Raw genomic sequence first — 115,343 nt, 5'->3', positions numbered from 1 at the left:
GGGGTGTTAATCATGACGACGTGATTGATGGCGGAGAAGGTGATGATAAAATCTGGGGTGAAGTTGGTAATGATGTTATTACCGGTGGAGATGGCGCTGACAGAATTTACGGTGACTCTAATTCCTTAGATGGCGCTTACCATGGAGATGACCAAATTTTTGCTGGTAATGGTAACGATATAGTTTACGGCGGCGGTGGAAACGACCTTATTATGGGCGGAGCCGGTGATGACTATATAAATGGAGATGAATCAAATGAAAACTTCTCATTTACAGGCGATGACATTATTTATGGTGGTTTAGGTAATGATTCTATTCAAGCAAGCGGTGGCGACGATACGTTATATGGTGGAGATGGAACCGGTTTGCTTGCTGATGGCGCTGATATATTAGAGGGTGGAGCGGGAAATGATCACTTATTTGGTGAGCAAGGCCAAGATACTCTGCGAGGTGGTGCTGGAGATGATATTTATTACTATGGTGTAAACGGTGGTTTAGACATTATTGATAACAAGGGGGGCGGAAATGACGGAGTATTGTTCATTGATGGCTTCACTAAAGAAGACCTGTACTTACTGAGGATTGAAGATGATTTGGTTATTTTGGTTAATGGCACCAATGATCAAGGCGTAGCTGTAAAGTGGCACTTCACTAATGATGACGCTGCGATTTCCTACATTGAGTTAGCTAGCGGAGAACAAATAGCTGCTTCTGAGTTTGAAAGTATTATAGCTAATGGTGGCAATATACCAGATGGTGGAACCACAGACCCAGATGGTGGAGCCACAGACCCAGATGGTGGAGCCACAGACCCAGATGGTGGAACCACAGACCCCGATGACGGGACAGCTAATCTTGTCCTAGGTGGTACGGGAGATGATCAGTTAACTGGGAGCGTTGGCGACGATATTATCAACGGAAGCACTGGAAACGATTACTTAACTGGTGGGCGAGGTAGCGATACATATTTGTTTTCTCAAGGAGACGGTCAAGACACCATTAACAACTACGATTGGGGAAATGAACGTCGAGATTTACTTAAATTTGGTGATGGAATTACACAAGAACAACTAGCTTTTGAGAAAATAGGAGAGGCGCTAGTTATTACTTTCAGCGGTAGTGAGGACAAAATAACAGTAGAAAGTTGGTTTACCAATCGATACTACGAGCTCCAAGCTTTTGAGTTTTCAGATGGAAGCAGTAAAAGCTTTATAGAGTTAACCCAAAATAGTCCATTAATAAGCCTTGGAACTGTTGGGGATGATGTTTTGTCTGGACATGATGGCCGAGATATATTCAGCGGCGGTCAAGGTGCTGATGATATTACAGCCGGTGAAGGAGATGATATTCTCGAAGGAGGAGAAGGAAATGACAGGCTTACGGGTGGTCGCGGCAGCGATACCTACCTTTTCTCTAAAGGAGATGGCCAAGACATTATTAATGCGTACGATTGGAGCACCATGCGCCATGACGTATTACAATTTGGTGAAGGTATATCTGAAGAACAACTAACATTTGAGAAGACTAATGATAATTTGATTATTTCGGTTGACGGGAGCGACGATAAGGTAACTGTTGAGAGTTGGTATGTAAACAGATATTACCAATTACAAGAGTTTATTTTTGACGGCGGTGTAAGTCGAGTAATTGGTGATTTTGATGTTGCTGAAGTAGAAGTTAATTCGGTTGATAGCCTCATCGACGCAATGGCGAGTTTTGATTCAAACACTATGAGCGATGTCGTTAGTTCATCAGTAGGTAGTGAGCGTTTAACTCCCGTATTAACTGCTACTTCTATAAGTCTGTAATTTGATAACTGGGAGGCTTATGCCTCTCATTTACTCGTTACAGTTTGGCATTTACCTATTCTTAAACAAGAATATCTTTATGATTAACCCTGAGTCATTTTTGTTAGACAAGTGGTATTCTCTATTAATGTTACTTAATTACTCTTACAGTTGGCTCGTTGGTTGATATTAGAGTTTGAGTTATGCAATTTTGCGTTTAAAAGGCGGTAGTTCGGCTACTTCAATAGTCCCTTTAGGTTTGCTGCAGCAGCTAAGGATTTGACCTTTAGGGATGTTAGCTAAAGGTGATTGGGTATATTCCACTTCACCTTTTACTAAGGTGGTACGGCAGGCACCACATACGCCCTCGCGACAATGAAACTCTGGGGTAAAACCCGCTTGTTCATAGGCTTCGAGAATGCTCTTGTGGTGGCCATCTACGACCACCTCAATGCCACCTGCTATAACGCGACCTTCTTGCTGAGACATTACAGTTCGAAATCCTCGAAGTCATCAATGTCGATGCTTGAATCAATCTGACCCACAAGGTAAGAACTGATTTCCGCTTCTTGTGGAGCAACTTGTACGTTGTCTGAGACTAACCATGAGTTAATCCATGGAATTGGGTTACTACGGTCTTCAAAACAAGGCAATAAACCTACAGCCTGCATACGTGTATTAGTAATGTACTCTACGTACTGGCTTAAAATTTCTTCGTTTAAACCGATCATCGAGCCGTCTTTGAATAGGTATTGCGCCCATTCTTTTTCTTGCTCTGCAGCATCGGTAAACATGCGCCATGCATCTACTTCACACTCGGCAGCAATTTCGGCCATTTCAGGGTCGTCTTTGCCTTCGCGCATTAGGTTAATCATGTGCTGCGTGCCGGTAAGGTGTAGTGCTTCATCGCGGGCAATCAGTTTGATGATTTTAGCATTACCTTCCATTAACTCGCGCTCAGCAAAAGCAAACGAACAAGCAAAACTTACGTAGAAGCGGATTGCTTCCAGTACGTTTACCGACATTAAACACAAGTAGAGTTTTTTCTTGAGTTCACGCACGGTAATGTTGTGAACCACGCCTGCCACTTCGTGTTGCCCTTCACCGTGTAAATGGTAAATAGAGGTGGCTTGAATTAAATCATCGTAGTAACCAGCAATGTCATTGGCTCGTTTGATGATCTCTTCGTTTTCCATAATGTCGTCAAACACTTCACCAGGATTGCCCATTATGTTACGAATAATGTGAGTATATGAGCGTGAGTGAATCGTTTCACTAAAGGCCCACGTTTCAATCCAGGTTTCTAGCTCAGGCAAGCTGACTAGCGGCAGTAATGCTACGTTTGGCGAACGGCCTTGAATGCTATCTAACAGCGTTTGGTACTTTAGATTACTAATAAAGATATGCTGCTCGTGAGCGGGCAATTTGTTGTAATCAATCCGGTCACGGCTTACGTCTACTTCTTCTGGGCGCCAGAAAAAGGACAGCTGCTTTTCGATTAGTTTTTCAAATATCTCATGACGTTGTTGGTCATAACGGGCCACGTTTACCGGCTGACCAAAGAACATAGGCTCTTTGGTGGCGTCGTTGGCATTTTGAGTAAAAATTGAGTAGCTCATCTACATTTTTTTCCTAAAAATTCTTGTTGCGCTTGCGCGCGTAAACTTGGCTTAAATCTTACATGCACCGCCAGCGCAATCATCGTCTTCTGGCTCTGGCTTCATATCGTCATGTTGGTCGCTAGCGCCATCACGGGTGTTATGATAATACAACGTCTTAACCCCGTATTTATAGGCGGTTAATAGGTCGGCAATCAGCGCTTTCATTGGTACGCGGTTGCCTTCATAACGGGTTGGGTCGTAGTTGGTATTAGCTGAAATACTTTGGTCGACAAACTTCTGCATCAAGCCAACTAACTGCAAGTAACCTTCGTTATTTGGTATGTCCCATAGCAGTTCGTAATTTTGCTTAAGGTTTTCGAAGTCTGGCACTACTTGCTTAAGAATACCGTCTTTGCTGGCTTTAACGCTAATAAATCCACGTGGTGGTTCAATACCATTGGTCGCGTTAGAGATTTGGCTTGAGGTCTCTGATGGCATTAATGCCGACAGGGTAGAGTTGCGCAAACCATGCGTAGTGATTTCTTCGCGTAGCTCTTCCCAATCATAATGCAGCGGTTCGTCACTGAGTTTATCTAGAGACTTTTTGTAAGTATCGATAGGCAATACGCCTTGCGAGTACGTTGTCTCGTTAAACATTGGACAAGCACCTTGCTCTTTGGCTAAACGCATAGAGGCTTTTAATAGCCAGTATTGAATAGCTTCAAAGGTTCGGTGAGTTAAGTTGTTAGCACTGCCGTCACTGTATTTAGTGCCGTTTTTGGCCAAGTAATAGGCGTAGTTAATCACGCCTATGCCTAAGGTACGGCGACCGTCAGAGCCTTTTTTCGCGGCTTTGATTGGGTAATCTTGGTAGTCGAGTAAGCTATCTAAAGCGCGTACTGCTAAGTCTGATAACTCTTCTAGCTCGTCTAGGTTTTCAATCGCTCCTAAGTTAAAGGCCGATAAAGTACAAAGGGCAATTTCGCCGTTTTCATCATGTACATGCTGCAGCGGCTTTGTGGGTAAGGCAATTTCTAAACACAGGTTAGATTGACGTACCGGGGCTTGAGCTGGGTCAAATGGGCTGTGCGTATTACAGTGATCAACGTTTTGAATGTAGATACGACCTGTTGACGCGCGCTCTTGCATTAACAAAGAGAATAAATCGACCGCCTTAATCTGTTCTTTACGAATACTCGGGTCTTGTTCGTATTGCTCATACAAGCGTTCAAATTTGTCTTGGTCTTCAAAGAAGGCGTCGTATAAACCTGGAGTATCACTTGGCGAGAACAGGGTGATGTTTTCGCCTTTTACCAAACGTTGGTACATTAATTTGTTTAACTGAACACCGTAATCCATATGGCGAACACGGTTGTCGTCTACACCACGGTTGTTCTTAAGTACTAATAGTGACTCTACTTCTAAGTGCCAGAATGGGTAGAAAATGGTTGCTGCTCCACCACGAACGCCGCCTTGTGAACAACATTTAACCGCAGTTTGGAAGTATTTATAGAATGGAATACAACCTGTGTGGAAGGCTTCGCCGCCACGAATTTCACTGCCTAGGGCACGAATGCGACCAGCGTTGATACCAATACCTGCACGTTGCGACACGTAAGTAACAATAGAAGACGCTGTGGCGTTAATAGACTCTAAGCTATCGCCACACTCTATCAGTACACAAGAGCTGAACTGACGAGTAGGGGTACGAACGCCCGACATAATCGGCGTTGGCAAAGAGATTTTGAACTTAGAGGTCGCATCATAAAAGCGACGGATGTAGGTTAAACGAACCGATTTATCGTAGTGAGCAAATAAACACGCCGCCACCAAAATATACAAAAACTGTGCGCTTTCAAAAATCTCGCCGCTGACTCGGTTCTGAACAAGGTACTTGCCTTCTAACTGCTTAACTGCTCCGTATGAAAAGTCCATATCGCGCCAGTGGTCGATAAAGTCGTCCATTTGGGCGAACTCTTCAGGTGTGTAATCTTTTAGCAAATGCATGTCGTAACGACCTGCTTCACATTGTTTTACAACGTGGTCGTAAAGCGCTGGCGGTTCAAACTGGCCATAAGCTTTCTTACGAAGATGGAACACGGCTAAACGCGCAGCCAAAAATTGATAATCTGGGGTTTCTTGAGAGATTAAATCCGCAGCAGATTTAATAATGGTTTCATGAATATCTTTGGTCGCCATACCGTCGTAGAACTGGATGTGAGATTTAAGTTCTACTTGCGATACCGATACGTTTTTTAGGCCTTTAGCGGCCCAAGTAATCACTCGGTGGATCTTATCTAAGTTGATCGCTTCTTGTTTACCGCTTCGTTTGGTTATCAGAAGATCTTTATTCATGAAGGGGAGGCCCTGTATCCTAATTTTTGCTGCTGCTTATCTAGTACTGCTATTTACGGTTAGCCACTAGATATAGTGTTTTTAAAATCTATGGGTACAAGATAATGAGGTTTTGGCTTTTTCGCAAGCTCTAGCAGAAAAGAAGAAATTGTGTATAACTTGCAGATAACTCACATATGTTAGTGCTCACTAACTAGCTATCTATATAAGCTGGCTAGCTGGCATTAATGCAAGTTTTTTTTCGTAAAATTTTACTCAAAAAATTTATTTTTATAAAACTTGAAGCTGCCTACAATTTGCTCAGCCAGTCGCTTATAGTTTGTTCGAGTTGCTCACTTTTTTCACAGTGTAAATCTGCAGCCCAAAGCTCTATATTATCTTGCTCTGAAATGTAACCCCATAAGGCGAGCAAAGTGGTCATGTTTGTGTTGTTGCCTGCGGCGATATCGCGCTCGGCATCTCCCACATATAGGCAATGTAGAGGATCTACCTTGATGGTGTCGCAGGCGAGCAGCATTGGTTCAGGATCGGGTTTACGCTGGGCAATCGTATCGCCACCGACTAATACTGCGCATTGTTCAAACTCAGGGAAGTGAGCAAGTAGTTGTTTGCTTAGTCCTTCAGGCTTATTGGTAATCACACCCCAAGCAATCGAGTGCTGATTCAGCCATTGTAAAGCTTGCCTAATCCCTGAGAAGAAATCAGTGCCTTCACAAATGTGCTGTTGATAGTAATCAAGCAGCTGTTGGCGTAACTCAGTTTGGGCCTGGTTTGCCCAGTCTGTTTCACCAAAACCTGCTTTGAGCAAACCTATAGCGCCGTGAGAGCTTAACTGGCGTGCTTGCGCCATACTAAGCGGAGCTCGTTGGTGTTTGGCTAATACATAGTTAGCTGCTGCGCCTAAGTCGGGAGCGGTATCTAATAAGGTACCGTCTAAATCGAATAATACCGCCGCTTGTTTAGTCATTGTTTAGCTCCGGCTTTGCCAGTTGCACCATATAGTTAACATCAACATTGTTACTTAAGCGGAAGCTTTCAATCACCGGGAAAAACTGCACGCCGCTAATGGCCTCACTGCGTAGTGCATTGTCGTCAGCCCATGCTAACAATTCTGAAGGGCGAATGAACTTATCATGCTGATGGGTGCCGTTAGGAACAATTTTGAGTAGCTTCTCTGCGGCTAAAATCATGTACAAGTAAGCTTTAGGGGTACGATTAATGGTGGACACAAAAATCTTGCCGCCAGGTTTCACTAATTGAGCACAAGCAGCAATCACCGAACCAGGGTCGGGCACGTGTTCAATCATCTCCATGCAAGTGACTACATCATAAGCTGCTGGATGTTCTTCGGCATGGGCTTCGGCTGTGGTTTGTAAATAGCTTAACTGGCTGCCCGTTTCTAAAGCATGCAGTTTGGCCACTTCTATTTGCTCTTTGCCCATATCAATGGCTGTAACCTTAGCACCTCGAACAGCCATGCTTTCGGCCAAAATGCCGCCACCACAACCTACATCCAATACGTTCTTGCCAAATAAGCCGGCTGCACCCCGTTCGATATAGTCAAGACGCAGTGGATTGATTTGGTGCAAGGTTTTGAACTCACCTTGTTTATCCCACCATCGCGAGGCTAAGCCTGCAAAATGAGCAATCTCTTGATGATCAACGTTTTGGTTATTTTTACCGTGTTCCATTTAAGGTTCAATCCACATCAGTATTTGTAGGCATTATAAGAACTTGTTCAATGCAGTCACTAGCTTTTGTTCAATTCTTGAGTTTTTTCATTTTTCTAACTGAAAAGAGCGACATCAAGCCTGTTAAGGCCGCTATTTTATGGTAAAGTTTGCGATTACGCTTAGTAATTGTAAAAAGCAATAAAAACGAAGGATTTTGTCGTCTATGAGCGATCTAGCAAATCAGATTTCGCCGGTCAATATTGAGGATGAGTTAAAGAGCTCTTACCTTGATTATGCCATGAGCGTTATTGTGGGCCGAGCCTTGCCAGATGTACGTGATGGTTTGAAACCAGTGCATCGCCGAGTGCTATTCGCAATGAATGTATTGGGCAACGATTGGAATAAACCTTATAAAAAATCTGCCCGTGTGGTAGGTGATGTAATTGGTAAATATCACCCGCATGGTGACAGTGCTGTTTACGATACGATTGTTCGCATGGCGCAGCCGTTTTCGCTACGTTATATGTTGGTAGACGGTCAAGGTAACTTTGGTTCGGTGGACGGCGATTCTGCGGCGGCCATGCGTTATACCGAAATTCGTATGGATAAATTAGCCCACTCTTTGTTGGCTGATTTAGAAAAAGAAACCGTTGATTTTGTACCTAACTATGATGGTACCGAGCAAATCCCTGCAGTTTTACCTACCCGTGTACCTAACTTATTGGTGAACGGTTCTTCTGGTATTGCGGTAGGTATGGCAACCAATATTCCGCCTCACAACTTAACTGAAGTGGTTAATGGTTGTTTGGCAATGATCGAAAACCCAGACATCACTATTGATGAGCTGATGGAGTTTATTCCAGCACCTGATTTCCCAACCGCCGGTATTATTAATGGCCGTGCCGGAATCATTCAGGCTTACCGCACTGGTCGCGGTAAAGTGTCTATTCGCTCTAAAGCTGAAGTGGTTATCGACAAAAATGGTAAAGAAACCATTATTGTTCACGAGATCCCTTATCAAGTGAACAAAGCTCGCCTTATCGAGAAGATGGCTGAACTAGTAAAAGATAAGAAGCTTGAAGGTATTTCTGCACTGCGTGATGAGTCTGATAAAGACGGTATGCGTATTGTTGTAGAGCTTAAGCGTGACGCAGTGGGTGAAGTTGTTCTTAACAACCTATATTCACAAACGCAAATGCAGGTGTCTTTTGGTATGAATATGGTGGCCCTAGATAACGGCCAGCCTAAGATATTCAACCTGCAAGAAATGATTGAGTGTTTCATTCGTCACCGCCGTGAAGTAGTAACACGTCGTACCGTATTTGAATTACGTAAGGCCCGTGACCGTGCTCATATCCTTGAAGGCCTAGCTATTGCGCTAGCCAACATCGACGAAATTATTGAGCTAATCAAAACATCTCCTACGCCAGCAGAAGCTAAAGCGGCTTTAGTTGCGAAAGGTTGGGACTTAGGCGCGGTAGCGGCTATGTTGGAGCGCTCGGGTGACGACGCAGCTCGCCCAGACTGGTTAGAAGCTGAGTTTGGTATTCGTGATGGTCAATACTTCATCACGCCCATTCAAGCTCAAGCTATTCTAGATTTACGTTTACATAAGTTAACTGGTCTAGAACATGAAAAAATTATTGGCGAATACAAAGACCTATTGGATCTTATCGCTGAATTACTGCACATTTTAAATAGCCCTGATCGTTTGATGGAAGTGATTCGCGACGAACTTATTGAAGTGCGTGAGCAATTTGGTGATGAGCGTCGTACTGAAATTTCAGCCAATAGCTCTGATTTGTCGATTGAAGACTTAATTAACGAAGAAGACGTGGTAGTAACGCTATCTCACGAAGGCTACGTTAAGTACCAACCATTGACTGAGTACGAATCTCAGCGCCGTGGTGGTAAAGGTAAAGCCGCGACTAAGATGAAGAATGAAGACTTCATCGAAAAACTATTAGTAGCAAACACTCACGATACTGTTCTGTGTTTCTCTACGGTGGGTAAAGTGTACTGGATGAAGGTATATCAATTACCTTTAGCCAGTCGTCAAGCACGTGGTAAGCCAATTGTTAACCTACTTCCGTTAACAGAGGATGAGCGTATCACCGCTATTCTACCAGTACGTGAGTATGAAGAAGACAAGTTCATCTTGTTTGCTACAGCAAACGGTACAGTTAAGAAAACGCCGTTAACTGCGTTTAAACGTCCGTTATCTAGCGGTATTCGCGCGATTAACTTGAACGACGATGACAAGCTAATTGGTGTTGATATTACCTGTGGTGATAACGAAATCATGTTGTTCTCGGATGCGGGTAAAGTTGTTCGTTTCAACGAGAAGCAACGTGACAGTGAAACTGGCGCGGTTAAGTTAGACCCAGAAACCGGTGAAGAGCTACTAGCGTTACGTCCAATGGGCCGTACTGCTGCGGGTGTTCGTGGTATTTCCTTAGATGCGGGCCAAAAAGTGGTGTCGTTAATTGTGCCAAACGGCGACGGTGATATTCTTACCGCCACCGAAAATGGTTACGGTAAACGTACTAAACTTGAAGAATATCCAGCTAAGAGCCGCGCAACAAAAGGCGTAGTATCTATTAAAGTGAGTGACCGAAATGGCCTTGTGGTTGGTGCGGTACAAGTCACTGAAGCCCAAGAAATGATGCTAATCACCGACGGCGGTACGCTAGTTCGTACTCGCGTTAATGAAGTATCACTGGTGGGCCGTAATACGCAAGGTGTTACCTTAATCCGTACTACTGAAGATGAGAAAGTAGTCGGTTTACAGCGTATTGACGAGATAGAAGAACCGGAGTTTGATGAAAGCGCTGAAGGTGAAATACCCGAAGGCGAGGTAGCGGCTCCAGCTACTGGTGAAGAGCCCGCCGCGAGCAGTGATGAAACTGCCAGCAGTGACCCCGAACCAGAATAGTCATAAATAATAAAAACAACGGGCGGCTTTTAGCCGCTCGTTTTTGTTTAAAAACAGCATACGAACCACTTGAGTGGTCGCACACAACATATTAGTAAGAGATTTAGCATGGATAAAATTTATAATTTTTGTGCCGGTCCAGCCATGTTACCTGAAGCAGTAATGCAACAAGCACAGGCAGAATTTTGCAATTGGCAGGGGCTAGGTGTGTCTGTCATGGAAGTGAGTCACCGTGGCAAAGAATATATTGCTATGGCTGCACAAGCTGAGCAAGATCTTCGAGACCTATTAAACATTCCTGATAACTATAAAGTATTGTTTTGCCAAGGCGGCGGTCGAGGACAGTTTGCTGCTGCACCGTTAAACTTACTCGGCGACAAAACGTCAATTAGCTTTATTAGTACCGGTCAGTGGTCGAAAGGCGCGGTAGCAGAAGGTGAAAAGCACGCCGAAGCTAAAGTATTTGATGCGATAAGCACAAATGCTCAAGGGCAGGTAGCGGTTAAACCAAGCAAAGAGTGGCAATACGACGAGCAATCGGCTTATGTGCATTATTGCCCAAATGAAACCATTGAAGGCATTGCCATTGATGAGATTCCTGAGGTAGGTGATATGGTGCTAGTGGGTGACTTCTCATCTACTATTTTATCGCAACCTATCGATGTAAGTAAGTTTGGTCTTATTTACGCGGGCGCGCAGAAAAATATCGGCCCATCAGGCTTAGCCATTGCTATCGTTCGTGACGATTTACTCGATAAAGCTCATCAGCTTACCCCCAACATTTTTAACTACAGCTTATTAGCGGGTAGTGATTCAATGTTTAATACGCCGCCAACGTATTCTTGGTATTTAGCGGGTTTAGTCTTTAAGTGGCTAAAATCTCAAGGCGGCTTAAGCGCAATGGCTGAAAAGAATGCGGCGAAAGCGGAGTTACTCTATTCATTTATTGATAGTAGTGACTTTTACCAAAACAATGTAGCGCCAGAAAACCGCTCTAAAATGAATATTCCTTTTCAGTTAGCCAATAGCGATTTGGATGCGGCTTTTTTATCTGAGTCTGCAGCAGAGGGTTTAGTGACGCTAAAAGGTCATCGGATTGTTGGCGGCATGCGCGCTAGCATTTATAACGCTATGCCAATTGAAGGCGTACAAGCGCTAGTGAGCTTTATGCGCGACTTTGCTAAGCGTAACGGTTAAGGAAGTAATATGAGCTGTGATTTTCATGCCTTAGCTAGTCTGGGTATTCAAGGCTTACGACCTTACCAAGCAGGCAAACCTACCGATGAACTTGAACGCGAGTTAGGCATTAGCAATATTGTTAAACTAGCGTCTAATGAAAACCCAACGGGTATGAGCCCCAAAGCTAGCGCAGCAATCGAGCAAGCGATTGCTGAGTTAACCCGTTATCCTGACTCAAATGGTTTTTACCTTAAGCAAGCCTTGGCGAATAAGTACCAACTAGCGTCAGAGCAGTTTACCTTGGGTAATGGCTCTAACGACGTATTAGATCTTATCGCTAGAGTATTTGTTAGCCCGGAGCATGAAGTGGTTTTTTCACAGCATGCCTTTGTAGTTTACCCCATTGTTACGCAGGCTATTGGCGCTAAAGCGGTGGTGGTACCGGCTAAAAATTGGGGTCATGACCTAGATGCCATGGCTGAGGCGGTTACAGATAACACTCGCTTAGTGTTTATCGCCAACCCCAATAACCCTACGGGTACCTACTTGAGTAGTGAAGCCTTATATGACTTTATGCAAAAAGTACCAGAACATGTAGTGGTGGTATTGGATGAAGCTTATTACGAGTACTTAAACGAAGACCAGCAAGCACCTTCAACACAATGGTTAAGCGAGTTTTCCAACTTAGTGATTACTCGCACCTTCTCTAAAGCATACGGCTTAGCAGGTTTGCGCGTAGGTTACGCAATTTCAAATCCGGAAATCGCCGATTTACTCAATCGCTTACGCCAGCCTTTTAACGTAAACAGTTTAAGTTTGGTGGCGGCTGCGGCAGCATTGCAAGATCAACAGTATTTGCAACACAGCGTAGCGCTTAATCAACAAGGCCTAGCAACACTAGAGGCTTTTTTTGAGGAGGCTGAAATAAGTTTTATTCCCTCAAAAGGCAACTTCATTAGCTTTTTAGCGCCGGGCGGCGATGCCGAGGCTCTATACCAGCAGTTGTTACACAAAGGTGTTATTGTGCGCCCAGTAGGTCCTTATCAAATGCCTGGTTATTTACGGGTAAGTATTGGTACAGAGCAAGAAAATCACACTTTTATCCAAGCATTAAGCCAGCTTATTGGCACTAAATAAGTAGAGAATTTGAAACATGGAACAATTAACCCTACAGCCTATCTCTCGCATTAATGGTGAAATTAACTTACCAGGCTCAAAAAGCGTATCTAACCGTGCTTTATTGCTCGCAGCCTTAGCTGAAGGTGAAACTGTATTAAGCAATTTGCTTGATAGTGATGATATTCGCCATATGCTCAACGCGCTCAAAACATTGGGTGTGAGCTACCAATTGTCAGACGACCGAAGCCGATGCCGCGTAACGGGTTTAGGCCGAGCATTTAAAGTAGAGCAAGCCGAAGAGTTGTTTTTGGGTAATGCCGGTACTGCAATGCGCCCTTTATGTGCAGCCTTATGTTTGAGCCAAGGCGAATTTACCTTAACCGGTGAGCCGCGTATGGAAGAGCGCCCAATTGGCGCACTCGTTGATGCTTTACGCCAAGTAGGCGCCGATGTAACTTACTTAAAAACCGAAGGCTACCCGCCGCTAAACATTAAAGGCACAGGCCTTAAAGGTGGCAAGGTAGATGTTGATGGCTCAGTATCTAGCCAATTTTTAACAGCTTTTCTAATGGCTGCACCTTATGCCGAGCAAGACATTGAGATCTCTATAGTTGGAGAGTTGGTATCTAAACCTTATATCGATATCACCTTAAAGATGATGTCGGCATTTGGCATTGAAGTGGAAAACGATAACTACCAGCGCTTTGTGGTTAAAGGCCAACAAACATACACGGGTGCAGGCGAGTTTCTGGTTGAAGGTGACGCCTCTTCGGCTTCTTACTTCTTAGCTGCTGGCGCAATAAAAGGCGGCGAAGTGAAAGTGACAGGCGTGGGTAAAAAATCCATGCAAGGCGACGTATTGTTTGCCGACGTATTAGCTGCAATGGGCGCTGATATAGAGTGGGGCGATGATTACATTATTGCCCGTAGTGGTGAGTTAAGTGCTGTTGATTTGGACATGAACCATATTCCAGATGCGGCTATGACCATTGCCACGGCGGCTTTGTTTGCTAAAGGCACTACTGCTATACGTAACGTATATAACTGGCGAGTAAAAGAGACTGACCGCTTAGCGGCAATGGCTACTGAACTTAAAAAAGTGGGCGCTACCGTAGTGGAAGGGCACGATTTTATTGAAGTGACTCCTCCAGCTAAATTAAACCATGCGGCCATTGATACTTATGATGATCATCGCATGGCGATGTGTTTTTCATTGGTGGCGTTAAGCGATACAGCAGTAACCATTAATGACCCGAAATGCACTTCTAAAACTTTCCCTGATTATTTTGAGCGCTTGCAACAACTTAGCGAATAAAGTAGTCGAAAATTTTTCATAACTTAGTTAGTCTTGAAGAGTCACTTAGGTGACTCTTTTTTTACATCCGCGTTTTATCTCAAGCACTGCTGAGACTAAAAATAAATAGGCGAAAAGCCAATACTAAAACGCGGCTAAAACGGTAACTAAAACTATGAATGTTTACACTGCGCGGCAGGCGATCCTCGATCGCAAGCAGCGAGTCGTCGCTTACGAGCTATTGTTTCGCGATGGTCCCGACAATGTGTACCCTGATATCGATCCACATGAGGCTACGTCTAAGCTAATTATTCGCACTCAGCTTAATGATGGCTTGCATGCGATTACTCAAGGTAAACCTGCTTTAATCAACTTTCCTGAAGAAAGTCTACATTCAGAAATGGTAAAATTACTGCCTAGCAAGCAGGTAGTAATTGAAATTCTTGAAACCGCCAAACCCAGTGAAAAACTGTACAAGCGTTGCCAATCGCTGTTTCATCGAGGTTATCGCTTAGCCTTTGACGACTTTGTTTATAAAGCTGAATGGGAACCTTATCTTAAGTTTGTCCGCTTGATAAAGGTGGATATTCAACGTACGCCTTTGGAACAACTAAGTACATTATTTGAGGCCTTAAAAACGCGCAAAAAAATTAAATTGTTAGCGGAGAAAGTGGAGACTCAAGAGGAATACCAACAAGCGCGAGATTTAGGTTTTAATTTTTTCCAAGGTTATTATTTTTGTCGCCCTGAAATGCATGTGTCAAAAGACATCGATGCCAGCTATTTAATGATTTCTCGCTTGTTTTATGCCGCCACTCGCGAAGATGTAAATATCAATGAAGTGGTGCGTTATTTTGAGCGAGACACAGGGCTTAGCTATAAATTATTACGCTTTGTTAATTCTGGAAGTTTACCCATAGTGGAAGAAATGGCATCGATTAAGCAAGCCGTTGTTTACATTGGTAATACTCAACTCAGAAAGCTAGTCGCCTTGCTTGCCAGCGCGATGGCGGTAAGCCATAAACCGCGTGAATTAGTGCGTATGTCGGTACACCGAGCACGATTTTGTGAGCTGGTGGCTATGCATAAATCGCCAGCTATGCAGGAAGCTGCATTTTTATGCGGTTTGTTTTCCTTGCTTGATGCACTTTTAGACAAACCATTAAGCGAATTGCTTTACAGTTTACCCCTAGAACAAGACATTAGAGATGCGCTATGTAGTGAGCAACCGTCGCTATTGCGTTACATGTTGCTCACTATTAAATCGTATGAAGAAGGGCACTGGTATAAAACTGAGCGCTTAGCCTCACAATTACGAATGGATTATAAGCAAATTGAACACCTTAATTTGCAAGCTATGTTGTGGAGTGAGCAATATCAATCACTTATTCAGCCTAGTTAAATAGCGCTAATGCTGCGTTTTATTAACTTTATGTGAATTTGTGACTTAACTGCCCATTTCTGCGACTTTTAAACGAGTTAGTATCGTTTGAATCAAATATTTTCTGGTTGTTTTTGGTATGCTGTTAGCAATAATGCACTTGGCGCAAAGAATGCCAAGGCAATAGCGCGAGTTTTAGGAGCTAATTAGTTTGCGGTTGTGCCTCGTTAGATACTTAACGTTGCTAGTGGTAGGTTGTTGTTGGTCGTTAGGCGTGAATGCCTATATAGTCAATGCGAGTGAATATCAATGGCTCGAAGATAATCCAGAGATAAAGGTGGCAGTAGTTGCTGATCGCCTGCCTTTGGAATACGTGGACCATACTGGCACTCCTGCTGGTTATGCCATTGATACCCTCAATAGTTTAGCCTTTCAAACCCGTTTAAAACTTGAATACCATATTTTCTCTAGTGTTTCTGAAGCCATCTTGGCCTTACAGCATGGTCAAGTAGACATGTTAAGTAGTGCTAGTACTCACCGTCGCCTCAGCCCTTTTGTTAGTTACACCGTACCAAGCTGGCAACAGCCCTTAGCCCTGTTTAATCCTTTACAGCAAGCGCGCTTGAGGAATATGCAACAGCTCACCGGCAAGTCTATTGCGGTGGTTGCAGGAAGTAGCGCTCAGGAAGTTTTACTGGAGAATTACCCTGAAGTAGAGCCGCTAATTTATGCCTCTCTCGCCGACGCAATTCGCTCAGTAGTAGAGCAGCAAACTATTGCGTTACTGGCAGGTAGCGATGAAGTGGCTGCTCACTTACGCGGTATGCCGCGTTGGCATTTACAACAATCTTTTATATTGGATGAATCACTACAGCATCAATTTGCTATTCGAGACGATTGGAAACCTCTGGTCGCATTACTCAATCGCGGCTTGTTGTCGATGGATGAAGCTCAACTAGCGCAAAGTTATCAACGTTGGCAGGCTTACTCGGCTCAAAGTGGTGATGCAACGAGTATCTCTTACTGGTGGTTTGTCGGTTTGTTGATGGCACTATTTGTAGTCAGCATTAGCGTTATATTACTGAGACAAAAATTTGTTAAAGCTAATCTTAAATCCACTCAATTACGAGAACAGCTAGAGTATTGGAAAAACCATGATGAAGTGACCGGTTTGCCAAACCGTCGCCATGTTACTCGCTTGCTCACCAGTTGGTTAGATGACGCCGTACCTTTGTCAGTATTGATGTTCGACTTCCCAAGGCAAAATGAAGTGTTTGAAAACTTTGGTCAGCGCCTAGGCGAAGTGACGAAAGAAGCTTATGCAAAGCGGGTACAAAAAAGTCTACGTAAACACTACCCAGAAGCCCAGCTTGCTTATTGGTATCATCACTATTTTGTGGTGGTTGTACCAAATGTGAATAAAGACAAAGAAGTGATCGAGATAGCTAAGCAAATCGTGCAAAGCTGTCGAGGTTGGTTGCGACTAGAACAACTACAACTGTTAACTCGTTGTCATGTGGGGTACTGCAGTTATCATCCTCGCCGAGAAGCGCTTCACAGCGATACCTTGTTAGCCAATACTTTTACTGCTTTGAATCATGCAGTGAAAACCGGCGTTAGCATTTGCCGTTATCGGCCCGATTTAAGCCAAGCGGGTTTAGTTAAGCTAACTCTTGAATCTAAGCTGCGTAAAGCAATTGGTAATAACGAACTAGATTTATTCTTTCAGCCACAATTTTGCTTAAAGACTAACAAAATGATTGGCGCAGAAGTATTGCTGCGATGGTTTACTCCAGAAGGTGCTATTTCGCCAGATGAATTTGTCCCCGTTGCCGAGGAAACTGGTTTAGTATTGCAGCTTGATAAATGGGTGTTTCAAAATGCCATGCGTTTTATGGCGCGTTTTTCTAGCCAGCTACCTGAAGGCTTCAAGTTGTCAGTCAACTTTTCTGCCACCACTGTGTCTTTGGGGCATGCGGAGAAAATTGCGATTAATTATGCGAGCCAATGGCAAGTTAATCCGCAGCGTATTTGTATTGAGATTACTGAGTCGGCAATGATGGAACAGCCCACTGAGGCTAAAGCCAGTATTCAACGAATGCGTGATGCAGGGTTTGGTATTGCAATCGATGACTTTGGTACCGGTTATTCGTCTATGGCCTACTTGAAACACTTACCGGTGACTATTCTTAAAATTGACCGCGCCTTTGTTAGCGGCTTAGAAGAAAATTTATCCGATCAACATATTGTAAAAGCAATGGTGATGATTGCCCGTAGCATGAAATACCAAGTGCTTATTGAAGGTATCGAAACCCAAGCACAAGCCAATTTGGCCTCGGTGATGGGTTGTGAACAAGCACAAGGTTACTTCTTTGCGAGACCTCTTCCGCAAAACGATTTTGTTAAAAACTACCTAACCAAACCTCAATCAAAAGAGAACTTAAGATTAGTTGTTAATTAATCTTGGCGCGTCTTTTGCTTTTCCCTGTATAACTAACAACAATGCCATTTATCTGGCGGTAGAGGGAAATCATGAGAGTTGATTCAGCAAACCTATTTAGCGAACTGCAATCAATGGCTGGAGAAATGAAAACCGGCGGCATTGGGCAAGACTTTGCTCAACCTAATGGTCAGCTAGGCGTTTCTAAAGTAAACAGTGATTTTGGTAGCTTGTTGAAAGATGCAATTAATAACGTAAATGGCTTGCAGTCTAATGCCAATGATTTACGCACTCGCTTTGATTTAGGCGACCGTAACGTAGGTATTGGTGATGTAATGATTGCCGCACAAAAATCTAGCATCGCGTTTGATGCCACCGTACAAGTAAGAAATAAATTAGTTGATGCATACAAACAAATTAGTTCTATGCCTGTTTAACATGGCTAGGGAAATATTGTGGCGAGCGAAGGAAGTAACGCAATGAGTCAAGAACCCGCACTACTAGGTTCAGATAGCGACGGTGATAGCTTGGAAGCAACAGAACAACAGAGTTCTGCACTTTCATTCTTGAGCAACAGCGACGTGCTACGCCAAGTCATTATGATTTTGGCTTTAGCTATCTGCTTGGCCATGGCCGTATTTTTATTAATGTGGGCCAAAGAGCCAGAGATGCGTCCGCTGGGTACCATGAATACGCCTGAGCTGGTTGAAACCTTAGACTTTCTTGACCAAGCCAAAATCCCTTACACCATAGAAGGCAATACGGTATTAGTTAATGCCGAGCAATATCAAAGCATCAAACTCAAACTTCGTCGTTCTGGATTAACTGAGTCGGTTCCTGATGGCGAACAAATTTTGCTTAACGACATGGGATTTGGAGTAAGCCAACGCCTTGAAGGTGAGCGATTAAAGCTTAGTCGTGAGCGCCAATTAGCCACCGCCATTGAGCAAATGAACTCAGTGAGCAAAGCCCAAGTATTATTAGCTATTCCTAAAAGCAACGTATTTGCCCGTCGCGAGCAGAAACCATCAGCCACTGTTGTGGTGAATTTGCGTGGTATGAATGGCTTACAACAAGAAGAAATTGACTCAATCGTAGATATTGTAGCTTCCGCCGTTCAAGGTTTAATTCCTAGCCGGGTTACGGTCACCGATCAAAATGGTCGCTTACTTAACTCGGGTAGCCAAGACCCACTGTCTTCTCGCACTCGTAAAGAGTTTGAAATGGAGCGTAAACGCGAGAGCGAATACAAAGACAAAATTGACGCAATTATGATCCCAATTGTTGGGGTGGGTAATTACACCGCTGAAGTAGATGTAACCTTAGATTTTACTGCTGTAGAGCAAACTCAAAAGCGTTTCAATCCAGACTTACCGGCAGTTCGTAGCGAATACACTATTGAAGATAATAATGTTGGCGGTGGCGCTATTGGTATTCCTGGCGCATTGACTAATCAGCCGCCGCTACCTGCTGAAATTCCCGAGCAAGCGGGTGGGGCTAATGCTCAAGCTCAATCCGGTAGTAGTCATAAAGAATCAACCCGTAATTACGAACTAGATACCACCATTAGTCATACTCGCTCGCAAGTGGGTGTAGTAAGGCGTTTAAGCGTATCGGTTGCTTTAGATTACAATAGTCAAGTTTCTGACTCTGGGGAAACCAGCCGCGAACCGCGGTCTGCCGAGCAAATGGGCAGCATTCGACGTTTGTTACAAGGTGGTGTCGGTTTTAATTTAAGCCGAGGGGATACTTTAGAAGTGGTGAGTGTGCCATTTTCTCGCCCAGAAATATTTACCGAAGCTGATTTACCTGTTTGGGAGCAAGCTTGGTTCTGGCGCGCCATGCGCATGGCGGGTAGTGTACTGGTCTTGATTGTGCTGATTGTGGCAGTAGTAAGACCAATGCTAAATCGCATCCTATCTAGCGGTGAAGACAGCGAACATGCTGAGACCGACTTAGATGCTGCATTGGCGGCCTATGAAAATGATGATGACTTACAGCTAATATCGGCAGACAATACTGAGGTCGATTTCGGTATTCGCGATGGACAGCTAAAACTGCCAGACTTACACAAAGATGAAGACATGCTGAAAGCGGTTCGAGCACTCGTCGCCAATGAACCAGACCTTGCAGCCATGGTAATTAAAGATTGGGTAATTAACGATGCCAAATGAAGATGAAATCAACCCAGAAGAAGTTCTGGGAGATATGAACGGCATTGAGCGCGCAGCGATTTTAATGCTGAGCCTCAACGAAGATGACGCCGCGACCATATTCCGTCATCTTGAACCTAAACAGGTACAGCGTTTGGGTATGGCGATGGCCTCGTTAGAAGACTTTTCTCACGAGCGAGTGGTAGCGGTTCATCGTTTGTTTATCGACGATATTCAAAAATACACCAATATTGGTATTGGTAGTCAAGACTTCGTACGTAAAGCGCTAACTGCAGCACTGGGTGAAGATAGAGCATCTAGCTTAGTTGACCAAATTATTATGGGCAGTGGGGCTAAAGGGCTCGATTCCTTGAAATGGATGGATGCCCGCCAGGTGGCTAACATCATTCAAAATGAACACCCGCAAATTCAAACTATTGTGTTGTCTTACCTAGAAGCCGAGCAATCTGCAGAGATTATGTCGCAGTTCCAAGACAAAGTGCGCTTAGACCTCATGATGCGTATCGCCAATTTAGAAGAAGTGCAGCCTGCAGCATTAACCGAATTGAACGAAATTATGGAAAAACAATTTGCTGGTCAAGCCGGTGCTCAAGCAGCCAAAATGGGCGGCCTGAAGGCGGCAGCCAACATCATGAACTTCCTAGATACCAATATGGAAGGCATGTTGATGGACTCTATTCGCGAAAGCGACGAAGAAATGGCACAACAAATTCAAGACCTTATGTTTGTATTCGAAAACTTGGTGGATATCGACGACCGAGGTATTCAAACATTGTTGCGTGATGTACCCGGTGAGTTACTGCAAAAAGCGCTTAAAGGCGCTGACGAAACACTTAAAGAGAAAATCTTCAATAATATGTCTAAACGGGCCGCAGAAATGCTACGTGATGATTTAGAAGCGATGGGGCCAATTAAAGTGAGCGAAGTAGAAACTGCTCAGAAAGAAATCCTATCTATTGCTCGTCGACTTTCCGAAGCCGGTGAAATTATGATTGGCGGTGGTGGCGGCGACGAGTTCTTATAAAAATGACCGAACAAGATAAACCCGTTAAACCACAAGATACAGAAGTTAACGCTGCAGCAGACGAAAACAGCGCTGACTCAGTAATGGGTGATGATGATATCGCGGCTTTACTGGAAGAAACCCAAGGGATGCCTCAGCAACAAGACGAGGATGAAACATTTCAACACGCAGCAGAGCAGACTCCAGCAGCTACGGATGCAAACACTGATTCGGTGATGGGCGATGATGATATAGCGGCTTTATTGGACGAAGCTCAAGCATTGCCGAGTAATGACGCTGTTGAGCAATCTTCAGAGCAACAGGAACAGAATGATGAACAAGCTGCAATTGATGCCTTGCTTGCTGGCGTTGAACAAAGCAGTGAGCCTGAAGAAGCAATCGACAGCCCTGTAGTGGAAGATATTGCCTGGCCACTGCCCGAGTTTGAAGATACGACTCGTGATACCGCTGAGCCTGTTAGCAATGTATTAAACATGAAACCAGCTTGGTTTAATGAAGAGCCGGTAGAAGATGAACCAGAAATTCAGTTTGAGCCAATGACCATTGAAGAGCTGGAAACGCTTCGCCAGTCAGCTTATGAAGAAGGCTTTGCTGAAGGCAAAGATGCGGGTCATAAAGAAGGCTTGGTTAGTGGTCAAGAAGAAGGCTTAGCTTTAGGGAAAACCCAAGGCCAACAAGAAGGCCTTAGCCAAGGCCTAACCGAAGGCCAGCAGCAAATTGATGCCTTGGGTGCGCAATGGGGAAGTTTGATTGACCAGTTGCACCAGCCTAATCGACAAATTGATGCTGAAGTTGAACAGCAGATTGTTGATTTAGCCATGAAGTTGGCGGCTGAAATTGTTCAGGTTGAATTGGTTAGCAATCCCAATGTTATTGCTAAAACAGTAAAGCAGGCTGTAGCGGCCCTACCATTGCAAAAACAACATATTCGTATTCATTTACACCCGGTAGATTTGGCTATTATCGAGCAGATATTTCCTCCCGAAACCCAAGAAAAGAAAAAGTGGCAGTTGCTAGCCGATGGCAGCCTTACCCAAGGTGATTGTTTAATCGAGAATGATTTATCATCTGTTTCAGTTGAGATGAACGAAGTTATTAAACAAAGCCTACAGTCTTTTATTCGCCAAAATGGTCAAGACGATGACGCTGAGCCAACGACTTAGTTCTTATAACACCGAGCATGTGCGGAATAACCCAACGGTTGCGGGTAAGCTAACTCGAGTAGTGGGCTTAACGCTTGAAGCAGTAGGGTGTCGCGCCCCTGTGGGCTCTTTATGTTCAGTAGAAACTCTCGACGGATTTCTAGAAGCTGAAGTTGTGGGCTTTTCTGGTGACAAGCTGTTTTTAATGCCAAGTGAGCAGTTAACCGGTGTATTGCCTGGCGCTCGCGTGATCCCAATGCATGAGAATCACGGCATCCCGGTAGGTATGGAACTGCTAGGACGGGTGATTGACGGAGTGGGTAAGCCGCTAGACGGACTGGGCGATATTCATTGTAAACAGACCACTAATTTGAGCTCTGTTCGCCTTAATCCCATGGCAAGAAAACCAATTAAACAGCCTTTAGATGTTGGGGTTCGCTCGATTAATGCGGTGTTAACTGTAGGCCAGGGTCAGCGCATGGGCTTATTTGCTGGCTCGGGGGTGGGTAAAAGTGTATTAATGGGCATGATGACTCGAGGCACTACAGCAGATGTAGTAGTGGTGGGGTTGATTGGTGAACGTGGCCGCGAAGTAAAAGAATTTATTGACGATATTTTAGGTGAAGAAGGCCGCAAGAGAGCGGTGGTTGTGGCTGCCCCCGCCGATGCTTCTCCATTAATGCGTTTGAAAGGCTGTGATACCACCTTAACCATTGCCGAGTACTTTCGAGACCAAGGCTTAAATGTGCTGCTACTTATGGATTCATTAACGCGTTACGCTCAAGCACAGCGAGAGATTGCCTTAGCAATTGGCGAGCCGCCTGCTACTAAGGGCTATCCGCCCTCAGTGTTTGCAAAATTGCCTCGCTTGGTTGAACGTGCTGGAAACGGTGGTGAAGGGCAGGGTTCGATTACCGCCTTTTTCACGGTTCTTACCGAGGGGGATGATTTGCAAGACCCCATTGCCGATGCGGCCCGTGCAATTCTTGACGGACACATCGTGTTATCTCGCGAGCTGGCAGACTCAGGTCATTATCCAGCGGTAGACATTGAAAAATCCATTAGCCGAGTGATGCCTGCGGTAACTAGCGATGGCCATCAGCAACTTGCTCGCCAGCTTAAATCCTTAAATGCCTCCTACCAGCAAAACCAAGACTTGATTGCTATTGGTGCCTACCAACGCGGTGCTGACAAACGTATTGATTTAGCTATAGGCATGAAGCCACATATGGATCAGTTCTTGCAGCAAGAGATGAAAGAAGTGGTAGCTTATGACGAAAGTCTGACGCGGATGGAGCGCACCATGCAAATGGCCAATATCAATGCTCAAGGTCCGCTCGGTTAAACTACCTTGATGTTCTCTACTTAGGAGATGCTCATGGCACGGCGAGCGTTATATTTAATGGTTGAGCGCTTGCAAGAGCAAGAGCAAGCCGCAGTAAAAGATATGGCCGAAGCGCAGCAGCAGCTTAGCGAATTTGAAGCACAATTGGCTCACCTAGAGCAGTATCGCCGTTCTTACCTTGAGCAAGCGTTAGCAAAGGGCGTAGATGGCTTTTACGCAGACAGTTTTCACCAATACCAATTGTTTATTCAAAAGCTTGAGCAAGCCAGTGTCCAGCAGGGTAAAAGTATTGAGCAAGTAAAGAAAAACGTATTACTTAAACGTAATCAGTGGTTAGAGCTACAAGCTAAACGAAAAGCTATGGAGTTTCTGATTGAAAAACAAGTGAAACAGCAGCAGCAAAAACAGCACCGCGAAGAACAAAAGCTACTTGACGAATATGCGTTATATTCTCACCTTCGAGGCCAAGCCTAGCGCTTAGGCATAAAATATGCTTTGTTTTTTTCGAAATGAAAGATTAATGGCTAGTTAGCCTAGGGCAAATAAGCCTAAAGCTGGAAAAGACTAATTGTAAGGGCAAGTAACAATATGGAATTTCTGTTAAACGATGCAGGCAATGCCAAGCAGTTATCATCACTAGGAAGTGCAACTCTTAGCCCTTCTGAAAAGGGTGACGATTTTGCTAAATTAGTTAAAGAATTAGAACAACTTCCTAAAGCCGATAGCCCTGTAAAAGCCGCTGTAGAAAAAGAGTATGCTAAAGGTGCGGAGTCTGATTCTAAAAAGGCTGTGGATAGCCCCGCAGAGCCCAGTCCTAGGGACTTACTTAAGCAACTCGATACGGCCAAAAAAGCGGCCGACGATATTGAAAAGGGTAATGCAGAGTCCGCTAAAAATGCTATTCCCATTGATCTTGTTAGTGAAGATGAAGCTGATTCTGCCGAAAAAGCAGTTTCAGACAGTTCTTCATTAACGCAGGACTCAGAAACCAAAGAGAGATTAAACAGTAAGGCTGAACCAGAGCCTGCAGTTAAAGCTAACAGTGCTGGAAAAAGCGAAATTGAACCTGATTTAGCCCAAGCAGCAAATAAACAAAGCGGCAGTGAATTGCCGCTTAACTCTGCTGCGTCTGATGCCGACGATACAAAAGCCTCATCTATACTGAGTAGCGAAACTAAAACATCAAATACAAGCTCCAATCAACTTGGCGTTTCTTCATCGAAAAGTGACAGCACAATCAGTGTAGAAGGAGAGGCCAACAAAGCTAACCCACAAAGTGCTAAAGACCTAACAGACTCAAAAGTGCTTAGTGAAGCCGCTAACGCGAAAAGAATTGCAGACACAGACGCTGCAGAAGTTAGTGGGAGTAAAGCGATTAAAGGCACTGAAGGCGAGTTAGATAAATCTGCAAAAACTGGCGTTTCTGCTAACCAAGTCGAACAACAAAAAGCTACCGAAAAAGAATTAAACAAAACCACTGCTTTTGTTAGCGGTGCGGTGGTTAAAGATACTGATAAAACGCTACAGAATAAAGTTGAAAGCGAACAGCTTAAATCTGCCAGTGGTAAAGAGGCTGATACGCTAAAACAGGCTAATGCTGGGGTAGACAGTAAACAAGAAAAAGCAGCGCAGATAAACTCAGATACTAATAGAGGTGAGCCACTAAATACGCAAGCTGATGCGCGAGCTAAACAAGCCGCTAAAGTTTCATCTTCAGAGCAAGTGGTTATTCAGCAAACGGCCAACGATACGAAAGTGGCGCAAAATGCAGACGCTGGAAAAATGGCTGAAACAAACCTTAATGTCGATGCCAAAACTGGCGAGACTAAACCTCCGCTCGCTTCTACTCAGTCAAATTTGTTGACCCCTAAAGCCAGCAGTACCGATGCTTCTCCAACTACTGATAAGTTAGCTGCTGCGACCATCGCAGCGAGCGCAGATAGCACTAGTAAAGATACTAGCGGTGAGCAAAAAGAGCAGCAACATAGTCAAACTCAACAGCATGTAGCGCTAAATCAAACTGAGGCCCCTAAACCGCAAGAACATCACAGTATCTATCGCTCAGCCTCTGGCGCTGATGTAGTCGCTCGCGCGGAGCAGGCAAATAGCGATGTTGCGTTAAAACAAGCGCAGCAAGCAAATCAGATAAACGATAAACAAGTTCAACAAAACGAGCGATTCAATCCGGCTCATTATCAAGCGCCTGCCGAACTAAATCAGCGGGTTCAATACATGTTAAGCCAAGGTATGCAAAAAGCTGAAATCCGTTTAGATCCTGCAGAGTTGGGCAGTATGCATATTCGCTTGCAGATTAACCAAGAACAACAGGTATCGGTACAAATTCAAGTTCAAAACCCTCAAGCTCGTGAAGCCTTAGAACAAACCATGCCGCGTTTACGCGAAATGTTACAGCAGCAGGGTATAGAATTAGGACAAAGCCAGGTGAATCAGCAAAATCAAGGCAATGCTTCGCAGCATGGTCAAGGTCAAAGCGCGGGAAGTGGACTTGCTGGAAATATTGACAATATTGACGACGCCGGTGAGCAAGACTTGAGCGCCTTGGTGGCAAACCAAGCAAACAGCGATGGTATAGACTTTTACGCCTAGTTTATTTGCTAAAGGCGCTGTTGAAGCGCCTCTTAACTGTGTAATAATGAAATCAGTTTAGCAAAAAGTTCATGGAAGCATAAATGGCTGAAGAATCAGAATTAAAAGTAGAAGATGATGAAGGTGGCAGTAAGAAGAAGCTGATCATCATTATTGCCGGTGTCGCGGTATTAGTTATTGGAGGCGTTGTCGGCTTTTTGTTGATGGGCGGTGAAGATGAAGCTCCTGCAGCTGCAACCCCCACTGAAGAAGTGACTGCTAGCGTTACTCATGAAGCATTATACGTGGGGATGCCGCGACCATTTGTCTTCAATATTGTGGGTGACCACAGAGATCGTTTGGTACAAATCAAAGTACAATTATTGGTGCGTGGTACTGCCAATGAAGCTGATGCGAAGCTACATATTCCTTTGATTGAAGGCACTTTACTTAACGTATTTAGCTCCGCTAGCGTTGAAGACATGTCTACTCAAGAAGGCAAAGATAGCCTACGTGAAAACTCGCTAATCGAAACACAAAAAGCATTAAAAGAAATTACCGGTAAAGTTGTGGTAGAAAAAATATTGTTTACCGGCTTTGTGATGCAATAAAGGAACAATGTGAGCGATTTATTAAGCCAAGACGAAATTGATGCGCTGCTACATGGTGTTGATGATATAGAAGAAGACATCATTGAGCCCGAGATGTCGGGCAGTGTGGTGGAGTTTGACTTTTCTTCTCAAGACCGAATTGTTCGTGGTCGCATGCCAACCCTTGAGTTGGTTAATGAACGTTTCGCACGGCACATGCGCATTAGTTTATTCAACATGATGCGCCGTACCGCTGAAGTATCGATTAATGGCGTACAAATGATTAAGTTTGGCGAGTACGTACACACTTTGTTTGTACCTACTAGTTTAAACATGGTTCGTTTTCGTCCACTCAAAGGCACCGCCTTGGTGACCATGGAAGCGCGACTGGTTTTCATTTTGGTTGAGAACTTTTTTGGTGGTGATGGCCGTTACCATGCAAAAATTGAAGGTCGGGAATTTACTCCTACCGAACGTCGTATCATTCAAATGTTGTTAAAAATCATCTTTGAAGATTACGTTGAAGCGTGGGCACCGGTTATGGATGTTGGGTTTGATTACCTCGATTCAGAAGTGAACCCCGCCATGGCTAATATTGTGAGCCCTACTGAAGTGATCGTGGTGAGCTCTTTCCATATTGAATTAGATGGTGGCGGTGGTGATTTTCACATTGCTATGCCTTATTCCATGTTGGAGCCTATTCGTGAACTACTAGATGCGGGTGTTCAGAGCGATAAACAAGATACCGATCAACGTTGGAGCTCAGCACTTAGCGACGAAATAATGGACGTTCCGGTCGGTTTACATACTAAGTTATTGGAAACTGATGTGACATTAAGGCAGCTGATGGAGCTGAAAACCGGCGATGTTATTCCTGTCGAAATGCCAGAAACCGCGATGTTGTTCGTAGAAGATTTGCCTAGTTACCGTGTTAAGTTAGGCCAGCGTAATGAACACATGGCGCTTAAAGTTGATTCAGTGTTAGAGCGTCCCGACACGGTCAAAACTGACCTAGAAATGGTGGTAAGCCGCCGTCAATCTTCTGCAGACGACGAGTAAGATGAATAAGGAAAAAATATGAGTGATCAAGACGATATGGCGGATGAGTGGGCTGCAGCTATGGCTGAAGTAGAGCCTGCACCGTTAGAAGAGTTTGTTGATGAATCGCAACCGATTAGCGAAGAGCAACAACGTAAGCTTGATTCAATAATGGATATTCCGGTTACCATTTCAATGGAAGTTGGCCGTAGTAATATTAGTATTCGTAACTTACTACAGCTTAACCAAGGCTCGGTAGTTGAACTAGACCGCGTAGCAGGCGAACCTTTAGATGTGCTGGTAAACGGTACCTTGATAGCCCATGGCGAAGTAGTAGTAGTGAACGACAAGTTTGGTATTCGTCTGACTGATGTAATCAGTCAAACGGAACGCATTAAAAAGCTCAAATAATGCGCAGTTCACGCGGCTTATTACTTGGTCTATGTGTTGCCTTGCCTGCGGCTGCAGAGCAAGAAATTAACGCGGCGCCCAGCTCTCAAGTTGAATTGCTCTCTTGGATAATGTCTTTAGCTGTAGTGTTGGTGACTATTTTGGTTTGTGCCTGGGTGCTTAAGAAAACCCGACTAAATCAATTTGCTGGCGGCCAGTCTAAAGTTATCACTAATTTGGCACTTGGCACTCGTGAGCGCATCATGGTGGTAGAAATAGGTGAGCAACAATATTTGCTGGGGGTCACCGCCCAGTCAATAAACCTATTAGATAAGTTGGAACAACCACTGGAAGCAAAACCGAATAAAATGAGTGGCCATTTTGCTAAACAGCTGCAAGGGATATTGTCGAAAAATGAAAAGTAAGCTGTTTTACGGTTTATTATTGTGCTTTGCGTTTGTTGCACCTAGCTTTGCTCAAGAAGGTATACTACCTGCCATAACGATGACCACCAACCCCGATGGTGGTCAAGAGTATTCTGTTACTCTACAAGTCTTAGCTTTGATGACCGCGCTGTCTTTTCTGCCAGCGATGGTCATTATGATGACGTCGTTCACTCGAATCGTGGTGGTGATGTCAATTTTGCGTCAGGCCATGGGTTTACAGCAAAGTCCGTCTAACCAAGTCATTATTGGTATCGCTTTGTTTTTAACTTTTTTTATTATGTCGCCAGTGATAGAAGAAGTGAACCAGCAAGCGGTGCAGCCGTATTTGAGTGAAGAGCTTACTTCTATGCAAGCGTTTGAGCGCGCAAAAGAACCGCTTAAAGAATTCATGCTAGCGCAAACACGCCTTACCGATCTAGAAACCTTTGTAAAGATTGCCAAGGTCGAAGTAGGCTCTCCAGAAGAAGTACCGTTTAATGTGCTTATTCCCGCATTTATTACTTCCGAACTAAAAACAGCCTTCCAAATTGGCTTTATGTTATTCATACCGTTTTTGGTGATTGACCTAGTGGTGGCCAGTATTTTAATGGCCATGGGTATGATGATGTTGTCCCCTATGATTGTATCGCTGCCCTTCAAACTAATGTTGTTTGTATTGGTTGATGGCTGGAGCCTAGTGATGGGCACCCTTGCAAACAGTTTTGGCGTTTAGACAAAAGGAGCCATAGATGGAACCGGAAGTCTTTGTAGATGTATTTCGCCTGGCATTAGGGCAAGTGGTTATCTTGGTGTCTGCCGCGATTATCCCAAGCTTGCTGGTGGGACTTATTGTAGCTATTTTTCAAGCCGCCACTTCGATTAATGAACAAACCTTAAGTTTTTTGCCGCGTTTGTTAGTCACACTTGCTTCGCTAATGATTGCTGGCCATTGGTTTACTGAAAAACTGATGGAACTGTTTTTCACTATGATTGACATGATCCCTCAGGTTGTAGGTTAGTGGAGTTTCCCTCCGACCTAATTATGGCTTGGATTGGCCAATACCTTTGGGCCTTAACCCGTGTAGCTGCAATGTTAATGGTATTGGCTAGCTTTGGCGGGAAATCGGTTCCTACTCGTGTTCGCTTAATGTTAGCTTTAGCTATTACTTTTGCACTGGTGCCGGTGTTGCCAGACGTACAAGGCATCGAAGTATTCTCTTTTCAAGCCATTATCGTGATTCTTCAACAAGTATTAATTGGTGTAGCAATTGGATTTATTTCTCAACTATTAATGCAAACGTTTGTGGTCGGTGGGCAAATTATTGCGATGCAAACTAGCTTAGGCTTTGCATCTATGGTTGATCCGAATAACGGTCAAAGTACTCCTGTTGTTGGTCAATTTTATTTATTACTGGCAACATTACTGTTTTTGGCCATTGATGGGCATTTGCAGCTTATAACTTTAATCGCAATGAGTTTCGAAACGATTCCAATTGGTATGAGTGGCTTAGGTAGTATCGATTATCAACACCTTGCAGGTTGGTACTCTCAGCTTTTTCTGGCAGCCCTTGCCTTATCTATTTCGTCTGTTGTCGCCATGTTATTAGTAAATTTTTCATTTGGTATCATGACTCGAGCTGCACCCCAATTGAATATTTTTAGTATCGGCTTTGCGGTAAGTATGTTGTTTGGCATATTTATTTTATGGCTGACCGTTGGCGGGTTTTTAGCGCATTTTGAACGTCAATGGGAGGTTGGCCGCAGTACGGCATGTGCTTTGCTGCGTATAGGTTGTTAAACCTATGGCTGAATGACTATGGCAGACGACGATCAAGAAAAAACGGAAGACCCCACGGGGAAAAAGCTTGAAGATGCTCGAAAAAAGGGGCAGGTAGCTCGCTCTAAAGAGTTGGGCACCGCAGCTGTTCTCATTTGTGCTGCATTGGCCATTATGGCATTTGGCGGAATGCTTGCAGAGGCTATGGTAAAGGTATTTCACTTAGCATTTGTTATGAGTCGGGAGCAGGTATTTGACGTTAACCTTATGCTTCGAAACTTGGCGTCTATAGGCTGGTTGCTGTTCAAGCCACTTATTTGGATCATGGGATTTATTACTCTTGCAGCCTTAATTGGTAATACTTTGTTGGGCGGCATGTCGTTTAGTTGGGAGGCTGCTAGGCCTAAAGCCAGCAAGATGTCTCCGAAGCAAGGCTTTAAGCGCATGATGGGTTTACAAGCGTTTGTTGAGTTTATAAAAAGTATTGCCAAAGTGCTGGTTATTGCGGGAGTTGTTTGGGCTGTACTGCGTTGGAAGTTTGCCGAAATCCTCACCCTTAGTATGCAGTCGATACCTGGCTCGATTGTTAACGCGTTAGACATGCTGCAGTGGATGTTACTAGCTTTAGTTTGTAGCTTAATTATTATTGTGATTATTGATGTGCCTTATCAAATTTGGAATCACAACAAACAGCTGAAAATGTCTAAGCAAGAAGTGAAAGACGAACATAAAAACATGGAAGGTAGCCCTGAAGTGAAAGGGCGAATCCGTCGCCTGCAAATGGAAATGGCTGCTCGCCGTATGATGGCTGATGTGCCGCAAGCTGATGTAGTAGTGACCAACCCAACACACTTTTCTGTCGCACTTCAGTATGAAAAAGAGGGTACTGGCGCTCCCAAAGTGGTGGCAAAAGGGGTTGATGAGGTAGCGATGAAAATCCGCGAAATTGCTCGCCATTATGAAGTACCGATTATGGAAGCTCCTGCGCTCACTCGCTCGTTGTATCACACCACTAAAATTGGTCACGATATCCCCGAAGGTCTATACGTCGCAGTTGCCCAAATATTGGCTTTTGTTTTTCAATTGGAGCAATACCGTAAGGGTAAAGGTAAGCGACCTAAACCGGTGGTTAATGACTTACCTATTCCCAATGAACTTCGATATTAGTCTCAGTTCTCATCGCCGATCTTATTAAGTAATCGTATTGGCTCGCTTATTGCTTTTCTTGTTTCATCAGTTGTTAGGAAGTCAGTATTTCGTCATTTATGGAATTCATTAATCGTCTCACCAGCTTTAAGCTTCAAGATTTAAAAAAAGTTGATATTAATGTCATAAAAGGTATTGGCACGCCAGTTGTGGTGCTAGCCACCTTAGGCATGGTTGTTTTACCAATGGCTGCATGGCTGTTGGACATACTGTTTGCCTTTAATATTTCCCTCGCTTTAGTGGTATTGCTGGTAGCTATTTATACGAAACGCCCGCTAGATTTTGCTGTTTTCCCAACGGTGTTGTTGATTGCTACGCTACTGCGCCTTGCATTAAACGTTGCTTCAACTCGTGTTGTACTGCTTGAAGGCCACAATGGCGGTAACGCTGCCGGTAATGTTATTGAAGCCTTTGGTTCGGTGGTGATTGGTGGCAACTATGCGGTAGGTTTGGTGGTGTTCCTTATTTTGATGATCATCAACTTTGTGGTAGTAACTAAAGGTGCTGGCCGTATCGCAGAAGTAAGTGCCCGCTTTACTTTAGACGCTATGCCCGGTAAACAAATGGCGATTGATGCCGATTTAAATGCTGGCATCATTGATCAAGAACAAGCCCGTACGCGCCGAGCAGACGTAACCAATGAAGCAGACTTTTACGGTTCTATGGATGGTGCCAGTAAGTTTGTTAAAGGGGATGCCATTGCGGGTATTCTCATTCTGTTTATTAACATTCTTGGCGGCTTTATTATTGGTGTGGCTCAGCATGATTTAACCTTTGCTGAAGCGGCAGAAGTGTACACCTTGCTTACCATTGGTGATGGCTTGGTTGCACAAATACCCTCATTACTCTTATCTATAGCCGCCGCGTTGGTAGTTACTCGTCAAAATACCGAAGCAGACATGGGTGAGCAGGTGAGCTTGCAGATGTTTAGAGATCCGCGGGTAATGATAATCTGTGGTTCAATTTTGTTCATTATGGGTATTGTCCCAGGTATGCCTCATTTGGCATTTCTTACTTGTGCAGCTGTGTGTTTAGGTGCGGCTTGGATGCGTCATAAAGGCGATGCTAAAAAAGCGGCTGATACTTCATTGCAGCCAGCGAGCTCGAGCCCAAGTGCAAGTAGCGAACCAAAAGAATTGGGTTGGGATGATGTCCAGCCAGTTGATGTTATAGGCTTGGAAGTAGGGTACCGCCTAATTCCTTTGGTGGATAAAAGCCAAGGTGGTGAATTGCTGGCCCGCATTAAAGGCGTGCGTAAGAAGCTTTCTCAAGATCTAGGGTTTTTGGTACCAGCGGTGCATATTCGTGACAACTTAGATTTAGGTCCGAATCAATATCGTATTACCTTAATGGGTGTAACTTATGGTGAATCGGAAGTTTTTCATGATAGAGAAATGGCGATTAATCCAGGTCAGGTATTTGGTAAAATTGAAGGTCAGCCTACTACCGATCCCGCATTCGGCTTAGAGGCAGCTTGGGTAGCAACAGAACAACGCGAGCACGCTCAAACTCTTGGCTACACTGTCGTTGACTCTGCTACGGTGGTTGCCACCCACTTGAGCCAACTCCTTACCAATAATGCATCTAACTTGCTCGGCCATGAGGAAGTACAGAATCTACTAGATATGTTAGGTAACAACTTGCCTAAGTTAGTAGAAGGTTTGGTACCAGATACGATGACGCTATCTACAGTGGTTAAAGTGCTGCAGAACTTACTCAACGAAGGTGTGCCTATTCGCGATGTACGCAGTATTGTACAAACCTTGGTGGAATACGGGCCGAAAAGCCAAGACCCAGATATTCTCACTGCAGCTTGTCGTATTTCTTTGAAACGTTTAATTGTGCAAGAGCTAATTGGCAGTGAAGCTGAATTGCCGGTTATCACCTTGTCTCCAGACTTGGAGCAGATATTGCATCAATCTATGCAAGCAGCAGGTAATGATGGTGCTGGAATGGAACCTGGTTTGGCAGAGAAGTTACAAGTTTCACTTAATGAAGCCTGCCAAAATCAAGAGTTGGCTGGTCAACCCGCTATTTTGTTAACCTCGGGAATTTTACGCTCAAGTATGTCCCGATTTGTTAAAACAGCGATGCCAGCACTGAGGGTTCTTTCTTATCAAGAAGTACCAGAAGATAAACAAATACGTATTGTGAGCTCAGTAGGGCAGTAGCCTGAAGAGTCTGACAAAAGGAAGGTGAACAGTGAAAATGAAACGCTTTTTTGCGAAAGACATGCGAACTGCATTAGCCGAGGTAAAAGAAACCTTAGGCAGTGATGCGGTAATTATGTCGAATAAAAAGGTCACTGGCGGCATTGAAATTGTTGCTGCAGTTGAACCTTCCAATTTAAAGAACAGTGCTGCAGAGAGCAGCAGAGAGCTGGCGGAAGACAGCGTCAAATTATCGTCCCGGAATCCCGCTGCGGCAAAGAAAGCGCCAACAAACCAGCACCCTGGTCATGATTTTGACGAAAATGCCAGTTTGAAAGATAACTTAACCAACTTCATGCAGCGTCATCAAAAGCGCCAGCAAGAAAACTTGCAGCAATCTACCTTAAAACAGCAGCAACAATCGCAGCGCCCTCGTACCGTTCAAGCACCGCGTTCTTTAGCGCAGCAACAGGGCTGGGTGCAACAAGGTTCTTTATCAAGTCAACCTACTCAATCCCGTTCTGCTCAGCAGCCTAAGCAAGATGCTGCTGGAAATGAAGTGGGCGAGTTGAAGAAAGAAATGGCAGCCATGCGCAAGTTACTCGAGCACCAAGTCTCTGGCTTGATGTGGCAAGAAGTTGAGCGTCAAGAACCGGTTCGAGCAATGCTCATTAAGCAATTGCAGCTAGTTGGTTTTGATGAGGACATGGCTGACCAAATCGCCGGTTATATTCCTGAAGAACTTGGTGTGCAAGAAGGCTGGCAGCATTTACGTGAGTTGCTCGCAAACCAACTTCCGGTCGGCCAAGATGAAATTCTGCTTAAAGGCGGTGCAATCGCTTTATTAGGGCCAACGGGCGTGGGCAAAACCACTACTATTGCCAAATTAGCCGCTCAGTTTTCTATGCGTCATGGCGCAGACAGTGTAGCGATGATTACCACCGATACTTACCGAATTGGCGCGCATGAGCAACTTGCTACCTATGGGAAAATTATGGGTTGTGCGGTGCGGGTTGCTAACGATGAAGAAGAACTATCTCAATTATTGTATCAATTTAAAGACAAAAAACTGGTGCTGATTGATACTGCCGGTATGAGCCAACGAGATTTACGTTTACACGAACAACTCGACAAGTTAGTTAAGAATAGCCGTGTGAATATACGTAACTATTTGGTGATGTCAGCTAACGCTCAACGTCGTGTTATTGAAGAAACCGTGAATCAATTCCAGCGAATTCCTCTCGCGGGTACCATACTTACCAAATTAGATGAAAGCTTGGCCTTAGGCGAGGTTTTAAATGTCACCTTGCGCCACGCTCTGCCAATCAGTTACGTTACGCATGGCCAGCAAGTGCCAGAAGATATTGCAGTTGCCGAGCCAGCCAAGTTAATTGAGCAAGCACTGTCAGTAATTGATACTAAGTCTCAGCAACATTTTTGGTTTAGTGAAACCGAACAGCAGAAGGTTTCAGATGTATTCTAAAGACAACGAATTTGATCAAGCTAGCGGCTTAAGAATGATGCAACAAAAAAATAATGTGAAAGTTATCGCTGTAACCGGTGGTAAAGGTGGTGTTGGTAAAACCAACGTTACCTTAAATATGGGCATTGCTATGGCAGCCCAAGGTAAGCGTGTGATGGTGCTGGATGCCGACTTAGGCTTGGCAAATGTAGATGTACTATTAGGCCTACGCGTTACCAAAAACTTATCGCATGTACTATCTGGCGAGTGCACATTAGATGAAGTGCTCGTAAAGGGGCCTAACGGTATTTTAATCGCCCCGGCAACTTCTGGCACCCAATCAATGGTTGAATTGAGCCCAGCAGAGCATGCAGGATTGATTCGCGCATTTAGTAGCTTGAAAACTCCCATTGATATACTGCTGGTAGATACTGCCGCTGGTATTTCCGATATGGTGCTGAGCTTTGCTAAAGCCTCACAAGATATCTTGGTCGTGGTTTGTGATGAGCCCACATCGATTACTGATGCGTATGCTTTGATTAAACTATTGTCTAACAAGCACGGTGTATACAAATTTAAAGTAGTGGCAAACATGGTTCGTAGTCTGAGAGAAGGCCAAGAACTGTTTGCTAAACTCACTCGTGTTACCGATCGCTTTTTAGACGCCACCTTAGAACTCGTATCGTGTATTCCATATGATAACAATGTTCGACTCGCTGTACGTAAACAGCGTGTCGTGGTTGAAGCGTATCCTAAATCTCCCGCTTCTTTAGCCTTTCGCTCTTTAGCGAGTAAAGGAGCTACTTGGCCGATTCCGGAACAAGCTGGTGGCCATTTAGAATTCTTCATCGAGAATCTTCTCGAATTCGGACAACGTAAAAATAGAGAACAGCTTAGTGAATAAAGTTGCCGCTTATGCCAGCGCTAGTGACACTAATGTGTTGGTGGAACGCCATGCAAATTTGGTAAAACGGATAGCGCACCATTTAATGGCGCGCCTACCGGCTAGCGTAATTGTTGATGATCTCATTCAGTCTGGAATGATTGGTCTTATCGAAGCTGCGCGTAATTTTGATGGTACCAAAGGTGCGAGTTTCGAAACCTATGCCGGGATCCGTATTCGTGGCTCAATGCTTGACGAAATTCGTCGTGGTGACTGGGTACCACGTTCTGTGCATAAAAACAGCCGCGCTATCAGTGAAGCTATTAACGCAGTTGAAAAAGAAAAAAATGGTGATGCCAAAGATGCTGAGGTTGCTGCTAAGCTGGGTGTAGGCCTAAGCGAATATCATTCAATGTTGTCTGACGTAAACTGCGGCCGAATTCTTGGTATTGAAGATCTTGGCGTGAGCGAAGATGTTATTTCTAGTGATGAAAGTCGCGAGCAAAATCGACCGTTTGAAGGCTTTGCTAATCAACGCTTTCAACAATCGCTAGCCGACTGCATTAAAGGCTTACCAGAGCGCGAAGCGCTAGTATTATCGCTATATTATGACGAAGAACTTAATCTTAAAGAAATTGGCGAAGTATTAACCGTAAGCGAGTCAAGAGTCAGTCAAATACATAGCCAAGCGCTTGCTCGAGTGAAAACTCGAATGCGAGATTGGACACAATAGAGAAATTCATCCTTACAAATATGATAAAAGATGGACTAAAATTGTGTTTATTAAGGCATAATATCTTTATTACATAAATTTTTAGCCCGTTTTGAGGCTTGCAAAACATCCTGTTGGGGGACGTACCTTGGATAAAAATATGAAAATTCTGGTTGTTGATGATTTTTCAACAATGAGAAGGATTATTAAAAACCTACTTAGAGATTTAGGTTTCAACAATACTCACGAAGCTGATGACGGTAATACTGCGTTGCCAATGCTTAAAGGTGGGGACTTCGAATTTGTAGTGACCGATTGGAACATGCCGGGTATGGAAGGCATTGATTTATTAAAGAATATTCGTGCCGACGAAAGCTTGTCTCATTTACCTGTGTTAATGGTTACGGCAGAAGCGAAACGCGAACAGATTATTGAAGCCGCGCAAGCCGGCGTAAATGGTTATATTGTAAAACCTTTCACAGCTGCCACACTAAAAGAGAAGCTAGATAAGATTTTCGAAAGATTACAATAATAAAGGAAGATGTGTGAGCACTGATACTCCGATCATCTCATTAGCCGATGCCAAAGCTTTGGTGTTGCTACTTGAAGAAGGAAACGTCTCCGAGGCGAATCAATTTGTCAGTGAGCTGTGCGCTCCTAAGGCCAACCTGTTGTTTGACAAAGTTGGTCAGCTCACACGTCAACTTCACGATTCATTAAATGATTTCAAGCTAGATATTCGTATTAATGAATTGGCTAATCAGGAAATACCTGATGCAAAAGAGCGGTTAAACTATGTAATAGAGATGACCGACCAAGCCGCTAATAAGACCATGGATGCGGTTGAATCTGGCCTCCCTATTGCCGATCAATTAACCAGTGAAATCAACGATATTATGCCTGTTTGGCAAAGTTTGATGGAACGAAGAATTGAAATTGGCCAATTTAAAGCGCTATGTCACCAAATCGATATTTTCCTTAATAGTTCTTCAGCAAATGCCGATAAACTACGAAGTATGTTAACTGAAATATTGATGGCTCAAGATTTTCAAGACTTAACTGGGCAAATGATTCGTAAAGTAATCACCTTAGTTCAAGAAGTTGAAGAAAGTTTAGTGGAAATGCTGACTTTGTTTGGCAATGATAAAGCTGAAGTTATAGAGAAAAAAGCTCCTGCAAAATCGGCCATTGAAGCCGAAGGGCCAATATTAAATAAAGAGCAAAGGGATGACGTTGTTAACGATCAAGATGATGTTGATGACCTGTTATCTAGTTTAGGATTTTAAGGGAGTAGCGCATGTCGTTTGATGTAGATGAAGACATCTTACAAGACTTTCTCGTAGAAGCGGCGGAGATCCTTGAGCAGCTGTCTGAACAGTTGGTTGATTTAGAGAAACGTCCAGATGATAGTGACTTATTAAATGCTATCTTTCGCGGCTTCCATACCGTAAAAGGTGGCGCAGGCTTTTTGTCTCTTACCGAGCTTGTTGATGTTTGTCATGGTGCAGAGAACGTTTTTGACACCTTGCGTAACGGTGGGCGGGGTGTCTCGCCAGAGCTAATGGATGTTATTCTTGAAGCTCTTGATGCTGTTAATGATATGTTTGCTCAAGTGCAGGCTCGCGAACCGTTAACACCAGCTTCTCCTGATATTATCGACCGCCTGCATCATCTTTCTCAACCTGAATCCGCAGATGAAGCTCCAATTGCCGCCGCTGAGCCCGAGCCAGTAGCTGTTCCTGAACCTGTCGCTCCAGCAGCTGATAGTGGGAACATTGATGAAATCAGTGATGATGAGTTTGAACGTTTACTTGACGAGCTTCATGGTAGCGATGCGCCTAAGCCTGCTGCTCCTGCGCCGAGCGCGGCCGCTCCGGCTAGTGACGGTGATATTTCCGATGACGAGTTTGAAAAACTTTTAGATGAGTTACACGGTTCTAAAGCACCTAGTGCAGCAGCGCCAGCTCCAAAAGCTGCCGACCCCGCGCCCGCAACTAGCGGGGAAGAGATTGGCGATGACGAATTTGAAAAGTTATTGGACCAGCTACATGGTGCTGGAAAAGCGCCTGACGTTAAGCCAGCCGCTCCAGCCGCTCCAGCCAAGCCTGCAGCACCTGCCGCGAAACCTGCTGCTGCGGTTAAGCCCGCTGCCCCTGCGAAGCCAGCTGCTAAAGCTGCGCCAGCCAAAGCAGAGCCCGCTAAAGCTCCTACTAAGCAAGCTGTGCCTCAAGGTGAAACGACTGTTCGTGTTGATACACGTACACTTGACGACATCATGAATATGGTCGGTGAATTGGTATTAGTTCGAAATCGCTTAGTAAGCCTTGGCCTAAATAGTAACGATGAAGACATGTCTAAAGCCACTGCCAATCTAGATGTAGTGACGGCTGACTTGCAAGGCGCGGTAATGAAAACCCGCATGCAACCTATTAAAAAGGTGTTCGGACGTTTTCCTCGAGTAGTACGAGATCTAGCTCGTAGCCTTAAAAAAGATATTAATCTTGAGTTGGTCGGCGAAGAAACCGATTTAGATAAGAACTTAGTTGAAGCTTTGGCCGATCCATTGGTCCACTTAGTCAGAAACTCAGTAGACCATGGTATAGAAATGCCAGATGAGCGAGTGGCTTCAGGCAAACCTCGTACTGGTGTTATTCGTTTATCAGCCTCGCAAGAAGGCGACCACATCCTATTGATGATTGAGGATGATGGCGCAGGCATGAATGCCGATAAGCTTAAATCAATTGCTGTTGAGCGCGGCGTATTAGATGCCGATGCAGCAGCCAGAATGCCAGACAAAGATGCTTATAGCCTGATTTTTGCGCCAGGTTTCTCAACCAAAACCGAAATTTCTGATATTTCTGGTCGTGGCGTAGGAATGGACGTGGTGAAAACCAGTATTACTCAGCTAAACGGCTCAGTAGATATTGACTCTCACCTTGGTCAGGGCACCACTTTACAAATTAAAGTGCCGTTAACTTTGGCTATTTTACCTACCTTGATGGTTGATGTAGGTAAACAAACCTTTGCATTGCCATTAACCAGTGTGAACGAAATATTCCACCTAGATTTGACCAAAACCAATGTGGTTGATGGTCAAGAAACGGTTATTGTTCGCGATAAAGCTATCCCGCTTTTCTATTTGCAAGATTGGCTGATTAGAAATGGCTTACCTGGTGAACGAAGCTCGCAAGGGCATGTAGTGATTGTTCAGATCGGCCCTCAGCAAGTTGGCTTTGTGGTTGATAACCTTATTGGCCAAGAAGAAGTGGTCATTAAGGCCTTAGATCAATTATTGCAGGGCACGCCTGGCATGGCTGGTGCAACAATCACCAGTGATGGCCGCATTGCATTGATACTTGATATTCCTAGCTTACTAAAACGCTACGCTCGTAAAATGTAAGCGTTGCCTCTAAGAAGAACCGAGAATGGCAATAAAAGTATTAGTAGTTGATGATTCAAGTTTTTTCAGACGTAGAGTTAGCGAAATAATCAACGCAGACTCTACGCTTGAAGTTATTGATACCGCTAAAAATGGCCGAGAAGCTATTGATATGGTTGCTCGGCTAAAGCCCGACGTGATTACCATGGACATAGAAATGCCGGTAATGGACGGCATTACCGCTGTTCGCGAAATCATGGCTAAAAACCCAACGCCCGTTTTAATGTTTTCATCTTTAACGCATGATGGCGCTAAAGCTACCTTAGATGCGCTTGAAGCTGGTGCGCTAGACTTTATCCCTAAAAAGTTTGAAGACATCGCGCGTGATAGAGAAGAAGCCGTTAGTTTATTGCAACAGCGAGTGAAAGCTATTGCACGGCGCCGAGTGGTCGCAAGAAGAACCGCTAGCCCGGCAGCGCCGGCAACAACTCGTCCTGCAGTGGCTCAGCGAAGAACTCCTGTTTCATCAGGAGCTAGCAATGCTAACCCTCCGCAGGCCACAGAACGTGCAAGCGTTAGCCCAAGGTTTAAACCTTCAGGTAAACGTTATAAGTTAGTTGCTATTGGCACCTCTACGGGGGGGCCAGTTGCACTGCAAACCATCTTAACCTCGATTCCTGCTGGTTTCTCAAAACCGATTTTGTTGGTGCAGCACATGCCTGCCACCTTTACCGCTGCTTTTGCTCAACGCTTAAATAGTTTGTCACGGATTAATGTAAAACAGGCTGAAGACGGCGATGAACTTAGACCTGGTTGGGCTTATTTAGCACCGGGTGGCAAACAAATGTTGGTAGAAGGGCGCGGTCAATATGGTCGCTTACGCATCATCGAAGGTAACGATAAGGTAAATTATAAACCTTGTGTGGATATTACTTTTGCCTCTTTAGCTAAAAGTCATCAAAGCAATGTATTGGCGATGATCCTTACTGGAATGGGGGCCGACGGCCGAGATGGTTGTCGTTTGTTAAAAGAAAACGGCTCAACTATTTGGGCGCAAGATGAAGCCAGTTGTGTGGTATACGGTATGCCTCAAGCGGTGGCTAGCGCTGGTCTTGCTTCTGAGCAAATGCCTCTAGAGCAATTTTCTGATGCGATCGTTGCGGAAATAGGGAATGGATAAACTTAGCATCTTAGGCGTATTTACTGCGTTCTCTGCTGTTGGGTTTGGTCATACTTTTGCGGGCGGAAACCTTTCAGATTTAGTTAACCTGCATGCATTTATTATTGTTATTGGCGGCACTGTTGGAGCCGTTATGCTACAAACCCCGGCATCTCAATTTACTCAAGCAATTAAGTCTATTCCTAAAGTCTGGCAATCAAGCGATTTGACATTGAATCACCAATTCAAGCAAATTTTAGATTGGTCTCATATTGTTAGGAAAGATGGTTATCTTGTTTTAGAAAAACACCAACAAGCTGATGCTTTTAGTTTATGTGGTTTAGAAATGTTGGTTGATGGTGCAGAGCCAAGGCAGCTAAAACAATCGTTAGAAGATATTATCGACTTAGAACAAAACCGTTTAGAAAAACAAGCCGGAGTATTTGAAGCCATGGGCGGATATTGCCCAACTGTTGGTATTTTAGGGGCGGTGTTAGGCTTAATTCAGGCCATGGACTTTTTAACCAGCCCTGAACAGCTAGGTCAAGGCATCGCAGTCGCCTTTGTGGCCACCATTTATGGCGTTGGTTTTGCTAACTTTGTTTTTTTACCTATCGCTAATAAATTGCGAGCAGTCGCAAGCGAGCGCGCTATTTATCAAGAAATGACCTTGGCCGGTTTAGTGTCGATAGCCGAAGGGGCAAGTAGTATTGAAATCCAGCGCCGCTTGAGCGCATTTTCTCAAGAGTTGACTTAAGATGCGACGCCGCTATGCGGTTCACGCTAAACCCAAGGCTAGTAGTGAGCGTTGGTTAGTATCTTACGCCGATTACATGACGTTGATGTTTGCATTGTTTGTAGTCTTGTATGCGATGGCTATTGCCAATGAAAACGAATATCCCGAATTGCAACAGCGCTTACAGCAAGCCATTGCCTTATTCGAGGAGTCAGATTCAGCGATTTTACCTATTGAATCAAACAGTGCTGCTAATAATGAAGAAGGTATATTGTTCTCTGGTCAATCCATACTGGATGGTATTTCTCCGGCTAAAAAAACGCCTGTTCATTTCAGTGAGAATGATCGTAATCCCGCATTAGACGAATTTTCAGAATTAGCCGAGCAATTAGTCTACGAATTTAAAGATTTTCTAAAAAGCGACGATATAGTAATAAGTTATGATGAACAGTGGCTGACTATCGAATTAGACAGTCGTTTGTTTTTTGCCAGCGGTAGTGCTTATTTATTAAAACCAGCAACGCAAGTTATCGATCAACTAGCTGATCGGCTAAAACATATCGATAATTTTATTCGAGTGCGTGGTTATACTGATGAGACGAGTATAGATAGTGAACTTTATCCAAGCAATTGGGAGCTTTCGGCAGCAAGGGCTACACGAGTATTACGTGAGTTACAAAGCCGCGGAGTTACTCCCGCTAGAATGGCGATAGAGGCATTTGCTGAGTACGCACCTGAAGGTTTGGCTCAAGGCAATCGACAAAACAGACGCGTTGTTATCGCGTTGTCGAGTAAGGTATGGGAACCGCCTGTGGTTGCTAAACAAATAGACGTTCCAGCGGGTGAAGAGCTAGAAAAGCCCTTAAGAAAACCCGATAGTGATACCATGTTAGCCGTGCCCATTGAGGGCGGTGGCGTTCGATTTACGACAAGGCAGGAAGAATAGGTGAAAGTTTGGACGGTTGCTAATCAAAAAGGCGGTGTAGGTAAAACTACCACGGTGATTTCGCTTGCCGGTTTATTAGCTCAGCAAGGTAAGCGGGTGTTATTGCTTGATACCGATCCCCACGCATCGTTAACTAGCTATTTGGGTTTTGATGTAGATAGCGTGCAAGGAACCCTATACGAGCTTTACCAAAATACCCAGCTTGACGATGCAATGGTAACCCACAGTATTCAGGCCACTTCTTTTGATAATCTTGATTTAATTCCCGCCAGTATGGCCTTAGCAACCTTGGATAAAGTGCTAGGGCAGCGAGAAGGTATGGGCCTAATTCTTAAGCGTATTTTGGCTAGAATTGAGCATCAATACGACTACGTTTTAATTGACTGTCCGCCAGTGTTAGGTGTAATGATGGTGAATGCGCTAGCCGCCAGTAGCCGAGTGTTAGTGCCAGTGCAAACAGAGTTTCTAGCCATTAAAGGTTTAGAACGTATGGTGAAAACCCTCGCCATTATGCAGCGTTCTTGCCCAGAGCCTTTGCGTTACACGGTAGTGCCTACCATGTACGATAAACGAACCCGCGCTTCGCTAAGTGCATTAAAAGAGCTACAAGAAACTTACCCTAAGAATATCTGGAACTCAGTGATTCCAATTGATACCAAGTTTAGAGATGCCAGCTTGCGTCACGCGCCGCCTTCATACCATATAAAAAACTGTCGTGGAGTATTTGCCTATCAAACCTTGCTGGCTCACTTGCAGCAAATGACCGATGAGCAGGGGCTGCTATGAATAGCGACAAAATGATGGAAGAAGCATTAGGCAGTTATTTCGACTCTTTGTTAACAGAGCCTAATCAAGCTCCTGAAAAAGCAGATGCTGAACCTATTGTTGAAGTAGCCAATCCACCAGAGCCGCAAATAAAACCTTTAGCTAAATTATTCGAAGAAGCTGAGCTGCGAGTTGCTGCTGTTGCCGAAGCCAAACCGGTTTTATTGCCGATTGCAGAGATTCCCGAACAAGCTCCAGAAGTTGAAGAACAACAAGAAGCTAAAGAGCAAATAGTTGTTGAAGAAGAACAGCATGTTGAAACTCTGGTAGATACTGAGTTTCAACCAGCGTCTGAGTCAGTTCCGCCTGAATGGCAAAATATAGAAACTGAAAATGATTTTCAGGTGCTATTCTTTGAAGTAGCTGGAGTGACTTTTGGTGTTCCGCTAACCGAGCTAGGTGGTATTCACCGTATATCCGAGGTGAGCCCCTTGTTTGGTAAGCCAAATTGGTTCTCGGGCATAATGATTGAGCGAGAACAAAAGTTATCGGTGGTTGATACCGCAAAATGGGTGATGCCAAATCAGCTTTTTGAACCCGATTACAAATATTTAGTGATGCTTGGGGAAACTGCTTGGGGCTTAAGTTGTGAAAAGCTGTTTGGTACCGAGCGCCTTACCAGAGACGATGTTAAGTGGCGTTCGGAACCCGGTTCCAGACGTTGGTTAGCGGGAATGGTTAAGCAAAAAATGTGTGCTTTGGTTCACGTAGAAGAGTTACAGAAAATGCTGAGCGAAGGCGTGAATATCGAAGGGCAATAAAATAGTGAGACACGGCTAGGTTTCTTAAGTGGAAAGAGTAGGAAAATCTGCCGTTTAGTTTTATAACATATGATATATACTGAATATATGAGTTGCGAGATCCGATTGGACTCACGAACAACAAAAAGGACACGCAGATGAGCGAGCAGCGTAATATCGCAGAAAATATTGCCGAAGATGAAGTACTACAATGGGTGACTTTTCAACTAGAAAGTGAGACCTATGGAATTAACGTAATGCAAGTGCAAGAAGTGCTGCGTTACACCGAGATTGCTCCTGTTCCTGGCGCACCAAACTACGTACTCGGTATTATCAATCTTCGTGGTAACGTGGTTACTGTTATTGATACTCGCTCGCGCTTTGGTTTGCCGTCATCAGACATTACTGAGAATTCCCGTATTGTTATTATTGAAGCTGAATCTCAAGTGATTGGTATTTTGGTGGATAGCGTAGCAGAAGTGGTTTATTTACGTTCTTCGGAAATTGATATTGCGCCAAATGTAGGCACTGAAGAAAGTGCTAAATTTATTCAAGGCGTAAGTAATCGTGATGGTCAATTGTTAATCCTAGTGGATTTAAACAAGTTGCTTTCAGATGAAGAGTGGGACGAAGTAAGCTCACTATAAATGGATTGGATTAATCTTATTGCCCTAGTGGTAACAGTGCTTTGCCTTAGTGGGGCCTTCTGGCTCCTTAGTAAGGCAAGGCAGCAAGCTGAAGCAAGTGAAAACAAAATGCTCAGCTTAGAAACGGTGACTAAAAACCTTCTTAAGACTCATCGAGTTATTGAAAAGCAATTGCAAGAGCTGCATGTTGCCAACGCTTCTTTAGTAAAAGAGCTTGAGCGCCAGAGTGATCAAGTCGAACAAGCATTTTTGCGAACATCTCAAATTCAATCGCAAGACCCAGACAGTAAGTTATATACACGCGCTGTTAAATTGGTGGAATTAGGGGCGGATCTAGAAGAAGTAATGCGCGAATGTGAGTTACCAAAAGCTGAGGCTGAATTATTGCTTAGCTTGCGTAACAAGATGAAAGGCCAAGTAAGCTAAGCTTTATTTTTAGTGGCTCAGGTCTGCTCTGATAATTGCGACTTTAGAGGCACTTGTCGGCTTAGATTCTAGCCAACTTTTTTAGCCTAAATCAATTTACCACCAACTAATATTTCAAACGGAGCTAATGTGTTTACTTCCGTTTGATTAGTCTTCAACACTCCACCTTGTGGCTATCTAATCAGCTCCTATTACTAATAGTGCTGTTTTAAACGAATTTATCCATAGCTGATTATTATATTTTCGGTGCGAGCTTTAACTTACTCGTTGGTCTTAAAATAAACTTTGAATATTTGTTACTTAGCTTGCAAAGCGCTGTAAGCATGAGGTTAATTTAGCTGGCTAAGTTAGATTTAATGGTTAGCTGTGGTAACATCCAAGGCAATTATTTTGTCAAAATGATGATCGATGCTTAAAGCTAGTGAACTGTGTTGTGTAAGGGAAGAACGGGTATTGTTTGACGGGCTGTCTTTTACCTTACTCCCAGGAGAAATACTGCAAATAGCTGGCCCAAATGGGGCAGGTAAAACTAGTTTACTGCGGCTTATCGCTGGGCTTTCTCGTCCTGAAGGAGGTGAAATTTTCTGGCAAGATCATTCTATTTCTCAAGATGCTGACAGCTATCATCGAGATTGCCTTTATTTAGGCCATCATGCAGGGGTGAAAGCAGAATTGAGCGCCCTAGAAAACCTCAGGTTTTATTTGGGCTTAGCCGGGCAAAGTTTGGCGCAAGAGCAACTCTATGCTTTGTTAACTCGAGTTGGGTTAGCGGGCTTAGAAGAAGAGCCAGTTGCCCACCTTTCTGCTGGTCAGCAAAGGCGCGTAGCGTTAGCACGTTTATGGTTGGTAAAACGTAAGCTGTGGATCTTAGATGAACCCTTTACTGCAATTGATAAACAGGGTGTAGCGTATCTTGAGCAAGTGATACTCGAACATGCTAAATCGGGTGGAATGGTGTTGCTTACCACGCACCAGGAACTAAATATTGCTGCTGAGCGTTATCGAGTTTTAGAGATAAAACCCGCCTTTGAAGAGGTGGTGTAATGCAGGTTTTCATCACCGTCATTAAGCGCGAACTGTTGGCCGCTTTTCGCCAAAAATCAGATGTGCTAAACCCATTGTGGTTTATTCTAATTGTTATTACTTTGTTTCCTATCGCTGTAGGCCCTGAGCCCTTGTTATTGGCAAGAATAGCGCCCGGAATTTTATGGGTTGCTGCGTTGTTATCTTCGCTATTATCCTTAGAACGCTTGTTTCGCGATGATTATGCCGATGGCTCTTTAGAGCAGATGATTATTGGTGGCTCGCCGTTGGCCTTGATTGCTTTAGCGAAAATTGTCGCGCATTGGTTGATTACTGGCTTACCTATTTTGCTGTTATCGCCTTTGTTAGCAATATTGCTGTCTCTAGAGTGGCAAAGTTTTCAAGCGACGTTCTATACCCTGGTGTTAGGTACGCCGGTCTTAAGTTTAATTGGTTCGGTTGGGGTGGCGTTAACGGTAGGTTTACGCAAAGGCGGAGTATTGCTCAGCTTACTTATCTTGCCGCTTTACATACCGGTGCTTATTTTTGCGACATCTGCGATTGAGGCTGCGTCTTTAAGCTTGCCCTATGCAGGGCATTTAGCGATTATGGGGGCAATTAGTTTACTGGCCTTAACACTGGCTCCTTTTGCTACCGCTGCCGCGCTAAAAGTTAGTATTAACTAAATATAATTAATTAAGTGAGAGAGTAAATACCATTATGTGGAAATGGTTACATCCTTACGCAAAACCTGAAGCCAGTTACCAATTAGCCGGTAAATTTGTGCCTTGGTTTAGTGTGTTTGCCGTTGTTTGTTTCGCTGTTGGATTGGTGTGGGGATTAGCCTTTGCTCCAGCAGATTATCAACAAGGCGATAGCTTTCGTATCATCTATATTCATGTACCTTCAGCCATTTTGTCGATGGGTGCATATTCCTCTATGGCCGTGGCTGCTTTTATTGGATTAGTCTGGCAGATTAAGCAAGCGGATATGTACGTAGCCGCTGTTGCGCCAGTAGGGGCGGTATTCACATTTATTGCTTTGTTCACCGGTGCCGCTTGGGGTAAGCCCATGTGGGGTGCTTGGTGGGTATGGGATGCGCGGTTAACCTCTGAATTAATTTTGCTGTTTTTGTATTTGGGTGTCATTGCCTTATATAACGCGTTCTCAGATAAAACCATGGCCGGCAGAGCGGCAGGCATTTTAAGCTTGGTGGGTGTTATTAACCTGCCGATTATTCACTACTCAGTAGAGTGGTGGAATACCCTGCATCAGGGAGCAACCATTACCAAATTTGATAAACCCTCAATAGATACGGACATGTTATGGCCTTTGTTGCTGAACATTGCTGCTTTTACGTTTTTTTTGGGCGCTGTGAGTTTAGTGAGGTTTAGAACAGAACTATTACGCCGTGAGCAACGTAGACCGTGGGTACAACAACTTATTAATCGCCACTCTCAGGCTAGAGGTTGAACGCCATGCAATTTGAATCAGTCAGTGATTTTTTAGCCATGGGCGGCTATGCATTTTATGTATGGCTAGCGTTTGGTGTTAGTGCTGCAGCCATGATCGCCATTGTGGTAGACAGCATAGTTAAACGTAATGCAATTTTTAAATCGGTGGCACGCCAATCGGCTCGCCAACAACGCGTAAAAGCAGCAAAAGAGGTAACTGAACGCTTATGAACCCAAGACGTAAAAAACGCTTAACCATTGTGTTGGCCATTGTACTTGGATTGGGGGCGTCAATCGGCTTACTGCTATTTGCTTTGCAGCAGAACATCGATTTGTTTTACACACCTACTGAGCTTGTGAAAGGCAAAGGCAAACAAGAAGTGAAACCTGAGGTCGGCCAACGGCTACGTATCGGTGGCTTGGTGCTACCAGGCACGGTGGAACGCTCACAAACTAGTTTACAAGTTAGCTTTAAGCTTAGTGACGCTGGCGGAGGGATTGTTACGGTACTTTATGAAGGCATACTTCCAGATTTATTTCGCGAAGGGCAAGGCATTGTGGCCCAAGGTGAGTTAGTAGACGCGAACACCGTGTCGGCATTTGAAGTACTAGCAAAACATGACGAAGAATATATGCCACAGGAAGTGGCAGAAGCGTTAGAAGGAATGGAACACTTTAAACCCGAATATACAGAGGCCCAACTTCAGGGCTCTGGACACTAGAGACGGAACTATGATCCCGGAACTTGGACATTACGCCTTAATTTTGGCGGTTACTCTGGCTATTTTACAAAGCGTTTATCCCTTATGGGGCGCCAGTAAAAATAGCGTGGCCTTAATGAAGTTGGCGCGACCACTGGCCTTGGGGCAATTCGCCTTTGTTGGCTTGTCATTTGTGGTATTAAGTTACTCATTTGCCATTAATGATTTCTCCGTCGCTTATGTGGCTAATAACTCAAACAGTCAACTGCCCGTGTATTACCGACTATCTGCAGTTTGGGGGGCACACGAAGGCTCACTATTGTTGTGGGCATTGATTTTAGCTGGTTGGGGCGCTGCTGTGGCTATGTTTAGCCGTGGTTTGCCTTTAGATGCAGTGGCGCGCGTTGTTGCAGTTATGGGCATGATTTGTGTTGGTTTCTATTTGTTTATTCTGCTTACTTCAAATCCATTTGATAGAACATTGCCGTTCTTTCCGGTTGATGGACAAGACTTAAACCCCTTATTGCAAGACGTTGGTTTAATATTCCATCCGCCGCTGCTGTACATGGGTTATGTAGGTTTCTCCGTAGCTTTTGCTTTTGCTATTGCGGCACTGCTCGCCGGGCGTTTAGATTCTACTTGGGCACGCTGGTCTCGCCCTTGGACAATGGCCGCATGGATATTCTTAACTGTAGGCATCGCGCTAGGTAGTTGGTGGGCGTACTACGAACTCGGTTGGGGTGGTTGGTGGTTCTGGGATCCAGTAGAGAATGCATCGTTTATGCCTTGGTTAGTGGGCACAGCTTTGTTGCATTCTTTAGCGGTAACCGAAAAGCGAGGGGTGTTTAAATCGTGGACGGTATTGCTGGCGATTTCAGCCTTCTCGCTCAGTTTATTAGGAACATTTTTGGTTCGCTCAGGAGTATTGGTATCGGTACATGCATTTGCTAGTGACCCAGCTCGTGGCTTGTTTATTCTAGGCTTTTTGTTGGTAGTAATTGGTGGCTCATTATTGCTGTTCGCTATTCGCGGCTCTCAAGTTAAAAGCCGTGGTAGTTATAGCTTGTTTTCTCGAGAAACCTTTTTGTTGATTAACAATATCCTGTTGATCGCGGCGTTAGTGGTGGTGTTGTTAGGCACCTTGTTGCCGCTAGTGCATAAAGAGATAGGCTTAGGCAGTATTTCTATTGGTGAAGCGTTCTTTAACAGAATGTTTAGCTGGATGATTGTGCCATTTGCTTTGGCTTTAGGCATTGGCCCGTTGCTGCGATGGAAACGTCAAGATATACGACCACTTAAAAAGTCTTTAAGCCTTATTGCTGTGTTTAGTTTAGCGGTTCCGGCACTGTTGCTGGTAATGCTTGCGCCAAAATTTTATGCCTTAGCCTATATGGCCTTAGTGTTATCTTTTTGGGTGATTGCTTGTACCGCCCTAGAAGTGTATTTACGGGCAACGCATCGCCACAGCTTTATGAAAGGCGTTAAGGTACTTAGTCGCTCTCATTGGGCAATGGTATTAGGCCATTTGGGTTTGGCTGTAACGGTCATTGGAGTTTCCATGACTAGCCATTACAGTATTGAACGCGATTTGCGCATGGAGGCGGGTGAATCAGTTACCTTCGCTGCCTATCGTTTCCACTTCAAAGAAGTTAACCCTTTAGTTGGCCCTAACTATGAAGGTCACGTTGGGGTGATTGACGTATACAAAGGCGAACAGCTTGCTACCACTTTGCGCGCAGAAAAACGATTCTACCGTGTGCAGCGTAATATGATGACAGAAGCAGCCATTGACGCCGGCTTGTGGCGAGACCTATATGCCGCAATGGGTGAGCAACTGCCCGGAGGTGCGTGGGCTGTACGCTTGTACTACAAGCCATTTATTCGTTGGATTTGGTTAGGCTCTATCATTATGGCTATTGGCGGCATTTTTGCTATGGCGGATAAACGTTACCGCTTTAAAGTGAAACAAGAGCAGTTGAGTGACAAAACTCCTGCTCAAGCTAAAGCATTAGCGGAGGAGTCGTAGGTGAACAAACGCGCGATGTATTTTCTTTTGCCGCTGATCGCATTTTTGTTTATGGCGGTGTTTTTATATCGCGGTTTATATAGCGATGCCACAGAGCTTGAGTCGGTACTTATTGGTAAGCCAGTGCCTCAATTCACTTTGCAGGATATTTATCAACAAGACAAACAACATGACGCTGCTATTTTTAAAGGGCAGCCTCTGTTGTTGAATGTGTGGGCAACGTGGTGCCCAACCTGTCGAGCTGAGCATACCTTCTTGAATTCGTTAGCGGCACAAGGCGTAAAAATTGTCGGCCTTAATTACAAAGACGACCGAAGCAAAGCAATTAAGTGGTTAGAGCAATTAGGCAATCCTTATCAAGTGAACTTGTACGATGGTAAGGGCTTACTCGCTCTCGACTTAGGGGTATACGGTGCACCTGAGACTTACTTTATTGATAGCCAAGGTGTTATTCGTTATCGCCATGTGGGCGACGTAAACGCTCGTAATTGGCAAGAAACCCTCGGTCCTATTTTTAGTGGCTTGGAGTAACGATGAATAAACATCTACGAAGTATTCTGGTCGCCTTATGTTTTTGTGTGCCACTAGTGGCCAATGCTGCGATTGAAGCACATGAGTTTGATTCTCCAGAGCAAGAAGAGCTTTTTAGGGAATTAACCCGTGAGCTACGTTGTCCTAAGTGCCAGAACAATAATATCTCTGATTCAAATGCTGGTTTAGCCCAAGACTTAAGAGAAAAGACCTATCAAATGGTGAAGTCGGGTAGTGATAAACAGCAAGTATTAGATTATATGGTGGCGCGTTATGGCAATTTTGTTCGTTACGACCCACCACTAACACCTGCAGTACTAACGCTTTGGTTAGCTCCTATTGGCATTATTTTTATTGGTGGCTTTACGGTTTGGCGCTTAGCCAGGCGTAAAAAAAGCGCTCAGCCAGAGTTAGATTCACAAGAACAACAACGCCTAGCAGAGTTGCTTAAACAAACGGAGCAAAAGAAATAATGACAGTATTCTGGTTAGCTGCCACCGTTCTTACTATTGTAGCCTTAGCAATAATAGTGTTGCCGCTTTGGAAGCAAAGACAATCGAAGTCGGTCACCCAAACTGAGTTAAATAAAACTCTCTATAAAGACCGCTTAGTTGAAATTGAGCAAGAAAACCAACAAGGTTTAGCCGAAGACAGTGACGTGCTAGTGAGTGAACTACAGCACAATTTGTTAGACGATATTCCTGAGGAAACAGCCAAAGAGCAATCTCATGTATCAGCTTGGGTAGCAATTCCTGGTGTGGTGTTTATTATCGCTTTATCTATTGGCATGTATGCAAGCCTGGGCGGTTCAAAACAAGTTCAAGATTGGCAAGACATTGTTCAACAAATGCCCGAACTAAGTAATAAAGTGTTACTTGGTGAGGGAGGGGAAGTAACCGAGCAAGACTTGTCGAATTTCGCACTGGGCTTGCGAACTAAATTGCATAACGATCCTTCAGATACTCGTGGTTGGTTTTTGTTAGCAAAAGTTGGCCAAGCACTTAATCGTTTAGATATTATGATGGACGCTGCAGAACAAGCTTATATGCGTGACTCTAACAGCGCCAATATCGTAGCGGTGTATGTTCAGTCTTTGTTCTACAGCGGCGAGCCAAATCAAGCGGCAAGAGCAGAGCGAATTTTGGTGCTAGCCTTACAAAAAGACTCGAGCCAGTTAGAGTTATGGTCGTTATATGCATTTATGGCTTTAGAGCAGCAACAGTTTCAGTTAGCGATAGATCGCTGGCAAACAATGCAAGGTTTGGTTGATGTAGACTCTGAACGCTACCAAATGCTTGCACAAAGCATCGAGTTTGCTAAGGGACAAATTGCCGCCCAGCAGCAAGCTGAGCCAGCTGAAGTTGTAAGTGTTGACCCAGTAGTTCCAAATGGACCTAGTTACAGTATAACCGTTGATGTTAAAGATGGTTTAGCAGTTCCAGACTCTAGCTTTTTGTTTGTGTTTGCTAAATCGGTAAATGGCCCGCCGATGCCTTTAGCGGCTAAGAAGGTTGCTCACCCTCGCTTCCCTGTTACGGTGAACTTATCCGACAGTGATAGCATGATGGAAGGGTTGAAGTTGTCGCAGCAAGGGGACTTCTACATTACCGCGCGTTTGTCGTATGACAATAATGTACAAACTACAGATGGTGATTGGGAAGGAAAATCTTCTGCTATATCTCAAGGTGGTGATAGCCCAATACAGTTAGTCATTGATACCCAGCTATAACTTTGTATTAATACTGTAAGCAATAATAGTTTTTACTATTCACATTAGACTATCAGTGCCATAATAAACTTAGGTTGCTTAGCAACCTTTTTTTATTTGTGTCGCGACTAGCTATCACTGTTTAGTTTTGCGAGTAGTACAAGACCAAGGAAGGGGCACTGGGTGCGTAGTGTTGTTATAGCTTTTGCGATGTTTAGCGCTATTTTTTCAACTGCATTCTCAACATCAGCAAATGAAGTTGAAGAGCTTCCGGAACCTTATCAAGATTTTTCCGACCCCTTTGAAAGCTTCAATCGAAGCATGTGGAACTTCAATTATAACTATTTAGACAAACCGCTTTACCGACCCGTAACTCACGTTTACGCAGAGTATATTCCTTTTGGGTTACGCGAAGCGATGAATAACGTTATTCGAAACCTGGAAGAACCCGCTAGTTTTGCCAACCATTTATTGCAAGGCAAAGTTGAACGCGCCTCTAATAATCTAGTTCGCTTTTTGTTTAATTCTAGCTTTGGTATTTTTGGTGTTTTTGACTTGATGGGCCGCTCAGGAGTAAAGCGTGACATCGAAGAATTTGGCGATGTGATGGGCTTTTATGGAGTGCCTGAAGGCCCCTACGTGATGTTGCCAGTGCTCGGGCCTACCACTGTGCGGAAAGAAGTGGGTGATTGGGTTGATGCATTTGCGTCGCCGCTGACTAACCTAACTTTTGCAGAACAAGTGATTAAATGGGGCTTAGATGGTCTCTATAAACGTGCATCGGTCATTGAACAAGAACCTTTGCTAGACAACTCCCTCGACAGCTATACTTTCGTAAAAGATGCCTACCTGCAATATCGTTTATATCGTTTTTATAACGGTAAACCGCCTACCAGTTCTAAAGAAGACATAGATTCAGCTTTAGAAGATTATTTGGATGAGATCGAAGAATATTAACTAAGCTATGGTATCAACCAGTTGCTTAGTTACAGAGAAAGCGATCTATGCTGGGTGTTAGTGTTTACCTTTATTTGATGGCTCATGGTTTCTCTCGATAAGTTATAAATTTTGAACTCGCTAACTAGCGTTATTTACAATTTACTTATATAGTCAACTGATTAGACCATTGGTCTCTTACTAACTTATTAATTAATAAAGGGAAGTTTACGGGGAATGCAACAGCGGGACGATAATCCACTGTATGGGATTTCTATTTTGGTTGTTGAGGATGAAGTTGTTTTTCGTCAGCAGCTGCTTGCCTTTTTAACCCAGCAGGGTGCAATGGTTGGGGTTGTTGAAGATGGTCTACAAGCTTTAGACGCAATTGCTCAGCAGCACTACGATATTATCTTGATGGATCTCATGATGCCCCGTATGAATGGGGTTGAGCTACTGCAGCGCTTAGATAATTACAACGGTAGCGTTGTGGTTATTTCTGGAAAAAGCTCCATGGCCGATTTGCGAAAGGTACTGCAATTGGGAGCCTGTGATTTTCTAGTTAAACCCTTAACTGACTTTAACGAACTTACTCATACCATTCTCTCTAATCTCTCAATGGCTGATGACCATAGTTTGCAAATGGAGTTTGCTGAGTTCGATGAACATAAAGTTCATTTCAAAACCAATGATGCTCAAGCGAGTTTAGTGTTACGAGAGATTTTGCCAGAAGCGACTCAGGAAGTGATTGGTTTTTTCTGCCATTACCGCTTAAAAGGCCAAACCTTATTCCCGATTATTAAGCAAATTGATGAAAACCACGTAGGCTTTTTGGTGGTAGATATTTGTTTATTGGGCGATGAAGGCGTAGTCGCTGCCGTGATCATTAATGGCTTTTTCCAAGACATGTGGAATCGCTTTTTAGTCAACGACCCCACAGCGTTACAACCCAGTGAAGCCTTAAGTAACTTAAATCGAATCATTAAAGCGGCAGATTTACGCGCTCCTGTCGCCTGTTTGTACGGCATTATTGGACATGACCAAGTATTGTTTGCCAATGCTGGTTTGTTAGACGCACCAGCGCCGTTTAATACCGCCCACCCCGGTTTAGCTTTAGGCTTGAATGCCGAGGCTCACTATCTGGAGTCGATTAGTAAACTTTCTGATATCGGCTTTAGCTTACGTTTCAAAAACCTCGCTGATGATCGAATAAACCTAAAATTGTTTCCGGTAAGCTAGAGTCAACAAGTTCTAGATTTATCGGTTTCCTACACGGCCAAGTTACTCATCAATTCTACCTCATTTGCATATTTCCTAAGCGTGATTAGCCAGTTTAAGGAGTTCGCTTAGAATACAAGGTTATTAAAAGTAGCATAATGTTATAGAGCGGTTACTAGTAGTGGCTAGCTTTATCAGTTAGTCTGAGCTTGTTTTATATTCGATTACGATATAACGAACTAAGAGCTGAAGACTAAATGGAAAATTATAATTTAACTCATCTAAAAGCATTAGAAGCCGAGAGTATCCATATCATTCGCGAAGTAGCGGCTGAATTTGACAACCCGGTAATGCTCTATTCTGTGGGTAAAGACTCCGCGGTAATGCTTCATTTAGCGCGCAAGGCTTTTTACCCAGGAAAAATACCTTTCCCATTGCTGCACGTGGATACCGACTGGAAATTTAAAGAAATGATCCAGTTTCGCGACCACATGGCAAAAAAATACGATTTTGAATTGTTAGTGCATAAAAACCCTGAGGGTATGGAAATGGGCATTGGTCCATTTACGCATGGTAGTGCTGTGCATACCGATGTGATGAAAACTCAAGGCTTGAAGCAAGCCCTCAATAAATACCAGTTTGATGCAGCCTTTGGTGGCGCACGCCGCGATGAAGAGAAATCTCGCGCTAAAGAACGTGTTTATTCATTCCGCGATAAAAACCATCGCTGGGATCCAAAGTCACAACGACCAGAGCTATGGAACACCTATAACTCAAAAGTGAATAAGGGCGAGAGTATTCGTGTATTCCCACTATCTAACTGGACTGAGCTGGATATTTGGCAATATATTTTCTTAGAAAATATCGACATTGTGCCTCTTTACCTTTCTCAAAAGCGTCCCGTTGTAGAGCGTGATGGCACCTTGATTATGGTTGATGATGACCGTATGCCAGTAGAAGAGGGTGAAATACAGCACAAAATGGTGCGTTTCCGTACTTTAGGCTGTTACCCATTAACCGGCGCGGTTGAGTCTGAAGCCACCACTTTGCAAGAAGTTATTCAAGAAATGCTGCTGACCAAAACCTCTGAGCGACAAGGCCGTGTGATTGATCACGATAGTGCTGGCTCAATGGAGAAGAAAAAGATGGAAGGTTACTTTTAACGTAATTGTCTAGTTAATCGTACCAAGCAGCATTTTTGCCAAGCAAACGTTTGGCGTGTTTAGAACAGAATTTATGAGCCTAGTAAATAACTAGGAAAGTGAGGGAAACATGTCTCATCAATCAGCACTGATTGCTTCAGATATTGAAGAGTATTTACAACAGCACGAACAAAAGCAACTACTGCGTTTATTAACTTGCGGTAGCGTAGACGACGGTAAAAGCACCTTAATTGGTCGCTTGTTGCATGATTCAAAGATGATCTTTGAAGACCAACTAGCCACCATTAAAAATGACTCTAAGCGGTTTAATACCACTGATGGTGAGTTTGATTTAGCGCTATTGGTTGATGGCTTGCAGTCTGAGCGAGAGCAGGGCATTACTATCGACGTTGCTTATCGCTATTTTTCTACTGATAAACGCAAGTTTATTATTGCCGACACTCCAGGGCACGAGCAATACACGCGCAACATGGCTACGGGTGCGTCTAACTGTGATTTAGCTATTGTGATGATTGACGCTCGCTACGGTGTGCAGGTTCAAACTCGTCGTCATAGCTTTATTGTTTCAACTCTTGGCATTAAGCAAGTCATTGTAGCTATTAACAAAATGGACTTGGTTGAGTTTTCAGAAGCGCGTTTTGAAGAAATTAAAGCCGAATATCAAAAGTTTGCAGAAAACCTAAACATAGAGCACATTAAGTTCGTGCCTATTTCGGCGCTTAATGGCGATAACGTAGTTGAGCGTAGTGAGCAAAGTGCTTGGTATCATGGCGAAACCTTGATGGGCATGTTGGAGTCGGCACCTATTAGCGCGGGCCAAAACTTCGATGATTTCCGTTTCCCTGTGCAATATGTCAATCGCCCTAATTTAGATTTCCGTGGTTTTTGCGGAACAATCAGTTCGGGTGTTGTTCGCAAAGGTGACGAAGTAACATCGCTGCCATCGGGTAAGACCTCAAAAGTTAAAAGCATTGTTACTTTTGACGGCGAGTTAGAAGAAGCATATGCGCCAATGGCGGTAACGCTTACCCTAGAAGATGAAATTGATGCTAGCCGCGGTAACATGCTGGTGCATAGCAATAATAAACCTTGGGTAGCGAGCAGTGCAGAAGCTACCATAGTGTGGATGGCTGAAGAGCCGCTTATCGCTAACAAACAGTATGATTTTAAACTAGCATCTAAAACAACGTCTGGCTCTGTGGCTAAAATTGAACACCAAATTGACGTAAATACCTTAGATGAACAGGAAGCTGTGCGTTTAGGTTTGAATGAGATTGGTGTATGTCAAATCCAATTCAGCCAACAGGTCGCTTTTGACGCTTACAATGTGGCTAAAGGGACGGGTTCCTTCATTATTATCGACCGTATTTCTAATGTAACTGTGGGTGCTGGTGTAATAAAAGCCAAAGGTAACTTAGAAGAAGCAAGCCAACAGCATGAGTTCTCTGCTTTTGAACTAGAGCTTAACGCCTTGGTTCGCAAACACTTCCCACATTGGGATGCTAAAGACTTAAGCGATTTACTTAAGTAATGAGCATTCAGGCAATAATGGTGGCGGTGATTTTCGTTGGCACCATTGCGTCTTTAATACGCTATCAGCAGTACCCCGCTAAAATATTTGGTGGGGTAATGCTGTTGCTGTTTGTACTGGACTTAGTCAGTACCGAGCAACTTCTTGATAGCGTATCTAATCAAGGCTTAATGACCTTGGTACTATTGATGCTGTGTTCTATTGCCTTGGAAAAAACCCGTTTACTGAGGGTGTTGGCCGCATCCATTATTAAACCTTCACTACGTGTTACTTGGATAAGGCTGTTCTCAACCACGGTGTTGTCATCAGCCGCGCTTAATAATACTGCCGTTGTAGCAACGCTATTAGCCCCTATTCGTAACAACCCTTATCACAGCGCCAGTCGCTTATTGTTACCTTTGTCTTACGCAGCTATCCTGGGTGGCACACTAACTCTGATTGGTACTTCGACGAATCTCATCGTAAATAGTCTGTTAATTGAGAGCACTGGCGAAAGCTTGGGTTTTTTTGATTTTACCTTAATTGGCTTAGTGGCAGTGGTTTTCTGCGGCATCACCTTAGCCTTTTTCTCGCGTTATTTGCCTGACCATAAACGAGAAGAAAATCATTACCATCGTTATTTTATTGACGCAAAAATTCAAGCAGATTCAACACTCATTGGTAAAAGTGTTGAAGAGAACGGCCTACGCCACTTAGAGTCATTATTCTTAGTCGAAATCGTTCGAGATGGAAAATTAATTAGCCCAGTAGCTCCTAGCGAAGTGATGCAACAAAGCGATCGTTTAATCTTTAGTGGCGACGTGACTAAAGTGATGCAACTTAACCAATTCTCGGGGCTTCAAACTTTTGCTGATTCAAACGGCTTATTAGGGTCGAATCTAACTGAAGTGGTTATTCGACCGGAAAGTATGTTGGTAGGTAAAAGTTTAAAAGGTGCGGGTTTTCGAGCGCGGTTCGATGCTGCTGTAGTGGCTATCAAGCGTGATGGAGAGCGAGTATCCGGTAAGCTTGGTGAAGCTACGCTTCAAGCGGGTGATTTTTTAGTATTGGCGGTGGGTGGCGATTTTAAATCGAGAACCAATTTAGCGAAGAACTTTATTGTAGTGAGTGGCGTTGAGCCTGATACTCGCTTAAATGGGCTCTCTGAAATTATAGCCATTGGTGGCTTTATACTTGCTGTTGGCAGTGCTGCTCTAGGTTTAATTAGTTTGTTTAAAGCTATGGTGCTGTTGCTCGGTGGTTTGATTTTTTTTAGGTGTTTAACGCCTAGCGAATTAGTGAGGCGTTTCCCTAAAGAAATTTGGTTGATAGTCGCCTCAGCCTTGGCGTTATCGCAAGCGATGCATAACGCAGGTTTGGTAGAGCTTTTAGAAAGCGCTTTTAATGGTGGTATAGACGGCCAGTGGATCTTTATTAGCTTGTTTATGTTGTATCTGCTTACGTGGATATTCACCGAACTGGTGACTAACAACGCAGCGGCTGCTTTGATGTTTCCTGTGGCTTATGGCTTAGCTAATGCCTTAGGCGCTAACCCCATGACCTTTGTAATGACAGTAGCGTTTGCGGCTAGTGCCAGCTTCGTGAGTCCTTACGGCTATCAAACAAATTTGATGGTATACAACGCAGGGCGCTATAGCCTGCGAGACTTTGTAAAATTAGGTTTTCCTGTGGCTGTTGTATATGGCGCAGTAGTATTAACATTGGTTCCAATGGTCTTTCCATTATAGGCCGTTAGTTATATAGAATTGAGTAGGGTGAACATGGACATCAAAAGTGAAAATGTAGTTTGGCATAACCATAGCGTTAATCGTGAGCTGCGTGTAATGAAAAAAGGCCACAAACCTTGCGTGCTTTGGTTTACTGGCTTAAGTGGCTCTGGCAAATCAACCATTGCTAATGCCGTAGATTATTTGTTGTATCAACGTGGTGTTCATACCTACGTGCTTGATGGTGATAACGTTCGACATGGTTTAAATGGAGACTTAGGTTTCTCTGATACTGACAGAGTTGAAAATATTCGCCGAATTGGTGAAGTGGCTAAGCTCTTTGTTGATGCGGGTTTAGTGGTTTCTACTGCTTTTATTTCCCCTTTTAAGGCTGATCGTAGCTTAGTTCGAAACCAGCTCGATGCTGGTGAGTTCTTCGAAGTATTTATTGATACACCTTTAGAAGTGTGCGAGCAAAGAGACCCAAAAGGTCTGTACAAAAAAGCGCGCAGTGGTGAGATCAAAAACTTCACCGGTATAAGTTCCACCTACGAAGCGCCAGAGCTGGCGGATGTGCATGTAAACACAGATGGCAAGTCTATAGAACAGTGCGCCGAGTATGTTGTTGCCGCATTAGTAAGCGCTGGCATTATTAAAGCCTAAGCTACAGGCTGATTGTAAGGAGCTTCTGTTGAGACATATAGATATATTTAATGGTGATGCGGACGGGATTATCTCTCTGATTCAACTGCGCTTGAATGAGCCTAAAGACAGTATTTTGGTCACTGGAGTTAAACGAGATAATCAGTTGATGAATGACTTCGAGTTTAAAACAGCTGATCAAGTGACCGTATTAGATATATCCATGGAGAAAAACCAAGCTGGCCTAAAGAAAGCTTTAGACCTTGGCGCGAAGGTTGAGTATTTCGATCATCACCGTGCTGGTGATATTCCTCAGCACGATAATCTTTCTGCTCAAATAGATACCAGCGCTGACATGTGTACTGCATTGCTGGTGGATGCAAAGCTAAAAGGTAAGTATCGCCATTGGGCCATTGCGGCAGCTTACGGCGACAATTTGATTGCTAAAGCTAATGAGCTTGCCGAGGCAGAGGGCTTAAATAAAGAGCAGCGAAATCAACTAAAAGAACTTGGTGTATTGGTTAACTATAATGGCTATGGTTCAAGTATTGAAGACCTTCACTTTGCGCCGGCGGAGCTGTTTAGTCTGTTAAGCTCATATTGCTCTCCATTTGACGTAATAACTGATCCAAACTCGCCTTTTCGTGAGCTTAAAAAAGCCTATGAACAAGACATGTCTTTAGCTAAGAGTGTCTCTCCTCATTATCAGTCTTCTAGTTTAAAAGTAGTTATTTTACCCAATTCAAGCTGGGCTAGAAGGGTAAGTGGTGTTTTGGGCAATGAACTAGCAAATTCTGACTCATCTAGAGCACATTTAATATTAACAAAACGCAATAGTGATACTTCAGTGGTTAGCCTGCGGTCTCCAATTAGTAAAAAGTATGGCGCTGGTGACATTTGTGCAAAGTACGATACGGGTGGGGGACGCGAATCGTCGGCGGGTATAAATAGCTTCCCATTAGCGTCACTCAATTCACTTGTGTCTGATATAGAAAGTTTCTACTGCGTTAAATCGTTGGATAAAAAGACTAATATTTAACCTATCGATACTCTTTATACTTGCTTTGTATCAAATTTAAATCAATTAAACCTACCGCCTCGTAAAGCTGTACCGTTATGTAATTTATTGTTTTAACAATGAATAATAGTTGAATTATTAGGCTTGATTGAGATTCCATCTAAAGTAACAGCTGCCTTCTTCGGTTTAACGTAAATTTTGCTGTGTTATACTCTCGCCCGGTTATTAGCTGAGTGTAGGGATAAGCTCGTGTTTACGTCGAAATGTATAAAAATTCTATTTTCAATCTTCGCTTTTCTATCTATCAGCACTAGCGCTCAAGCTAATACATATGCTGGAGCCATTTTCTCGTATACCTCCGCAGAATACACCGCTGAAGGTGCTTCTAGTCAAGAAGGCAAGCCGTGGGTATTACAAGCTCAAGTCGGCCATTACTTCAACGATTACTTAGCTGTAGAAGGTCGTTATGGTGTATCTACTGGTCGTTCCGGCGGTATATCAATAGACGGGCTGGCCTCATTATTGGTTAAGGGGAATATTCCGCTAACAGAGCAAATAGCTATGTACGGCTTACTGGGCGGCTCAAGCGCTAAACTCGATCAACAGAATGTCGGTTCTAGTACAGAATCTGGGATGAGTTTTGGTTTAGGTGGTCATTATGCCTTGAGTAAAAGTAGCGCCATCACTTTAGAGTATCTAAGTAGTTTGAACAGTGACAATGCAAAAATTGGTGGAGTGAATATGGCCTTTCAATATCGCTTTTAGTTTCTAACGAGTGCATGTGTTTAGCATAAGTGAACAGATAACATACATTTTGTTTATTAATTGGCTTTTAGAAGGCTGAATGCCAAATGTAAGTTTACGTAAAGATGCTATTTGAAGTATTATCGCACTTGTCATTAAGAACGATACAATAATCTAAAATTTTTGCTAAAAGAAAGAGAAGAATTCGGAATGAAATTTGGACTAAGACGTCTCATTGTTGTTTGCTTGTTAGGCTTATCTAATATTGTCGTCGCTATGAACCTTAGCCCAGATCAAATGCAAATGTTGAAGAATCTACCGGCTGACCAACAGGCTGCATTAGCTCGTCAGTATGGCGTAGATATTTCCCAATTTTCATCTGGTGGCGCTTCGCAAAATCAAGCCAATCAGGTGGTTACTCCTCAGCTTCCTCAAAAGCGAGACTTGCAAGCTGAACAACAGGCTCTGGCAGATAAAAATAGTGCTGGAGAAACTAAAGAGTTACAGCGCTTTGGTTTAGACGTATTTGCTACCCAGCCTACCACCTTTGCTCCCCTAAACAATATCCCAGTTACCGACAACTATCGGCTTGGCCCTGGTGACTCTCTTAATGTTCAACTATTTGGTAAAGAAAACAGTACATTTGAGTTTAGAGTTAATCGCCATGGCAGCATCAGTTTCCCGGAGTTAGGGCCCGTTTATGTAGCTGGTTTAACTTTTGATGAAGTAAAAGAATTACTTAGCCAGCAAGTCAAAGAAAAGAAGATTGGCGTTCGTAGCAATATCACTATGGGTGAGCTACGCACGGTAGAAGTATTTGTACTGGGTGATGCTTACCAACCTGGCAAGTATTTAGTGAGTTCTTTGTCTACCATTACCCATGCTCTTTATGCGAGTGGCGGTATTAATCAACAAGGTAGTCTTCGTGATATCCGACTGCTACGTGATGGGCAACTGATCAGCCGATTTGATGTATACGACCTCCTTATTAAAGGTGACACTAGTAATGATTTGCAACTGCGCAATGGCGATGTGATTTTCGTAGGTCCACTTGGTGATACGGTAAGTGTAGAAGGTGAAGTGGTGAGGCCTGCTATTTATGAGCTTTCGGGTTCTGAAAATGTAGATGGGTTAATAAAGCTAGCTGGTGGTTATACGACTAAGGCTTACAAAAAATCAGCGCGATTTGAGCGTATTACTCACGAAGGTTTAATTGACTTAGTAACACTGGATTTGAATGCTAAAGCTGATTTGTCAAAAAATCTACAAAATGGTGATTTTTTAACGGTTGAGCAAGTTGCAAAGCGTACTCAAAACTATGTATCCATTAAAGGTAATGTAGCTCGTGATGGCCGTTACCAGTGGCGTAAAGGACAGCGAATAGCTGACTTGTTTCCTAGTATTCATCGAAGCTTAAATAACAGTAGTGATTTAAATTACAGCTTAATTATTCGCAAAGCAGATGACAGAACTATTTCTGTACTTCAAGTTAACCTAGAACAAGCTATTACCGAAAAGCATTCAATTGATAATATTTTGTTAAAACCAGAAGACGAAATATTGGTATTTACCAAATATGATTTAGAGTTATTTAGTGAAGCTTTTCAAATTGGTGCAAAAGAAAAGGATTTACTCAGTGCTGATGCCGCAAGCTTTAATGCAAAAATGGAAAATGCAGAACAGGTAGCTAACCAAACGGTTGGCGGACAGGCGGTCGGATTTGTACCAAACCAATCAATAGCTCAAAATCAGAATGTTCAACTTCAACAACATAATCAACAGCAAAATTCTACTCAGCAGGTGCCAGGTGAGCAATCAAGCTCAGTTCAAGGTATGCAATCTAGAAGCAACCAACCAAAGGTTGAAACTGAAATAGAGCGAATTGCCAGAATTACTGATACCACAGTAGAAGAAATAGAAAAGGTTCTTAATTCTACGCGCGAGAAATTATTAGCTCCTGTACTAATCATGTTGCAAGAACAGTCTAGTGCTAACAGAGAGCTAAATGTTGTAGAAGTCTTTGGTGAAGTTAAGTTTCCTGGTATCTACCCTATCACCAACAAAAATACGCTAAAAGACCTTATTGAAGCGGCTGGCGGCCTAAAAAATGGCGCTTATGCTCTGCATAGTGAGTTAACTCGTACTATTGTTCATGATGCAAATGCGGATGTCACCTTACTTCGCTTAGATCTAAACGATGTTCTTCAAAATAACCCGGAACAAAACCTAGTCTTACAAGCGCGAGATCGCCTTAATGTTCTTGCTATTCCAAATCTTAGAAAACAACGAACCATTAGCTTACAGGGCGAAGTTAGATTCCCAGGCACGTATGTGATTAAACGAGGTGAAACACTTGGTGATTTGGTAGAAAGAGCTGGCGGATTAACTGAGTATGCTCATCAAGATGGCGCTGTATTTACCCGTGAAGCACTGCGTGTAAGGGAGCAAAAACAACTGGACTCTTACGCTGAAGGTATTCGCCAAGAAGTTGCTAAGAAAAGCTTACGCCAAAGTGGCCCGGGTAGTTTTACATCGTCTTCTAGCCCAGCAGAACAGCTTGAGCTAATTCAAGAGATGAGCGGAACCCAAGCGCTTGGACGTATGGTAGTGGATCTTCCAGCTATCTTATTAAGTGACTCTTCTAAAGACTTTATGTTAGAAGATCAAGATTTGCTTTACGTACCGCAATACCGCAACACGGTAACTATAATGGGCGAAGTACAAATTTCTACTTCGTACTTGTTGAATGACGAATATAACTTTAAAGATTATATAAACTTTGCTGGTGGCGCTAAGAAGCAAGCCGACGAAGATCGGGTATTCGTAGTCAGAGCGAATGGTTCTGTCTATAAGCCTGAATCTGGGTTTTGGTTCAAAAATAACAAGCAGCCTTTAGAGCCCGGTGACACAATTGTGGTACCAATTGATACTGACTACAGAGATGCTTTAAGTACTTGGACTGCAGCTACTCAAATTTTGTATCAAATTGGTGTGGCGTATAACGCGATTAATAAGTAATCAAATAAGCGTAAAGCTTGCCCATATATAGCATTAGTTATTAAGAATAAAGAGACTTATGACGCAACAAGTACAGCAACAACAAGCATATCAACCGGCTTATTTTGAACAAGCGGCTGAAGACGAAATCGATCTGCGCGAGTTATTTGCAGTTATTTGGCGTGGCAAATGGTTAATCATTGCTTGTACGGTGTTGTTTTCGGTCGCTGCTGTTATATACGCTATAAATCAACCCAATATTTATCGAGCGAGTGCGCTTTTAGCCGCATCTAATCAAGAAAGCAATAAATTGAGCGGTATGGCTTCTCAGTTTGGTGGTTTGGCCTCATTGGCAGGAATTAACCTTGGTGGTGGCGGTGGAACTGATCAAACTACCTTAGCCATCGAGGTACTAAAGTCTCGGCAGTTTTTTAAAGAATTTTTGGAGAAGTATCAAATCAAAGCTGACTTGATGGCGGCTAAAGAATGGAATCCTGTAAGCGGTCAAATAACTTACGACCCGGAAATTTACGACGTTGCAGAAAAGCAATGGATCAGAGAAGTAAATGCGCCTAAACAAGCCGAGCCTTCAATGCAAGAAAGCCATCAGGTGTTCATTAAGGAAGTGCTAACTGTGGCTACCGATAAAGAAACTGGTTTAATCACTATAGCAGCAGAACATATTTCGCCTATAGTGGCACAGCATTGGGTAAATTGGCTAATACAAGATATTAACCAAGTAATGCGCGAACGCTCTCAGCAAGAAACTTTAGCTAATATTAACTATTTAAAAGAACAGTTAGAAAATACCTCTGTAGCGCAAATGCAAACCGTTTTTTATCAACTTATCGAAGAGCAAACGAAAACCTTAATGCTCGCTGAGGCTAATGGTGACTTTGTATTCAAAGTGGTCGACCCTGCCGTAGTTGCGGAGCAGAAAGTAAAACCGAAGCGCGCTTTAATTTGTGTACTGGGTACCTTATTGGGCGGAATGTTGGGAGTAATGCTCATACTTATTCGCCATTTTGCTAAAGGAACCGCCGATGCTTAATACCTATGCTGTATGGGTTGTGAGTATGGGGGAGATTATATGAGTACCTTCATTTTATCTTTACTTGTAGCCTTTTTAGGCACCTACAGTGCAATTAGGGTACTAAAGCCCATAGCGATTAAGCATGAACTGGTTGATAAACCTAATGATCGCAAGTTACATGTAGGCTCTATACCTCTTATTGGTGGGTTAGCGGTATACATAGGTTTTGTATTGTCATTACTGGTAATAGCACAAGGTTATGATATTTCGTTCAAATACTTCTTGCTTGCATCGGGCGGTATTTTACTGGTAGGCATGTTAGACGATAAATACGACCTTAGTGTACGCTTGCGTATGTTTTGCCAAATTATAGCTGCAAGTGTAATGATGTTTGCTAGTGGCGACAGGATAGAAAACCTCGGTAATTTATTGGTAATGGGTGATATACACCTTGGGTGGGCTGCAGTTCCCTTTACTTATTTAGCTATTATGGGGGCGATTAATGCTTACAACATGGTAGATGGTATAGATGGTTTAGTTGGCGGCGTCACGTTCACTAGTATGCTTTCATTATCTCTGCTGTTTATATTAGAAGGCTTTGTACTGGAGTCTTGGATAGCGCTTTGCTTAGTGGTTGCGCTAATTCCTTACCTTATTTTTAACCTTACTCGAGCCGATAACCCTAAACGCAGCAAAATATTTATGGGCGACGCAGGCTCTATGTTTGTAGGCCTAAGCGTGGTGTGGTTGCTAGCGATTGGCTCACAAGGCGAAGCGCCAGCATTTAAACCGGTTACTGCTTTGTGGGTTATCGCCATACCGTTGATGGACATGGCTGGCGTAATGATTAGACGCAAGCGTAAAGGGCAATCGCCCTTTAAACCAGACCGAGATCACTTACACCATATTTTTATGCGCGCTGGTTTTACTTCTAGGCAAACCCTTATATGCATTACCTTGTTAAGCTTTAGTATATCTATGGTCGGTGTCCTACTTAACTGTTTAAGTGCTCCAGATTGGTTGTCTTTCGGTTTGTTTTTGGTGGTGTTCGCGGGTTATTTAATGGCATTAAAGCACGTGTGGCGTTTGCTAATAGCATTTCGAAGGGTGAAAGCATTTAGACGCATGCGACGGGTTAACCAACTAAAACTTTCTAAAACTAAGCAAAATAGTGCTTAGAATAATACCAATGATTAATTAAGATAGAGCTGCCTATTGCGGCGGGTTTACAAAAGTAAGGTAAACCAAGTGATTACAATGAGATAGCTAAAATCAGTTGTCTCAAAATGATTAAAAAGTGTCTCAGGGAGTATGTTTTTGGCTGAGATGTTAAATTAGAAAAGGTAAAGAAATGTCCATAACAAAAGACTCGATTAAACAACTTATCGCAAATATATTAGAAGTTTCAGTTGAAAAAATTATTGATGAATTAGCTGTTGGTGATATCCCAGAGTGGGACTCTCTTGCTCACATGCGCATCATTGCTGCATTAGAGTCAGATCTAGGCGTAGTGTTAGACATCGAGCAGACGTTAGAGATCGAAGATGTAGAAGACATTGTCGACGCTGTTTTAAACAACGAGTAACGTTTTATGTCGGTAGTCGAAACAATACTAGCTCACGCAGCATCTCGTCCTCAGCATGTCGCTCTCTACGAGAAAGACACAGCTGTTACTTACATGCAACTCGCTGAGACTATCAAGTGCACGGCTTCTAAATTAATGAAGGAAGTCGAACCCGGAGATGCTGTAGTTGTGACGGCATCTAACAGTTACGCTTTTGTAGCTGTGTATTTTGCGATCCATTATATTGGCGCAAAAGTGGTTAACTTGGCTGCCGACGCAGACGAAAGTTACAAACAATTTATCGATAAAAAGGTTAATCCGAGTCTATCGATTGAAGACTGTCAAACCTACATAGCGGATATTCATCCTTTAGAGGCCGACAAAGAAGTTAGCAGCAATATTTCCAATGGTATCGCCGACCTCATGTTTACGAGTGGGACAACTGGCGAGCCTAAAGGTGTCGCTTTGAATCATGAGCAGTTGTTGATAGCTACTCAGCATATTGTCGGTGAGGTAGGCAACACACCAGAAGATGTTGAGCTTTTGTTAATGCCTCTTAGCCACTCTTTTGGTATGGGACGCATGCGAACCACTCTTTTTGTTGGTGGTACGTTGGTATTAGGTTATCCGTTACAGCGTTTGAAAAGTGTTTTTAAGGCAATTGAGAGTCATAAGGTAACAGGACTTGGGCTGGTTCCATCTGCTTGGGCATTTATCACTACAATGTCTAAAGACCGCATCAGTAAATATGGTCCTCAGCTAAACTATATAGAGTTTGGAAGTGCGCGTTTGTCCCCTGAGGATAAAGCACTGTTAATGCAATGGTTCCCATCGACTCATATTGTTATGCACTACGGTTTGACAGAAGTTTCTCGTGCGGTATTCACTCATTTCCATACTGATAATTTAGAAGCTGTAGGTCATGCCTCGCGAGGTGCTAAGTTTGCTATTCTTAATGAAGATGGACTGCATCTACCTGAAGGTGAGATCGGTGAAATAGCATTTAAGGCACCATGGATGCTAACAGAGTACTACCAGAATCAGGACTTGACGTCTGCAGCGTTTTCGAACGGCTACTTCCGAACAGGTGATTTGGGCAAATATGAAAGCGATTATTTGTTCTTAACTGGGCGACTTAAAGAGATCATCAATGTAGGGGGCAAGAAGGTAAGCCCTTACCAAATTGAAGAAGTGCTGAATTCTGATGATGGTGTAATAGAGTCCGCCTGCGTTCCATGCGCAGATGCAAGCATGGGAGAAGTCGTTCAAGCGTTTATCGTTGTTGAGCCTTCCATGATTGATGAAATTCATACATTAGAATCTCGACTAAGGGAAACTGTTGCACAACGACTTCCTGTTCATATGCGCCCTGAAAAGTACAAAGTCATTGATGAGTTACCAAAAACATCAACAGGTAAAATTCAACGTCTACATCTGACTAAAATGTAAGAGAACTTCATGTTAAAACTTCGATTTCCTTTGCCCGTATTTCGTAATGCTAATGAAATTGCGAACGGAAAGAATGCAAGAATGGCACTCAAAGGCCTTGTGGCAAATCGTGTCGCACTAATAATCAGCCCCTCATTTCGTAAGTCAAAGTTTTTTGAACAAGTTGTTCGTTTAGTCAACGCGACAAGTGTTCGTGTGATTGAAAAATCTTGGAAAGGTGAACCGACGGTTGATGAACTTTCAGGTGTGGTTGGTGAGCTTGAGTCATTCCAACCTGATTATATTGTCGCACTTGGTGGCGGCTCTATTATTGATGGCGCTAAGCTAGCGTGGCTGCTTTATGAATGCCCAACGATCGACACTGATGTCTTATTCCGACCATTTGCAATACCGCCACTACGTGGACGTGCAAAATTTGCAGCGATTCCTACCACGGTAGGGGCCGGGTCTGAAGTGTCATCGGCAGCTGTCATGTTAGATAGTGCAACTCAAAGTAAAAAAGCGGTCGTTACGCATGATTTCCTTCCTGACTTAGTGATCTTAGATCCTGACCTTGTCTCCGAGGTCCCATTAAATATTTTAAGAACTACAGTCGCCGATGCGCTCTCACATGCGATTGAAGGCTATGTGTCTAAAATCCCTCACCCATTAATGGAAACATTTGCGGAACAAGCCGTATCGATTGTTTATCGTTATCAGTCACAGTTAAAACAGGATGAGTGGCATATCGACATGCTCTCAGAATTACAGCACGCTGCAATGCTTGCTGGTTGGGTTCAGAACCACTGTGTTGTCGGGCTTTCACATGCTATCGCCCACCAACTAGGACATTTCAATGTCGGGCATGGATTAGCAAATGGGTTGCTTATGTCAGCCGTTATTGAGTTCAATTCTCAAGATAAGGCTGTTAAGCAGAAATATGAACAATTAATTAAGAATGCTGGTTTACCAAGTAGACAGGCTCTTCTTGACCTGTTTGAGGGCTTAACCTCGGGGCAAGGTGTTTCTTTGAATTTATCGAATGAGCAACTAGACAGCATTGCAAAGAACGCATTACTTGATCCTGCTGCTGCGACAAACCCAGTCGCTTTCGCTGAAGATGACGTTAAAGAGATAGTAAAGAAATGTCTATAAAGAATGAAAGCCTAACGAGCGTATTAGATGCCCGCCCTTTCGAGTTATCTGAAGCTCAAAAGCAACCCCTATTTAAACAGAACTTGCTTGAAGAGCTAGTGCATCACTATAACAGCAATGAGATGTACCGTAAGTTTTGTGTGAAAAATGGGTTCGACCCAATAAAGTTCAGTGGAAGCTTGGAAGACATACCGGCGATCCCTGTACATATTTTTAAAGCTCTTGGTCATAAATTAGCTTCGGTTAGTGAAACGGCTATTAAGACTAAGCTTCAATCTTCGGCGACAAGTGGGGTACCAAGTACCGTTCTTCTTGATAAGGTTACGGCTCGTCGTCAAACCAGAGCAATGGCTCGCGTGATGCAAGAGGTTTTAGGACCGAAAAGGCGCCCGTTTTGTATCATGGATATCGATCCAACCAGCCCAAATGCAAGCAACTTAGGCGCTCGTATTGCAGCCGTTAAAGGTTATTTGAACTTTGCGTCATCTTCTCATTACTTTATTAATGCCTCTAGCCCTTCAGCTCCCTTAGAGTTTTTAGAACAGCAGTTTGTTGAGCATTTAAATGGGTTAGACAGTGAAGAGCCGCTTGTCATTTTCGGTTTTACTTTCGTTCTGTACCATACGGTTTTCAAGAGCCTTAAAGAAAAAGGGGTGTCCTTTAAACTTCCGGCTGGCTCTCAAGTCATCCATATCGGTGGCTGGAAGAAACTGGAATCTGAGAAGGTTGATAAGAAAACATTCAACCAAGACATCGCGCACGTGTTGGGTATTTTCCCTGATGATGTTATTGATATTTACGGTTTTACAGAGCAAATGGGGTTGAACTACCCAGATTGTAAAGCGGGCTGGAAGCATGTACATGCTTATTCTGACATGATTATTCGAGATGAAGCTGATCTATCACCTTGTCCGAATGGCGTGGTGGGCTTATTGGAGTTTGTTAGCCCGCTGCAGCACTCTTACCCAGGTAACGTTGTTTTGACCGATGATCTTGGTGTTGTCGAAGACTCAGTGTGTGAATGTGGGCGAGCAGGAAAGCGCTTCAAAGTGATTGGTCGAGCTAAAAAAGCTGAAGTCCGTGGCTGTGGTGATGTCATGTCTGAAAAAGTCACCCAAAAGCCAACGTCTAAGCAATCTGCAGAACAAGCTGAACACATGGTGGTGTATCACACTCCGGTCGATTTGAATGAATCTGACTCACCTTCTGAGCAGCTAAATGCGATTCTTGCGCACCTTAAATTGAAGCAACAATGGTTAGCGAAACAGCCTGCTGAAGCGATACTCGGTCTTTTCGATACCGCACGTAAAACTTGGGCTGAAAATCCAGGGTTAGACCCTTATCGTCATACTGGGCTGAACTTCTTGGCGGATTGGTGTGAACCTAATCGCTTACGTAGTTTGCTTGATTCGGCGTTGCACGGACAACGAGGTTTTCTCGACAACTTTATGCCTCGCAAAGACATCAGCCACAGTTCGCTTAAAGCGATGCCTAGAGGAGTCGTATCTCACTGGCTATCTGGTAATGTGCCACTGCTTGGTATGTTTGCGTTAGTTCAGAGTATGTTGAGTAAAAATGCGAATATCCTTAAGGTATCGGCAGATGAATCTCAAGCACTTCCTGTGTTGTTAAGTACTTTTAAAGGCATCAGTTACACCACACCTGGTGGGTATACCATTCATGGTGATGACTTATTGGAAACACTGGCTGTCGTGTACTTTGACCGTCATCAAACAAAGATTGCAGAACGTTTTTCTGCGAATGCCGATGTGCGTATTGCTTGGGGGGGGCGAGAAGCAATAGAGGCGGTAAGTGCTTTACCGAAAAAATATAACAGTCAAGATATCCTTTTTGGGCCTAAATTGTCGATGATGGTGATTGGTAATGACGCCTTAGACTCCGAAAAGGCCATTCGAAAACTGATACGTCGAGCAGCAACGGATTCTAGTGTATTTGACCAGTTTGCTTGCGCTTCGCCTCACACCATCTTTGTTGAAAAGGGCGGTGACATAACCCCGAAAGAATTCGCTGAAAAGCTAGCCGCAGCAATGGATAAGGCCCTTGTTCGCTTACCGACTCAAGTGCCAGACATTGGGCAGGCAAACAAGATACGTTCAAAAATTGCGGAGTATGGCTTCATTGGTGAATCTTGGAATGACCGTCATTTACGCTGGACGGTATTGTTCGATGAAGGTACTGATTTGGTTGAACCAACCTATCAACGCGTGATTACTGTTAAAGCCGTAGATAATGTCTTTGACGTTATTGGTAGCGTGCATGAGGATATTCAAACGGTTGGTTTAGCGATGCATGGTGAGAAGAAGCTCCAGTTTGCTAATGAGATTTTAATGCAAGGCGCGATGAGATGCCCTGATGTTGGGTACATGACGCATTTTGATTCCCCATGGGATGGATTGTTTGCGTTAGATCGCCTCGTTCGCTGGGTATCACTTGGTGGCCCAATTTAAGCCATAATTAGGAAAAAGAATGAAGTTACATCATTTAGGCATTGCGTGCGAAGATATTGCTGAGACCTTGTCAAAAACAAAGAAATTACACGATGTCCAAGAGGTATCTGAGGTTGTTTTTGATGAAAAGCAACAAGCTTCCGTTCAGCTTGTTACTCTGAGTGACGGGACAAGACTTGAGCTTATAGCTGGAAAGATAATTCAAAGCTTAGTTAATAAAAAGGTCAGTTTCTATCATGTGTGCTATGAAGTTGAAGATATTCATGTAGAGCTTGAAAAGGCGAAAAAAAACGGAGCATTTATTATATCGATGCCTAAGCCATCAGCGTTGTTTGAACAAAGACTAGTGGCTTTTTTAGTTTTTCCTTATGGCTTAGTTGAATTCTTGGAGAAGGAAAATTGAAATACAAAATCTCAATGGCTGTGATTGTTGATACCAAAGAGATAATGGCTTTTATTAACCATTACTGGAAAAAAGGTCATGTCCTAGCCAAAAGCGAAGAATTGTTTTTATTTCAATACCAAAATTACTTGTCTCCATCGGAACTGAATATGGTTGTTGCTAAGAATAGCGATGGAGAAATCAAAGCTATTCTTGGCTTTGTTCCTGTGAGTTATGGAAGCGAGCAAAGTGACGTGTTTGGTGCACTTTGGAAGGTTGCTGATGATGTTAAAGCACCAATGTTGGGGCTTAAGCTTCTTAGCTTTTTAAGAAAAAAAGTTAATGGTAGGTACTTAACTTTAGGGCTTAATGAAACTTCTTCTTCAATTTATCGTTACATGAACTTTGAAGTTGGGTATATGATTCAGTGGTACATTGGCAATGCTCAATGTTCAGCTAAGTTAACGATGAACATTGAATTCCCAGAACTGGATGACTCTTTTCAATTGAAGGTTATTGAGCCTAATGAAGAGTTGTTTTCGTTGTTAGCTCTTACTAACTCGTACCCTAAAAAAGATAGAGAATACATACAACATCGCTTTGTCGAACATCCTATCTATGATTATGATTTTATTGGCATTTTCTCAAAAGATAAGCTCGCCGCTTGTATGGTGATTAGAGAGCAACAAGGCCCAAGTTCAAAATGTATACGAATTGTTGACTATATTGGTGATGATAGTTATCTAGCAGGATCTGCTGCATCTATCCAAAAACTACTGAAAGAACGGGGAGCTGAGTATGCTGATCTAATTGCATTTGGCTTAGCTCAAGATGTTTTAGAGTCTGGCGGTTTTAGGAAAGTTAATGGGGATGTAGTTGTACCGAATTATTTCGAACCATTTGAATTGAAAACTATCGATATTTTGTGTGCTTACGATAACAGCGAAGCTACTTCAATTAGGATCTTTAAAGCTGATGGCGACCAAGATCGACCAAATGTAATTTAGAGGAGCAGCATGTCTCAGCCACTAACCGTTGTTATGTACCACTATGTTCGTCGAATCGCGGAGTCGCGATACCCAGAAATTAAAGGCTTAGAACTCGAACTCTTTGTTGAACAACTCGAGTTCTTTTCTAAGCATTATAATGTTGTGACGATGGAGCAAGTGTTAGCCGCCAAATACCGTAATCAAGCTTTACCAGAGAAAGCTCTGTTACTTACTTTTGATGATGCTTATGCCGAGCACTTTACTCACGTATATCCTATTTTGAAGAAAATGGGTATGCAGGGTTCTTTTTATGTGCCAGCAAAAACAGTACTTGAGCACAAAGTGCTAGATGTGAACAAAATTCATTTCATCTTAGCGTCTACCTCCGATATTCAACAGCTTGTTGGTTCTCTTAAGATAGAGGTTGAGCGCTATAAAATCGATTATGATCTAAAGTTATTCGACGAGTACTACACTGAGTTTGCGGTTGCGAATCGCTTTGATTGCCAAGATGTGATTTTTGTGAAGAGAATGCTTCAGCACGCATTGCCAGAAGAACTCAGAAATATCATTTCTGATAAGCTTTTTGCTCAATATGTGGGTATGGATGAAGCGGCGTTTTGTCGAGAGTTGTACATGGATAAGTACCAACTTGAGCAGTTAGTTCGAGACGGAATGCACGTTGGTTGTCACGGCTATGATCATTATTGGTGGAATAAGCTTGATGAAAAATCCTTAGAGGTTGAACTAACCCGCTCTAAAGAATTTTTAGCCTCAATTGGTTGTGACATGCAAAATTGGACAGCCTGTTATCCTTACGGTTCTTCTAGTGAAGAGGTTGTGGTTGAGCTAGAAAAGCAAGGGTGTAAAGTCGCATTTACCACAGAAGTTAGGGTTGCTGATTTAGCATTGGATGGTCCGCTTTTGTTACCTCGTCTAGATACCAATGACTTACCTAAAAAAAGAAATGCAAAAACTAACCAATGGTATACAAATTAACATGAACGCTATTCTACCTCTTATCGGTCGCACCGATGCATTGTTTACTCAGGACATTGGTCAGCATGAAGCTGAGCTATCTCGCATTGTCTCTGACTCCCGTTTTCTTGTACTTGGTGGTGCAGGCTCTATTGGTCAAGCTGTGACTAAAGAGATTTTTAAACGTAACCCCAAGAAGCTGCATGTTGTAGATATCAGTGAGAACAACATGGTAGAAGTCGTGCGCGACATTCGTAGCTCATTTGGTTACATCGATGGTGACTTCCAAACCTTTGCTCTTGATATCGGTTCGATTGAGTATGATGCTTTTATAAAGGCGGACGGCCAATATGATTACGTACTGAACTTATCGGCACTTAAGCATGTTCGTAGTGAAAAAGACCCGTACACACTAATGCGAATGATCGATGTGAATGTGTTTAATACTGATAAAACCATTCAACAATCTATCGATTCAGGGGTGAAAAAGTACTTCTGTGTATCGACAGATAAAGCAGCAAACCCTGTCAACATGATGGGTGCATCAAAGCGTATTATGGAAATGTTCCTAATGCGTAAGAGCGAAGATATCGCGATTTCTACGGCGCGATTCGCAAACGTCGCATTTTCAGATGGCTCATTGTTGCATGGTTTTAATCAGCGTTTACTGAAAAATCAGCCTATTGTGGCGCCGAATGACATCAAACGCTATTTTGTTACGCCACAAGAGTCTGGTGAACTATGTCTAATGTCTTGTATTTTTGGTGAAAACCGCGACATCTTCTTCCCTAAGTTAAGCGAAGCCCTACACCTCATCTCTTTTGCTGATATTGCGGTGAAGTACCTTGAGCAACGCGGTTACGAACCTCACCTTTGTGAAAGTGAAGACGAAGCTCGTGAACTGGCTAAGACTTTGCCTGCTCAAGGTAAGTGGCCTTGCTTGTTTACTTCGAGTGATACCACGGGTGAAAAAGACTTTGAAGAGTTCTTTACCGACAAAGAAGCACTCGATATGGCGCGTTTTGCTAACTTGGGCATCATCAAGAACGATCCTCTTTATCAGCAAGAACTGCTGTCACTGTTTGAAGATACAATCGGCCAGATGAAATCTGACCGTGCTTGGACAAAAGAGCAAATAGTAGAGCTGTTCTTTACCATGATCCCTGACTTTGGACACAAAGAAACAGGCAAATACCTAGACAGTAAAATGTAGGAGCAACTATGAAACCTACATCGTTAGTAGAATTTGTACGCGACACATATCAGACCAGCGAGTTTATTCCTCTTCATGCGCCTACCTTTGATGGTAACGAGAAGGCTTATGTAACAGAAACTATTGAAAGTACCTTCGTTTCAAGCGTTGGTAAATTTGTCAATGAATTCGAACAGAAAATTGAAGCATACACTGGCAGTGCTAAAGCCGTGGCTGCTGTAAATGGCACGGCGGCTTTGCATGCAGCGCTTTACATGGCTGGTGTTGAGCGTGGTGACTTAGTGGTAACACAGGCTTTGACGTTTGTGGCAACCTGTAATGCGCTCTATCATATGGGAGCTGAGCCTATTTTTGTGGATGTATCGCCAGTAAGCTTAGGTTTGTGCCCAAAGGCGGTGGAGCAATATCTAACACAGCATGCTGAAGTAACCGAAAAAGGTTGTATTCATAAACAAACGGGCAAACGCATTCGTGCCGTCGTACCAATGCACACCTTTGGTCACCCTGTCGAACTTGATGAGTTGATTGCGGTATGTTTAAAGTGGCAGTTAGTCTTGGTAGAGGATGCTGCGGAAAGCTTAGGTTCTTTCTACAAAGGGCAACACACAGGCACGTTGGGTGATTATGCGGCGATCAGTTTTAACGGTAATAAAGTGATTACGACTGGTGGCGGAGGCATGATCCTTTGTAAAACCCAAGAGCAGGGCGCACGTACTAAGCACGTTACCACGACTGCTAAGGTTCCACACCCTTTTGAGTTTTATCACGATGAGCCAGGCTTTAACTATCGAATGCCGAATTTGAATGCGGCTTTGGGCTGCGCGCAAATGGAAGTATTGGAATCCTATTTAGTTCAAAAGCGTCAATTGGCTGAACAATACCAACACTTTTTCGCGGCTTCAGACTTTACTTTCGTGACAGAGCCAGAGTACGCGACTTCGAACTATTGGTTAAACGCGATTATCTGCCCAGATACCGCATCGCGAGATCATATGTTAGAGCAGACCAATTCTGCTGGTGTTATGACGCGTCCGATTTGGCAACTGATGCATCGTCTTCCTATGTTCGAGAATGCACTGCGTGGTGACTTGACTCAGTCTGAGTTTATTGAAGCTCACTTGATCAACATCCCAAGTACTCCTATTGACCTATCCAAGGGCGCTTAATGGAAAATAAGACGCAGAAAGTCGCTGTTTTTACAGGAACAAGAGCAGAGTACGGTCTGCTTTTTTGGCTTTTGAAAGATATTCAAAGTGATCCTGACCTAGCACTGCAGTTGCTGGTTTCGGGAATGCACCTTTCACCTGAATTTGGCGAAACGTACCAGCAAATCGAAAAAGATGGATTTAAGATTGATGAGAAAATCGAGATTCTTCTTTCGTCGGACTCTGCAGTAGGAACAGCGAAAAGCATGGGGCTTGGTGTGCTCGGCTTTTCGGATGCATTAGCGCGCTTACAACCGGATGTATTAGTTATTTTGGGCGATCGCTTTGAAGCTTTAGCAGCTGCTCAAACAGCGATGATCATGCGTATTCCTATAGTTCATTTACATGGTGGTGAGATCACCGAAGGTGCCTATGATGATGCGATTCGCCATGCGATTACCAAGCTGAGCTATTTACATGGCACATCGACGGACGAATATCGCCAGCGGGTTATTCAATTAGGTGAAGCGCCGGAACGCGTTCATAACGTCGGTGCAATTGGCCTTGATCATCTTAAACGAGCTGAATTTATGTCGGTCAATGAGTTAGCTGAGTCTCTTAACTTTACTCTGACCAAGCCGTTTTTCTTAGTGACTTACCATCCGGTGACACTCGGAGATGAAGCGCCAGAAGCATCCTTTCAAGCTTTGCTAGATGCTTTAGAGGCTTTTCCTGAGCATCAAGTTATTCTGACTTACCCTAATGCCGATGATGGTGGGCGTCGCATCATTCCAATGCTGGAAGCCTACGCTGCAAGCCAACCCGAACGCGTATTGGCAATCCCTTCTCTGGGTCAAGTGCGCTATCTTAGCGCAGTGAAGCATGCTACGGCGGTTATTGGTAACTCTTCTAGTGGCATTATTGAAGTGCCGGCGTTTGAAGTCCCGACTGTCGATATCGGTGCTCGTCAGAAAGGGCGTTTGGCCGCGAAGAGCGTTTTGCATTGTGAAGCAAACCAAGCCGATATTGAACGAGCGATGTTCTCAGCAGTGGCTCGCAACTATAAAGAGCCAACGGAAGCGATAGCTAACCCTTACGGGCAGGGAAACACCAGCGGCAAGGTCATCGAAATGATCAAAACATTGGATTTCAATCCATGTAAGACATTCCACGATTTACCGAACTAACAAAGCTATAAACTTAGCTTTTAGTTACTTGAAAATTAAAGAGAGAGCGGTATGACTCTGATTATTGCCGAAGCAGGCGTAAACCATAATGGTGATGAAAAACTGGCATTTGAGCTGGCCGACGCTGCGTATCAATCGGGGGCTGATATTGTTAAGTTTCAGACGTTTAAAGCGAAAAATCTCGTTACTGAAGAAGCTAAGCAAGCAGACTATCAGGTCACGAATACACAAAAGCAAGAGTCGCAACTAGCGATGCTAAGTCGCTTGGAGCTCTCTTACGATGCCCACCATGAATTGGTAAAACACTGTGTGAAACTCGGCATAGAGTTTTTATCAACGGCTTTTGATTCTGAGAGCTTGGATTTCTTAGTTAATGACCTTGGTTTAACTCGTTTAAAGTTACCTTCTGGTGAGCTAACCAACGCGCCTCTTGTGCTGGAGCATGCTCGTACCGGGTGTGATTTGATCGTTTCTACCGGTATGGCGACGCTGTCTGAGATCGAAACGGCGTTGGGGGTCATTGCATTCGGTTATACTTCGGATGACAGTGCGGTACCTTCAGTGCAAGCATTCCAAGAGGCTTATGCCTCTGATGAAGGTCAGCGGGCTCTAAAGAGTAAAGTGACCATCTTACATTGCACTACAGAGTATCCAGCGCCGATGGAAGAGATTAACCTGAAAGCGATGGACACTTTAGGGCGTGCTTTTGATTTACCTGCTGGATACTCAGATCACAGTCAAGGTATCACTATTCCTATTGCTGCCGTTGCTCGTGGTGCTGTGTTGATTGAAAAACATTTTACGTTGGACAACAACATGGAAGGGCCAGATCACAAAGCTTCCCTCGAGCCTCAAGATCTAACTGCAATGGTGAGCGCTATTCGTCAAGTCGAGAAAGCACTAGGTAGTCGTGTAAAAACACCAACGGTCTCAGAGGTGAAAAATAAAGCGGTGGCGAGGAAAAGTCTGGTCGCAGCTCGTGATATTAACGAAGGTGAAGCATTTTCACCCCAAAACATGACTATCAAAAGGCCGGGCGACGGTATGTCGCCTTATCGCTATTGGGACATGCTTGAGCGCACTGCTTCAAAGGCTTATAGAGCTGGAGAGCTGATTCTTGAGTAACCCCGCTTCTAAGTTGCCAATTGTATTAATTGGTGGGGGTGGCCATGCCTCCGTTCTTGCTGAAATACTACTTACCCAGGGAAGAGACATTCTTGCTGTGATAAGCCCTGATGATGTCAGCCAACGTTCCGTATTTAAAGGAATCACCATCCTTGAAAAGGATGAAGATATTCTCAATTTTGACAAAGAAAAGGTACTTTTGGTTAACGGTATTGGGATGATGCCCCAATCTGGCTTTAAGCAAAAAATTAATGAGTGCTTTCTTTCACTCGGTTATCAGTTTGAGACGATTATAGCCGACAGTGCACTCGTTTCACGGTTTTCTAAAATCGAAACCGGTGCTCAGATTTTGCCTATGGCGATTATTCAGACAGGGGCTGCAGTGGGTCGCCATAGTATAGTTAACACCGGAGCTGTGGTTGAGCATGACTGTAAAATCGGTGCTTATAACCATATCGCTCCCAAAGCTACTTTGTGTGGTCAAGTAGAGACAAAAAACAATGTCTATGTCGGGGCTGGTTCAACAGTTATTCAAGGGCTATCTATTGGCTGTGGCGCTATCGTGGGTGCTGGCGCTAATCTGACTCAGTCTTTAAAAGAAAATTCCGTTGTATACCCTGCTAGAGCAGTAATTAAAACAAACTCTTAAAGAAGAAAAGGTAGAATATGAGTCATTGTTGGCAAAAAACGTTGATATCTGCATCAAGCACGATCAAGCAAGCACTTGAAGTCATCAACAGCGAAGCATTGCGCGTTGCCATAGTTGTTGATCAAGATAAGAAGCTTCTTGGCATGGTTACTGATGGAGATATTCGACGTGGTTTGTTAAATGATCTGGCGTTGGTCGACCCTGTTGTTAAGGTTATGCGCACCAATCCAACAACTGCGGTTGAAGGCTCTTCTCGAGAAGAGCTGATTGGACTGATGGAAAAGCTAGACATTTTGTCAGTCCCGTTGCTAGATCTAAGCGGTAGAATCATCGGGCTTGAGACGTTGCATGGAGTGCTTCATCAACCAACGCTTCAGAACCCTGTGTTTATCATGGCTGGTGGGTTTGGCACACGCCTTAAGCCGCTTACCGATACGTGTCCCAAACCTATGCTACATATCGGTAATAAGCCGATTCTAGAAACCGTCATTCGAAGTTTTATCAAAGCAGGCTTTGTTAACTTCTATATCTCGACGCACTATATGCCAGAGCAGATTCAAGCGCATTTTGGCGATGGAAGTGAAATGGGTGTGAACGTTACCTATGTTCATGAAGAGCAACCGTTAGGTACTGGTGGTGCGTTGGGATTATTACCTAAGGATTTACCAAAAAATCTGCCATTGATCATGATGAACGGTGATGTTCTGACTAAAGTCGACTTCCAACGCCTTCTTGATTTTCACGTTGATAACGGAGCTGACGCGACAATGTGCGTGAGAGAGTATGACTATCAGATCCCATATGGCGTGATTAATGGCGAAGGCAACAAAATCACCAGTATGGTAGAAAAGCCGGTTCAGCGCTTTTTTGTCAACGCGGGTATTTATGTTGTGTCACCTGAAGTCATTGCTTCGGTACCTAAAAATCATAGAGTGGATATGCCGACGCTGCTTGAAGAGCATATGAATGAGCGTGATAACGTTTTAATGTTCCCAATTCATGAATATTGGTTGGATATCGGGCGTATGGATGACTTTAATCGCGCGCAAGCAGATATTCATACACTAGGGCTGGACTAAGTTTTGAAAACCGTTGCTGTTATCGGATTGGGTAATATTGCTACCCGACATAGAAGGAACTTAAAGCTATTGTTCCCACAGTGCAAACTATTGGCTATGTCGGCGAGTGGGAGAGTTCCAGCAGATCCTGTATCTGATTGTGACGAAGTCGTTCATGATGTTGACGAGATCATTCGCTCAGGTGCGGAACTTGTTATCGTTGCATCTCCTGCCCCTTTCCACGCTGGGCATACAATCCCGCTATTGAAGGCTGCTATTCCAACATTGATTGAAAAACCAGTGACGACACGTGTTGAGGATGTGCAGCACTTGCAGACTGTTGTTGATAAAACGCAAACTCCTGTTGCTGTTGGTTATTGCTTACGTTACTTGCCTTCAAGCCTAGAAGTAAAAGCACTATTAGACAAAGGGGCAATTGGAGAGCTCTATAATGCGTATATTGAAATAGGACAGTACCTACCTGATTGGCGCCCAAGTAAATATTATCGAAGCAGTGTATCTGCGAATGCAGAACTAGGCGGAGGCGCACTGTTCGAGCTCAGCCACGAGTTAGATTATGCACAGTGGCTTCTTGGTGATTTAACCTTACAATACGCTCACTTGCGCTTTTCAGATGAATTGGGCTTAGAGGTGGAAGATTTGGTTGATGTTGTCACAACTACCCTGAGTGGTACTTTGGTCAATATTCATTTGGACTTTTTACAACGCCAAGCTTATCGACGTTGCCGCTTTGTAGGCAGTAAAGGCATAGTTGAATGGGACCTGATTAAAAATGAAGTTAAGCAGACGAACCATACTGGTGAAAGTACTGTTTATAGCGACCCGGCTTGGGACAAGAACAAAATGTACCTCAATATGTTGCAAGACTTCATCAATATGACCAAAGACAATAAGCATAGTTGTATCGACCTTCAGCAGGCTGGTAAAACGATCGAGTTAATCGAAACAATTAAGAAGCAGCATGCTAAAACTCAAACGAAAGGCTAGTTGACCCAATGAAAAACTATGCATTTATTTTTGTTCGCGGGGGCTCAAAAGGCTTACCTGGCAAGAACATCAAACCACTTGCTGGAAAACCTCTACTGCAATATTCGATTGAAACAGCGAAAGCTTGTGCATCGATTAGCGATGTTTTTGTTTCAACTGATGATACCGACATTGCCGAAGTCGCCGTGGGTTGTGGTGCGACATTGATCGAACGCCCACAAGAACTAGCAACAGACACAAGCCCAGAGTGGCTTTCATGGCGTCATGCTGTTGAGTGGGTACAAGCCAATTGTGGCGAATTTGCTCACTTTATTAGTCTGCCAGCAACGAGCCCTTTACGAAGTGTTGAAGACGTGGAATCGTCAATCCTACAACTTCAGAAAGATTCTGCGGATATTTGTATTTCCGTGACTCCCGCAAGCCGCAGCCCATTTTTTAACATGGTAAAGAAAAATGAGCACGGCTTGGTTGAATTAGTGAATAAGCCAAGCGGTGAAGTGGTGAGACGACAAGATGCTCCGGAAGTGTTTGATATTACTACCGTTGTGTATGCGACAACCCCTCGCTTTGTCTTGGATAATTATGGACTGTTCAGTGGCAAAGTGACGAGCATCGAGGTACCGAAGGAAAGGGCAGTAGATATCGATGATATTTATGATTTTAAACTAGCAGAAGCTATTGTTATGGGGGAAGAGTGATGAATGAACTTCTAAAGAGTAAGACGATCTTAATTGCTGGAGCTGGGGGCCTATTGGGATCTCGTTTAGTTCCTGCTGTGCTTGCTCAGGGAGCAAAAGTTATTGCTGCCGATATCAATGTTGATGCAACGAAAGAACGTTTAGAGAGTGTGGGGGTTGAACTGGATAACGAATCACTCTCGTTAGTTGAGCTGGATGTGACCAATGAGCACTCAGTGAAGGCTTTTTTTGAGGGTTGTAATACGCCGTTAGATGGGGCCGTAAACACGACTTATCCAAGAAACAAAACCTACGGTAAGCATTTCTTTGATGTGAGCTTTGACAGTTTCAATGACAATCTGTCTCTGCATTTAGGGAGTGCGTTCTTGTTTGTTCAGCAAGCTGCCGCTTATTTCAAGCGCACCGAACATCCATTATCATTAGTGAATATTTCCTCGATATATGGTGTTGTCGCTCCGAAGTTTGATATTTATGAAAACACTCCGATGACGATGCCAGTTGAGTATGCCGCGATCAAATCAGCGATCCAGCATTTGAGTAAGTACGCTGCAGCCTACGTTAATGACAGCCGTTTTCGTATAAATTGTGTAAGCCCTGGTGGGATCTTTGATCATCAACCAGACGCATTTATAGAGGCTTACAAAAACAACACCCATGGAGCAGGCATGCTAGATGTACAAGAAGTTGTCGGTTCTGTACTCTTCTTGCTCTCTGAGCAGTCTCGTTATGTGACCGGGCAGAATATTGTCGTGGATGATGGATTTAGTTTATGATCAAAGATATTTTAAGTAAGCGAAATTTTGATTTTTCTAGCGATCGACTTGGTCCTGACTGCCCATTTACACATTGGAAACTGTTTTTTAAAAAAAGTAAAAAGAGACTATGCCAAAGTAAGTTTATAAGTTTCGCAGATTGTGCTGATTTTCGTCCAGGAGCTTACGCCATCTATTGTTCCAAAATATCAATTGGTGCAAAGGTGATTATTAGACCTGGTAGTATGTTATTTGCAGATCCTCGAGGAGATAAGCCAAACATAGTTATTGGAGATAATGCTATGTTGGGTAGTTGCGTACATATTTATACTGCTAATCATCAGTATAAAGATCCCTCTGTTGACATTATATTTCAGGGTCATGCTGATGTTAAGCCAGTGGAAATTAAGGAAGGGGCTTGGATTGGAGCCAATGTTACTATTCTACCAGGAGTAACAATTGGACGGAGAAGCGTTGTCGGTGCAGGGGCTGTTGTGACAAAATCAGTACCAGATAATACTGTGGTTGCAGGTAACCCTGCGAGAGTAATCTGATGGGTAATGTATTTTTATGCACGACTGTTAAGCATGTTTTTACTGCGTTGTTTTTTGCTGACAAGTATCTGAAACGTGAAAGTAATATTATATTGTGTGCAATAGATCATCAAAATATAAACAACAGTTTAATGAATTCTTATGAGGAAACCTTTCCTGAAATAGAGTTTATTTTTTATAATGAAAATGAGTTAATTAACGAATTTAGAGCTAATAACGCATTGAGTTTTAGTGGTTTTTTGTCAAGAAATATTAAAATAAATACAAAGGAACTTAAGTTTGAGCTATCAGTTGATTTTTTGAAAGAAAAACTAGTGAGAATGGGTGTTCCAGAGCTGAATGTTGCATATATATTTCATGACCGAACCTTTACTTCAAAGTTCTTCCTTTATAGTGATACAAGTGAGGTGAAAATGATTGAAGATGGTAAGGTTAATTACTATAAACAACCTGTGGGCAACATACTTAAGTCATTAATCCGATTTTTTTTAAGGTTAGACCCTAAGTGGTTTGTCTTAGGTGAAAGCCCGCGAATATCGAAGGTGTATTATAGCAATATTGATGAGTCACCGTTAACCCTGAAGGGAAAGTCAAGTTCACTTGGAGATATTTATTCGCTCAGTAAATCAATGCAATCAAAAATGTTAAGTTTTTTCAGCTATGAACGTTTTAACTGTGAGTTGGTTTTCTTAACTCAGGGCCTCGACATCGCTGGCTTGTGCTCTAAAGCAGATAAGTTGAACATATATGACGAAGTTGTCGGGGTTATATTAGAAAATAAAGAAGTTAATAGTTTGTGCATAAAACTTCATCCAAGTGAATCTGTAGATGACTATAACTTTATTAAGCTTAAATATGGCAAAAAAGTTATCATTGAAGATAGGAAAATTCCATTCGAAATTTACAGTTTGTTAGAGCCTAAACCTGTTGCTATTTCTCTATTTTCAAGTTCAAGCTATATTAGAACTGGTCGTTTAACCTCCGTTATTAACTTAATTGAAGATGAAAAGAAATGGCGAAAATTTGATGTGGACGAGATAAAGAAAACATCAATTAGCCAGTTGAAGTCTATAGATGAATATTTTTAAAAGGTATAGCAACTCATCGTTAATGTATTACTTGCTTGGTGAGGTTATATCGAAAGTATCTCCTTTCTTACTGCTTCCATTAATATCTAACGCTTATGGCCTAACAAACACAGCATATTATTCGAATGTACTGATTTACGCTAATGTGATTCAAATGCTGATGACGGGTTGGATTGTTGCGTATATTCCTATTTCTTATATAAAATCAGTTAAAAGATGTAAGATTTTAGTTAGAATGGTAATGATGTCTAATATGGCGTTGTTGATTTTTTTTTCGGTATTGTCGCTCTTCTTTGAAGGCTCTCTATTTACTTACAGTTTTATTTTATCATGTGGGTTTTCAATTAACTCGATGTACTTGATTATTTTACAAGTGAAGGGGGAGGCTAAGAGTTACGTTTTATTCAATACATATAAATCGACAACTATTCTTGTGCTATCAGCGTTATTAGTTTACTACAGTTTAGGGGATATAAACCATATAGTGAATATAAACATTGTATGTACATTAGTATTTTCAATGTTCTCGATCTACAAGTTATTCTCGATAGGGTACTTAAGTGTTGGGATTACGTCATATAAATTGATCGTTAGAGTCGTTAAGTTCGGCTTTCCTTTAATTCCTGGTATGTTATTGGTCCCTGCAAAAAGCATAGTTGATAGGTTTTTTATCAGCGACTTTTTTGGAACTGAGGTGGAAGGGGTCTATGTTATTGCATTTCAGTATTCACTTGGCGTATCGTTGATCGCTATGTCGTATGTGAAGTCAATTACCCCTGAACTTTTGGGTGGGTTAAATGAAGATAAAAGAGGCATAGTTGCTAAACTCTTTTATAAATATCTCATATTTGTTCTGATTGCTAGTTGTTGTTTACTTCTTTTTATCCTTTTCGGGAGGGGGGCGTTATTCCCGAACTACAATGGAAGTATCAACTTTCTCGTGGTTTTTATAGTTGCAGTCCTATTTCAAGTATCTAGTAGTTTTATGACTTCATATTATCAAGTGAAACTAAAGACAAAGGTACTTATGATGGTTAATTTTCTTTTCTTTTTGATTAATATTATCGTACTGTATAGCTTTGGAAGTTCTAGTATCTTTATTTATATGTTGATTGTTTTATTTATTTCACTCTGTCAGTTTATTGCTTTATATAAGTTAGGGTTTAAAGATGCAATTTAGGAAAACACTTAATAGAATTCTTTCAGGAGTTTTTTCACGGTTATCAAGCCTAACCGATAATTTGAGATATCAAAAATACTCTTTCTATATAGATAGTTATGACATAGAGCCTAAAGCTAACTTTTTTAAGGGTAGTGATACTTATGTATATGGAGAAGGTAAATTCAGTGTTAAACAAGGAAGCTACTGTGGAGCTAGATGTGGTATTTATGTAGACCAAAATTCAGCTGTTTTAATTGGAGCCAATACAGCTCTATCTCACAATGTCAGAATATATACTTCAAATAGAAACGCAGATGATGTCATTCATGGAATGACCCCAGTAACTGTCAAGGTTGGGAGTGTTAGTATTGGTGACAACTGTTGGATAGGCGCAAATGTGTTTATCTGTGAGGGCGTAAGTATAGGTGATAATGTGGTTGTAGGAGCTAATTCAGTTGTCTCGAAAGACATACAATCAAATAGTATCGCTGTCGGCGCTCCTATAAGAGTGATTAAAGCGTCTGTAAGGAAGGTAAATAAGTGGTAGAGGTAAGTTCACTTATATTTTTCTTGTTAACTCTTGTTTTGATTATATTGTATGTCAAGAACAGAGTGTCTCTTTTCTCTTTTGTTTGCTTTGCTCCTATTACTTTTTTTGGCGCATTGTTCAATATTGGGTTTCTTACGTTTGGTATTTTGCTTCCTTTCTTTATAGATAAATTTAAGATGTTAAGGTTAAAGAAAGCTATTAGCGTGTCTTTTTCTATTTCAATGGTAACATTTTTCGTTATTTTCCTATCTTACTTGAATGACGCATCACTAATTCTTAATTTTGTCAAATACATTCAAACTATTGTCGTTTGGACTACCTTAATTTTATTTGCATACTCCAAAGAAGTGATGACAGAAAGAGTGGTAAAGAAACTTTCTATTACTTATGTAACTCTAATCTTTTTTTCTGGAATAGTAATTCATTTTCTATTCAATGGCTATGATGAAGGAATGATTAGATTTAGTGCTATTTATTTTGATGCTAACTATTTTGGTTTAGTGTGCTTGTTATTATATTTTATATTAGATATCTATAGGATTAATAGTTATAGACTAAAGAATATTTTCTTTTTAATGGTCTTCGCATCATTATCTTCTACGGCAATTGCATGTTTGCTTGTGTATATAATTGTAAGTAAAACAAGGTTTATTCCTATTTTAAATGGATGGTTTCTCTACTTTTTGATACTAATTTTAAACGCTGCTTATATAAATATGATGGTTTATTTGGAAGCCTTTAAGCCATCAGATGATAGTAGTATGTTCATTACTTATAAACTGGTTTCATTATCACATAGATTGCGTGTTCAATTTGATGCACTCGATATGATATCAAACAATTATGGGTGGGCTATAGGTTATGGAAGCGGAAGAAATATTGAGTTGGTTGGTTTAGCTTTACATAATGGATTTCTACAATATATATTTAGTCACGGCATTGTATATTTTTTACTAAATGTGTTTATTATTTGTTACTCCTATGAAATATTAAGGTTCAGGACAAAAAAAACAAGAGATAGAAGGAAACTTATGGCCATCTATTTAGCTTTGGTACTTTCGTGCTTTTTACTTGACCCCTTTATATCGTTGTTTATGCATGTTGTTGCTCTTTTTTATTCTTCTTATATTAATTACCAAGAGCGTATATCCTTATGGAGGGGATGTGAAAATAACTTTAATTCAAGCAACCTTAGGTAGAGATTCAGAGTTGAAGAGGTATATTGACTCGATGAAAAAGTCAATTGATCTATTACCTGATAATGTTGTGCCAAAGCTTATGATTATCGATCAGAATGAACCAACGTTTTTATCTTTTCTTCACTCTTACGATGAAGGATCGTTGATCAACCATATATCATCACCAAATGTCGGTTTGTCATTAAATAGAAATTTGGGTTTGAGTATGACAAACTGTGGTGTGGTCGGATTTCCAGACGATGACTGTACATATTATGAAGATACTTTGACCTTTGTAGCCAACTTCTTCGAAAAAAATAAAGATGTTGATGTACTAATTGGTCGGTTATTTGATCGCGATAAAAATGAGAATATTCTTAAAAACTGGCCACTAAAAGCAATGAAAGTCAACTATCTTAATTTTTATCAAGTGTCCTCATCAGCTACAATGTTTGTTAGATATCAATCTAACTTAACATTTGATGAAAAATTAGGTCTAGGAACCAAATTTGGCTCTTGCGAAGATCCCGATTTTATTTATAGACTTATTAAAGATGGGAAAAATATAGTCTACTCACCAGAGCTTCATATTTGGCATCCCAACCCAATAAGTAGTGAAATAGCCTTGATGAAAACATATAGCTATGCATCTGGTCTTGGAGCTTTCCTAAGGAAAGATTTGTCTTTCGTTAAGCTAAACTTACTTACCCTTGCTGTACTAAAGAAAATATATCAGTATATTTTTTTAAAAACTAAATTTAAAAAAGGCCACTTTTATCAATTCTTTAGAGGCTTATGGTACGGATTTGTCAATTATAGATAAAATGATGACTATATTGATGGTTAGTTTTAGTATTGGAATGGGTTTTATGCTCACAATATAATCCTAATTATTCAAATGATTGCAATTGATATCTGGTCGATAGTTAATATGTGCTTTTTATATTTGAAGCTCATTGTTTTAATGTAGGTTTACACCATGCGAATATTAGTCACCGGCGGCGCCGGTTTTATTGGCAGCGCGGTGGTGCGCCATATTATAGATAATACCAACGATGGTGTATTAAACGTTGATGCATTGACTTATGCCGGTAATGTGGCCTCTTTAGATGCGGTGGAATCTAATCCGCGTTATCACTTTTTACAGGCCAATATCTGTGACAGTGCTGCTATGGCCAAAGCTTTTGCTGAGTTTAAGCCAACGGCGGTAATGCATTTAGCGGCAGAGAGCCATGTCGACCGCTCAATAGATGGCCCAGGTGAGTTTATTCAAACCAATATTGTTGGTACTTACACCTTGTTAGAAGCAGCGCGCGAGTATTGGGCGGGTTTAGAGGGGAAGGCTAAAGATGACTTTCGTTTCCATCATATCTCTACCGATGAGGTGTATGGTGACTTAGAAGGTACCGAAGGTTTATTTTTAGAAACTACGCCTTATGCGCCTAGCTCTCCCTATTCAGCCTCTAAAGCCTCAAGTGATCACTTAGTACGCGCTTGGCATCGTACCTACGGCTTGCCGATTGTTATCACTAATTGCTCTAATAATTATGGGCCTTATCACTTCCCTGAAAAACTTATCCCGCATGTTATTTTAAATGCCTTGGAGGCCAAAGCCTTACCAGTATACGGTGATGGTTTGCAAATTCGCGATTGGCTGTATGTCGAAGACCACGCTCGTGCGCTTTACAAAGTGGTGACTACCGGTGAGGTAGGGGAGACCTACAACATTGGTGGCCATAATGAGAAAACCAATATAGATGTAGTACGCACTATTTGTAGTTTGTTAGAAGAGCTCGCCCCTAGTGAGGCTAAAGCCAAACTCGCGGCGGCAGGCCACAGTCACTTTGAAGACCTCATTACCTTTGTTAAAGATCGCCCAGGACATGATGCGCGTTACGCGATAGATGCTTCTAAAATTGCTAATGAACTGGGGTGGACGCCAGAAGAAAGCTTTGAAACAGGCATTCGTAAAACTGTTATGTGGTATTTAAACAATCAGCAATGGTGGCAAGATGTGCTAAGTGGTGATTACCGTTTAGAGCGATTGGGCTAGGAGCCATTTATGAATAACATCAGTGCTAAACCCTACAAAGGGATTGTATTGGCCGGCGGCAGTGGTACCCGCTTGCATCCTATTACTATGGGTACCTCTAAACAGTTATTGCCAATTTACGATAAGCCGATGATTTTTTACCCGCTCTCGGTATTAATGCTTTCTGGCATTAAAGATATTTTGCTTATTTCTACTCCCGAAGATTTACCCAATTATCAAAAAATGCTGGGCGATGGTAGCCAATTTGGTATTAACTTGAGTTATGCCGAGCAGCCTAGCCCAGATGGCCTAGCCCAAGCCTTTATTATTGGTGAGCAATTTATTGGTGATGATAATGTTGCACTAATTTTGGGTGACAATATTTTTTATGGCCAGCATTTTAGTAATAAGTTATTAAATGCTACTGGTAAAGCCACTGGCGCTACCGTATTTGGTTATCATGTTACCGACCCAGAGCGCTTTGGTGTGGTGGAGTTCGATAAACAGGGCAAGGCTTTAAGCATTGAAGAGAAGCCAGCACAGCCTAAATCAAACTACGCAGTCACCGGTTTGTATTTTTATGATAACCGCGTAGTAGAGATTGCTAAAGCCATTAAGCCATCGCCACGCGGTGAGCTAGAGATTACCGATGTGAACATGGCGTATCTTGAAAAAGGCATGCTGAATGTAGAGCTGCTCGGCCGCGGTTTTGCGTGGTTAGATACCGGCACGCATGACTCCTTATTAGAAGCAGGTCAATACGTACAAACCATTGAACATCGCCAAGGCTTAAAAGTCGCGTGCTTAGAAGAGATTGCTTTTCACCAAGGTTGGCTGAGTGAGCAAGGCTTGCAGGCTCAGGCTAATGCCCTGAAAAAAACCGGCTATGGGCAATACTTACAACGGCTTTTAGACGAGCAGCACGCGTAAGCACCAAGCCAGCAATAAGATTAAGGAATGTAACAGTGAACGTGTTAGAGACGTGTATCGCCGATGTAAAAATCATCGAGCCTAAGGTGTTTGGTGATGAGCGCGGCTTTTTTCTAGAGACCTTCCAAGCCGAGCGTTATAAAACGGCGCTAAATATTGATATGGATTTTGTGCAAGATAACCACTCCCGCTCAGGATTAGGTGTATTACGCGGTCTGCATTTTCAAAAGAGTAAGCCGCAAGGCAAGTTAGTACGCGTAGTACGCGGTAGTGTGTTTGATGTGGCTGTGGATATCCGCCCTGACTCTCCCACTTTTGGCAGTTGGGCTGGGGTGGTGCTCAGTGAAGAAAACAAACGCCAGTTTTGGGTGCCGCCAGGCTTGGCCCATGGCTTTGTCGTGACCAGTGAAGTGGCTGATTTTGAGTACAAATGTACCGATTACTATGACCCAAGTGATGAAGGCTGCTTAGCTTGGGATGATAGTGACGTGGGTATACAGTGGCCACTTAAAGATGTGTTGCTCTCAGATAAAGATAAGCAAGGTTTGGCCTTAAAGGAACTATTCGCGTAATGAAAATATTGCTAACTGGTGCCAATGGGCAACTAGGTTCATGTCTGCAAGACCTTGCCGAAACTAACCCGCAATTTACGGTAATCGCTACTGACTTCCAAGATTTGGATATTACCAATGAGCAGGCCGTAATCGATTTTGTTGCTAGTACTCAACCGGATGTTATTGTAAATGCCGCTGCGCATACTGCCGTAGATAAAGCGCAAACAGAAGTGGAGTTAGCAACAGCAATAAACGCCAAGGGCCCTGAATATTTGGCTAAGGCTGCCAAGCAAGTGGGCATCCCTATCATTCATGTCTCTACCGATTATGTGTTTGACGGCACTGCTACCACCCCTTATTTACCCACTCACCCAGCCAAGCCTTTAGGGATTTATGGTGAAACCAAATGGCAGGGGGAAGAAGCAGTGCGTAATACCTTAGCGGAACATATTATTATTCGCACCGCCTGGGTATTCTCGGAGTATGGGAACAACTTTGTGAAAACCATGCTGCGCTTAGGTGGTGAGCGAGAAGAGCTAGGCGTCATTGCCGACCAATATGGCTGCCCCAACTATGCAGGGGATTTAGCCGCGGCTATTTTACATTGTTGTGCGCAAATAAAAGGCGGCAACACCGCTTGGGGCTCTTATCACCACTGTGGGGATTTACCCACCTCTTGGCATGGTTTTACCAGAGCGATTTTGGCTGAGGGACTTGCCCAAGGCAAGTTGACCAACGCAGCAACGTTAAACGCGATTAAGACCGAAGACTACCCACTACCGGCGCCACGTCCAGCGTACTCAGTGATGGATTGTAGCAGTATGTTTGATGCTTGGGGTGTGGGAGCCAGTGATTGGCGCAGCGCCTTATCTAGGGTCGTTGCCACGTTGTAATTTACAGGTTTATTAAGGATTCATTCTCTATATGTCGGTTTTTATATCGGTTGTATCTCATGGACATGGGAAATTGATTCAAGAGTTAGGCTGCTTACTTGAGCTTGCCAAGCATTTTCATGTTGTTGTCAAAATAAATAAAAAAGAGCCTGAGTTACTTCCTTATTTTGAAGGGCACGGTATTCACTACATTGATAGTGATTATGGCTTAGGTTTTGGCCATAACAACAATATGGTATATCGCTATTGTCAACATCAACTTGGTATGAAACCTGACGATATTTTTTGTGTGTTTAACCCAGATGTAGTGTCTACTTCTGCTGTATTTAAACAACTTCTGGAACGGATGAAGTTGGATAATTGCCAATTAGCAGGGGTCAACCTCTACAAAGATGAAGACTTTACTATTCCAGATAACTCTATTCGGCACTTTCCCTCTTTGTTCGAATTAGTGAAATCTTTTCTTGGCTTGGGCAATAATACCCAGATCGATAAAAGCAAGGTGTTAACTCCAATATCAGTTGATTGGGCAGCAGGTTCATTCCTAGCATTTAAAAGCTCTCTCTATCAACAGTTGAAGGGTTTCGATCAGGGTTACTTTATGTACTGTGAAGACATCGATATTTGTTTTCGAAGTAAACAAATGGGTGTTCCTCTGACTTTTTATCCAGATATCAGAATGTTACACCTTGCGAAGCATGCCAACAGGAAAATATTCTCTAAACACTTTTATTGGCACGTATCGAGTGTTGTTCGCTTCTTAATGTCGAAAATAGGTTTGGTAACACCTAAAACGTTACTGTAATTTCTGTTCAATACGGCGGGGTGCCCAAATAGTATTAACTCTTCTTACCCTTACAGAACATGGGTGCGAGGATCCAATGAAAACGCCAATGGCTTATTGAGACAATACGTTAAAAAAGGAACAGACCTAATAGCAGTCGGTGATGACGATATTGAAAGGGCTCTGCGTAGAATAAACTATCACCCGAAAAAGTGTTTGGGGTTCAAGCAATCCGCAGTCATTTTCAAAGGAATGATGGAGGCGCTTGAGAATTAACAATGTCGCAGTTCGTAGTTGAGTTCGGGCCTAATTTTTTAAAAAGTTGTTAAGTCATTGGTTAAACTCGACTAGTCTAAGCTCGCTCTGACATCAGCGATTGTAATAAATAACTTGTTGTCGGCGTCCTGAAACGCAGTAAAACCATACCGTTTGTAAAATTGTTTAGCACCACCTTTGGCGTCAACAGCTACGATAGGTAAAGCCACGCTATCACTCGCTGTGAGTAGTTTTCTCAAGGCATCAATCAAAAGCCATTAGCCGTAACCGTTGCCTTTGTATCGGTCATCTACTGCTAAACGAGCGATTAAACCACCTGAGGTGGTTGACTGGTGCTTTTTCTGAAGCTTTGCCGGTAGCGCTTTCAAGTCAATAGGCGTCATTGTTAGCGTATAAAAACCAATGACATGTTGTTCATTGTTTTCATCTTCCAAAACAAATGTTCTAGTGTTGTCTTTTTTAGCTTGCTGACTCGCCATTACTTTTAAGTAATTGTTTAATGCTTCAGTTCCGCAGTTGAATCGGTTTCTGTCATGTTTTGCTTTATCGAGAAGTACCGTATTCATCATTGAGTTTTATTCTCAAACGACTAGCAGCAGCTTTAAGTTCTGAATTGACACTTGCAGGCTTATCGAGAGCGTCCATAAGTAGGATTGCGTCTGCTTGGCTGAGTTTGAGTGCTTGTTCACGTTCAATGACTTGCTTCGCCTTTTCAACGGTAGCGCTTAAAACGAATGAGTTAATGCTAGACATTCCAGCAATAGCAGCCTCTTTAGTTAGCAAATCTTGTGTATCCACATCAACTCTCGCTGTGATGCGTGGTAATGTAGTAGCCATAGTGATTCTCCAGTTGTGTCAAAATGTCACACTAAATGTTATGGGCTTAGAGTGTGAGTTTAGCAACCGTTGTGTCACTTTGGCACGTAACCAACAAACGATTAAGGCAGATCCCCAGCGCTTATATGCCCCCCAGCTGATGATATCGGACCTTAGGCCCAGGAATGCTGAAATCGGTGGCTCTGAATAGAGCTTTATTGGTTCATTAAGCGTTTACGTTGCCTTATTAATACCTCATGTCCGGTTTTCTCTACAAGTTAGTGTGTGAAAGCTACACTTGTGCCATTAACTGTACATGTAAAGACCCTTATGAAAATCGTATCTTTTACTGAAGCGAGAAATGGTCTAAAAGCTGTTTTAGTTGGTGTAGTTAATGATGCTGATACAACCGTCATTACAGGTCGTGACTCTGAAGATGCTGTAGTTATGTCTTTAGCTTACTACAACAGCCTTATGGTGACAGCTCACCTGCTACGCTCTCCTTAAAACACGGAACACTTAAATCGTTCAATAGCACAGTAGCGCGCGGGTAAAACAACAGCTCGAGAGTTTATTGATGAGTAGTAGTCAACGCTTATTGTTGTGGACAGATGACGCTTGGGATGACTACTTATATTGGCAAACTAGAGATAAGAAAACACTCAAGCGCATCAACAAACTCATCAATGATGTTAAGCGCTCTCCATTTGAAGGCATCGGCAAACAAGCAGTTAAAAGAGAATTTATCTGGTTTTGGGTCTCGTCGTATTTGTGACACGACTAGGCTTGTTTACGCAGTCTATGATCAAGCGATAACGACAATTTCGTGTCGGTACCACGACTAAATTAGGTACAGCGATCTGGTATCTAAGAACTTGAATAAGTCGGCAAAAGATTGCTTAACCAATGGCCGAAGCTTATGGTTTACAGCAATCTGGAAGGTGTTTTTAGGAGTGGATCGAGAAAGGTTTAACGAATGGGGGAAAAATGCCTATGATTTGTTACTATACGGTAGTTTTTAAATATTCCTTTATTTTCAATGTTAAGTGACCCTATAAATGAATAAGATCCTCATAACCGGCAGCGCCGGTTTTATTGGCAGCGCGGTGGTGCGCCATATTATAGATAATACCAACGATGGTGTATTAAACGTTGATGCATTGACTTATGCCGGTAATGTGGCCTCTTTAGATGCGGTGGAATCTAATCCGCGTTATCACTTTTTACAGGCCAATATCTGTGACAGTGCTGCTATGGCCAAAGCTTTTGCTGAGTTTAAGCCAACGGCGGTAATGCATTTAGCGGCAGAGAGCCATGTCGACCGCTCAATAGATGGCCCAGGTGAGTTTATTCAAACCAATATTGTTGGTACTTACACCTTGTTAGAAGCAGCGCGCGAGTATTGGGCGGGTTTAGAGGGGAAGGCTAAAGATGACTTTCGTTTCCATCATATCTCTACCGATGAGGTGTATGGTGACTTAGAAGGTACCGAAGGTTTATTTTTAGAAACTACGCCTTATGCGCCTAGCTCTCCCTATTCAGCCTCTAAAGCCTCAAGTGATCACTTAGTACGCGCTTGGCATCGTACCTACGGCTTGCCGATTGTTATCACTAATTGCTCTAATAATTATGGGCCTTATCACTTCCCTGAAAAACTTATCCCGCATGTTATTTTAAATGCCTTGGAGGCCAAAGCCTTACCAGTATACGGTGATGGTTTGCAAATTCGCGATTGGCTGTATGTCGAAGACCACGCTCGTGCGCTTTACAAAGTGGTGACTACCGGTGAGGTAGGGGAGACCTACAACATTGGTGGCCATAATGAGAAAACCAATATAGATGTAGTACGCACTATTTGTAGTTTGTTAGAAGAGCTCGCCCCTAGTGAGGCTAAAGCCAAACTCGCGGCGGCAGGCCACAGTCACTTTGAAGACCTCATTACCTTTGTTAAAGATCGCCCAGGACATGATGCGCGTTACGCGATAGATGCTTCTAAAATTGCTAATGAACTGGGGTGGACGCCAGAAGAAAGCTTTGAAACAGGCATTCGTAAAACTGTTATGTGGTATTTAAACAATCAGCAATGGTGGCAAGATGTGCTAAGTGGTGATTACCGTTTAGAGCGATTGGGCTAGGAGCCATTTATGAATAACATCAGTGCTAAACCCTACAAAGGGATTGTATTGGCCGGCGGCAGTGGTACCCGCTTGCATCCTATTACTATGGGTACCTCTAAACAGTTATTGCCAATTTACGATAAGCCGATGATTTTTTACCCGCTCTCGGTATTAATGCTTTCTGGCATTAAAGATATTTTGCTTATTTCTACTCCCGAAGATTTACCCAATTATCAAAAAATGCTGGGCGATGGTAGCCAATTTGGTATTAACTTGAGTTATGCCGAGCAGCCTAGCCCAGATGGCCTAGCCCAAGCCTTTATTATTGGTGAGCAATTTATTGGTGATGATAATGTTGCACTAATTTTGGGTGACAATATTTTTTATGGCCAGCATTTTAGTAATAAGTTATTAAATGCTACTGGTAAAGCCACTGGCGCTACCGTATTTGGTTATCATGTTACCGACCCAGAGCGCTTTGGTGTGGTGGAGTTCGATAAACAGGGCAAGGCTTTAAGCATTGAAGAGAAGCCAGCACAGCCTAAATCAAACTACGCAGTCACCGGTTTGTATTTTTATGATAACCGCGTAGTAGAGATTGCTAAAGCCATTAAGCCATCGCCACGCGGTGAGCTAGAGATTACCGATGTGAACATGGCGTATCTTGAAAAAGGCATGCTGAATGTAGAGCTGCTCGGCCGCGGTTTTGCGTGGTTAGATACCGGCACGCATGACTCCTTATTAGAAGCAGGTCAATACGTACAAACCATTGAACATCGCCAAGGCTTAAAAGTCGCGTGCTTAGAAGAGATTGCTTTTCACCAAGGTTGGCTGAGTGAGCAAGGCTTGCAGGCTCAGGCTAATGCCCTGAAAAAAACCGGCTATGGGCAATACTTACAACGGCTTTTAGACGAGCAGCACGCGTAAGCACCAAGCCAGCAATAAGATTAAGGAATGTAACAGTGAACGTGTTAGAGACGTGTATCGCCGATGTAAAAATCATCGAGCCTAAGGTGTTTGGTGATGAGCGCGGCTTTTTTCTAGAGACCTTCCAAGCCGAGCGTTATAAAACGGCGCTAAATATTGATATGGATTTTGTGCAAGATAACCACTCCCGCTCAGGATTAGGTGTATTACGCGGTCTGCATTTTCAAAAGAGTAAGCCGCAAGGCAAGTTAGTACGCGTAGTACGCGGTAGTGTGTTTGATGTGGCTGTGGATATCCGCCCTGACTCTCCCACTTTTGGCAGTTGGGCTGGGGTGGTGCTCAGTGAAGAAAACAAACGCCAGTTTTGGGTGCCGCCAGGCTTGGCCCATGGCTTTGTCGTGACCAGTGAAGTGGCTGATTTTGAGTACAAATGTACCGATTACTATGACCCAAGTGATGAAGGCTGCTTAGCTTGGGATGATAGTGACGTGGGTATACAGTGGCCACTTAAAGATGTGTTGCTCTCAGATAAAGATAAGCAAGGTTTGGCCTTAAAGGAACTATTCGCGTAATGAAAATATTGCTAACTGGTGCCAATGGGCAACTAGGTTCATGTCTGCAAGACCTTGCCGAAACTAACCCGCAATTTACGGTAATCGCTACTGACTTCCAAGATTTGGATATTACCAATGAGCAGGCCGTAATCGATTTTGTTGCTAGTACTCAACCGGATGTTATTGTAAATGCCGCTGCGCATACTGCCGTAGATAAAGCGCAAACAGAAGTGGAGTTAGCAACAGCAATAAACGCCAAGGGCCCTGAATATTTGGCTAAGGCTGCCAAGCAAGTGGGCATCCCTATCATTCATGTCTCTACCGATTATGTGTTTGACGGCACTGCTACCACCCCTTATTTACCCACTCACCCAGCCAAGCCTTTAGGGATTTATGGTGAAACCAAATGGCAGGGGGAAGAAGCAGTGCGTAATACCTTAGCGGAACATATTATTATTCGCACCGCCTGGGTATTCTCGGAGTATGGGAACAACTTTGTGAAAACCATGCTGCGCTTAGGTGGTGAGCGAGAAGAGCTAGGCGTCATTGCCGACCAATATGGCTGCCCCAACTATGCAGGGGATTTAGCCGCGGCTATTTTACATTGTTGTGCGCAAATAAAAGGCGGCAACACCGCTTGGGGCTCTTATCACCACTGCGGTGATTTACCTACCTCTTGGCATGGCTTTACCCGTGCGATTTTGGCTGAAGGGCTAGCCCAAGGTAAGCTAAGCAAGGCGGCGAAACTAAATGCTATTAAGACCGAAGACTATCCTTTACCCGCGCCGCGCCCAGCATACTCTGTAATGGATTGTGGCAGTATGTTTGATGCTTGGGGAGTGGGGGCCAGTGACTGGCGCAACGCCTTATCTCGCGTCATTGCCAAGTTATAATTGAGTGACAAATGTTTTAAGTTATAAAGTGTCACCATACATAGCAAACATTATTATGCCCACTTTTGTAGAGAAGAGTTAATGAAGATAGCAGTAGCTGGTACAGGTTATGTAGGACTGTCCAATTCTATGTTGATTGCACAGCATCACGAAGTGGTCGCTGTAGATATTGTTCCTGAAAAAGTAACCTTACTGAACAACAAACAATCGCCGATTGTAGATGTTGAAATTGAAGACTTTTTAGCCAATAAAACCCTTAATTTCACCGCCACTTTGGATAAGCAACAGGCTTATGCCGATGCTGACTACGTAATTATCTCTACGCCTACCGACTATGACCCAGAGACTAATTACTTTAATACTAAATCGGTAGAAGCGGTAATTGCCGATGTATTGGAGATTAATCCCCAAGCTGTAATGGTAATCAAATCAACTGTGCCAGTGGGTTACACCAAATCTGTACGGGAAAAGTTTGGTGTTGATAACGTAATTTTCTCGCCTGAATTTTTGCGCGAGGGCAGAGCGCTGCACGATAACCTACATCCATCACGAATTGTAGTGGGGGAGGAATCTGAACGTGCACAAGTGTTTGCCGATTTGTTGGTAGAGGGGGCAATAAAAGAAAACATTGATGTACTGCTTACCGATTCAACCGAAGCAGAAGCGATTAAACTATTTGCAAATACTTACCTAGCGCTGCGCGTGGCTTACTTTAATGAGCTCGATACCTATGCCGAAACCCATGGCTTAGACAGTCGCCACATTATTGAAGGCGTAGGCCTAGACCCGCGTATTGGTAATCACTATAACAATCCGTCTTTTGGTTATGGCGGTTATTGCTTACCTAAAGATACAAAGCAGTTGCTAGCTAACTACAAAGACGTACCCAATAACATTATTGGTGCGATTGTAGATGCAAACACTACTCGTAAAGACTTCGTTGCGGAATCGATTGTAAAACGCAATCCAAAGCGAGTAGGGATATATCGTCTTATTATGAAGTCGGGGTCTGATAATTTTAGGGCATCGAGTATTCAAGGCATTATGAAGCGTATAAAAGCTAAGGGTATTGAGGTAGTCATTTACGAGCCGGTGATGGAAGAAGATGAATTTTTTCACTCAAAAGTATATCGCGATTTAGAAGAGTTCAAGAAAAGCTGCGATGTCATTATCGCTAACCGCATGGTAGATGATATTAAAGATGTTGCTGATAAAGTGTATACCCGCGATTTGTTTGGTAGTGATTAACATTCATCACTTTCTATTTACTCAAAAGCCGAGGTGTTTACTTTGGCTTTTGAGTTAGTTATTTAGCTGAACTATAAGCTTGACGTATAATCGCTTTTATTTAATTAGGAACCATTATGGCAAGAACAGCCGCCGCCTTACACATTTTGGTAAAGCATAAACAACAAGCTGAAGACATTATCGAGCAGCTTAAAAATGGTGCCAAATTTCAAACTTTAGCTAGAAAATTCTCATCTTGTCCTTCTGGTAAAAAAGGTGGCGATTTAGGTGAGTTTAGGCGCGGTCAAATGGTGCCGCAGTTTGACAAGGTATGCTTTAGTGGTGAAATACTCGTGCCACACTTAGTGAAAACTAAACACGGCTGGCATGTGGTTAAAGTGCTATATCGAACTTAATCTCCGGGCTTTTTTGTCAATTACAAGCTATAGACCTGAAGAGTTAGCTGAATAGTTATTTTTTAGAGCTATTGTTTCAGCGTGTTAAAGAACTACGAACAACTTTCTGGAAGGTTGTGCTCAAGTCTAATCTGTTTCAGTTTAGTTAAGCTTTCTGACAGTTCGGTTTGGGCTTCAAGTACATTACTCACTTGTTTATCTAGCTTGATAATTTCGGCATAACTGGCGTTTAGTTTATCGACATCCCCAGTCTCTGCGTAGCTCAGGGCTTCAAGCCATACACCAGCCTCTTGGTAATGTAGCTCGCTGGTGGCTTTGGATAACTTAGCTTTACTTAACGCGCCAGAGTAATCACATTTAGCCAATGCAACTATGCCATCAACCGCCGGCTCGCCAATAGCGGCAATAAGCTGTTGTTTACTTGGTAGTTCATTGGAGCTGTTTTCACTAGCTTGTTGTGGTGTTTCCTTTGCAGAGCTTTGTTTAGCATCTTGCACTGCACCTACAGCAGCACCTGATGCTGCACCTACGGCTGCGCCTCTCGCGGCCGATTCCAAAGGATCGCCGCCCCAAATTAATCCCGATACTAGTCCGCCAGCAGCGCCTGCTAAAGCGCCTGTTCCAGCGCCTTCTGCGGTATTTGCGCAGCCACTAGTGTTAAAAAGGCTAATGGATAGAAAGCTCGCTGAAGCAAGCTTGAGTAATAGCTTTTTGTTCGGAATAATTTGTTTTAGTAAGCTTATGGCCATTTTACGTCCTTGGTGTAATAGCGTTCGATTATCCAGGCGTTTTACCGCAGTGGTAATTAGGGAGCTCTTTTCTAAATAGTAAACTATGCGTAAGTGAAAAGCTGTTAATTTACTCAATTGATGTTAGCTCACGGTTTAGTATTTTTTAGGTAATAACTGAAACATAATATTGGGCTAAACCGAGTTCAGTGGTACATTTGTGCTGCGAAATCATTAACTTTTTGTTTTGTTTGTTAATAAGTATATTCAGTAAGGATACTGAAGAAAGCTAAGGATCAGTTATTAGATATATAACATCATGGGTAATGGCGTGAAAGTTACTCATATTCTTTGGAACATGCTTGGGTTGCTGTTCCCGCTGCTCGTCGCCGCGATTTCCATACCAAGTTTAATTGAAAGTATTGGCCTAGAGCGCTTTGGGTTTATAGCCCTTGCTTGGGCTGCCATTGGCTATGCCAGTATTTTAGATTTAGGGATTGGAAGGGCTGTCACGCAAAAAGTAGCAAGCTACATTGGTGCTAATCAGCACCAATGTATTTCTCCTTTGGTATCTACTGCTCTCACTTTAACCTCTATATTTAGTGTGATTTCTCTGTTTGCTGTGATCGTCTTTTTAGCGGCTGGCTTACAAGAGTACATTCCACGCGAAGATGTCACTAATGAAGAACTTACATGGTCGATTGCTTTACTTGCTTTAGCTATTCCGTTGCAAGCGTTAAGTGCCACCTATAAGGGGGTTAACGAGGCTTATCTAAACTTTAAGGGAATTAGTGTTCTTCGCATGCTGCTTGGCGCTGCAAATTTCGGCCTACCTTTTATCGTTTCTATGTATAGTCAGAACCTAAGCTTTCTTATTGCTAGCTTGGTCGTTTCTCGGCTTGTCGCTTTTTTTGTTTATCGGGCTTTTGCTAATAAACAAATGGATGAAGCTAACTTGCAGCGAGTATTTGTTTTTGAGCTTAGTTTAGTACGAGAACTCTTTACGTTTTCCGGTTGGGTCACTTTAAGTAGTGTTATTGGGCCGTTCCTGGTTCAGGTAGATCGCTTCTTTATTAGCATTTTGTTGTCGGCTTCTGCGGTCACGCTTTATGTGATTCCTTATGAGGTGTCAGTTCAATCTTTAGTGGTGGTTGGAGCGATTAGTTCAGTTGCTTTTCCTACCATTAGTCGGCTGCTTACGGCTGATAGGCTGCAAGCTAGCGCTGTTTTTAAGCGTTGGTTAATCATCGTAATTATCGGTATGGCCTTTGTGTGTGGCTTGTTGTTTTGGCTAATGCCTTATCTATTAAGACTATGGGTGGGGCAGTTTGTTGATGATAGCTCAATTCTGGTAGGCCAAATTATGTGTGTGGGTGTTTACCTTAATGCGATAGGGGCAATGTTATATGCTTGGTTGCACGCTAACGGTAAAACTAAAATTACTGCGTTAGCGCACTGCATTGAGCTGCCGATTTTTGTCGGTTTACTCTATTTTTCTATTAGCCAGTGGGGCATCGTAGGGGCAGCTATTGCTTGGGTAATTAGGGTGTTGCTTGATACAAGCCTGTTGTCTTTAGCAACATTGAGTTTGGCAAAACAGCATAATGCTAATTCGGAAGATGCTTTAGATGTTTCCTAGCTTACTGTCGGTCATTGCGTGTGTCATTGCCTGCTCCTTTGTGGTGTTTAATAATGTTGTATTTAAAGACTTTCGACACCCTGCCATTATTCACTCCGTTATGTGGGCGTCTATTTTAGTGCTACATACCTTTGTGCCGCATGGTTTGTTTCCTGCTGGACCTCATGTTCTCTCGGTGGTTTTGTTTTCTCTAGCTTGCTTTACCGGGGGCGCAATTCTTGTTGCTTATTTGTTTCAGCACCGAAATACCGAAGACATTGTGAGTCGTTATGACGTTCCGTATTTTAGGCGATTTTATATTGGCTACTTTGTTATGGCAGCCTTGGTTTCGCCATTAATGTTTAATCGAGCTCGGTCTATTGCCGCCCATGGCACCACCGATTCATTTATGATGAATCTTCGGCTCGGCTTAAATAACGAAGCCTTTGGTGGCAGCTTTGGTTGGATGGGATATTTAAGCTTAGTGGCTTTGTCGGCCTTATTTCTTGTTGCTTTAGATATTGGCAACAAGCGAGGAAAACAGTGGTTTTTACTGATACTTCCTGTTGCGCTGTTCTATGTACTAATGAGTACCGGACGAACTTACTTTTTTCTTTTAGTTATTACTCTGCTGTTCATTTTTTCGTTTATTAAACCCGAAAAATTTGGCTTAAAAGTTTTTGCTAGTGGTTTTTTCCTCATATTTGTTTTCTTTTTTTTAATTGGAACCATTATGGGAAAAGTAGGTGAAGGGTCGGGTGGTGCTCTTTCAGCGCTTTATGTTTATCTGCTCGGTGGCGTATCGGCAATAGATGTTGTATTGAGCTCTCAGCCCGATTTAGCTTACGGTTCAAACACATTTAGAACGTTTTACGCTGTGTTAGCCAAGTTAGGTTTTGAATGGAACCCAGTTAAGTTGGTGAAAGACTACGTATACATTCCACATGCTACTAATGTGTATACGGTTTTTTATCCGTATTATTTGGACTTTGGCTTAAGTTACATACTCATTTCACAATTTGTATTTGGTGTTTTTCATACCGTTTTATACAAAGGTGCAATACGCGGAGGCTATGGGTATATTCTTGCGTACTCAATTAGCGTGTACGCTTTGTTTATTCAATGGTTCCAAGATCAGTATTTATCCTTACTAACCTCTTGGCTCATTGTTTTTGCATTGCTTGCTATGCCACTTATCTTGACTAAAAAAAGCGCGAACTAAGGACTGGTTTTGGCTGTAGATATCGTTATCGTAAATTGGAACTCTAGAGAACTACTAGAAAAATGTGTTGAGTCGATCATCAAGTTTGGTGGCGAACATCTTGGAAAAATCGTGGTTGTTGATAATCACTCTAGTGATGACTCTTTGCGCTTTATAGCTGATTATCCTGAGGTAGACTTACAACAACTTACTGCCAATAAAGGCTTTGCTAGGGCTTGTAATTTAGGGGCTGCGCAATGCAGTGCTGAATATTTACTTTTTCTAAATCCCGATGCGGCATTATATGAAGGTACGCTTAACGGGGTTGTCGAGTTTATGCAGCGTTCCTGTAATCAAAACGTTGGCATTTGTGGGGTCAAATTAATGGATGAGCATAATCAGGTTGCTAGAAGCTGCTCGAGAACAGCCTCTCCTTTAGGCTTATTTTTTCACTCCATTGGTTTGGATAGGCCTTGGCCAAAGCTAGGTCAGGCCATGAGGGAGTGGGACCACTTAAGTAATCAAAACGTTGACCAAGTCATCGGTGCATTTTACTTCGTGAGAGCGAAACTGTTTGCTGATTTGTCAGGTTTTGATGAGCGATTTTTTGTTTATTATGAAGAAGTTGACTTTGCTTACAGAGCACTTAAAAGTGGTTATTCAAGTTATTTTCTATCAGATGTTAGTGCTTATCACTTAGGAGGTGGAACCTCCGACCAAGTTAAAGCAAGCCGCTTGTTTTATTCATTACGTAGTCGCTTGCAATATGCTTATAAACACTTTGGCTACGCTCAAGCGAGTTTTGTTGCTTTTACGTCGCTGGCCTTTGAACCTATCGTTCGGTCGTTAAAGGCTTTAATGCGTGGCGATATTCAGAGTATAAAAGAGACCTTTGCCGCGTATAAAAAACTAATACTTTGGGGAGTTGGGCAATCTAGTGAGTAAAATAATTAAGGTGCTAGCGTTAACTAAGTACTCTTCTCAAGGAGCTAGTTCGCGATTAAGAACGCTACAATACCTTCCTTACTTAGATGGCCAAGGCTTTAACGTTGAGGTAAACAGCTTATACGATAACGCTTATCTGAATAAGCTATATGCCACCGGTAAAAGAACAGGTTTTTTAAGCCGCTATTTGTTACGGTTAAAAGTATTGCTTAGCGCTGCTCGCTACGATTTAGTGTGGATAGAAAAGGAGGTGTTTCCTTTTTGTCCGGCGCTGGTAGAGCGTGTGTTCAAAATGTTTCGTATTCCTTATGTTGTTGATTATGACGATGCTATCTACTCCCATTATCAGCTTTCTAAGCATTGGTTGGTAAGAGTTTTACTTAAACATAAGATCAGAAAAGTCATGCAATTATCTTCCCACGTTAGTGCTGGTAATCAACACTTAGCTGATTATGCAAAATCTTCAGGTGCGCAGGCGGTTTCAATTATCCCTACCGTTCCAGATTTACAGCGTTATCACACTAAAGCACAGAATGAAGAACAATCTTTAGTCATAGGCTGGATAGGTAGCCCCACCACTCAAGTCTACTTATATGATATTGCAGAGCAGCTAGCTTGGCTTGCGCAAAAGTACTCTGTTCGTTTGCATTTAATGGGAGCGACAGAGGACGCTATTTCGAATCTGCCGAACACTAATCTAGAAATTTTTTCCTGGAGCGAAGCCGGTGAAGTTCCATTTATTCAGAATCTAGATATCGGCATTATGCCGCTTAAAGATGGTCCATGGGAAAAAGGAAAATGTGGTTATAAGTTGATTCAATATATGGCTTGTGGCGTATCAGTAGTTGGCAGTCCTGTAGGCGTTAATGAAAAAATTGTTCTTGAAAGTGATAGTGGTTTATTGGCTGATACTCCTGAGTCTTGGCAAGAGGCATTAGTCGCCTTGCTTGAGTCTAAAGATAAGCGAGAAGGGTATGCTAATAACGGCCGTAAGGCGGTGGAAGAGTATTATTCTTTACAGGTTCAGCAAGTTACTTTAGCTAATATTTTGCGGGATGTCGCTGGGGCAAAGTAAGGGGAGCAGAATACTTAGATGGCCAAGATAAGCAAGAGCAGTAAACTGAATTCAAGTAGGGTGTTGGTAATCGCCAGCTTTGCTGATTCCATTTTAAGCTTTCGTGGTGACTTGCTTAAAGCGATGCAGCAGCAGGGTAAAGAAGTACATATTGCAGCGCCAGACTTTTCTCTAGAGCAGAAAAAAGCCCTAGTTGAATTGGGCATTACACCGCATGTTTATACCTTGCAGCGTACTGGTTTAAATCCAATAAAAGATGCAGCTAGTGTGTGGTCGTTGTTTCGTTTAATTCGCAGACTAAAGCCTCAGCAAACACTTGCTTATACCATTAAGCCGGTTATCTATGGTGCGCTTGCTGCGCGCTTTGCTGGTGTAAAAAGTGTTTACTCGATGATTACCGGTTTGGGTTACGTGTTTACTCAGCAGAATACAACTAAACAAAAAGTGCTGCATACCCTAGTTAGTCTTTTGTATAAATCAGGCTTAGCCTGCTCAAACGGGGTGTTTTTTCAAAACCCAGATGACCGTAAGCTGTTTGTTGATAAGGGCCTAGTACCAGAGCAAAAAACTAAGTTAATTAACGGCTCTGGGATTAATTTAGCTCGTTTCCCACTATTAAGTTTACCAGTCATAGATAGCCAGCAGCCCCAAATACACTTTTTGTTAATTGCTCGGCTGCTTAAAGATAAAGGTGTTGAAGAATACGCCGCTGCTGCCCAAAAGCTTAAACAGCAAGGTTACCAATGTGTTTTTCATTTGGCTGGTTGGATTGATGATAACCCGAGCGCGATTGCTCAATCAGATTTAGATACTTGGATTGCTAACGATATCGTCAAGTACCATGGGCGAGTAGAGGATGTGGCGGGCTTAATTGCGCAATGCCATGTTTACGTATTGCCTTCTTACAGAGAAGGAACACCGCGTACTGTGCTAGAAGCCATGAGTTGCGGCAGAGCGATAGTGACTACTGATGCACCAGGTTGCAGAGAAACCGTGAGTGATGGGGTGAATGGTTATCTCGTGCAGCCGCAAAGTGTAGATTCATTAGTTGTGGCTCTAAAACGTTATTTTGAGCAACCTGAACTGCTTACTCAACAAGCCGCTGAAAGCCGTCAGCTTGCAGAGCAGAGATACGACGTTCGTTTGGTTAATCAACAAATCTTGCAATACATGGATGGAGAGAGCTAGTTGTTTAAGGACAAGGTGTTTTACTTTTTTGAACGGATCGCTGCGGCAATTTTGTTGGTGTTATTGTCTCCGTTATTTTTGTTGCTCTGCTGGCAGGTAGCCTCAAAGCTTGGCAAGCCCATTTTTTTCACTCAGCTGCGCCCTGGTTTGCAGGGTAAAGCGTTTAATATGATTAAGTTTCGCAGCATGCGCGACGATAAAGATGCTCAAGGTAACTTACTCTCCGACGCAGAACGACTAGGCTCATTTGGCCGTGCACTTCGAGCAAGTAGCGCCGATGAACTTCCAGAATTGTGGAATATTGTAAAAGGTGAAATGAGCTTTGTAGGGCCACGTCCATTGCTTATGGAGTATTTACCTCTGTACTCGGCTGAACAGGCAAAGCGGCATGATGTTAAACCTGGGATAACTGGTTGGGCGCAAATTAATGGTCGTAACGCATTAAACTGGCAGGAAAAATTTGAGCTGGACGTTTGGTACGTTAATAATCGGTCCCTTATCTTGGATATCAAAATACTGATACTTACCGTGAAAAAGGTGTTTGTTAAAGATGGTGTGAGCGCAGAGGGCGAGGCAACCATGAGTAAATTTACTGGGAACAGTGAATCATGAAATTAGCTATTTATGGAGCCGGAGGACACGCTAAAGTTGTTGTGGAGCTAGCTAAGCAGTTGGGTTATCAAACTATTTGCTTGTTTGATGAGCGCTGGCAAGGGCTTGGCGAAACCGAAGGTTGCCAGGTGATAGGCGGGTGGGCAGAGATGCTCACCTTTGTTACCACCAATACCGATTACGCCGTGCACGTTGCTATTGGCAATAATTCCACACGCTTGAGCCGTTTACAGCAGCTTCTGCAGTTAGGCCTTAAAATACCGATACTGATTCACCCTAAAGCCCATGTGTGTGCCTCGGCACGACTTGGTGAAGGAAGTGTTGTAATGGCAAACTCAACGATCAGTGTAGGATGTGAGATTGGATTAGGAAATATCATAAATCATAATAGCTCCATTGATCATGACGTAATTTTAGCCGATGGCGTACATATAGCACCTGGTTGTAACCTTGCTGGTGAGGTAAGGGTGGGTTGCGCCACAATGGTTGGAATCGGCAGTTCCGTTATACAGCAAATTGTCATTAAAGATCGAGCTATCATAGGGGCTGGCTCTGTAGTGGTGAAAGATGTGAAGCCTGCTGAAAAAGTGTACGGAAACCCTGCCAAAACACACTAATTACTTAGTCCAAAGTTGTAGCTTGTCTATTTTTAACGCATTATAGAGCTGCAAATTTAAAGGATTAAAAATAGTAAAAGATATGCAAGATTTCCCTCCTTGGCCCAGCTTTACAGAGCAAGAAGCCCAAGCTGTAAGTAAGGTTCTATTATCTAATAAAGTTAACTACTGGACTGGTGAACAAGGTAAACACTTTGAGCAAGAGTTTTCAGAGTGGGCTGGAGTTGAGCATGCCATTGCCGTTGCCAACGGTACCCTAGCTTTAGAACTCGCATTAAGGGCTTTGAACATTGGCGAAGGCGATGAAGTTGTTGTTACCTCGCGCACTTTTATAGCATCAGCTAGTTGTATTGTTAATGTGGGGGCTACCCCAGTTTTTGCTGATGTCGATCTAGACAGTCAAAATGTTACTGCTAGTAGTATCTCAAATGTGACTTCAGGCAAAACCAAAGCCATTATTTGTGTACATTTGGCTGGCTGGCCTTGCGAGATGGACCAGATAAACACTCTGGCGAAAAAGCATGATTTATTTGTTATTGAGGATTGCGCTCAAGCACATGGCGCGCTTTATAAAGGCAAATCTGTTGGCAGCTTAGGTGATATAGCTGCATGGTCATTTTGCCAAGACAAAATTATGACTACTGGTGGTGAAGGAGGCATGGTGACGACTAATAGCCGAGCACTCTGGAACAAAATGTGGTCATACAAAGACCATGGAAAATCCTATGACACGGTGTTTAATAAACAACACCCACCAGGTTTTAGATGGTTACATGAAAGCATCGGCAGCAATTGGCGCATGACCGAAATGCAAGCTGCCATTGGCCGTATTCAATTACAGCGTATGCCTAGTTGGCAACAACAACGTGAGGCGAACGCTACGCTATTATCTAGCTGCTTGCGTGAATTCTCTTTTATCCGAATCCCTCAAGTGCCTGATTATATACAACATGCTTATTATAAATTTTATGTATTTATTGAAGTAGAAAAGTTAAATGGAATAACTAGAGATCAATTAATAAGCTGTTTAAATGAAGTGGGCGTGCCTTGTATGCAAGGCACCTGCAGTGAGGTTTACCTTGAGAAAGCATTTGATGGTTTAGATGTTTTGCCTAGCAAGCCCCTAGAAAACGCAAAACAGTTAGCGGCTAACTCATTGATGTTTATGGTTCACCCTACTATTACTCGTGAGGATATGCTCGCGGTGTGCAAAAAGATAACGCTAGGTTTACAAGGCTTGCTTGGCCAATAACTGCTAGCGCAAATATGATCTAAAAGGAATTTAGATGTTACCTCAGTTAAATGCGATGAGTTGGTTTGAATTACCGACTCGAAGACAAAAAATCGCTATAGTTTTTGGCTTAGACTTACTCTTTCTAAGTTTGGCTTTCTGGGGCGCATTGTGGGTGCGTTTTGAGTCTGCTCATTATTTTTATGACGTACCTACATGGGTAACATTCGTATCGGTGATCGTTACTACCCTTGCTGGATTTTGGTATTTTGGTTTATATAGGGCTGTACTGCGCTACATAAATGAAAAAAACCTGCAGGCGATTTTATTTAGTTTTGCGATTGCCACCTTGCTAATGATTGTCGCTTCTTTTTATTTACAAGCCGTTATTCCAAGAACCGCGCCATTTATTTATCTAGCCTTTGGAGTGATATTTTGTGGCGGTACGCGTTTTGCTATTCGCTTTATGTTTGTTTGGTTGGAAAATGCCACTAAGCAGAACGTGATTATTTTTGGTGCTGGGGATAGCGGGCGCCAACTGCTTCAAGCTATTGGCCAAGGCGATGATTTTCAAGCGGTAGCGTTTATTGATGATAAAGAAGAACTACGTAACTCATTGATTCATGGTTTAACCGTATACCAACCTAAGCAGTTGCCAATGCTTATTCGTCGCTTTCACGCCACCAAAGTACTTTTAGCTATTCCTAATGCTGGTACCAAACGCCGTGCAGAGGTACTAACAGCACTGGCGGATTTGAATACCGAAGTATTAACAGTCCCTCGGCTTAATGACTTAGTCACCGGTGATGCAAAAGTTGATCAGATAAAAGAAGTGGATGTTGAGGATTTGCTCGGCCGGGAGTCTGTAACACCAAACGCGCACTTAATGGAAAGTTCTATCCGCAACAAAACGGTGCTGGTGAGCGGTGCTGGTGGCTCTATCGGCTCAGAACTATGTCGTCAGATCCTACAATTTAGACCTGCTCGCTTATTGTTAGTAGAGCGTTCAGAAGTCGCTTTGTATCAAATTGAACGAGAGCTTAAGGAGATGCGTGAAGCACTGGCTTTAAATATCGATTTAGTCCCATTGATGATTTCAGTTCAGCATTTACCCCGTTTAAGTGCAATGATGGACGCCAGTAATGTTGATACTGTTTATCATGCCGCAGCTTATAAACATGTTCCTTTGGTGGAGCAAAATGTGGTTGAGGGGGTATGTAACAATGTATTCGGTTCATACAATATTGCGCAGGCAGCCATAAAAGCTAAGGTCAAAACCTTTGTATTGGTGTCTACTGATAAGGCAGTGCGCCCAACTAATGTGATGGGGGCAACCAAACGCTTGGCTGAACTGGTTATGCAAAGCTTAGCCGAGCAGCAATCTGGCACTACCATAAGTATGGTTCGCTTCGGCAATGTGCTTGGTTCTTCAGGTTCGGTTATCCCATTATTCAAGGATCAAATTCGCAAAGGTGAAGCTCTAACAATTACTCATCCAGACATTATTCGTTACTTTATGACGATTCCTGAAGCGGCTCAGTTGGTTATTCAGGCCGGTTCAATGGCCAATGGTGGTGAGGTATTTGTGCTTGATATGGGTGAGCCAGTAAAAATAGCTGAATTAGCGAAACGCATGGTTCATTTGTCAGGCTTGGAAGTTCGTGACGATGAAAACCCCGATGGAGATATTGAGCTTCAATACACCGGCTTAAGACCTGGCGAAAAGCTATATGAAGAGTTACTGGTAGGGGACGATGAACGCCCAACAGATCATCCTAGGATCCTTACTGCCAATGAGAGCTTTATGCCATGGAACGAATTGATGGCTTTATTTGATGAGCTCAACGATGCCTGCGAAGCCATGGATAAAGATGCCGTTATCGCCTTACTTAAACAGGCACCGTTAGCTTATTGTCAGGAACAAGTTAAGCCTCAATTAAAAGCGGTTTCTTAGTAACGACTTATGACAACACTGACTCTTATTCGTGGTTTACCCGGTAGCGGAAAATCTACCTTGGCAGCAACTATTGATGCGGTGCAATTAGAAGCAGACATGTATTTTGTGAACAAGCATGGCGAGTATCTATATCAAGCTGAACAAATTGCTCAAGCCCATCAATGGTGCCAGCGAGAAACTGAGCGAGAGTTAGCATTGGGAAATGATGTCGTGGTAGCGAATACTTTTGTTCAGCAATGGGAAATGCAAAGCTACAGAGATCTAGCTATCAAATACCAAGCAGAATTAAAGATACTAGTTTGCAAAGGTGAGTATCAAAATGTGCATGGAGTGAATGAGCGAGTGATTGAGGCTATGCGCAAGAAGTGGCAAGACTAAAGTTTATGACGGTACATTATCAATAATAAAGGCGCTTCAAGCGCCTTTTTTATTGATTGCAGGGGGTGATTTAAGCAATCCGTTTTTCTGCGTACATCGCACTGATTTGTTCTGCAAAGCGGCTTTCAATTACCGCTCTACGTAGTTTCAAGGTTGGCGTTAGTTCGCCTTGTTTCATGCAGAACTCTCTAGGCAATAAGGTAAACTGTTTTACTTGTTCAAATCGAGCTAGATTAGTTTGCACTTGTTTTAGCCTTGCTTGTATTAGCTGCTTAATTTCAGCATTTTCTAACAATTCATTGCGGTGCTGCCACTTAATACCTAGCTGTTTGGCATGTAGTTCTAGCGCTTCAAAAGCAGGTACAATTAAGGCCGACACAAAGTGACGAGCATCAGCAATAATGGCGACTTGTTCAAACAAGGGCTCGCGAATTAATGCGCCTTCAACCCTTTGCGGGGCAATGTATTTTCCGCCTGAGGTTTTCATTAACTCTTTAATGCGCTCGGTAAGTACTAGGTTACCTTCAGCATCTAGATTCCCTGCATCACCCGTATGTAACCAGCCGTCGATAATGGTTTCTGCGGTGGCTTGTGGCTTATTAAAGTAGCCGCGCATTACCGTGTCGCCTTTGACTAGAATCTCTCCTTGCTCGGAAATTTTTATCTGCAAGGCCTCTAGGGGGTGGCCAATGGTGCTAATGCTTTTCTGTGTTTCGCTATAACAAGAAACAGTGGCGGTAGACTCGGTCATTCCATAGCCGTAATTAATTGGCACATTCAAACTTTGGAAGAAACGGTTTATGTCATCTGCCAGTCTAGCGCCAGAGCAGGGCAGTAGGCGTGCAGGGCCAAAGATGGCTCGAAGTTTTGACAGTACTAACTTGTTGGCTAAACGATAACGTATGTTTAACCAAGCAGAAGGCTGCACTTGTTGTTGCTTAGCGGCTAGCCGAAGTTCAGCTACTTTTAAGGCCCAATGAAACAGTTTCTGTTTAGAGGCTGAAGCAGTGGCAACTTTTTGCAAAATTGCTGCATGAATTTTTTCGTATAAGCGAGGCACGCTGCACATTAAGGTTGGCTGGCTGCGTGGCAAGGCGTCTTGAATGAGCGCAGGGTCTTCCAAATATACGTTGGTTGCACCACGATACAGTACGTAATAAGTCCAAGCGCGTTCAAATACGTGGCTTAGCGGTAAAAAGCTAAGCGACACATCTTTATTGTTCACACTTAAACGTTGATCGTGCATAGCAAACGCTGCAGCAAAGTTAGCATGATCTAGCATTACACCTTTAGGCTCGCCGGTGGTGCCCGATGTGTAGATGAGTGTGGCTAAGTCATCCATTTTTAGGTTTTGTTGGCGCTGCTCTAGTTCATCTACGTCAATAGTTTCGCCTAAGGCAAGCAATTGCGGCAAGCTCATCACGTTTTCTTGTTGAGTATGCTCGCTTTCTTCAAAACAGATTAAGGTTTCTATTTGGCCACTTTTCAGTAGTTCTAAACCTATTTCTACTTGCTCAGCTTGACCAACAAACAAAATCTTGCAGCCAGCGTCTTTTAGAATGTACTGGCTTTGATCCAGGGTATTAGTAGGGTAGATAGGCACCACACAACCTCTAGCAGCCAAAATACCCAGGTCAGTTATGGTCCACTCAGGCATATTGGGTGACATAATTGCCACACATTGCTCTTCCTGGTGACCTAAACCAATTAAACCTTTTGCGACTAGCGTCCATTGCTGAGAAAAATCTGTCCATGTAAAGCACTGCCAAGCTTGGTTGCGCCAAATTTTTAGCGCTACATTCTGAGCTTGCTGCTTAACTTGTTCGCTAAGCAAGGTAACGATGTGCTGCATGTATTTTACCTTTAAACGGATGAGGGCGAGATGCCACAATAAGGCGGCTATTTTAGGCAGTTTTACTTGGGCGAACAAGTGTAAGCTCAACATAATTGAAATTATATTTTGCTTTATTCTGACTCTGTGAATATAAAGCCTGTTAACTGCTAATAACTCATTGAAGTTACACTGCTTTATATGGATTTATTGATTAATGATGAACGAATATGAATGACGAGCTACATAAAACAGGACGGAACCCTATAAGATAAGGTAAACGTTATCCTTTATGTGTTTTTATCTTTCTAAAACTCCCCTTAACTCTAGTTGTCAATTTATCGCAAAGAATAACAGCCTCGAGTAATAACTAAGTGGCAGTAACTATAGAGAGACAGCCCATTTTTAGACTTATCGTTGATGATTTAACCATTAAAATTGGAAACGTTTTCCCTTTCGTGCTTCAATATATAGATAAAGAGTAGAGCGAATTACTTTTACTTGAAATCTGGGGCTACCCCGGCTTGCCTTAGGCGGCCAAGTAGGGATCTTTCGGGAGGCGGCTCAAGTATTGGTTTTTGCACTATCGGACTCGCCAAGTAGTAGCATTTTAGTGGAGCCTTCATGTTAAACACAAACTTTGACCCTACCGAACATCCGCATCGCCGTTATAACCCCTTAACGGGGCAGTGGATATTGGTGTCGCCGCACCGTGCTAAACGCCCCTGGAGCGGCCAAGATGAAGCACCGTCTACGGCGACGTTGCCGAGCTACGATGCTGGCTGTTTTTTGTGTGCTGGCAATACCCGTGTATCGGGTGATAAAAACCCGGATTACACGGGCACTTATGTCTTTGGTAACGATTTTGCTGCACTGATGACCGATTCACCCAGCGTACCCGCTGCCACCGACCCCTTGTTTACCAGCATGGAAGCCCGTGGTTTAAGCCGGGTGATTTGTTTCTCGCCAGACCACAGTAAAACTCTGCCGGAGTTATCCACCACGGCAATTCGTGGCGTGATTGATACCTGGAATGAACAAATTGAAGAATTAGGTAAAGACTACCTGTGGGTACAAGCCTTTGAGAACAAGGGCGAAACCATGGGCTGCTCGCAGCCTCATCCACATGGCCAAATCTGGGCCAACAGCTTTCTCCCTAACGAGATTGAGCGTAAAGACCAACACTTGCGCGATTATACCGCCCAGCACGGCAGCAACTTGCTGGTGGATTACGCCACTCGAGAGCAAGCCGATG

107 protein-coding genes and 4 pseudogenes (1 of these 111 running past the window's edge) are annotated in these 115,343 nt (G+C 43.1%); 102 read left to right on the top strand and 9 right to left on the bottom strand.

What is annotated here, in order from left to right; translation table 11 throughout:
- A protein-coding gene (locus FFR00_RS00555; RefSeq protein WP_161985058.1) for a calcium-binding protein crosses the window boundary here: on the top strand, window positions 1–1,808 show its 3' portion. Its footprint begins 1,759 nt before the window's first position; only the last 1,808 of its 3,567 coding nucleotides appear in the window; its start codon lies beyond the left edge, outside the window; its stop codon occupies window positions 1,806–1,808.
- A 180-nt stretch (window positions 1,809–1,988) separates the two neighbouring features.
- Here FFR00_RS00555 and yfaE read toward each other — a convergent pair whose 3' ends face one another.
- From yfaE to ubiG, 5 genes are all read right to left on the bottom strand, one after another.
- Complete coding sequence (gene yfaE / locus FFR00_RS00550) at window positions 1,989–2,276, bottom strand: class I ribonucleotide reductase maintenance protein YfaE (RefSeq protein WP_137671419.1); 288 nt, start codon at window positions 2,274–2,276, stop codon at window positions 1,989–1,991.
- Window positions 2,276–3,406, bottom strand: a complete 1,131-nt coding sequence (gene nrdB / locus FFR00_RS00545; RefSeq protein WP_137671418.1) for a class Ia ribonucleoside-diphosphate reductase subunit beta — start codon at window positions 3,404–3,406, stop codon at window positions 2,276–2,278. The genes yfaE and nrdB overlap by 1 nt, the downstream gene beginning before the upstream one ends.
- Before the next feature lie 51 nt (window positions 3,407–3,457).
- Window positions 3,458–5,743 carry a class 1a ribonucleoside-diphosphate reductase subunit alpha gene (gene nrdA, locus FFR00_RS00540; protein WP_137671417.1) on the bottom strand — a complete coding sequence of 762 codons (2,286 nt, stop codon included), beginning with the start codon at window positions 5,741–5,743 and terminating at the stop codon, window positions 3,458–3,460.
- Window positions 5,744–6,032: 289 nt separating this feature from the next.
- Window positions 6,033–6,710 (bottom strand): HAD family hydrolase, encoded by a 678-nt coding sequence (locus FFR00_RS00535; protein WP_137671416.1) that lies wholly within the window; start codon window positions 6,708–6,710, stop codon window positions 6,033–6,035.
- Window positions 6,703–7,434, bottom strand: a complete 732-nt coding sequence (gene ubiG / locus FFR00_RS00530; RefSeq protein WP_137671415.1) for a bifunctional 2-polyprenyl-6-hydroxyphenol methylase/3-demethylubiquinol 3-O-methyltransferase UbiG — start codon at window positions 7,432–7,434, stop codon at window positions 6,703–6,705. Before ubiG ends, FFR00_RS00535 begins: the two co-directional genes overlap by 8 nt.
- Window positions 7,435–7,639: 205 nt before the next feature.
- On the opposite strand from ubiG, the gene gyrA reads away from it, so the two are divergent.
- The 82 genes and pseudogenes from gyrA to FFR00_RS21840 all read left to right on the top strand — a co-directional run.
- Window positions 7,640–10,351 carry a DNA topoisomerase (ATP-hydrolyzing) subunit A gene (gene gyrA / locus FFR00_RS00525; RefSeq protein WP_235836128.1) on the top strand — a complete coding sequence of 904 codons (2,712 nt, stop codon included), beginning with the start codon at window positions 7,640–7,642 and terminating at the stop codon, window positions 10,349–10,351.
- 108 nt (window positions 10,352–10,459) lie between these two features.
- A complete protein-coding gene (serC, locus tag FFR00_RS00520) occupies window positions 10,460–11,548 on the top strand; it encodes a 3-phosphoserine/phosphohydroxythreonine transaminase (RefSeq protein ID WP_137671414.1) in 1,089 nt (362 codons plus the stop codon).
- A 9-nt stretch (window positions 11,549–11,557) separates the two neighbouring features.
- Window positions 11,558–12,667, top strand: coding sequence for a histidinol-phosphate transaminase (hisC, locus tag FFR00_RS00515; RefSeq protein ID WP_137671413.1), 1,110 nt, complete (start codon window positions 11,558–11,560; stop codon window positions 12,665–12,667).
- 16 nt (window positions 12,668–12,683) lie between these two features.
- Complete coding sequence (aroA, locus tag FFR00_RS00510) at window positions 12,684–13,964, top strand: 3-phosphoshikimate 1-carboxyvinyltransferase (protein ID WP_137671412.1); 1,281 nt, start codon at window positions 12,684–12,686, stop codon at window positions 13,962–13,964.
- A gap of 154 nt (window positions 13,965–14,118) precedes the next feature.
- A complete protein-coding gene (locus FFR00_RS00505) occupies window positions 14,119–15,345 on the top strand; it encodes an EAL and HDOD domain-containing protein (protein WP_137671411.1) in 1,227 nt (408 codons plus the stop codon).
- Between the two features lie 253 nt (window positions 15,346–15,598).
- On the top strand, window positions 15,599–17,785 hold the full coding sequence (locus FFR00_RS00500) for a bifunctional diguanylate cyclase/phosphodiesterase (protein WP_137671410.1): 2,187 nt from the start codon (window positions 15,599–15,601) through the stop codon (window positions 17,783–17,785).
- A 71-nt stretch (window positions 17,786–17,856) separates the two neighbouring features.
- Window positions 17,857–18,201, top strand: coding sequence for a flagellar hook-basal body complex protein FliE (gene fliE, locus FFR00_RS00495; protein ID WP_137671409.1), 345 nt, complete (start codon window positions 17,857–17,859; stop codon window positions 18,199–18,201).
- A 42-nt stretch (window positions 18,202–18,243) separates the two neighbouring features.
- Window positions 18,244–19,938: a flagellar basal-body MS-ring/collar protein FliF gene (gene fliF / locus FFR00_RS00490; RefSeq protein ID WP_161985057.1), complete on the top strand. Its 1,695-nt coding sequence runs from the start codon at window positions 18,244–18,246 to the stop codon at window positions 19,936–19,938.
- Window positions 19,928–20,962 carry a flagellar motor switch protein FliG gene (gene fliG / locus FFR00_RS00485; protein ID WP_137671407.1) on the top strand — a complete coding sequence of 345 codons (1,035 nt, stop codon included), beginning with the start codon at window positions 19,928–19,930 and terminating at the stop codon, window positions 20,960–20,962. Before fliF ends, fliG begins: the two co-directional genes overlap by 11 nt.
- Before the next feature lie 2 nt (window positions 20,963–20,964).
- Window positions 20,965–22,125, top strand: a complete 1,161-nt coding sequence (locus tag FFR00_RS00480; RefSeq protein WP_137671406.1) for a flagellar assembly protein FliH — start codon at window positions 20,965–20,967, stop codon at window positions 22,123–22,125.
- The gene (fliI, locus tag FFR00_RS00475; RefSeq protein WP_137671405.1) at window positions 22,103–23,449 is read left to right on the top strand and encodes a flagellar protein export ATPase FliI; all 1,347 of its coding nucleotides are present in this window, start codon (window positions 22,103–22,105) and stop codon (window positions 23,447–23,449) included. The genes FFR00_RS00480 and fliI overlap by 23 nt, the downstream gene beginning before the upstream one ends.
- 33 nt (window positions 23,450–23,482) lie before the next feature.
- The gene (fliJ, locus tag FFR00_RS00470) at window positions 23,483–23,923 is read left to right on the top strand and encodes a flagellar export protein FliJ (protein ID WP_161985056.1); all 441 of its coding nucleotides are present in this window, start codon (window positions 23,483–23,485) and stop codon (window positions 23,921–23,923) included.
- Window positions 23,924–24,037: 114 nt separating this feature from the next.
- Complete coding sequence (locus tag FFR00_RS00465; RefSeq protein WP_137671403.1) at window positions 24,038–26,056, top strand: flagellar hook-length control protein FliK; 2,019 nt, start codon at window positions 24,038–24,040, stop codon at window positions 26,054–26,056.
- 83 nt (window positions 26,057–26,139) lie between these two features.
- Complete coding sequence (fliL, locus tag FFR00_RS00460) at window positions 26,140–26,646, top strand: flagellar basal body-associated protein FliL (protein WP_137671402.1); 507 nt, start codon at window positions 26,140–26,142, stop codon at window positions 26,644–26,646.
- Between the two features lie 9 nt (window positions 26,647–26,655).
- Window positions 26,656–27,684 carry a flagellar motor switch protein FliM gene (gene fliM, locus FFR00_RS00455; protein ID WP_137671401.1) on the top strand — a complete coding sequence of 343 codons (1,029 nt, stop codon included), beginning with the start codon at window positions 26,656–26,658 and terminating at the stop codon, window positions 27,682–27,684.
- A gap of 18 nt (window positions 27,685–27,702) precedes the next feature.
- The gene (gene fliN / locus FFR00_RS00450; RefSeq protein WP_137671400.1) at window positions 27,703–28,074 is read left to right on the top strand and encodes a flagellar motor switch protein FliN; all 372 of its coding nucleotides are present in this window, start codon (window positions 27,703–27,705) and stop codon (window positions 28,072–28,074) included.
- Window positions 28,074–28,478: a flagellar biosynthetic protein FliO gene (fliO, locus tag FFR00_RS00445; protein ID WP_137671399.1), complete on the top strand. Its 405-nt coding sequence runs from the start codon at window positions 28,074–28,076 to the stop codon at window positions 28,476–28,478. Before fliN ends, fliO begins: the two co-directional genes overlap by 1 nt.
- Window positions 28,468–29,211: a flagellar type III secretion system pore protein FliP gene (fliP, locus tag FFR00_RS00440; protein ID WP_137671398.1), complete on the top strand. Its 744-nt coding sequence runs from the start codon at window positions 28,468–28,470 to the stop codon at window positions 29,209–29,211. Before fliO ends, fliP begins: the two co-directional genes overlap by 11 nt.
- A gap of 16 nt (window positions 29,212–29,227) precedes the next feature.
- Window positions 29,228–29,497, top strand: coding sequence for a flagellar biosynthesis protein FliQ (gene fliQ / locus FFR00_RS00435; protein WP_137671397.1), 270 nt, complete (start codon window positions 29,228–29,230; stop codon window positions 29,495–29,497).
- Window positions 29,497–30,276 carry a flagellar biosynthetic protein FliR gene (gene fliR, locus FFR00_RS00430; protein ID WP_137671396.1) on the top strand — a complete coding sequence of 260 codons (780 nt, stop codon included), beginning with the start codon at window positions 29,497–29,499 and terminating at the stop codon, window positions 30,274–30,276. The genes fliQ and fliR overlap by 1 nt, the downstream gene beginning before the upstream one ends.
- An 18-nt stretch (window positions 30,277–30,294) precedes the next feature.
- On the top strand, window positions 30,295–31,422 hold the full coding sequence (gene flhB / locus FFR00_RS00425) for a flagellar biosynthesis protein FlhB (protein ID WP_137671395.1): 1,128 nt from the start codon (window positions 30,295–30,297) through the stop codon (window positions 31,420–31,422).
- A 98-nt stretch (window positions 31,423–31,520) separates the two neighbouring features.
- Window positions 31,521–33,632 carry a flagellar biosynthesis protein FlhA gene (gene flhA / locus FFR00_RS00420; protein WP_235836126.1) on the top strand — a complete coding sequence of 704 codons (2,112 nt, stop codon included), beginning with the start codon at window positions 31,521–31,523 and terminating at the stop codon, window positions 33,630–33,632.
- Window positions 33,633–33,669: 37 nt separating this feature from the next.
- On the top strand, window positions 33,670–35,094 hold the full coding sequence (gene flhF, locus FFR00_RS00415) for a flagellar biosynthesis protein FlhF (protein WP_235836125.1): 1,425 nt from the start codon (window positions 33,670–33,672) through the stop codon (window positions 35,092–35,094).
- Window positions 35,084–35,977: a MinD/ParA family protein gene (locus FFR00_RS00410; protein WP_137671393.1), complete on the top strand. Its 894-nt coding sequence runs from the start codon at window positions 35,084–35,086 to the stop codon at window positions 35,975–35,977. The genes flhF and FFR00_RS00410 overlap by 11 nt, the downstream gene beginning before the upstream one ends.
- Window positions 35,970–36,689, top strand: a complete 720-nt coding sequence (locus FFR00_RS00405) for an RNA polymerase sigma factor FliA (RefSeq protein WP_137671392.1) — start codon at window positions 35,970–35,972, stop codon at window positions 36,687–36,689. The genes FFR00_RS00410 and FFR00_RS00405 overlap by 8 nt, the downstream gene beginning before the upstream one ends.
- Window positions 36,690–36,816: 127 nt before the next feature.
- Window positions 36,817–37,200, top strand: a complete 384-nt coding sequence (cheY, locus tag FFR00_RS00400; protein ID WP_084681816.1) for a chemotaxis response regulator CheY — start codon at window positions 36,817–36,819, stop codon at window positions 37,198–37,200.
- A 13-nt stretch (window positions 37,201–37,213) separates the two neighbouring features.
- Window positions 37,214–37,954: a protein phosphatase CheZ gene (locus FFR00_RS00395; protein ID WP_137671391.1), complete on the top strand. Its 741-nt coding sequence runs from the start codon at window positions 37,214–37,216 to the stop codon at window positions 37,952–37,954.
- A gap of 11 nt (window positions 37,955–37,965) precedes the next feature.
- On the top strand, window positions 37,966–40,068 hold the full coding sequence (locus FFR00_RS00390) for a chemotaxis protein CheA (RefSeq protein WP_137671390.1): 2,103 nt from the start codon (window positions 37,966–37,968) through the stop codon (window positions 40,066–40,068).
- 25 nt (window positions 40,069–40,093) lie between these two features.
- On the top strand, window positions 40,094–41,227 hold the full coding sequence (locus tag FFR00_RS00385) for a chemotaxis response regulator protein-glutamate methylesterase (protein ID WP_137671389.1): 1,134 nt from the start codon (window positions 40,094–40,096) through the stop codon (window positions 41,225–41,227).
- On the top strand, window positions 41,220–41,963 hold the full coding sequence (locus tag FFR00_RS00380) for a flagellar motor protein (RefSeq protein WP_137671388.1): 744 nt from the start codon (window positions 41,220–41,222) through the stop codon (window positions 41,961–41,963). Before FFR00_RS00385 ends, FFR00_RS00380 begins: the two co-directional genes overlap by 8 nt.
- Window position 41,964: 1 nt before the next feature.
- Complete coding sequence (locus FFR00_RS00375; RefSeq protein WP_137671387.1) at window positions 41,965–42,888, top strand: flagellar motor protein MotB; 924 nt, start codon at window positions 41,965–41,967, stop codon at window positions 42,886–42,888.
- Entirely contained in the window at window positions 42,889–43,674 is a 786-nt protein-coding gene (locus FFR00_RS00370; protein WP_137671386.1) for a ParA family protein, read from the top strand. It abuts the gene before it with no gap.
- Complete coding sequence (locus FFR00_RS00365) at window positions 43,671–44,474, top strand: chemotaxis protein CheW (RefSeq protein ID WP_137671385.1); 804 nt, start codon at window positions 43,671–43,673, stop codon at window positions 44,472–44,474. The genes FFR00_RS00370 and FFR00_RS00365 overlap by 4 nt, the downstream gene beginning before the upstream one ends.
- Window positions 44,475–44,611: 137 nt before the next feature.
- Window positions 44,612–45,100, top strand: a complete 489-nt coding sequence (locus tag FFR00_RS00360) for a chemotaxis protein CheW (protein WP_016401689.1) — start codon at window positions 44,612–44,614, stop codon at window positions 45,098–45,100.
- A complete protein-coding gene (locus tag FFR00_RS21850; protein ID WP_137671384.1) occupies window positions 45,101–45,526 on the top strand; it encodes a DUF2802 domain-containing protein in 426 nt (141 codons plus the stop codon).
- Between the two features lie 408 nt (window positions 45,527–45,934).
- On the top strand, window positions 45,935–46,570 hold the full coding sequence (gene ccmA, locus FFR00_RS00350; protein WP_137671383.1) for a cytochrome c biogenesis heme-transporting ATPase CcmA: 636 nt from the start codon (window positions 45,935–45,937) through the stop codon (window positions 46,568–46,570).
- Window positions 46,570–47,235: a heme exporter protein CcmB gene (gene ccmB, locus FFR00_RS00345; RefSeq protein ID WP_137671382.1), complete on the top strand. Its 666-nt coding sequence runs from the start codon at window positions 46,570–46,572 to the stop codon at window positions 47,233–47,235. Before ccmA ends, ccmB begins: the two co-directional genes overlap by 1 nt.
- A 34-nt stretch (window positions 47,236–47,269) precedes the next feature.
- Window positions 47,270–48,022, top strand: coding sequence for a heme ABC transporter permease (locus tag FFR00_RS00340; RefSeq protein WP_137671381.1), 753 nt, complete (start codon window positions 47,270–47,272; stop codon window positions 48,020–48,022).
- Between the two features lie 5 nt (window positions 48,023–48,027).
- Window positions 48,028–48,234 (top strand): heme exporter protein CcmD, encoded by a 207-nt coding sequence (gene ccmD / locus FFR00_RS00335; protein WP_137671380.1) that lies wholly within the window; start codon window positions 48,028–48,030, stop codon window positions 48,232–48,234.
- Window positions 48,231–48,725, top strand: a complete 495-nt coding sequence (gene ccmE / locus FFR00_RS00330; protein ID WP_137671379.1) for a cytochrome c maturation protein CcmE — start codon at window positions 48,231–48,233, stop codon at window positions 48,723–48,725. The genes ccmD and ccmE overlap by 4 nt, the downstream gene beginning before the upstream one ends.
- A gap of 10 nt (window positions 48,726–48,735) precedes the next feature.
- Window positions 48,736–50,730 (top strand): heme lyase CcmF/NrfE family subunit, encoded by a 1,995-nt coding sequence (locus tag FFR00_RS00325; RefSeq protein WP_137671378.1) that lies wholly within the window; start codon window positions 48,736–48,738, stop codon window positions 50,728–50,730.
- Window positions 50,731–51,261 (top strand): DsbE family thiol:disulfide interchange protein, encoded by a 531-nt coding sequence (locus tag FFR00_RS00320; protein WP_137671377.1) that lies wholly within the window; start codon window positions 50,731–50,733, stop codon window positions 51,259–51,261.
- Window positions 51,262–51,263: 2 nt separating this feature from the next.
- Window positions 51,264–51,734 carry a cytochrome c-type biogenesis protein gene (locus FFR00_RS00315; protein ID WP_137671376.1) on the top strand — a complete coding sequence of 157 codons (471 nt, stop codon included), beginning with the start codon at window positions 51,264–51,266 and terminating at the stop codon, window positions 51,732–51,734.
- The gene (gene ccmI, locus FFR00_RS00310; protein ID WP_137671375.1) at window positions 51,734–52,990 is read left to right on the top strand and encodes a c-type cytochrome biogenesis protein CcmI; all 1,257 of its coding nucleotides are present in this window, start codon (window positions 51,734–51,736) and stop codon (window positions 52,988–52,990) included. The genes FFR00_RS00315 and ccmI overlap by 1 nt, the downstream gene beginning before the upstream one ends.
- Before the next feature lie 162 nt (window positions 52,991–53,152).
- Window positions 53,153–53,926 (top strand): VacJ family lipoprotein, encoded by a 774-nt coding sequence (locus FFR00_RS00305; protein ID WP_137671374.1) that lies wholly within the window; start codon window positions 53,153–53,155, stop codon window positions 53,924–53,926.
- A gap of 216 nt (window positions 53,927–54,142) precedes the next feature.
- Window positions 54,143–55,144: a response regulator gene (locus tag FFR00_RS00300; protein ID WP_137671373.1), complete on the top strand. Its 1,002-nt coding sequence runs from the start codon at window positions 54,143–54,145 to the stop codon at window positions 55,142–55,144.
- Between the two features lie 236 nt (window positions 55,145–55,380).
- Window positions 55,381–56,286, top strand: coding sequence for a sulfate adenylyltransferase subunit CysD (gene cysD / locus FFR00_RS00295; RefSeq protein ID WP_137671372.1), 906 nt, complete (start codon window positions 55,381–55,383; stop codon window positions 56,284–56,286).
- Window positions 56,287–56,395: 109 nt separating this feature from the next.
- On the top strand, window positions 56,396–57,817 hold the full coding sequence (gene cysN / locus FFR00_RS00290) for a sulfate adenylyltransferase subunit CysN (RefSeq protein WP_137671371.1): 1,422 nt from the start codon (window positions 56,396–56,398) through the stop codon (window positions 57,815–57,817).
- Window positions 57,817–59,544, top strand: a complete 1,728-nt coding sequence (locus FFR00_RS00285; protein WP_137671370.1) for an SLC13 family permease — start codon at window positions 57,817–57,819, stop codon at window positions 59,542–59,544. The genes cysN and FFR00_RS00285 overlap by 1 nt, the downstream gene beginning before the upstream one ends.
- Before the next feature lie 33 nt (window positions 59,545–59,577).
- Window positions 59,578–60,186, top strand: a complete 609-nt coding sequence (gene cysC, locus FFR00_RS00280; protein ID WP_137671369.1) for an adenylyl-sulfate kinase — start codon at window positions 59,578–59,580, stop codon at window positions 60,184–60,186.
- Between the two features lie 28 nt (window positions 60,187–60,214).
- A complete protein-coding gene (locus FFR00_RS00275; RefSeq protein ID WP_137671368.1) occupies window positions 60,215–61,204 on the top strand; it encodes a DHH family phosphoesterase in 990 nt (329 codons plus the stop codon).
- A gap of 228 nt (window positions 61,205–61,432) precedes the next feature.
- Window positions 61,433–61,948, top strand: coding sequence for an outer membrane beta-barrel protein (locus tag FFR00_RS00270; RefSeq protein ID WP_137671367.1), 516 nt, complete (start codon window positions 61,433–61,435; stop codon window positions 61,946–61,948).
- Between the two features lie 189 nt (window positions 61,949–62,137).
- Window positions 62,138–64,945, top strand: coding sequence for an SLBB domain-containing protein (locus FFR00_RS00265; RefSeq protein ID WP_137671366.1), 2,808 nt, complete (start codon window positions 62,138–62,140; stop codon window positions 64,943–64,945).
- 58 nt (window positions 64,946–65,003) lie between these two features.
- A complete protein-coding gene (locus FFR00_RS00260; protein ID WP_137671365.1) occupies window positions 65,004–65,975 on the top strand; it encodes a Wzz/FepE/Etk N-terminal domain-containing protein in 972 nt (323 codons plus the stop codon).
- Between the two features lie 39 nt (window positions 65,976–66,014).
- Window positions 66,015–67,136, top strand: coding sequence for a UDP-N-acetylglucosamine--undecaprenyl-phosphate N-acetylglucosaminephosphotransferase (wecA, locus tag FFR00_RS00255; protein WP_137671364.1), 1,122 nt, complete (start codon window positions 66,015–66,017; stop codon window positions 67,134–67,136).
- Window positions 67,137–67,308: 172 nt separating this feature from the next.
- Window positions 67,309–67,542, top strand: coding sequence for an acyl carrier protein (locus FFR00_RS00250; protein ID WP_137671363.1), 234 nt, complete (start codon window positions 67,309–67,311; stop codon window positions 67,540–67,542).
- Between the two features lie 6 nt (window positions 67,543–67,548).
- Complete coding sequence (locus FFR00_RS00245; RefSeq protein ID WP_137671362.1) at window positions 67,549–68,970, top strand: AMP-binding protein; 1,422 nt, start codon at window positions 67,549–67,551, stop codon at window positions 68,968–68,970.
- A gap of 9 nt (window positions 68,971–68,979) precedes the next feature.
- Entirely contained in the window at window positions 68,980–70,104 is a 1,125-nt protein-coding gene (locus tag FFR00_RS00240) for an iron-containing alcohol dehydrogenase (protein WP_137671361.1), read from the top strand.
- Entirely contained in the window at window positions 70,095–72,572 is a 2,478-nt protein-coding gene (locus FFR00_RS00235; RefSeq protein ID WP_137671360.1) for an acyl-CoA reductase, read from the top strand. Before FFR00_RS00240 ends, FFR00_RS00235 begins: the two co-directional genes overlap by 10 nt.
- A 19-nt stretch (window positions 72,573–72,591) precedes the next feature.
- Window positions 72,592–72,975, top strand: a complete 384-nt coding sequence (locus tag FFR00_RS00230) for a VOC family protein (protein WP_137671359.1) — start codon at window positions 72,592–72,594, stop codon at window positions 72,973–72,975.
- Entirely contained in the window at window positions 72,972–73,961 is a 990-nt protein-coding gene (locus tag FFR00_RS00225; RefSeq protein WP_137671358.1) for a hypothetical protein, read from the top strand. The genes FFR00_RS00230 and FFR00_RS00225 overlap by 4 nt, the downstream gene beginning before the upstream one ends.
- A 9-nt stretch (window positions 73,962–73,970) precedes the next feature.
- Window positions 73,971–74,942: a polysaccharide deacetylase family protein gene (locus FFR00_RS00220; RefSeq protein WP_137671357.1), complete on the top strand. Its 972-nt coding sequence runs from the start codon at window positions 73,971–73,973 to the stop codon at window positions 74,940–74,942.
- Between the two features lies 1 nt (window position 74,943).
- A complete protein-coding gene (locus FFR00_RS00215; RefSeq protein ID WP_137671356.1) occupies window positions 74,944–76,134 on the top strand; it encodes a UDP-N-acetylglucosamine 4,6-dehydratase in 1,191 nt (396 codons plus the stop codon).
- Window positions 76,135–76,142: 8 nt separating this feature from the next.
- On the top strand, window positions 76,143–77,300 hold the full coding sequence (locus FFR00_RS00210) for a LegC family aminotransferase (protein WP_137671355.1): 1,158 nt from the start codon (window positions 76,143–76,145) through the stop codon (window positions 77,298–77,300).
- Window positions 77,300–78,466 carry a UDP-N-acetylglucosamine 2-epimerase gene (neuC, locus tag FFR00_RS00205; RefSeq protein ID WP_137671354.1) on the top strand — a complete coding sequence of 389 codons (1,167 nt, stop codon included), beginning with the start codon at window positions 77,300–77,302 and terminating at the stop codon, window positions 78,464–78,466. Before FFR00_RS00210 ends, neuC begins: the two co-directional genes overlap by 1 nt.
- 51 nt (window positions 78,467–78,517) lie before the next feature.
- Window positions 78,518–79,591, top strand: coding sequence for an N-acetylneuraminate synthase (neuB, locus tag FFR00_RS00200; RefSeq protein ID WP_137671353.1), 1,074 nt, complete (start codon window positions 78,518–78,520; stop codon window positions 79,589–79,591).
- The gene (locus tag FFR00_RS00195) at window positions 79,584–80,240 is read left to right on the top strand and encodes an acetyltransferase (RefSeq protein WP_137671352.1); all 657 of its coding nucleotides are present in this window, start codon (window positions 79,584–79,586) and stop codon (window positions 80,238–80,240) included. The genes neuB and FFR00_RS00195 overlap by 8 nt, the downstream gene beginning before the upstream one ends.
- Window positions 80,241–80,257: 17 nt before the next feature.
- A complete protein-coding gene (locus tag FFR00_RS00190; RefSeq protein ID WP_137671351.1) occupies window positions 80,258–81,319 on the top strand; it encodes a nucleotidyltransferase family protein in 1,062 nt (353 codons plus the stop codon).
- A 3-nt stretch (window positions 81,320–81,322) separates the two neighbouring features.
- Window positions 81,323–82,306: a Gfo/Idh/MocA family protein gene (locus FFR00_RS00185; protein WP_137671350.1), complete on the top strand. Its 984-nt coding sequence runs from the start codon at window positions 81,323–81,325 to the stop codon at window positions 82,304–82,306.
- 8 nt (window positions 82,307–82,314) lie between these two features.
- Window positions 82,315–83,004 carry a cytidylyltransferase domain-containing protein gene (locus tag FFR00_RS00180; protein ID WP_137671349.1) on the top strand — a complete coding sequence of 230 codons (690 nt, stop codon included), beginning with the start codon at window positions 82,315–82,317 and terminating at the stop codon, window positions 83,002–83,004.
- Window positions 83,004–83,777 carry an oxidoreductase gene (locus FFR00_RS00175; protein ID WP_137671348.1) on the top strand — a complete coding sequence of 258 codons (774 nt, stop codon included), beginning with the start codon at window positions 83,004–83,006 and terminating at the stop codon, window positions 83,775–83,777. The genes FFR00_RS00180 and FFR00_RS00175 overlap by 1 nt, the downstream gene beginning before the upstream one ends.
- Window positions 83,774–84,310, top strand: a complete 537-nt coding sequence (locus tag FFR00_RS22000; RefSeq protein ID WP_137671347.1) for a DapH/DapD/GlmU-related protein — start codon at window positions 83,774–83,776, stop codon at window positions 84,308–84,310. Before FFR00_RS00175 ends, FFR00_RS22000 begins: the two co-directional genes overlap by 4 nt.
- On the top strand, window positions 84,310–85,398 hold the full coding sequence (locus tag FFR00_RS00165; protein ID WP_137671346.1) for a hypothetical protein: 1,089 nt from the start codon (window positions 84,310–84,312) through the stop codon (window positions 85,396–85,398). The genes FFR00_RS22000 and FFR00_RS00165 overlap by 1 nt, the downstream gene beginning before the upstream one ends.
- Before the next feature lie 1,169 nt (window positions 85,399–86,567).
- Complete coding sequence (locus FFR00_RS21785; RefSeq protein ID WP_201798663.1) at window positions 86,568–87,107, top strand: DapH/DapD/GlmU-related protein; 540 nt, start codon at window positions 86,568–86,570, stop codon at window positions 87,105–87,107.
- Window positions 87,101–88,309, top strand: a complete 1,209-nt coding sequence (locus FFR00_RS00155) for a hypothetical protein (RefSeq protein WP_137671345.1) — start codon at window positions 87,101–87,103, stop codon at window positions 88,307–88,309. Before FFR00_RS21785 ends, FFR00_RS00155 begins: the two co-directional genes overlap by 7 nt.
- A complete protein-coding gene (locus FFR00_RS00150) occupies window positions 88,275–89,111 on the top strand; it encodes a glycosyltransferase family 2 protein (protein WP_161985055.1) in 837 nt (278 codons plus the stop codon). Before FFR00_RS00155 ends, FFR00_RS00150 begins: the two co-directional genes overlap by 35 nt.
- A 156-nt stretch (window positions 89,112–89,267) precedes the next feature.
- Window positions 89,268–90,341, top strand: coding sequence for a dTDP-glucose 4,6-dehydratase (gene rfbB, locus FFR00_RS00145; RefSeq protein ID WP_137671343.1), 1,074 nt, complete (start codon window positions 89,268–89,270; stop codon window positions 90,339–90,341).
- 9 nt (window positions 90,342–90,350) lie between these two features.
- Window positions 90,351–91,250 (top strand): glucose-1-phosphate thymidylyltransferase RfbA, encoded by a 900-nt coding sequence (gene rfbA / locus FFR00_RS00140; RefSeq protein WP_137671337.1) that lies wholly within the window; start codon window positions 90,351–90,353, stop codon window positions 91,248–91,250.
- Window positions 91,251–91,285: 35 nt separating this feature from the next.
- Window positions 91,286–91,822, top strand: coding sequence for a dTDP-4-dehydrorhamnose 3,5-epimerase (gene rfbC / locus FFR00_RS00135; protein ID WP_137671336.1), 537 nt, complete (start codon window positions 91,286–91,288; stop codon window positions 91,820–91,822).
- Window positions 91,822–92,697: a dTDP-4-dehydrorhamnose reductase gene (gene rfbD, locus FFR00_RS00130; RefSeq protein ID WP_137671342.1), complete on the top strand. Its 876-nt coding sequence runs from the start codon at window positions 91,822–91,824 to the stop codon at window positions 92,695–92,697. Before rfbC (FFR00_RS00135) ends, rfbD (FFR00_RS00130) begins: the two co-directional genes overlap by 1 nt.
- Before the next feature lie 31 nt (window positions 92,698–92,728).
- On the top strand, window positions 92,729–93,502 hold the full coding sequence (locus tag FFR00_RS00125) for a glycosyltransferase family 2 protein (RefSeq protein WP_137671341.1): 774 nt from the start codon (window positions 92,729–92,731) through the stop codon (window positions 93,500–93,502).
- A 42-nt stretch (window positions 93,503–93,544) separates the two neighbouring features.
- A pseudogene (locus FFR00_RS21840) lies at window positions 93,545–93,757 on the top strand (IS30 family transposase); the annotation flags it as partial.
- Window positions 93,758–93,828: 71 nt separating this feature from the next.
- On the opposite strand, the pseudogene FFR00_RS00115 reads toward FFR00_RS21840, so the two are convergent.
- Together FFR00_RS00115 and FFR00_RS00110 are read right to left on the bottom strand one after the other, a co-directional pair.
- Window positions 93,829–94,326, bottom strand: a pseudogene (locus FFR00_RS00115) (GNAT family N-acetyltransferase).
- Entirely contained in the window at window positions 94,301–94,594 is a 294-nt protein-coding gene (locus FFR00_RS00110) for a DUF1778 domain-containing protein (RefSeq protein WP_137671340.1), read from the bottom strand. The pseudogene FFR00_RS00115 and the gene FFR00_RS00110 overlap by 26 nt, the downstream one beginning before the upstream one ends.
- A 309-nt stretch (window positions 94,595–94,903) precedes the next feature.
- Between FFR00_RS00110 and FFR00_RS00105 the strand changes: the two are divergent.
- From FFR00_RS00105 to ppiC, 8 genes and pseudogenes are all read left to right on the top strand, one after another.
- A pseudogene (locus FFR00_RS00105) lies at window positions 94,904–95,116 on the top strand (type II toxin-antitoxin system Phd/YefM family antitoxin).
- Between the two features lie 34 nt (window positions 95,117–95,150).
- Window positions 95,151–95,418, top strand: a pseudogene (locus tag FFR00_RS00100) (Txe/YoeB family addiction module toxin).
- Between the two features lie 213 nt (window positions 95,419–95,631).
- The gene (gene rfbB, locus FFR00_RS00095; RefSeq protein WP_137671338.1) at window positions 95,632–96,708 is read left to right on the top strand and encodes a dTDP-glucose 4,6-dehydratase; all 1,077 of its coding nucleotides are present in this window, start codon (window positions 95,632–95,634) and stop codon (window positions 96,706–96,708) included.
- Between the two features lie 9 nt (window positions 96,709–96,717).
- Window positions 96,718–97,617, top strand: a complete 900-nt coding sequence (gene rfbA, locus FFR00_RS00090) for a glucose-1-phosphate thymidylyltransferase RfbA (protein WP_137671337.1) — start codon at window positions 96,718–96,720, stop codon at window positions 97,615–97,617.
- Window positions 97,618–97,652: 35 nt separating this feature from the next.
- Window positions 97,653–98,189 carry a dTDP-4-dehydrorhamnose 3,5-epimerase gene (gene rfbC / locus FFR00_RS00085; RefSeq protein ID WP_137671336.1) on the top strand — a complete coding sequence of 179 codons (537 nt, stop codon included), beginning with the start codon at window positions 97,653–97,655 and terminating at the stop codon, window positions 98,187–98,189.
- Window positions 98,189–99,064 carry a dTDP-4-dehydrorhamnose reductase gene (gene rfbD, locus FFR00_RS00080; RefSeq protein WP_137671335.1) on the top strand — a complete coding sequence of 292 codons (876 nt, stop codon included), beginning with the start codon at window positions 98,189–98,191 and terminating at the stop codon, window positions 99,062–99,064. The genes rfbC (FFR00_RS00085) and rfbD (FFR00_RS00080) overlap by 1 nt, the downstream gene beginning before the upstream one ends.
- An 81-nt stretch (window positions 99,065–99,145) precedes the next feature.
- Window positions 99,146–100,312, top strand: a complete 1,167-nt coding sequence (locus FFR00_RS00075; protein ID WP_137671334.1) for a nucleotide sugar dehydrogenase — start codon at window positions 99,146–99,148, stop codon at window positions 100,310–100,312.
- 116 nt (window positions 100,313–100,428) lie between these two features.
- On the top strand, window positions 100,429–100,707 hold the full coding sequence (ppiC, locus tag FFR00_RS00070) for a peptidylprolyl isomerase PpiC (protein WP_137671333.1): 279 nt from the start codon (window positions 100,429–100,431) through the stop codon (window positions 100,705–100,707).
- Between the two features lie 92 nt (window positions 100,708–100,799).
- Here ppiC and FFR00_RS00065 read toward each other — a convergent pair whose 3' ends face one another.
- Complete coding sequence (locus FFR00_RS00065; RefSeq protein ID WP_137671332.1) at window positions 100,800–101,456, bottom strand: glycine zipper family protein; 657 nt, start codon at window positions 101,454–101,456, stop codon at window positions 100,800–100,802.
- Between the two features lie 310 nt (window positions 101,457–101,766).
- Here FFR00_RS00065 and FFR00_RS00060 point away from each other — a divergent pair, with 310 nt between their 5' ends.
- From FFR00_RS00060 to FFR00_RS00015, 10 genes are all read left to right on the top strand, one after another.
- A complete protein-coding gene (locus tag FFR00_RS00060) occupies window positions 101,767–103,074 on the top strand; it encodes a flippase (RefSeq protein ID WP_161985054.1) in 1,308 nt (435 codons plus the stop codon).
- Window positions 103,064–104,275, top strand: coding sequence for an O-antigen polymerase (locus tag FFR00_RS00055; protein ID WP_137671330.1), 1,212 nt, complete (start codon window positions 103,064–103,066; stop codon window positions 104,273–104,275). Before FFR00_RS00060 ends, FFR00_RS00055 begins: the two co-directional genes overlap by 11 nt.
- Before the next feature lie 9 nt (window positions 104,276–104,284).
- A complete protein-coding gene (locus FFR00_RS00050) occupies window positions 104,285–105,199 on the top strand; it encodes a glycosyltransferase family 2 protein (RefSeq protein WP_201798662.1) in 915 nt (304 codons plus the stop codon).
- Window positions 105,192–106,274: a glycosyltransferase gene (locus FFR00_RS00045; RefSeq protein ID WP_201798661.1), complete on the top strand. Its 1,083-nt coding sequence runs from the start codon at window positions 105,192–105,194 to the stop codon at window positions 106,272–106,274. Before FFR00_RS00050 ends, FFR00_RS00045 begins: the two co-directional genes overlap by 8 nt.
- Before the next feature lie 18 nt (window positions 106,275–106,292).
- Window positions 106,293–107,462: a glycosyltransferase family 4 protein gene (locus tag FFR00_RS00040; protein ID WP_137671329.1), complete on the top strand. Its 1,170-nt coding sequence runs from the start codon at window positions 106,293–106,295 to the stop codon at window positions 107,460–107,462.
- Window positions 107,463–108,074: a sugar transferase gene (locus tag FFR00_RS00035; protein WP_137671328.1), complete on the top strand. Its 612-nt coding sequence runs from the start codon at window positions 107,463–107,465 to the stop codon at window positions 108,072–108,074.
- Window positions 108,071–108,691, top strand: coding sequence for an acetyltransferase (locus FFR00_RS00030; RefSeq protein WP_137671327.1), 621 nt, complete (start codon window positions 108,071–108,073; stop codon window positions 108,689–108,691). The genes FFR00_RS00035 and FFR00_RS00030 overlap by 4 nt, the downstream gene beginning before the upstream one ends.
- A gap of 82 nt (window positions 108,692–108,773) precedes the next feature.
- Complete coding sequence (locus FFR00_RS00025) at window positions 108,774–109,943, top strand: DegT/DnrJ/EryC1/StrS aminotransferase family protein (RefSeq protein ID WP_137671326.1); 1,170 nt, start codon at window positions 108,774–108,776, stop codon at window positions 109,941–109,943.
- A 34-nt stretch (window positions 109,944–109,977) separates the two neighbouring features.
- Window positions 109,978–111,876 carry a nucleoside-diphosphate sugar epimerase/dehydratase gene (locus tag FFR00_RS00020; RefSeq protein ID WP_137671325.1) on the top strand — a complete coding sequence of 633 codons (1,899 nt, stop codon included), beginning with the start codon at window positions 109,978–109,980 and terminating at the stop codon, window positions 111,874–111,876.
- A 9-nt stretch (window positions 111,877–111,885) separates the two neighbouring features.
- The gene (locus FFR00_RS00015) at window positions 111,886–112,257 is read left to right on the top strand and encodes an AAA family ATPase (protein ID WP_137671324.1); all 372 of its coding nucleotides are present in this window, start codon (window positions 111,886–111,888) and stop codon (window positions 112,255–112,257) included.
- 70 nt (window positions 112,258–112,327) lie between these two features.
- Here the strand turns inward: FFR00_RS00015 and FFR00_RS00010 are convergent, their stop codons facing one another.
- Entirely contained in the window at window positions 112,328–114,109 is a 1,782-nt protein-coding gene (locus FFR00_RS00010; RefSeq protein ID WP_137671323.1) for a long-chain fatty acid--CoA ligase, read from the bottom strand.
- Window positions 114,110–114,712: 603 nt separating this feature from the next.
- Here FFR00_RS00010 and galT point away from each other — a divergent pair.
- Window positions 114,713–115,343 (top strand): galactose-1-phosphate uridylyltransferase (galT, locus tag FFR00_RS00005; RefSeq protein ID WP_137671322.1); only part of this gene is annotated, 631 nt, incomplete at its 3' end.

The organism is Agarivorans sp. Toyoura001 (assembly GCF_005405585.1).
In the GTDB taxonomy this organism is placed as follows: domain Bacteria; phylum Pseudomonadota; class Gammaproteobacteria; order Enterobacterales; family Celerinatantimonadaceae; genus Agarivorans.
This window is presented reverse-complemented; position numbering and strand designations above follow the sequence as displayed.

Coding starts and splice junctions, on each gene's coding strand:
- rfbD (WP_137671342.1), top strand. CDS start 91,822: ATGAAAATATTGCTAACTGGTGCCAATGGGCAACTAGGTTCATGTCTG.
- FFR00_RS22000 (WP_137671347.1), top strand. CDS start 83,774: ATGATCAAAGATATTTTAAGTAAGCGAAATTTTGATTTTTCTAGCGAT.
- FFR00_RS00360 (WP_016401689.1), top strand. CDS start 44,612: ATGAGCGAGCAGCGTAATATCGCAGAAAATATTGCCGAAGATGAAGTA.
- FFR00_RS00175 (WP_137671348.1), top strand. CDS start 83,004: ATGAATGAACTTCTAAAGAGTAAGACGATCTTAATTGCTGGAGCTGGG.
- cysD (WP_137671372.1), top strand. CDS start 55,381: ATGGAAAATTATAATTTAACTCATCTAAAAGCATTAGAAGCCGAGAGT.
- ccmB (WP_137671382.1), top strand. CDS start 46,570: ATGCAGGTTTTCATCACCGTCATTAAGCGCGAACTGTTGGCCGCTTTT.
- FFR00_RS00040 (WP_137671329.1), top strand. CDS start 106,293: ATGGCCAAGATAAGCAAGAGCAGTAAACTGAATTCAAGTAGGGTGTTG.
- FFR00_RS00385 (WP_137671389.1), top strand. CDS start 40,094: ATGGCAATAAAAGTATTAGTAGTTGATGATTCAAGTTTTTTCAGACGT.
- FFR00_RS00505 (WP_137671411.1), top strand. CDS start 14,119: ATGAATGTTTACACTGCGCGGCAGGCGATCCTCGATCGCAAGCAGCGA.
- fliQ (WP_137671397.1), top strand. CDS start 29,228: ATGGAACCGGAAGTCTTTGTAGATGTATTTCGCCTGGCATTAGGGCAA.
- cysN (WP_137671371.1), top strand. CDS start 56,396: ATGTCTCATCAATCAGCACTGATTGCTTCAGATATTGAAGAGTATTTA.
- FFR00_RS00110 (WP_137671340.1), bottom strand. CDS start 94,594: ATGGCTACTACATTACCACGCATCACAGCGAGAGTTGATGTGGATACA.
- rfbB (WP_137671338.1), top strand. CDS start 95,632: ATGAATAAGATCCTCATAACCGGCAGCGCCGGTTTTATTGGCAGCGCG.
- FFR00_RS00340 (WP_137671381.1), top strand. CDS start 47,270: ATGTGGAAATGGTTACATCCTTACGCAAAACCTGAAGCCAGTTACCAA.
- FFR00_RS00245 (WP_137671362.1), top strand. CDS start 67,549: ATGTCGGTAGTCGAAACAATACTAGCTCACGCAGCATCTCGTCCTCAG.
- FFR00_RS00210 (WP_137671355.1), top strand. CDS start 76,143: ATGAAACCTACATCGTTAGTAGAATTTGTACGCGACACATATCAGACC.
- ccmI (WP_137671375.1), top strand. CDS start 51,734: ATGACAGTATTCTGGTTAGCTGCCACCGTTCTTACTATTGTAGCCTTA.
- ubiG (WP_137671415.1), bottom strand. CDS start 7,434: ATGGAACACGGTAAAAATAACCAAAACGTTGATCATCAAGAGATTGCT.
- fliI (WP_137671405.1), top strand. CDS start 22,103: ATGACGCTGAGCCAACGACTTAGTTCTTATAACACCGAGCATGTGCGG.
- flhF (WP_235836125.1), top strand. CDS start 33,670: ATGAAACGCTTTTTTGCGAAAGACATGCGAACTGCATTAGCCGAGGTA.
- neuB (WP_137671353.1), top strand. CDS start 78,518: ATGACTCTGATTATTGCCGAAGCAGGCGTAAACCATAATGGTGATGAA.
- FFR00_RS00380 (WP_137671388.1), top strand. CDS start 41,220: ATGGATAAACTTAGCATCTTAGGCGTATTTACTGCGTTCTCTGCTGTT.
- FFR00_RS00190 (WP_137671351.1), top strand. CDS start 80,258: ATGAGTCATTGTTGGCAAAAAACGTTGATATCTGCATCAAGCACGATC.
- FFR00_RS00260 (WP_137671365.1), top strand. CDS start 65,004: ATGACGCAACAAGTACAGCAACAACAAGCATATCAACCGGCTTATTTT.
- fliF (WP_161985057.1), top strand. CDS start 18,244: ATGAGTCAAGAACCCGCACTACTAGGTTCAGATAGCGACGGTGATAGC.
- neuC (WP_137671354.1), top strand. CDS start 77,300: ATGGAAAATAAGACGCAGAAAGTCGCTGTTTTTACAGGAACAAGAGCA.
- fliP (WP_137671398.1), top strand. CDS start 28,468: ATGAAAAGTAAGCTGTTTTACGGTTTATTATTGTGCTTTGCGTTTGTT.
- FFR00_RS00165 (WP_137671346.1), top strand. CDS start 84,310: ATGGGTAATGTATTTTTATGCACGACTGTTAAGCATGTTTTTACTGCG.
- ccmE (WP_137671379.1), top strand. CDS start 48,231: ATGAACCCAAGACGTAAAAAACGCTTAACCATTGTGTTGGCCATTGTA.
- fliE (WP_137671409.1), top strand. CDS start 17,857: ATGAGAGTTGATTCAGCAAACCTATTTAGCGAACTGCAATCAATGGCT.
- FFR00_RS00230 (WP_137671359.1), top strand. CDS start 72,592: ATGAAGTTACATCATTTAGGCATTGCGTGCGAAGATATTGCTGAGACC.
- yfaE (WP_137671419.1), bottom strand. CDS start 2,276: ATGTCTCAGCAAGAAGGTCGCGTTATAGCAGGTGGCATTGAGGTGGTC.
- FFR00_RS00465 (WP_137671403.1), top strand. CDS start 24,038: ATGGAATTTCTGTTAAACGATGCAGGCAATGCCAAGCAGTTATCATCA.
- rfbA (WP_137671337.1), top strand. CDS start 90,351: ATGAATAACATCAGTGCTAAACCCTACAAAGGGATTGTATTGGCCGGC.
- FFR00_RS00535 (WP_137671416.1), bottom strand. CDS start 6,710: ATGACTAAACAAGCGGCGGTATTATTCGATTTAGACGGTACCTTATTA.
- FFR00_RS00020 (WP_137671325.1), top strand. CDS start 109,978: ATGTTACCTCAGTTAAATGCGATGAGTTGGTTTGAATTACCGACTCGA.
- FFR00_RS00215 (WP_137671356.1), top strand. CDS start 74,944: ATGAACGCTATTCTACCTCTTATCGGTCGCACCGATGCATTGTTTACT.
- fliG (WP_137671407.1), top strand. CDS start 19,928: ATGCCAAATGAAGATGAAATCAACCCAGAAGAAGTTCTGGGAGATATG.
- fliJ (WP_161985056.1), top strand. CDS start 23,483: ATGGCACGGCGAGCGTTATATTTAATGGTTGAGCGCTTGCAAGAGCAA.
- FFR00_RS00285 (WP_137671370.1), top strand. CDS start 57,817: ATGAGCATTCAGGCAATAATGGTGGCGGTGATTTTCGTTGGCACCATT.
- FFR00_RS00300 (WP_137671373.1), top strand. CDS start 54,143: ATGCAACAGCGGGACGATAATCCACTGTATGGGATTTCTATTTTGGTT.
- ppiC (WP_137671333.1), top strand. CDS start 100,429: ATGGCAAGAACAGCCGCCGCCTTACACATTTTGGTAAAGCATAAACAA.
- serC (WP_137671414.1), top strand. CDS start 10,460: ATGGATAAAATTTATAATTTTTGTGCCGGTCCAGCCATGTTACCTGAA.
- FFR00_RS00240 (WP_137671361.1), top strand. CDS start 68,980: ATGTTAAAACTTCGATTTCCTTTGCCCGTATTTCGTAATGCTAATGAA.
- FFR00_RS21785 (WP_201798663.1), top strand. CDS start 86,568: ATGCAATTTAGGAAAACACTTAATAGAATTCTTTCAGGAGTTTTTTCA.
- ccmA (WP_137671383.1), top strand. CDS start 45,935: ATGCTTAAAGCTAGTGAACTGTGTTGTGTAAGGGAAGAACGGGTATTG.
- rfbA (WP_137671337.1), top strand. CDS start 96,718: ATGAATAACATCAGTGCTAAACCCTACAAAGGGATTGTATTGGCCGGC.
- fliL (WP_137671402.1), top strand. CDS start 26,140: ATGGCTGAAGAATCAGAATTAAAAGTAGAAGATGATGAAGGTGGCAGT.
- FFR00_RS00075 (WP_137671334.1), top strand. CDS start 99,146: ATGAAGATAGCAGTAGCTGGTACAGGTTATGTAGGACTGTCCAATTCT.
- FFR00_RS00375 (WP_137671387.1), top strand. CDS start 41,965: ATGCGACGCCGCTATGCGGTTCACGCTAAACCCAAGGCTAGTAGTGAG.
- nrdA (WP_137671417.1), bottom strand. CDS start 5,743: ATGAATAAAGATCTTCTGATAACCAAACGAAGCGGTAAACAAGAAGCG.
- rfbB (WP_137671343.1), top strand. CDS start 89,268: ATGCGAATATTAGTCACCGGCGGCGCCGGTTTTATTGGCAGCGCGGTG.
- fliO (WP_137671399.1), top strand. CDS start 28,074: ATGCGCAGTTCACGCGGCTTATTACTTGGTCTATGTGTTGCCTTGCCT.
- FFR00_RS00030 (WP_137671327.1), top strand. CDS start 108,071: ATGAAATTAGCTATTTATGGAGCCGGAGGACACGCTAAAGTTGTTGTG.
- FFR00_RS00315 (WP_137671376.1), top strand. CDS start 51,264: ATGAATAAACATCTACGAAGTATTCTGGTCGCCTTATGTTTTTGTGTG.
- FFR00_RS00265 (WP_137671366.1), top strand. CDS start 62,138: ATGAAATTTGGACTAAGACGTCTCATTGTTGTTTGCTTGTTAGGCTTA.
- fliN (WP_137671400.1), top strand. CDS start 27,703: ATGAGTGATCAAGACGATATGGCGGATGAGTGGGCTGCAGCTATGGCT.
- FFR00_RS00065 (WP_137671332.1), bottom strand. CDS start 101,456: ATGGCCATAAGCTTACTAAAACAAATTATTCCGAACAAAAAGCTATTA.
- FFR00_RS00220 (WP_137671357.1), top strand. CDS start 73,971: ATGTCTCAGCCACTAACCGTTGTTATGTACCACTATGTTCGTCGAATC.
- FFR00_RS00015 (WP_137671324.1), top strand. CDS start 111,886: ATGACAACACTGACTCTTATTCGTGGTTTACCCGGTAGCGGAAAATCT.
- ccmD (WP_137671380.1), top strand. CDS start 48,028: ATGCAATTTGAATCAGTCAGTGATTTTTTAGCCATGGGCGGCTATGCA.
- FFR00_RS00055 (WP_137671330.1), top strand. CDS start 103,064: ATGTTTCCTAGCTTACTGTCGGTCATTGCGTGTGTCATTGCCTGCTCC.
- FFR00_RS00025 (WP_137671326.1), top strand. CDS start 108,774: ATGCAAGATTTCCCTCCTTGGCCCAGCTTTACAGAGCAAGAAGCCCAA.
- FFR00_RS00325 (WP_137671378.1), top strand. CDS start 48,736: ATGATCCCGGAACTTGGACATTACGCCTTAATTTTGGCGGTTACTCTG.
- FFR00_RS00390 (WP_137671390.1), top strand. CDS start 37,966: ATGTCGTTTGATGTAGATGAAGACATCTTACAAGACTTTCTCGTAGAA.
- FFR00_RS00180 (WP_137671349.1), top strand. CDS start 82,315: ATGAAAAACTATGCATTTATTTTTGTTCGCGGGGGCTCAAAAGGCTTA.
- hisC (WP_137671413.1), top strand. CDS start 11,558: ATGAGCTGTGATTTTCATGCCTTAGCTAGTCTGGGTATTCAAGGCTTA.
- FFR00_RS00480 (WP_137671406.1), top strand. CDS start 20,965: ATGACCGAACAAGATAAACCCGTTAAACCACAAGATACAGAAGTTAAC.
- cysC (WP_137671369.1), top strand. CDS start 59,578: ATGGACATCAAAAGTGAAAATGTAGTTTGGCATAACCATAGCGTTAAT.
- aroA (WP_137671412.1), top strand. CDS start 12,684: ATGGAACAATTAACCCTACAGCCTATCTCTCGCATTAATGGTGAAATT.
- FFR00_RS00250 (WP_137671363.1), top strand. CDS start 67,309: ATGTCCATAACAAAAGACTCGATTAAACAACTTATCGCAAATATATTA.
- rfbD (WP_137671335.1), top strand. CDS start 98,189: ATGAAAATATTGCTAACTGGTGCCAATGGGCAACTAGGTTCATGTCTG.
- nrdB (WP_137671418.1), bottom strand. CDS start 3,406: ATGAGCTACTCAATTTTTACTCAAAATGCCAACGACGCCACCAAAGAG.
- flhB (WP_137671395.1), top strand. CDS start 30,295: ATGGCAGACGACGATCAAGAAAAAACGGAAGACCCCACGGGGAAAAAG.
- wecA (WP_137671364.1), top strand. CDS start 66,015: ATGAGTACCTTCATTTTATCTTTACTTGTAGCCTTTTTAGGCACCTAC.
- FFR00_RS21850 (WP_137671384.1), top strand. CDS start 45,101: ATGGATTGGATTAATCTTATTGCCCTAGTGGTAACAGTGCTTTGCCTT.
- flhA (WP_235836126.1), top strand. CDS start 31,521: ATGGAATTCATTAATCGTCTCACCAGCTTTAAGCTTCAAGATTTAAAA.
- gyrA (WP_235836128.1), top strand. CDS start 7,640: ATGAGCGATCTAGCAAATCAGATTTCGCCGGTCAATATTGAGGATGAG.
- FFR00_RS00010 (WP_137671323.1), bottom strand. CDS start 114,109: ATGCAGCACATCGTTACCTTGCTTAGCGAACAAGTTAAGCAGCAAGCT.
- FFR00_RS00125 (WP_137671341.1), top strand. CDS start 92,729: ATGTCGGTTTTTATATCGGTTGTATCTCATGGACATGGGAAATTGATT.
- FFR00_RS00235 (WP_137671360.1), top strand. CDS start 70,095: ATGTCTATAAAGAATGAAAGCCTAACGAGCGTATTAGATGCCCGCCCT.
- FFR00_RS00365 (WP_137671385.1), top strand. CDS start 43,671: ATGAATAGCGACAAAATGATGGAAGAAGCATTAGGCAGTTATTTCGAC.
- FFR00_RS00410 (WP_137671393.1), top strand. CDS start 35,084: ATGTATTCTAAAGACAACGAATTTGATCAAGCTAGCGGCTTAAGAATG.